The following is a 113,320-nucleotide window of genomic DNA, read 5'->3' as shown; positions in this document are numbered from 1 at the left end:
TCGACGACGCGCCGGCGCGGTTGTCCTATCCCCAGCAGACGAGCTGTTCGTACACGTACACCGTCGAACCCGCATTCCTCTACGGCGTGCATGTCGACGCCGCGCAGACCCCGGAGGAGGCGTGCGCCGCGGTCTGGGACGCGATGACCGACACCGCCCGGACCTATCTGCCGGCCGACAGCCCCGAGCGCACCGCTCCGAGGCCCGCCGTGCCGCCGTTGGTGGCCTGTACGCGCAAGGGCGAGCAGAACGGCCTGTGGACGATGCCGAAACCGGCCGGCGTCGGCGTGCGGGATGCCTGCGCCGCGCTGGGCATGACCCGCCCCGACGACGGCGCCCGCTACGGCGGCGCGACCATCGACCAGGTCCGCCGGCTGAACCGGCTGTTGCAGGGTCCGGCGGCCGGCGGCCGGTGTCCGAATCTCGCGGACGTACGGGCACGGGTGGAACGTGCCCTGGCCGAAGTCGGCATCACCACGTGGCCGATCCGGACGGAGATCGAGCCGGGCGCCGACCCGGACGGGGTCTTCCCCATCGTCGACCCGGAGCGCGCCGCCGTCGTGCTGCGCAACAGCCCACCCGGTACCTGCAAGGAGCCGGCCGGCCGCTGATCACCTCGTCGCGGCCACCGCGAAATCGGCCTGGGAAACCGCCCTCGGCGCCGACGGCCGATACGGCTGTCCCTTCGGGCTCCGAGGGCGGTACCCGAAGCGGGTGTCGGTGGCCGGAGGTCCCGACGGCGGCTTCGCCCACGGCGGTTGGTTGCACCCGTTCTTCGATCCGTTCGCCGACCGGTTGAACGCGATGCCGAAGTGGCCGCCGTGGGCCGGCCCGGAGATCGGCGCCCTCGGGGCTACCGCGTCGTGTAGTAGACGTATCCGCCGAGCCCGCCGATGAGGATCAGGTTGTACATGAAGATCTTGATCCGCGCGGCAGCCGAGATCGGCCCGCGCGGAGGGGTGTAGGCGGGGCCTCCGCCGCCTCCGCCACCGTGTCCCCCGGTGCCGTTGCAGTTCGGGCACGGCTGCATCTGCATGTTGCGACCGCTGCCGCCACACCCCCCACAACCCATCCCATCCTGCACCAGCGTGTTTTGGCCGGATCCGCCACACCCGGAGCACATGGTCTCCATCGGCATCCAGCCGTTGCCACCGCAACTCCCGCAGTACCCCACCCTGCCTCCTCGCGAAGATCCCCCGCGCCGAGCTTGCATGAGCAGTGCTCGGGGGTCAACGCAATCCGGATGAACTTCTGCACCGGGCCCGGGGCCGGCCGGAGGAGAAACGACCCCTACATGTGCGACCTCCGGACTAGGGGAGCGCTCGCCGCGCCGGATGACGCCGGTGCGGGCGCGGCGACCGTAACGTCCGGGTGTGCAAAAAATCTACGCCTGGCTGCGCGTGCGTCCGCTCGTGGTGGATGTGCTGTACATGCTGCCCCTGCCGCTGCTGAGTGCCAGTCAGCAGAACGCCGACGACGCGCCGACCGGCCACGCCTGGACTTGGACGTGGGTCGTCGTGGCGGTGTTCTGCCTGGGCGCGGTGCTGCGCCGGGTCCACCCCCGGGCCGCCTTCCTGGTGGTCGCGCTGGGCGGTGTGGGGCAACTGTTCTTCACCGGGGCGATCTCCGCGGCGAGCTTCGCAGTACCGATGGTGTTGTACACGACGGCGAAGTGGGGCAGTCGGCGGCGGGCGCGGATCGCGCTCGTCGCCGTGTTCGTCGGGCCGGGACTCTACTTCGCACGATGGGGCACCAACCTCGAACTCAGCCTACGGGACGGCCTGTTCGGCTACTGCTTCCTGGTGACCAGCCTCGGTATCGCGTGGGTCCTGGGCGACTCGATGCGCACCCGGCGGGCCTACTACGCCGAACTCGAGGAACGCGCGGCGCGCCTGGAGTTCGAACGGGACCAGCAGGCACAGATCGCGGCGGCGGCCGAACGCTCCCGGATCGCCCGCGAGTTGCACGACGTGGTGGCACACAACGTGTCGGTGATCGTGGTCCAGGCCGACGGTGCCGGACGGGCCATCGGCACCGCCCCGGACAAGGCCCGCGAGGCACTGGACACCATCGCCAAGACCGGCCGCGAGGCACTGGTGGAGATGCGCCGGCTGCTCGGCGTACTGCGCGCGGAGAACGAGACCGAGGGCATGACCCCACAACCGAACCTGGGCCACCTGGACGAACTTGTCGCCCAGGTCGGCCGCGCGGGGATGTCGGTGGGCCTGACCGTCGAGGGGGTGCCGATCGACCCGTCCCGGACCGTCGCCCTGACCGCCTACCGCATCATCCAGGAGGCGCTGACCAACACCCGCAAACACGCCGGTCCACAGGCCACCGCGAAGGTGCTGGTCAGATACCTGGAGCAGGCACTGGAGTTGCGCATCGGCGACGACGGGCGCGGCGCGCAGGCACCGGGCGACGGAATGGGCCACGGGCTGATCGGCATGCGCGAACGGGTCGCGATGCTCGACGGACGGTTGGACATCGGTCCGGATCCGGACGGTGGGTGGATGGTGTACGCCCTGCTGCCCTATGGCACGGGCGGGGACGGGGAGCAGGCCGTGGCGGCGCCGTCGACGCCCGCGCGGCGGGCCGGGGCTCGGACGGGGTCGCACTGAGGGGGCAGGCCGTGGGGGGTGTCGGGCTCGTTCGGTTCGGCGCGGTGCCCGGGATTGGCTGGGGTATCGTCGCGACAGGGTGTCGGGGCGACGGGTTGGGGTGGACTGCGGGTGCCGGTCCGGGTGTTGGTGGCCGAGGATCAGGCCCTGTTGCGCGGCAGCTTTCGGATGCTGGTGGACTCCGCGCCGGGACTGCTCGCCGTCGGTGAGGCGGCCACCGGGGTCGAGGCCGTCGAACTGGCCCGCCGGGAAAGCCCGGACGTGGTGTTGATGGACGTCCGGATGCCCGAGATGGACGGCGTCGAGGCGACTCGGTCGATCTGCGGGCCGACGGGCGTGCCGGGCACTCGGGTGCTCATTCTGACCATGTTCGACCTGGACGCGTATGTGTATCCGGCGTTGCGAGCGGGCGCCAGTGGGTTTCTGCTCAAGGACACCCGGCCGGCGGAACTGCTCGCCGCCATCGAGGTGATCGCGGCGGGGGAGGCGTTGTTGGCCCCGACCGTGACGCGGCGTCTGATCGCCGGGTACGGTCCGGCCCCGGGGACCGGGGCACCTTCGCCGTCGTCGTCGCCGTCCTCGGGCGAGGTGGCGGGGTTGACGGACCGGGAGCGGGAAGTGCTGCTCCTGGTGGCCGGAGGGTTGTCCAACGCCGAGATCGGCGAGCGGTTGCGGGTGGGGCTGCCCACGGTGAAGTCGCACGTGAGCCGACTCCTGGACAAGCTCGGTGCGCGCGATCGGGTGCAACTGGTGATCACGTGCTACGAGATCGGGTTGGTCATGCCCGCGCGCTCGGGGACGGGGGCGGGGCCGAACATGGGTCCGGTGCCGGGTGCGGGCCTCGATCGAGGGGCAACTCGACGGTGAGGCGGAAGCCGCCTTCCGGACGCGGGCCGGCCGTGACCGTGCCGCCGTGGATCGCGGCCCGTTCGCGAATGCCGACCAGGCCGTAGCCACCGGGCTCGCGTCGGTGATTCGAGGTCGCCGGACCGTCGTCGACCACCTCGATCCGAACGCGTCGGTCGTCCGCCTCGATCGACACGGCACACCGGGCCCCCGGAGCGTGCCCGGCCACGTTCGTCAGCCCCTCCTGGACGACGCGGTACACCGAACGGCCCACGCTCTCCGGCAACTCGTCCGCCCCGAAGACGTGCAGGCTCGCCCGGATGCCCGACTCCCGCGCGCGTTCGACCAGGGCCGGTACCTGCGCGACGCCCCGGCCCGGGTGCAGTTCCGCCTCCTCCTGCGCCCGCAACACCCCGAGCATGCGCCGCAGATCGGTGAGCGCGTCGCGGCTGGTGGCCTCGATCACCCGCAACGCCTCGATCGCCTCGTTCGGGCGATCCCGCGCCACGTGGCCCGAGATCGCCGCCTTGACCGCGATCACGCCCATCGTGTGGCCGACCACGTCATGCAACTCACGGGCGATCCGCAGTCGTTCGTCGGCCGCCGCCGCGTCGGCGAGTCGGCGCGCCTGATCCGCCGCGAACGCCCGACGTGCCCGTACCGTCCGGCCGATCGTCCAGGCGCCGCCCAGCGCACCGCCGGCGGCCAGTACCGGCGCCGGATCGACGTGCGACGCGTAGGCGGGGCCGGCCACGGGCAGGCCGAACACGCAGATCGTGCTCAGTACGGCGATCGCCGCGGTGGGCAAGCGGCGGCGACGCCAGGCGAGGGCGACCGGATACAGCGTGAAGCCGGCCGCGAGGAACAACGTGGGCCCGGCGTCGGCGACTTCGGCGGCGATCGAGGCGGCGAGCACGACGGCGAAGGCGAGGACCGGCCGACGCCGCCGCACGGCCGGCGGCACCGCGATACCGAGCACGATCGACATCGAGGCCCACCAGGGCAGTTGGCCGCGGTGGACGACGACCGCCTCGACCGCCGCGACCAGCCCGAACACCACACCGGCGGCAGCGTCGAGCCCAAGGAGCCATCCGGGGGTCAACCGCCGGGTGATCGCGAGGCGCAACCTGGACTCGCGCGGCGGGGCCTCCCGTGCCCCGTCCTCGGCCGCCGCAGCCGCGGGCGTCGCGGATTCCCGCATTCCACGACCGTCCCGTCCCGACTCGTTCACCCCCCGACTCTAGGCAGCGCCGCGTCGGCCCGCCTCATCCGGTGGTATGTCGGCCGGGCGCCCGATGTGCCCCCGAACCGGGCCGGCGAGGGTGGTGCGCATGATCGAAGTGCGAGACCTGACCAAACGTTACGGCCGCGTCGTCGCCGTCGACGGACTGTCGTTTCGGGTGCGCCCCGGTGTGGTGACCGGATTCCTCGGCCCGAACGGGGCCGGCAAATCCGCGACGTTGCGGATGGTGCTGGGCCTGGATCGTCCCACCGCCGGAACGGCCCGCGTCGACGGCCGGGCCTACGTCGAACTGCCCAGGCCGCTGCGGGAGGTGGGCGCGCTGCTCGACGCGAACACCGCGCACCCCGGGCGTACCGCGATCGCCCATCTACGCTGGCTGGCCCGGAGCAACGCGATACCCCGCCGGCGGGTCGACGCCGTCCTCGACCAGGTCGGCCTGGCCGGCGTCGGGCGGGCCCGGGTGCGGACCTTCTCGCTGGGCATGCGACAGCGGCTCGGGCTCGCCGCGGCGCTGCTCGGCGACCCCGGCGTACTGATCCTGGACGAACCGGTCAACGGCCTCGACCCGGAGGGCATTCGGTGGTTCCGCCTGTGGGTTCGGGCGCTGGCGGGCGAGGGCCGCACGGTGTTCGTGGCCGGCCATGTGATGAGCGAGATGGAACCGACCGCCGACCGGGTGATCGTGATCGGCGGTGGTCGACTGATCGCGGACACCTCGGTAAGGGAGTTGACCGAACGCTTCGCACGCGGCGTCCTGGTCCGCACCCCGCGACCGGCCGAACTGACCGCCGCACTGGCCGCGCTGGGCGCCACGGCCGCCGCCGAGACGGACGGCCGCCTCGTCGTACACGGGATCGAAGCGCCCGGCGTCGGCGACCTGGCCGCCGCACGTGGTATCCCGATCTGGGAAATCCGCCCGCGTACGGCATCGTTGGAGGAGGCGTACACGGAACTCACCACCGCCGACGTCGAATACCGACCGTCGGGGGATGCGCGAGCGACGGGGACGGCGCGATGATCGACGTTCTGGCCGCGGAATGGCTCAAGTTGCGCACCGCACGCTCCACCCTCATCACGCTCGCCGTGATCGTCCTCGCCATGGCCGGCATCTGTGCCCTGGCCTGGTACGGCGCGCATACCTGGGACGGGCTCACGGAGAGCGATCGGGCGCACTTCTCGATGGCGCCGCTGGAGTCGCTGCTCCTGCTGGTCGTCGAGATCAGCGTGGCGGTGTCGGCCGCATCGACGATCACCGGCGAGTACGCCGGCGGAATGATCCGGGACACGCTGATCGCGGTGCCGCGGCGCGGTCGGGTGCTGGCCGCAAAGGCCCTGGTGGTGGGCGGAGTTGCCCTGGTCGTGGGACCGACCTGCGTGTTCGCCGGCTCCTACGCGAGTCGGGCGGTCGTGGCGGATCGCCCCATCCGCGCTTTCGCCGACGCCGGTACGCACACCACCGCCCTGCTGCTCGCGCAGAGCCTGGCGGTGGTCGTGGCCGCGCTGGTCGGGTTCGCCCTGGGCGCGGCACTGCGCTCGACGACGGGCACGGTCACCTGCCTGGCCGGCCTGCTGTACGTGATTCCGATGGTCCTGCAGAGCCTGCCCGCGCCGTGGGACCGACGGGTCAACTCGCTGACCCTGGACAGCCTTCCGGGCCAACTGGCGGGTACCGGAAACCCGAACTCGGTCTACGGCTCGGCGCTGCCGCCGGCCGGCGCGGCCGTGGTGAGTTGCCTGTACGTGGCCGTCCCGCTGACCGTGGCGGCGATCCGCATGCGACGCGGGGACGCGTGACCCGGGCCCGGTCGTGCCGGACGCCTCGCGGTGTGCGAGCGGTCCTTCGGCCGGTCGTTCGGCCTTACGCGGTCCATATGTGCAGGAGACGAGCAAAGGGCTCTCGATGCAAACCGTACGCGTTCGCCGAACCGGTGGGCCGTGTGCACGCGTTGTCCCGGCGCGGTGCGCCCGCGCGGCCGCCGGTGCTGCGTGCCGCCGATGTCACGCCCGATCCCTCCTGGTCGAGACCGCGCCGTCGGTCGTCTCGTCGGCGGGACAGAGGCGGACGCGCGTAGCGTAGCCGTGGACCCGGCCCGCATCGCGCCCACGACGGTGAGACGATCCGGCGCTGCGCGTGGCGGCGGCACCTCCGGGGTGGCCAACGTGTGGTGTGCGCAAGGGCGTCGGGCGAATCGGGTGTGCCGGGAGGATGAATTGTCATCCGAAGTCCGCCGAAGTCTGGACGGCAACCGCGTTCCTCCGGTGGGATGGCGTCCGTTCCCGCGTCCACGGATCGCGTCTCGCGTCGCGACCGGTCGAGGGGAGTTCGGAGTTCGGCCGTACCACCTGCGTCCCCTGCCCACGGCGCTCCACACCCGGAGCGTCGGCATCCTGGAGGTATTCGATGCGTCGACTGTCCATGGCACTTGCCGCCACCGCGATGACGATCGGCGTCGGAGTCGGCGTGGCCACGCCGGTCCAGGCCGCTCCGGCGGACAAGCCGCAGGTGCTGTCCAGTTGGACCCAGACCAGCGCCGCCAGCTACAACGCCTGGTGGTCCGCCCGGCAGAACCAGGGCAACTGGGCCGCCTACAACTTCGACTGGTCCACCGACTACTGCAGCAGCTCGCCCGACAACCCGCTCGGCTTCCCGTTCCAGAACTCCTGTGCCCGGCACGACTTCGGCTACCGCAACTACAAGGCGGCGGGCACCTTCGCCGCGAACAAGCCCCGCCTGGACAGCGCGCTGTACGAGGACCTCAAGCGGGTCTGCGCCCCGTACGGCGCGGTGGCTCGGGCGACCTGCAACAGCACGGCCTGGACCTACTACCAGGCGGTCAAGCTCCTCGGCTGAGGCCGAGGTCGAGCCGAGCCCCCGGGCCGGTGACGGCAACGTCGTCGGCCCGGGGCGCGGTCAGCGCTCGCCGATGCCCCCCAACACCGGCTTGACGTCCACGATCGGGGTGCCGTCGAGTGCTTCGAGGTCGCGGACGCCCATCCGCAGGCCGTCGATCGTGGTGATGTGTACGCGGTGCAGACCGATCGGGTTGGGCCGATCCGGCGAGCGGGTGTCGAACACGCCCCGCACACGCGTGCGGGCGTCGCCGCGCGGGTGCACGGACAGCACGTCCCGGTCCGCCCGGTCGAGCCAGGTCAGCACCAGGACGTCCGTGCCGACCGCCAGGTCCCGGAGCCCGTCGGCCACGTCCGGCTCGAACACGAGCCAGGCATCCGGTGAACCCTCGTCCCCCTGCTTGGGCGCGGACGCCCGATCCAGCAGCGGGGACTCGACCCGGCCGATCGGCCGCAGCACATACTCGTCCCGACCGATCCCCGGCCCCTGACGCGCGTCGTCGCTCATCGTTGCGCACCCTTCGTCGTCGATCCCACCCGGCGTTGCCCCCCTGACCGTTGCGGGACGGCGGATGTGACGAAGACCGACGCCGGGACGCCGGGACGCCGGGACGCCGGGACGCCGGGACGCCGGGACGCCGGGACGCCGGGACGCCGGGACGCCGGGGCGCGGGGACGCCGGGGCGCGGGGACGGGTCAGTCGGTGACGTCGAACAGCACCGAGCGCACCTTCAGGTCGTCACGGGCGGGATTGCCGTGCGGCTTCAGGCGCCACTCGGCGCCCGCGCAGTGGGCCCCCTGGTAGACGGTGACCCAGGAGTCGGTGTCGTTGTGGGGGCCGTAGCCGGGCGGGACGTCGTCCGAACCGACGCCGTACAGGTCGATGCACACGCCGCTGCGCGGGTCGTGCAGGGTGACCTGATGTTCCTGGCCGGACTCGTCTACGTACTTGTAGTGGAACCCGCCCTCGGCGGCAACGGAGGTTCCGGGCAGTGACAGGACCAGTGCCAGGGCGGCCACGGCGGCGCCGGCGGCATTGCGGAGCTTCAAGGCAAATCCCTTCCAAAAGGTTGCTTGGTCGACCTTAGAGGGAGTTCGCAGAAAATAAGCGGACATTTCGAAGGAATGTGTCGTGGTGTCCGGCGGTCCGTGCCGTGCGCGCCTTCGCGGCGCGTGGGGGTGTGCTAACCGGCGTCCGGGCGGGTGTGTGGGCGGTATCGGGCCAGGAACATGTCCACGCCGCCGGTGATCAGACGGGCCGTCAGGTCCGCGTCCGGCGCGGCGCCCGTGGAGCCGTACGCGATGTGCGGCATCAGCACCAGGCCGGACAGCTGGATCGCGGCCAAGGGCACGTCGTCGATGGCCAGTTCGCCGCGTTCGACCAGCCGGGTCAGCGCCGTGCGAACCACCACGTGGAAGCGGTCCGGGCCCAACTCCTGCCAGGTCCGGCCCAGTTCGGGCAGGCGGGGCATCGAGCCCAGCACCACGTTGTGCAGCGCGAGCACCTCCGGGGTGGCGTGGCCGGTCACCCACGCCTCACAGATGGCGATCAGGTCGGCCCGTACGTCGGTGGAGGAGCCCAGGCGCTCCTCGATCAGACGCATGGAGTCGACCAGCGCCCGATCGAGCATGTCGCCGACGATCGCGATGAACAGGGCCTCCTTGCTGCCGAAGTGGTTGTAGACGGTCACCTTCGCGACGCCGGCCTCGGCGGCGATGGTGTCCATGCCCACGCCGTAGCCGTCGCGCAGGAAGGCGTCGGTCGCCGCCTTCAGGATCGCCGCGCGCTTGCGTGCCGCGCGGTCACCCGAGGGGATGCGCTTGGGGGTCTGCTCGGCTGCCCACACGGTCGGCTCCTCTGCTTGTCGTCGCGTTCATGTGTTGCCGCGTGCACTCGGCACGGTGCGTGAACGCCCGGATCGTTACTCAGTCTAATCAATTCTGAACCGTACAGGTCGGTTCAACTGAACTGCACTGTTGAGTTCATGTGAACTGCACTGTATGGTTTGGTTCATCGAACGGCGGACACCTGAAAGGGGTCGGCAGATGAACCACGACACGGCCACGACGCCGAAGGCGGCATCGGCGACAAACGTCGCGCCCGCCGAAACCCCCGGCACACCGGCGACCACCGCGGCCACCCGAACCGGCGCCGCCTTCGCGCTGCTGGCCGCCGTACAGGCCGTCCTCAACACCTCGGTCACCATCACCTCGGCCGCCGGCCCCGACATCGCCGCCGACCTCGGCCTCGGCGCCTCCGGCCTGGTCTGGACCGGCGCCGCCTACACCCTCGTCTTCAGCGGCCTGCTCCTGCTCGGCGGCCGGATGGCCGACCGATACGGCCGCCGCAACGCCTTCCGGGCCGGCATCGCCCTGTTCGCCGCCGCCTCGCTGGCCGGCGCGCTCGTCCCCGGCGGGGGCTGGCTGATCACCATCCGGCTGCTCCAAGGCACCGGCGCCGCGGTGGCCGCGCCCGCCGCGATGGCCCTGGTCGGCGACGTGTTCCCGGTCGAGGCCACCCGACGGCGCGCGATGGCCGCGTGGGGCGGACTATCCGGCGTCGGCGCCGCGTTGGGCATGCAACTCGCCGGTGCCACCGCCACCTGGGCCTCGTGGCGCTGGTCCTTCGTCGCCCTGGCCCTGGTCGGCCTGGTGGTCGCGGCCCTGGCCGGGCGATACCTGCCGGCAGGCCCGACGCCGACGCACGGCCGGGTGGACGTACTCGGCGCGGCCCTCGTCACCGGCGGCGTCGCGCTGCTCAGCCTGGGCCTGGTGGCCGTCGGGACCCACGGTTGGCTCACCGCCGCCGTACTCCTGCCGATCGGCGCCGGCCTCGTGCTCCTGCTCGGCTTCGGCGTGGCCGAGAACCGGGTCGCCGCGCCGCTGATGCCGCTGCGCTTCCTCGCCTCGGGGCGTCGGGTCGGCGCGCTGGCCACCGGCATGCTCGCGCCGATCGCCGGATCGTCGGCGGCGTTCCTGATGTCGCTGTACTTCCAGCGGGTGCTCGGCTGGTCCGCGTTGCGCTCGGCGCTGGGCTTCGTCCCGTACACCCTCGCGCTGATCGTGGTCAGCGCCGCCGGCGTATTGATCGTGGCCCGACTCGGCGCTCGGCGGACCGCGTCCCTCGGCCTGATCACGATGGCGATCGCGTTCGTGCTGTTCGGCCGGATCGACGCGGAATCCGCCTACGTCGGCGCGCCGTTGCTCGGGATGCTCGTCCTTCCCGTCGGGATCGCACTGACCGCGGCCTCGGCGGTGGTCGGCGCGACGCGGGGCGTGTCGGCCGGGGACGCCGCACTGGCCGGCGGCGCCTTCAACACCTCGATGCTGATGGGCCCGACCATCGGCATGGCCCTGTTCGCCTCGCTCGCCGACGCACACACCGGCACCGGCCCGTCCCCGGAGCAGGCCGCCACCGACGGCTACGTCTTCGCCTTCCACGCCGCGGCGGCGCTGTTCGCGGTCGCCGCGGTGGCCGTGACGGTCCTGCGGGGGAGCCGGCCGGCGCGGGCCTGATCGGGCCCGCCCACCGCACGACCACCCATCAACTCACCGACCGACCAACCACCCTCATCCATCGAGGAGTTCACCGATCATGATCAGCATCGACACGACCGCCACCACCCCCACCACCGTTGCCGCCCCCGCCACCACCTGGGTGGCAGGCTTCCGCTCCGCCGTGCTCGGCGCGTACGAGGACATTCAGATTCAGCCGTCACGCGCCTTCCGCGACCAGACACTCCGGCAGATCCTGCACATGGACGGCGGCGGCACCACGTTGCGGGTGTTGCTGAGCAACGAATACGGCCGGGAGCCCCTGGTGATCGGGGCGGCGCGGGTCGGCGCGGCCGGCGCGGGCGGCGTCGTGGATCCGGCCCGGGAGGCCGTACTGCGGTTCGCCGGGGCGGCCGAGGTGACCATCCCGGTCGGCGCCCGGATCCAAAGCGACCCGGTCGAGTTCGCCACCGAGGCCGGCACCGACCTGGCGCTGACCCTGTACTTCCCGGAGGACACCGGCCTGGCGACCTACGCACACACCCCTTCCCAGAACGCCTACCTGGTCGCCGGCAACGCCGTGGGCCGGGCCGCGTTCGACGACGCGGAGGAGGTCGACGGGCGGTACTACGTGGCCGGGGTGGACGTCCTGGCCCCCGAGGGCACCGCGATCGCCGTGGCGTTCGGGGACTCCTGGTTCGGCGGCGGTGGCACCACCGTCGGGGCCAACCTGCGCTTCCCGAACCAGCTGAACCGGCGACTGGCCCGGGGCTGGGTGGTCAACCAGGGGCTCGGCGGCAACCGGCTGCTCACCGACGAGGTCGGGCTGCACGGGCTCGCGCGGTTCGAGCGGGACGTGCTGTCCGTGCCGGGCGCCACCCACGTGCTCTTCCACTTCGGCCTCAACGACCTGGGCCTGCCGGGCATGTCCGGGAAGCCGCCGGCCGGTGCGGCGGACCTGATCGACGGCTTCATCGCGCTGGCGGCGCAGGCCCGCGCGGCCGGACTGACCTCGATCGCCGCCACGATGGGCCCGTACGGCGGCACCATCTACCCCGGCGTGGACAGCGTCCAGGGCCGGGCGGAACGCCGTCGGGTGAACGACTGGATCCGTGCCTCGGACGTCTTCGACGCGGTCGTCGACGTGGCCGCCGCGGTCCAGGACCCCGACGCCCCGGACTTCATCCGGGCCGACCTCGACAGCGGCGACCACCTGCACCTCAACGACGCGGGCGTGCGCGCGATGGCCGACGCCTACGACCTGGCATACGTACGGCTGTGACGGTCGCGCGCCCGAGCGCGTCCGCCCGCCGTCGAACCCCGTCACCCGTCACCCGCCGCCCGGTCCCAGGACCGCGGCCGGCGGGTGACGTCGTTCCGGGCGGTGTCGCAGTGATCGGATAGCGTGCCGCGATGACGGATTTCGTGCTGGTCGCAGGTGCGTGGTTGGGGTCCCCCGCGTGGGACGAGGTGGTGTCGGAGTTGCGGGCCGCGGGGCACGGGGCGTATCCGCTGTCGCTCTCCGGCCTCGCCGAGAAGCGGGGCGTGCCGGCGGGGCAGCGTACGCACGTCCGGGACATCGTGGACGAGGTCGAGGATCGGGACCTGCGCGATGTGGTCCTGGTCGGACACAGCTACTCGGGCATCCCGGTGGGTCAGGCCGCCGAGCGGATCGGCGACCGGCTGCGGAGGATGGTCCTGGTCGACTCGAACGTGGCCGTGCACGGCGAGTCGTTCGCGTCCGGATTCTGGTCCGGCGAGGCGGCGATCACCGCCGCGATCGTGGCCAACGGCGGCTTCTGGGCCCCGCCGCCGGCGGCGGAGTTCGCGGGGCAGGGCCTCACCGACGAGCAGATCGCCCGGCTCCTGGCCGACGCGACACTGCATCCCGGCGACTCCCTGACCGAACGCGCCGAGTTGGCCGGGTCGTTGGGTGACCTCCCGACGACCTACCTGAAGTGTCTCCTCGACGGCCCGGAACCGAGCGACGCGGTGGCGAAGTTGCTGACGAGCGAACGGTGGCGGCTGGTCGAGATGAACACGGGCCACTGGCCGATGTACTCCCAGCCGCACGAACTGGCCCGGATCCTCCTGGAGGAGGCCGGCCGGTAGCCGGAAGGAGTCCACGTGTCCGATCGACACACGCGTCATTCGAACACGCGTCATCCGATACCGGCGATCACCCAGTACGCGAGCCCGGACCTGATCGGCGCGATCGTCTACGCCGGCCATCCGCCGGGCGACGACGATGCCTGGGCGGTGAGCGGGGCGCCGGATCGGGCCGCCTACGGCTACTGGGCCGGGCGGTGGTGCGGGATGGCCTGTCTGCGGATGGCGCTGTTCGCGCGCGACGGCCATGCGCCTCCGCTGTACGAGCTGATGGTCGGCTGCGCGACGCACGGCGGGTATGTGCGTCGGGAGGACGGCGGGGTCGACGGCCTCTACTACCGGCCGTTCGTCGAGTACGTACGGGAGGCGCACGGGCTGCGGGCGGAGGTGGTCACCGAGTTGGGGCCGGACCGGCTCGCCGACGAACTCGACCGGGGCCGCCTGGTGATGGCCTCCGTGCACCGGGAGATTCGCCGCCCCGAGCGTCCGGCGCCGGGGCGTGGCGGACACCTCGTCCTGGTCACCGGTCGGCGCGACGACGCGGTCACCTTCCACAACCCGTCCGGACACACCCCCGAGGCGGTATCCGCGGTGCTCGCGCCGCACCGCTTCGACGAGTTCGCGGCACGGCGCGGCATCGTGCTGCACGTGTGAGGCACGCGGCCCAGGTTGCGGCGCGGCACTACGCTGGGCGCAAATGTTCGTTCGGTGAGGAGCATCGGCCGTGATCCTGAGTTCGTTGACCTTCACGCTCGTGCCGAAGCCGTGGGACAGGATGTCGTGGGTGGAGGTTCCCGACGGCCTCGAGTTCATGCGCTACGAGATCACCACGATCCCCGCGCCGAAGCGCCCGGAGGTGGAGGGCACTCCGGAGGAGGCGGCCCGGTGGGAGCGGGCCGCGCAGGACTTCGTACAGGAACTGATGGACGCCCAGTCCGAGGTGCGGTGGGAGCACGGCATCCGGACGAAGCCCCGCTTCATGGCGGACACCGCCACGGTGCGCCTGTGGCGATACTCCTGGTTCCCCAACCGCCGTGCCCGCTCCCGCCGCGCCTGGGACCGCTGCGTGGCCCGCATGCGGGCGGCCGAGGAACGCTACCGCCCCACCCGCGAGGAAATCGAGGCCCGGGTGGCGGCGACGAAGGCACGCGAGAACTGAGCCCACCGGCGGACCCCGGACCGGAACCCGGAGTCGGCATGATCGTTGAGCCCGGCATGACACACACCAAACGAATCGTGCTCGGACTGGCCGGCGTGGTCGCGCTCCTCGGCGTCGCGCCGGTCTCCCCGGCCCGGGCGGCCGACGGATACGACCGGTGTCCCGACGGCTACTACTGCATGTTCTCCGGTCTCGACGGAACCGGGGACATGATCACGCTGAGGGGAAGCACGCCGGATCTCGCCGCGCTCGGCATGAACGACCGGGCGGAGTCGGACTGGAACCGGACCGCCTCGACCATCCACCTCTGGTCCGACGCGCAGTACAGCGGCTGTACGGCCGTCACCTCGTCCGGCCCGACCGGCAAGGGCAACTTCTTCCCGACCTTCCGCGACTTCTTCAGCTCGGTGCAATTCGACGGCCCGGGCGGCCCGAGCTGCGGCACGGCTCCCGGCGAGGTCCCGGGCGACGAGGCGTGACCGGGCCGCTCCCGCCTCCGGCGAGGTGAGTGCGCGTCCTCGGTTCTCGCGTTGGTGGGCCGCGCGGTGTTGTGGGGCCGCGTGAGGGGGATCCCCATGACTCGGGCGGTTGTGCTGCGGCAGCCTGACGGCCTGTCACGTCGTTTGGCGGACGAACCCTCCCGGAAGGAACCGTTCTTCATGCCGTTTCGCGCCCGCTTCGCCGCCGCCTTCGTGCCGCCCCTCCTCGTGATGACCGCCGCGTGCGGCGGGTCGGACGACAAGAAGGATGGCGCGAAGGCGCCGGACGCGGGCAGCACCGCAGGCGTGACCACCGGTGCCCCGGGCGGCGGTTCCGTGAGTGGCGGTGCGGTCGCCGCCGGCACCAAGGGTTACAAGCTCGTCGTCCCGGAGTCGATCGACGCCTACACGAAGTCGAGCAGCGGCACCACGCCCGGCGCGAAAGAGGCCGAGGAGCTCGGGATCAAGAACGCCCAAACGGTGTCCGGCGTCTACAACGCGCCCGATCCCGACCCCGACAACCGGGCGAGGCTGGGCGGCACTCGGCTGACCTTCCACGGTTTCCATGGCGAGATCACCGACCCCGCCAAGGCACTCGACACCTACTTGGCCAACGTCGGCAACAAAGGCATGAAGGGCGGCGGGAAGGCGCCGGGAACCGACATACAGCCCATCGCAGGAGCCAAGACCGTCAAGCCCGCCGGCTTCGAGGGCGCGCTGATGAAGTGCCAGGTCATGCAGTTCACCTACAGCAAGAGCGACGCGGCCACGAAGGCCCTTGCCGATTTCCGGTTCCCGGTCTGTGCCTGGGCCGACTACGCAACCCTCGGCGGCGTCGACGTCGCCGTCTTGACGGAAATGAAGACGGGCGGCGAAGGCATCTCCCCGGACGAGGCAGCCGCGTTGACCGCCAAGCTCTACAACCTGGCCCGCCAAAAGACCTGACTCGGGCGAGGCCTCGGCCGCCCCACATGTCCTACGCCGTGTCCGCGCCGTCCATGTCCAGTGTGCGGTCGGCCGGCGGTGCGGCGGGAGTGCAGCTCTTGCCGGCTCGGGCGAGGACGAGGTTCACCGGGTCGGACCCGTCGACCTGGAGCTTCACCGGATACGGCTTGCCCTCGGCGAGCACGTGCACGGTTCGGGTGGTCTCGTCCTCCTGCCGGGCGGTCAACGCGATGACCCGCTTTCCGCCGATCTCCGAGATCTCGCCCATGACGTAGGCGAGTTTCGCGTCGCCGAAGACGAAACCGATGTCCTTGAGCGGATCGTCGGGTTCGACCGTCATCATCACGTACTTGTCGGCGACCCGGGTGGCCCCCTCGTCGATCTCGGCCTGGGTGCTGTCGGACCGGCCCCCGAGCCCGCGCCAGAACGCGGCGTCGCCCTTCCGATACGCCTTGCCCCCGGCCACGATCAGCTCGGCGGGGTGGCCCAGGGTGGTCTCGGTGCCCTGAAGGTCGCGACCGGCGTGCACGCAGACGTCGTAGTCGGATCGAATCGAGTCGGCCACGGCATCGCCGGTGACCTTGAAGTCCCCGGCCTGCCACAGTGCTTGCGCCTCGGTGACGAGAGCCCTGGGATCCTTGCCTACATTCGAGGACTTGCCGCCGTCTTTGTCGCCGCTGCACGCGGTGACCGAGACAAGCCCCAAGGCGGTGGCGGACAGAGCCGCCACGACACGACCGATACGCACGGGATTTCCTTTTCGGGCCGTCCGGTGCGGCCATCGGGACGCGGAACCGGCGCTGCGCACCGCCGCCGACTGGCTCGACCACCGGCTGACCCGGCCGGAACGGGTGGTGCCGGGACTGTACTTCGGACGTTCGGGCACGGCCTGGGCGTTGTACGAGGCGGCCCGAACCCTGGCGGACGAACCGCCGGCGGCCCGCGCGGCGGCGTACGCCCTGGCCATCCCGCTGACCGGCCGGAACCCGGACGTGTGCCACGGCCTGTCCGGCGCCGGTACCGCCCGGCTGCACCTGTGGCACGCCACCGGGGACGACCGGTTCGCCGAGCGCGCCGGGGAGTGCGCGGACGGCGTGTTGCGGCTGCCGGCGGCGGCCGACGGCGGGGTGGACTGGCCGGTGGGCGGCGACATCCGCGCCGAGCCGGCCGGTTCGTCCCTGTACGGCTTCGGCCACGGCGTGGCGGGGAACGCGACCTTCCTGCTGTCGGCGGCGCGCGACCTGGACCGGCCCGACCTCCTCGACATCGCGCTCGGCGGCGGACACGCGCCGGCCGCGGTCGCCGATCGACGCGGCGGCGTCGCGCTGTGGCCGAAGGGCCCGGGGCGTACCGAGCGGCCGGGGCTGAACTTCTGGTGCAACGGCACCTCCGGCGTCGGCACGTTCCTGGTCCGGCTGTGGCGGGCCACCGGCGAGGACCGCCGGCTCGACCTGGCCGAGGGCGCCGCGCGCGCCGTGTACGAGGAGCGGTGGCGGATGGGCCCCGGCTCGTGTCACGGCGTGGCCGGCAACGCCGAACTGCTGCTCGACCTGCACGAGGCCACCGGCGACGACCGCCACCACGCCCGGGCGCGCGACCTCGGCGACTGCATCGCACTGCGCGCCACCCGCAGGCACGGCCGGCTGCTCATCCCGGACGACACGCTGCGCGACATGTACGCGTCGTACGGCGTCGGGATGGCCGGTGTGCTGGATTTCCTGCTCCGCCTGGTGCACGGCGGACCACGTTCGTGGCTGGTCGACCGGCCGGCCACCGTACCGATTCCCGGAAAGGGGAGATGAACGATGGAGAACTTCGTCCTGGAGCTTCAGGAACTGCCCGCCACCGACGACCACCAGGACCTCGAGCCCATGCGGTGTTGCGACACCTGCGGCCGCAGCTCCTGGGTCGTCGACGTCGAGGACGTCGAGGACGTCGACTGATCCGCTGAACCGCTGAACCACCAGTAAGCCGGGTCCCGTGCGGGTGGCAGGTCCGCCCGCACGGGACCCGGCCCATGTGACCGGGTATGCACGGTGTGTTCAGCCCGGCCCGGCGGCTGCGCGGGTCGAGGCGTCGGTGGAGTCGGCGTCGCCGACGGCCGGCGTCGTGGCCGGCCGGTCCCGCACCGAGACCGACACGAGCACGATCGACAACGCCGAACCCACGGTCAGTATCGGCCACACCCCGTGTCCGAACCGGATGAACAACCACCCGCCCACGACCGGTCCGACCGCCGCGCCCAGACTCCAGGCGAAGTGGAAGCCCGCGATGTAGTGGCTCTTGAGCCGCGCGGGCCCGGCCACCACCGGATAGGCCGTGGTCGCCGGCCCGCCCAGGATCTCGCCGACGGACCAGACCAGCGTGCCGAGCAGGATCACGGCCGGCCCCAGCGGCAGGCCGTACATGCCCACACCGACGCCCACCAGGACCAACGCCCAGGCCATGGTGAGCCGTTGCGACCACGCCTGCGCGTACTTGGTCATCAACAGTTCGAACGCGATGACGATGAAACCGTTCAGCGACACGGCCAGCGTGTACCAGAAGATCGCCACGCCGCTGTCCTTCACGTCGAGCGGCAGCGTGGACAGGTACTGCACGTAGACGACCCCGAAGAAGAAGATCGCGGTCAGGTACAACATGTAGCGGCGATCGCGGATCATCGCCCGATACCCGCCGCGCCCGACCCGCTCTCCCTCCCCGCCCTCCTCGCCGGCCTCGGGCTTCGCGTCACGGCCCGCCGCGCCCGGCTCGGCGGAGCGGGGCGGCAGCGTCACCCACGCGAGGGTCGCGTAGCACAGCGCGACCGCCGCCTCCACCCAGAAGACCAGGGCGTAGCTGTGGCCGGCCAGGTTGTACAGCGCGAACCCGAACAGCGGCGCGACGGTGACGCCGAGGTTCAGCCCGAATCGGTACATCGCGAAGATCATCACCTGGCGGTTCGCCGGGGTGAGGTCGGAGAGCAGGGTGGCCGACGCCGGGCGGTACAGCTGCCCGGCCATGCTGACCAGCGCCACCGCGACCAGGATCAGCCCGAACGAGGGCAGGTAGAGGATGGCCGCCAGCGGCACGCTCGCGCCGACCATGCTCACCACGCTCGCGTTGCGCGCGCCGAGCCGGATCGACAGCGCCCCGCCGAGCAGTACGCCCACGATCGCGCCGCCGCCGTACACGCCCAGCGCGAACGCCGCCTGCCCGTCCGAGTAGTCCCGCGAGGTCAGGAACAACACCAGGAAGATGTTCAGGAAGGCCCCGAGGCGGTTGATGAACGCCCCGGTGAGCAGCGTCTTCGCCGGGAGCGACGCCTGCCGGAAGGTGGCCACCACGGTCACCTCGTCGTTGTCGTGGCCCTCCTCGCGGGCGACGTGGACCATGCCGGTCAGCCGACGACGACGCGGATGGCGGCGCGCACGCGCTGTTCCAGGGCGTCGAGCCCGTCGGGGGTCGGGGCGTCGATGAAGAACGTGACGGACCGGTCGTCGGAGTCGGCGAGCGGGGTCAGCGACGCGCCGCGCTCGCGCAGCACCAGTACGGCGCGCAACGTGGGTTCCTCACCCGGCCCGCCGGGCTTGATGTCGGGCCATACACCGCCGGCACCGATCCACTCCGGCCGCACGTCCGGCCAGTCGAGCACCACATCCTCCAGCGTGCCGGGCCGGTGCTCCAGGTAGACCTGTCGCGTGTAGCGGTGCGGCTGCGGGTAGTTCGCCGGTTCGCCGAGCGCGACGCGCAGGATCTCCGGCTCCAGCGGTCGTCCGGTGGCCAGTTGATACAGCGTCAGCAGCCCGTCGCCGGGGGTGCGCGCCGCCACCTCCATCAGGCGCGGGCGACCGTCGTCGCCGACCCGCCACTCGGAGTGGGCGATGCCGTGCTCGAACGCGAGCGCCGCCACCAGTTCCCGATTGGCCGTCAAAAGCGCCTCACGCAGGTCCTCGCGCACGCTCGGCACGCTGTGCGCCATCTCCACGAAGGTGTGCGCGTGGCTGTCGGTGGTGACCTTGTCGGTCACCGACGCGAAGACCACCCCGCCGTCCTGGATCAGGCTCTCCACGGAGAACTCCGGGCCCGACACCTTCTCCTCGACCAGGACCACCTCGTGATCGGGGTACGTCGCCAGTTTCGCGCGCAACCCGGCCAGGTCCGCCACCGTCTCGACGCCCGAACTGGACGCTCGGGAAGCGGGTTTGACCACGGCGGGGAAGCGCACCGCGCCGAGGTCGACCCGCTCGCGCTCGCCGGCGGGAATGGTCAGCGACGTCGGACCCAGGTCCGGGGCGTACCAGCGCTGGAGGTACTTGCTGCGACAGGCGCGGCTGGCCCGGAGCCCGGGCGAGCGCACGCCGAGCCCGTCGGCGAGCAGGCCGGTCGGCTCGGCGAGGTAGTCGCCCACCGCGTAGGCGCCGACGATCGTGTATGCCTCGCGCCAGGCCGAGGTGCGCGCGATCGCGCCCGCGACGAACGCGCCCTGCACGGTGAAGTCACCCGTCACATAGGCGATTTCGCTGATCTGCGCGACGGGGTTGGAGGTGTCGGCCATGGCCTCCGTCGCCTGTGCGCGGTAGGACTCCGCAGTGATCACCAGGATCTTGAGCCCGCGCCCGGAAAGTTCGGTCAGGTAGAGCGGATTGCGGCGGATCACGGGAAACGAGCCGGTCAGGATGAACGCCTGGGGCCGGTCGGCCGATTCCCGCGACTCGAACGGTGCCTGGGTCATGGTTCCGTGTCCTCCTGGATCGGGCGGTTCCGGTGGTCCGGGTGATTCGGGCGGAGTCGGACGGTTGCGGTGCTCGGGTGGCTCGGGTGGTTCGGATCGGGTTGCCGGGTGGATCGTGGCGACGAGCGGTGTTCAGCCCGTCCGGTGCCGCTCGTCGAAGCGCCAGTCGACGCCGTTCGTGCCCAGGAACTCCAGCCACCGGCGGGCGTCCTCGGCACCCTGGGCGGCCTGGCGCAGGCCCGCCGGCACCCGTCCGGCGAGGATTTCGGTGATCCCGTACGCCAGCGGCAGGGACACACACCGCGCCATCGCGCTCTCCTCGGCGTCGCCGACCGTGTCCAGCACATATTCGCCGCGCCAGCCGCCGCCGTTCGCGCCCTCGAGGTCGAGCGCGACGGCGAGCACCACCCGGTCGCGGTCGGCGTCGGTGGTCGGATACCGGGCGGCGAGTTCGTCGGCGAGGGCGGCGATGCGGTCGCCATCGCCGGTGCGCACGGTGGCGAACACGTCCTGCCAGGCCCGCAGCCAACCGTCCAGACGAAGTGTGCCCCGGACGAACACACGCGCCCGCCAGTCGGCCGGGAACGCGTACTGGGTGAGGTAGGGGAGGCTGTCGCGGTTGGGGTACGCCTCGAACGTCTCGCCGTCGAGCACGAGCGAACGAGTCGCCGTCCACGGGAGGTCGACCACCTGCTCGGCGTCGCCGTCGAGGTAGCGGGCCGGCGCGCGCAGCGCGTTCAACACCCCGCGCGGCGCCCAGCTGAACCGGTAGCGGAACTCGTTGGATTCGGCGGGGACTCCGCCGCAGTACGAGGTGAACTCGACCGTCGCCGGGCCGTCGCCGACGACCTCGCGGCCCCTGGCCACCAGCAGGTCGGCGAACAGGTGGTCGATGCCCGGGTCCAGGCCCGCCTCGGTCAGCACGACCAGACCGGCCTTCGCCGCCGCCGACGCCTCGGCCGCGATCTCCTCCGAGACGTAACTGCTGGACGCGAAATGGGCGTTGCGCTCGATACACAGTCGCACCAGCGCGGGGTGTTCGCTCGCGGGCAACATCGACACGACGATGTCGCCGGTGCGCAACTCCGCGCCCAGCCGGTCGAGATCGTAGGCGCGGGCGGCGGCGCGACCGGTCAGGCCGAGCCGGGCCAGGCACCGCTCGGCCTTGGCGTCGGTACGGCCCCAGACCAGCAGCCGTTCGGCCCGGTCGGCCACCACACGCAGTCCGCTGCCGGTGGACAGGCCGGTGCCGATCCAGTGCACGGTTCCGCCGGCGGGTATCGCGTCAGACATGGACGTTCTCCGTTTCCAGGCCGTTCGCCTCGCATGCCTCGCGGAAGACCCGCAGGCAGCGCTGCCAGGGTTGCCCCGGTTCTCCCAGGGCCGATAGATGGGGCGTCAGTTCGGCGGAGAAGGCGGTACTGGCCTCGCCGGGAAGCAGCGACGGCAGGTTGTCGATGGCGATCACGCCCAGCGGGTCGCCGACATCGCCCACCATGCGCACCGGCTCGCGCCAATCGGTGATGTCGTCGTAGACCGGCAACACATTGTTCCGGGAGGTGACATCGCAGGTGACGTCCGCGATCAGGGACAGTCGCCGGGGTCGCGACCGCAGCGACGCGAGGGTCACGAACGGCGGGGTCGGCGTGGTCACGAGCACGGCGTTGACGAGGATGTCGTGATCGAGCAGCGCCGCGTGATCCAGTGACCGGGTCTCGGCGACGTCCCAGCAGGTCGGCTGGATCCCGGCGACGGCCAGCGCGTCGCGCGCGCCGCGCCCGCACCGGCCCAGCGCGCCGATGACCAGTACGCTCGGCGGCGCGCCGGTCGACGTCTCGCGCAGCATCCGGTCCAAGTCCTGCTTCGGGCGCGGTCGCAGTGGCGGATCGAGCCGACCCCGATGCCGGAGCACCGCGAGCGCCGCGCCCACGTATCCGGCCCAGTAGCCGAACGCGGCCAGCCGCCGTCCGTCCGCGTCGGTGAGGTATTCCAGGTCGAACAGCGCGCCGCCGCCCGCCGCGAAGCGCCGCAGCAGCGCCTCGGCGTCGCGCTGGCCCTTGTACGCGTGGCCGAAGAACACATGCCGGTGCCGCAACGTCGGCGGATCGTGAGGGAGTTCCTTGAGCCCCACGACGAACTCCGCGGCCGGGGCGGTCCGCCAGCTCCCGGCCTCGGCGGCCACGCAGCCGGCGTCGAGGTAGTCCCCCATCGGGAACACGCGCTGCGGCGAGTGCTCGACGGTGACCGTGATGCCCTGCGCGACGAGCCGCGCGGCGTCGGCCGGCACGATCGGCGCACGCCGCTCGCTCTCGCGCGTCTCGTGCCGCATCGTGATCGCGACGTCGGTCGTACGCGGGCGGGGATCGGCCATGTGCTGTCCTCCGGGTACGGGTGCCTGTTCGTGGTCGTGCGGGCGCGGGGCCGACGGCCGACTCAGATGACCAGGTCGGCCAAGTCGTCGGTCGCGCCCGGGGAGGAAGGGTCGCCGGACTCGGTGTCGGGTTCGGCGGGGGCATCACCGGCGGATATGCGCTTGAGCAGGGGCTGTTCGAGGAAGTACGCGAAGGAGGCGTAGCCGCGCCAGACCCTGCGCCACTGCTCGGCCACCGCCGCCTCGCCCGCGGTGCGCCGCACCCGGTCGAGGAAACCGACGATGATGTCGGCGGCTTGTTTGGCGTGCCCGGCGGAAAAGTTGTCGATGGTCAAGTGGGCCTGTTCGTAGCAGTCGTCGATGCCGTGCCGGCGCAACTTCTGGATCTCGTGCAGCCGCATCTCGCCGGAGCCGAACATCTCGATCGCCAGGTTGTAGCCCAGGATCTCGTTGTGGAAACGATCGGGGAACAGGCACATGCACAACTGCTGGATCGCGAACCCATAGAGGTCGTCGGGAAGTTCGTCCTGTTCGATGAACGCCTCGTCGCGGATGTGCGGTAGTTCGATACCCGCGCTGGCCAACACCCGATGGGTCAGCGTGATGTGGTTCTTGCGCAGGTCGCCGTTGCCCATCTCGTCGGCGTAGATCGCGAACAACATCGCGTCGGTCTCGCGCTCGTCGTGCCCGAGGTTGCCCAGGCGGTGCAGCCATGCGCCGTCGATGAGGTAGGTGAGGTAGTAGGTGGACTGCCGGAACAACACCTCGTCGCGGTCCGGGATCTCCCGCAGCGGTTGGTAGGGGTCGACCAGCTTCTCCCAGTAGACCCGCTCGGCCCGCTCGTACAGTGCCCGCGGGCTGTAGTCGAACCAGGTCGCGTCGGTGTACCGGCCGCCGGCCCCGTGTACGAACAGGATCTCCGCGTCCCGGAAGCACTGTTCGGCCCGCTCGGCGGCGAGCGGCAGCGTGTTGGCGAAGTTCTCGATGTTGACCAGGTGGTGGAACAACTCGCGGTGGTCGCGGGGTTCGGCCTCGGCGATCACGACATCGGCCGGGTCGCTGCGCATGATCGCGGCCCGTCGGCGCTCGGCCGCCACGTCGCCGGCGGTCTCGGCGGAGATCTCCACGGCAGGCCGGTCACCCGCCTGTACGCTCACCGCCCAGGCCCGGAACGTGGCCGCCTCGTGCTCGTCGAAGATTCCGAACATCGGCCCGCCGAAACGCATCGCGTCCAGGAGTCGGCAGTCGCCGTTGCCGGGCCCGCGCAGGTATCCGGATTCACGCAGGTCGGTCAGGAATCCCGCGAGGTCGATCCGGGCGGCGCCGAAGACGTCCGTCAACGCCTTGCCGCCGACCCGGGTGCCGCCGTGTTGCCGGCCGGCCAGCGGGGCGTGGCGCGCGATGATCGCGGCGACCCGCGACTCCAGGGTGCGGCCGGCACGCCAGGCCGCGTGCTCGGCGAGCATCGCGACGTGCTCCCGCTCAAGCTCCAGGGTCAGCCGCACGGCGGTGTACAACCGGCGGCGCGCGGCCGGTCCGGCCACGGCCAAGTGTTCGGCCAGCACCTCGCGCAGGGCCGGTTCCGGCAGCAGCGGCGCGGTGTCGGCGAGCAGGTCGTCCACGCCGAGCGCGAGGAAGGCGTAGTGCACGCCGGAGACCTCGGGCAGGAAGTTGGCCGGCAGCCGGGACAGGGCCAGGTAGAAGGCGGCGTGCAGCGCGGTGAGCGGGCGGATGCGGGCCCGGTCCGCGAAGTCGGCGGCGGCGAGCTCCGGCAGGAATACACCCGCGTCCTCCAGCGCGCGCCGGCGCGACCGGGCCTGGCCGCGCTCGGGGTTGCCGCCGCCGCGCAGCGTCAGGTGGTGCGCGAAGAGCCGGTTGACCACGACGGACGGCTGGGTCGCGGGCTGGGAGAGCGTGTCCAGCCAACAGCCGGCCGCCAGCGCCAACGGCGCGCGCCCGCACAGGGCTTCCGCGCGCGCCGCCGGACCCGAACGGGTCAGCGCGTCCAGGCTCGCGGCGGACTCGGCCCGGGCGGCCCGCACTTCGGCGGCGATCGCCTCGGCGAGGACATCGGCCTCGGCTCCAAGTGCGGCGTCGGCCGACGCTTCGTCCGCGCCGTTCTCGCCACTCGACCCCCGGCCGCCCGCATCGGCCAGGAACGCGTCCAGCACATACCGGGCGACCAGAAGCGTCGACTCCGACTCCTGGTCGCGCAGCAGCGTGCGAAACACCTCGACCGGCTCCGCGCGTACTGCCGCCCGCGCCCGGTCCAGGGCGGCGCGGCCGAAGACGAACGGCCGGTGCGGCAGCGCGTCGACGGTGTCGGGCAGGACGAAGGGCACGAAGGCACGGCCGGGACCCGGCGTACGCGGTGCGGTGGTCATCCTGAGCCTCCAACTCGGGCGTTCGGTGGTGTCTCGTCCGCGCTCATGCGCCGGCCCGGCGCAACAACACCCCGATCCGTTGCCCGGGGACGCCGGCGGCCAACAGGTAGTGCCGGCCCGGTTGTACGTGTCCCGCCTCGGCCCGGTCGACCAGGTTGATCAGCGGATCGGCGGCGAAGCAGTGGCCCACGCGGGTGATGTTGTCCAGATGGAGCTGGGCCGGGGTGAAGCCGGCCTGTCGTTCCTTCATCACGATCACGGGTTTGAAGATGTTCGCGTGCATCAGGCCCGCGATGTCGCCCGGCTTCATGCCCAGGGGGGTGAGCAGGCGCTCGTTCACGGTGCGGGCCAGGTCCGCGCTGATCTCGTTGGAGTGCGCCAGTCTGTCCCGGTCCTGGGCGCTCGCGCAGGCAAGGATCTCGTAGCCGCCCGCGATCTCGCCGGCGGCCGTCACCAGGCAGCTCGCCGCGCCGTCGCTGAACAGCGCGTAGCTCGCCATCCGGTCGTCCTCGTGCGCGGCGCTGTCGGTGGTGACCACCAGTACCCGCCGGTGGCGGCCGGCGCGGACGAACGCGGTCGCGGTGTCGATCGCGGCCAGCAGGTTGACGCAGCGGTTCATGTTCTGCCCGTAGAAGGGCACGTCGCCCAGGCCCGCCTCGGCCAGAAACGTCTCCATGAACGCGCCGTGCCCCTCCGAGAGTCCGGGCACGCGGGTGGAGCACAACACGACGGCGTCGGCATCGCTCGCGCCGGCGCGCAGCGTGGCCGCGGCGCTTTCCGCGGCCAGCTCGGCCAGGCCGCGCTCGGTCCGGCGCACGCTCCCCCAGCCCCACAGGTCGGGCGTCGGCGCCATCCTGAACTCCGTGGCACGCGCGGCCAGATTGGCGATGCTCGTGTGCGCGACCTCGAACTCGCCCAGCACGTAGCGCGGTTGGTGCAGGTAGGCGGCCACTGCGCTCACGCGTCCTCCTTTGCCGCGCCGGCCGGCGCGGACATCAGCGTGTTCGCCTCGGCGTAGGGCACGGCCTCGCCGACGAAGGTGAACGTCCCGTGTTCGTACACCTCGCGCGCGGCACGCAGGAAACCGCCCAGCGCGGCCCGGGCGAACGCCGAGCCCAGGCTGATCCGCCGGGCGCCCAGCTTCTCCAACTCCGGGACGGACAACGCCGGTCCGACTCCCGCGAGCACGTTGACGGGCCGGTCGAGCACCGAGCACACGGTGCGGATCGCCTCGACGTCGGGCAGGCACGGCGCGTACAACACGTCGGCGCCCGCCGCCTCGTACGCCCGGAGCCGGGCGAGGGTGTCCGCGAAGTCGCGCCGGCCGTGCAGGAAGTTCTCCGCCCGTGCGGTCAGCGTGAACGGGAACGGCAGCGCCCGGGCCGCCGCCACTGCGGCCGTCACCCGCTCCACGGCAACCTCGATCGGCAGGATCGGGTCGCCCGGGTCGCCGGTGGCGTCCTCGATGGACGCGCCCACCAGGCCCGCGTCGGCGGCCAGACGGATCGTCTCGGCGATTTCCTCGCCCGAGGCGCCGTAGCAGCTCTCCAGGTCGGCGCTGACCGGGTGGGGTGTCGCGGCCACGATCGCGCGCGCGTTGTCCAGCGCCTGGCCACGATCCAGCAGGTTCACGCCATCGGAGTGGCCCAGCGCGAAGGCCAGTCCCGCGCTCGTGGTCGCCAGCGCGGTGAAGCCGAGCCCCGTCAGCAGGCGGGCGCTGCCCGCGTCCCACGCGTTCGCCACCACGAACGCTCCCGCGCTCTCGTGCGCCTCCTTGAAGGCGAGGCCCCTGCGGTACTGGTCAGCCGGGTCGAGCAGCATTGCCGTTCCTTCCGATGTGTCGACGCGCCGGTGTGTCGACGCGCTCATGTGGTCACGCGCTGAGAGAGGGTCGGATCACTGAGGGTCAGATCACTTCGACGTGCTGGTCGGCCCGAACGGCGCTCAGCAGCAGGTCGATCACCGCCGAGGGGCCCTTGTCGCGGAAGTGGAAGTGGCCGCCGTCGACCCAGTGGCACTCGGGCGGGCGCACACATTCCCCCTCCCACAACGCGACCTTGTCGGCGGACAGATAGGGGTCGTCGCGCCCGGCGATCACCGTGACGCCCACCGCCAGCGGTGCGGCGGCCGTGTACTCGTAGCCGGCGGCCATCCGGAAGTCGGCGATCACGCCGGGCAGCAGCAGGTCCAGGACCTCGTCCTGGGCCAGCACCTCCGGAGGCAGGCCCTCGAAGAACTCCAGCGCCTCGGCGAACTCGCGGCCCTCCAGGGCGGCGAGCCGGCACACCCGCTCCGAGGGCGCGAGCGAGGGGGCCGATACCCCGGAGACGAACAACCGGCGCAGCGCGGGTACATCGCGCAACCGCCGCGCGGTCTCGAACGCGACGAGGCTGCCCAGGCTGTGCCCGAACAGGTACATCGGCCGCGTGGCATCGGCGCCCGGCGCGCCGGCCCGGGCCCGGATCGCCGAGGCCGCGCCGTCCGCGAACTCCGCCAGTGTCGGGCGGGTCTCGCGGGCCCGGTGCGCGCGGCCGGGCGGGCACACCGCGACCAGTTCGGCCTCGTCGCCCAACTCCTCCTGCCAGGCCAGGAACGACCGCGAGTCGCCGCCGGCGTGCGCGAAGCAGTACACGAGCGGGGTGTGCGCGGCGGCGTCGTCGCGCGAGACGAACCAGCCGTCGCCGGTCACGGACACACTCACGAGATCACCTCCGACGACGCGGACCCGCCGAGTGTCGCGGACGCGCGCAGTGAGAACGAGTGGGTGCGGTTCAGCGCCGGATCGCCCGGCCGCACGTGCAGTTCGCCGAGGTCGGGCCGCAACACCACGGCCGCCACGGTGCGTTCGCGACGGATGTCGCCGTTGCCCTCGACCCGGATCGGCGCTCGCGACAGCAACGCGAAGTGTGCCTCGACGCCCGCCTCGGGCGGCAACTCGCCCACCCGGACCCGGCAGGCCTCCAGGCGCTGTCGGGAGAAGTTGCGGGCGAAGACGTTGAGTTCGTCGTGGGCGAGGAAGTCCGGGTGCAGGAAGTGGTTGGTGTGCATGCTCGTCGAGGACACGCTCACCCGCTGCTCGTCGTCCAGGATCTCCACCCACGCCGTCTTGCGGGCATCGCACAACACCAGGTTCCGCGAACTCGCGAGCTTGAGGGTGCGCAGGATCCGCACCGCCTCGTCCACGTCGGCGGCGCTGTCCAACAGGTGACGGATGGCCAGGTAGGGCGGCAGGCCCGGCCGCCATCTGCCGCCCAGCACCAGGTTGAGCCCGACGGCCAGGCCGTCGCTGTTGATCCCGAGATAGCCCAGGAGCCCACCGAAGCCGAGCACCAGGACCCGGCGGGGCGAGCCGGTCCGCGCGATGTCCAGGACACAGATCTGGTCGTCGAGGTCGCCGTTGAGGTCGACCGTCTGCGCCAGCACCGGACCGGCCGCGCCGGCGACGGCGTACGTCGTGCAGTCGCCCATGGTCGGGATGCGCTGGTATCCCATCACCTCGCGCCGGATCTGCAGCAGCAGCGCCTCGTCGGCATCGAGCCCCGCGCCCTCGGCCAGCCCGCGCAACTCCTTGGCCAGCAGGGGCGTCTGGCCCTCGATCTCGACCCGGTAGGCGTCCAGCACGGGCCGCAGCGTCGCCCACGACACCGGGGTCGTCCCGACCCGGTTCAACCGGGCCAGTCCGTCGTCGAGGAAGGCCCGCAGGCTCTCCGCGCGCTCGACGCCGTGCCGCCGCCCGCACGCGAAGGCGTCGCCCCGGGCCCGCACCACCGGCACCGCGAGGGTGTCGGTGGTCATGCCTGCCCCGTCGGCCGGGTCACCTTGGGCCCGGCGAGCAACTGCCCGCGCACCGAAGGCCATTCACCGCGCAGCACGCTGTAGTAGATCGCGTCGCGGCGCCGCCCGCCGGGCATCGGGTTGAAGCTGCGCAGCACTCCCTCCTCGGTGGCGCCGATGTTGCGCAGACCCGCGCGTGCCTGGAGGTTGAGCACGTCGGTCTTGAACTCCACCCGCTCGGCGCCCAGTTGTTCGAACGCGTGCTCCAGCATGAGGAACTTCGCCCAGCGGTTGATGCCCCTGCCCCGGAACTCGGCGCCCAGCCACGACCAGCCGATCTCCAGCCGCCCGTCCGGCTCGGCGATGCTGCAGAAGCTCATGCTGCCCGCCGTGCGGTCCACCGACTTGTCGATCACGTTGTAGACGACCCGGCGACCGGCGGCCTGATCGGCCAGCGCCGCGTCGAAGAACGCGTCGAACTCGGCGTCGGTGGCGATCACCAGCACGAAGTAGCGCCAGATCTCGGGGTCCATCGCCTGTTTGCGGATCGCCTCGCGGTCCTCGGGGACGATCGGGCGCAGCAGGACGTGCTCGTTCTCCAGTGTCGTCGAAGCCGTCTGCACCCAGGTCATCTCAAGCCGCCTTTCCGGCGTGGCGCGACAGCGCCTCGGTCACATCGCGCAGCGTGCTCATGGCCGCGACGTCGGGTTCGGTGAAACAGGCCAGGTCCACCCCGGCATCGTCGCAGGCGGCCATCAGGAACAAGACCTTGTTCAGTGAAGTCAATCCGTACGTGCCGACCATGTCCTGGTCCGGGTCGAGGTCCTGGGGGGCGACGTCGGACTCCAACACCCGGGCCAGGTTCGTCCTGGCCACGGTCTCAATCTCGGACTGCATGGATGCCTCCCTCGGTGTCGTGGATCCGGGCACGGTAGGCGTCGAGAATGCGCCCGCGCCTGGGCTTGAGCTGAGAGGTGAGCAGTCCGTTCCCGACGCTGAATCGGGGACTGGCCACCACCACCGCGCGGATTTGCTCGTCGGGCCCGAACGCGGCGTTGGTACGGGCGAGTTGCGCGGCGACGGCGCGCTTCAGTTCGGGTCCGCCCACCCCCGCCGCCGGGGAGACCACGGCGACCAGCCGGGTCTGCGTCGGGCAGAACACCACACACTCCTCGATCGCGGGACTGGCCTTCATCCGTTCCTCCAGCGGCCGTACGACGACCTTGCGGCCGTTGTCGAGCACGATCACGTCGTCGGCGCGGCCGTGCACGTACAGGAATCCGTCCTCGTCCAGTCGGCCGATGTCGTTGGTCCGCACCGTGCCGTCGGGGGCGAACACCCGCTCGGACACCCCGGGCGGCGCCTGCTCGTAGCCCGCGCACACGGGGTGGTCGGCGCGTACGTGAATCACTCCTTCGGCGTCCAGGATCACCCGTTTGCCCGGCAGGACACGCCCGACGCTGCCCCGCCGATGCGCGCCGGGATGGTTCTTGGTGACGATGCACGTCTCGTTGAGGCCGTAGCCCTCGAAGATCGGCAGTCCCGCGTCCTCGAAGAAGGTCAGCGTGCCGGTCGAGGCCGGCGCCGAACCGGTCCACAGGTAGCGGATGCGGTCGCCGAACAACCGTCGCGCGCCGTCGCGGCGCGCGGTCGCCTCGTCCGTGTCGGTGCCCGCGCCGCGCATCCGCGCCTCGATGTGCTTCCTGGCCGTCTCGAAGAACCCCGGCACGCCCATCACCACCGTCGGCCGGATCGCACGCAGCGCCGGGAACGCGGCCTCGTAGGTGCAGATCGTGACGTCGTGGCCCCAACGCAGCGCGGAATACGTCCAGTAGCGCTGCTGGAGCACCGACAGCGGCAGGAACACGAGCAGGTTGTCGCCGTCGCCGTGCGCGAACATCTCCTGGACCGCGCGCAGATCGTCGTCGATGCTGCCGACCGACGCGGTGAGCGTCTTGGGCTCGCCCGTGCTGCCCGAGGTGAGCTTCAGCGACAACACGTCGTCGGGCGTGTAGACGATCGGTTCCAGGACGCGACCGTCGTCCGGCAGGGCCGACGCGACCTCGATCTCGGTGAGCGCCCTGCTGCCGGGGGCCTGCGGTTGCCCGTCGGTGAACAGCACGGCCAGTCGGTAGCGTTCGCGCAGTCCGGTGTCGGTGTCGAACTTGGCGGGGTCGAAGCCCACCGTCACCGCGCCCAGGCGGATCGCCGCGAGATCGAGCAGCACCCATCCGAGGCCGTTCGCGGCCAGGATGCCGATCCGGTCGCCCCGCTCGAAGCCCAGGTCGCGCAACCACAGGGCGAGGCGCCCGGCACGCGTGTGCAGTTCGGTCAGCTCCATGGTCTGAGTCCCGCCGAGCCGGAAGAAAGAGATGTGCCCGCCGGGGGAGGGGGCCCGGGAGACGATGTGGTTGATCACCGAATCGCTCACGGCGTGCTCGCCCCCGCCCCGGCGCGCTCGGCCAGGCCGCGTTCGACGTGCGCGGCCATCGTGCGGATCGTGTCCACCTCCGGCAGGCGGTCCAGCGTGATGGTCAGACCGAAGCGTTTGCGCACCCCGGCCAGGATGCGCGCGGCCACCAGCGAGTCGCCGCCCAGGTCGTACAACGGGCGGGTGACGTCCAGGTCGGTGTCCGCGACGCGCAGCGGCTTGGCCCACAATCCGGCGACCACCAGCTCCAGTTCCGAATCGGCGGCGGTGGGCGCGGCCGACGCCGGCGCGACCGCCTCGGCGGCGGCCGCGAGTCGGGCCCGGTCGACCTTGCCGTTGCGGGTCAACGGCAGCGCGGCGTGCCAGTACACGGCGGCCGGAATCATGTACTGCGGCAAATGCGCGCGCAGCGCGGCGCGTACCGCGTCCACATCCGGGCGCTCGTCGCCGGCCGGGACCAGATGGGCGACCAGCCGGTCGCCCCGCGCGCCGGACTGCCGGGAGACCACCGAGCGTTCCACGGCGGGCAGCGCAACCAGTCGGGTCTCCACCTCGCCGGCCTCGATGCGATAGCCGTTCACCTTGATCTGGAAGTCGCCACGGCCGAGGATGTCGATCTCGCCGTCCGGCAGATAGCGGCCCAAATCCCCGGTCCGGTAGAGGCGTTCGCCGCGCTCCGGGTCGAGCACGAAGCGCTCGGCGGTCAGCTCCGGGTCGTCCCAGTAGCCCCGCGCCAGACCCACCCCGGCCGCCCAGATCTCGCCGGTGACCCCGTCGGGCACGTCGCACCCGAACTCGTCGAGCAGATACGCCCGGTTGTTCGCGTTGGGTCGGCCGTACGGGATGCTGCGCGAGCCGTCCTCGTCCGGGCCGATCGGGTGCGACACGTTCCAGATCGTGGTCTCCGTCGGCCCGCCCAGCGAGACGATCCGCGCGTCCGGCACGAGTTTGCGCAACTCCTGCGGCAACGTCGGCGGAATACGGTCGCCGCTCATCATCACCAGGCGCAGCGTGTCCAGCGCATCCGTGCCCTCTGCCGCCTGGTCGCGCAGCAACGACACGATCGCCGGCACCGAGTTCCACACGCTCACCCGCGCCCGGCCGCACAACGACAACCAGTGCGCGGGATCGGCCGCGCGGTCCGCGTCCGGCAACACCACGGCCGCCCCGGCGCACAGGGCGCCGAAGACGTCGTAGACGGACAGGTCGAAGTTGAAGGCGCTGATCCCGAAGAAGCGGTCCGCCGGTCCTATGCCGAAGCGCGCGTTGCAGTCGGCGACCACGTTGGCCACACTCCCGCGAGCGACCATGACCCCCTTGGGCTCGCCGGTGGTCCCCGACGTGTACAGCACATACGCCAGATGATCGTCGTTCGCCACGCCGGGCACCGGACGCGGATCGGGCACCGGCCCCGGCGGCAGCGGCCGGCCGGCGTCGAGCACCAGGACCTCGCGTCCCGCCTCGGCGCCCGCCTCCCCGTCGTTGGTCAACACCACCCGCGCCCGGCCGTTGTCCAGCATGTACGCGCGCCGCGCCGGCGGGAGCGCGGCATCGACCGGCAGGTACGCGGCCCCGGCGAGCAGCGTCGCGACAATGCCGACGACCTGCTCGGGCCCACGATGCATCACCAGCCCGACCAACTCGTCCGGGCCCACGTCGTGGGCGCGCAACCAGGCGGCGGCGTGCGCGGCGTGCCCGTACACCTGTGCGTAGCTCAGCCAGGCGCCCGCGGTCAGCACCGCGGGCGCGTCCGGCGCGCGCTCCACGTGCGCCAGGAACGCGTCGATCAACATGCCCGGCGCGGGCGGCTGCGTCGCCGTCGCGTTGGCTGCCCGGCGGCGCTCGCGCTGCGCCTCGGGCAGCAGGTCGAACGTCCGTGCCGACCACGACTCCTCGGCGAGCAGAGCCTCCAGGAGGTGCTGGTAGCCCGATACCAGGTCCGGCACCAGGCCGTCCGGGAACAGTGCGTCGACGCTGTCGAACTGCACCACCACGCCGCCGTGTTGCTCGAACGTGGAGACGTCGAGCCACACCTGCGGGGTCTGACTGGAGGTGTACACCTCCGGCCCGAACAGCTCCAGGGCCGAGCCGTCGACGTCGGCGTGCGCGTAACCGAGAGCGCTGTTGAACGTGTACGGCATCGGCCCGCGCGCCGCGCCGTCGCCGCGCCGGGCGGCCTCGCGCAACACCTCGATGCCGGTGAAGTGCCGGTTGTCCAACCCTCGGCGCAGCCCGGCCTGCAACGCGCGGGCCCGCTCGACGAAGGGCAGGCGCCGGTCCACCTCGATCTCGACGAGCATCGTCTCGCAGAAGTTGCCGACGGCCTCGAAGATGCGCGGGTGGATCGGCGGACGGTTCGCCACCGTGGTGTTGATCGTGAACCGTGAACCGGCGCCCCAGGCCGCGAGGGTGTCCGCGTAGACCGCGAACAGCACTGCGGAGGGGGTGAGTCCGGCCGCCGCCGCGCGAGCCTTGAGCGCGGTCCACCGCGGCTCGCTCAGCCGGGCGAAGCGCGCCGAAAAGCGTGGTGCCACGATCGAGGAGGGGCTGGTACGCAGGGGCAGGTCCGGGGCGGGCGCGAGGTCGTCGAGGCGGTCCATCCAGTACGCGCGGGCCCGCTTCGCCGGGGCCCGGGTGCGCGCGGCCTCCACGGCAGCTACGTACGCCTCGAAGGACGCCTCCTCCGTCGGGACCTCGGCCGTACCCTCCGTCGTGTCGTAGGCCCGGCGCCAGTCGCGGAAGAACAGGAACATGCCGATCGCGTCCATGACCAGGCCGTCGTGGTCGACGTGCAGCACCATCCGGTCGTCCGCGAGGACGGTGACGTCGACCGCCACGAGCGGCGCGCGGTCGGCCGGCAGGATGCGGTGCGAGCGCGAAGCGCGTTCGGCGCGCAGGTGTTCGTGCCGGGTTGCCTCGGACGCGCCGCGCAGGTCCATGCGCCCGATACGCACCTCGACCTCGGCCTCCCGCACCTGGCGGCCGTCGGGGGTGAAGCGGGTGCGCAACGCGTCGTGGCGCGCCACCACCGCGCGCAGCGCGGCCTCCAGGCGGTCGAGGTCCCAGGCGCCCTCGATCTCGTGGTAGACGTGGCTGGCCACGTTGCCCATCTCGACGTGCTCGCCCCGCCCGACCAGGTAGCTGCGTTGCAGGTCGGTCAGCGCGAAGCCGTCCGGCGGGTCCAGATGGGCGACCAGGGCCGCCTTGTGCTCCTTGATCAGGCGCAGCAGTTCGGGATCCATACGCTCCCGAGGGCCCTGCAGGCGCAGATCGGCTCCGGCGGCCGAGATGGTCAGCCCCCTGGCCTCGATCTCGCGGAGAATCCCGAGGTGGTTCACGCCGGCACCCCCGCGCGTGCTGCGACGTCGTCCGGGTCCAGTCCCTCGGCGATCAGCGCGCTCAGTTCGGCGACGGTGCGGGCGCCGAGCAGTTCCTCGATCGGGACGTCGGCGTCGACCTGCTCGGTGAGTTGGTACTGCAGGGCGATCGCCTGGAGCGATGCCATCCCCAGCTGGATCAGCGAGCGGTCGTGCACGGGCTCGTCGGCGGGCAGTCGCAGGAGATCGCGCACCAGCGCGCTGAACCACGGGAGCAGCGGCGGGTCCGATCGGTCGGCGGCCGGTGCCGAGGGTTGCGCGTCGGCCGTCCCGGGGACGGCGAAGAACTCCCGGCCGGCAAGGTCGACGACGGTCCCGGCCGGTACCAGGTCGACCCGGGCGGGCCAGCGGGTGGGCGCGGGGATGCCGAGCGCGGCGGACAGGCGCTCCGCGAACCGGGGCATCACCGGGGCGCCGCACGTGGCCAGCAGTCGGGCGGCGGCCAGTTCGAGGGCGATCCCCGTACGCGCTTCGTCCTTGAAGTCGGCCACGTCGGCGGCGGGGGCCTGGAGACGCACGAAGGCGGTGACATCGGTGACGATGCCATCCAGCAGTTCGGCCGCACGGTTGAGCGAGAAGCCGTCCTGCCCCAGCGCGCCGGTCAGCGCCGACCGGCGCGCCTCCAACCGGGCCAGGAAGGCCGCGTGTTCGGGCCGCCAGACGCCGGCGTCGGGCGCCACGCCGGCGTATCGCTCGGCGACGCGCTCGCCCAGGTCGTGCAGCCACCTCTGCCAGGTGCCGACGAGGGTGTCCCGGACGTAGGTCTCGTACGCGTCGGGGGAGAAGCCGGTGCGCCGGCCCTCGGGGCGGGTCAGCGCGAGGTAGAAGCGGATCGCGTCGACCGTGCGGGGGTTCAGCACGTCCTTGCCCCAGATCGCGTGGCCGCGGCTGGTGGAGAACTTGCTGTCCTCCAGGAGGTAGAACTCGTTGATGTGGTAGTCGATGTCCGGCTGCCAGCGCGGATGCGCGACCCGGTACAGCGCCGGGATGAACATGGGGTGGAAGAAGCTGCCGTCCGAGCCCAGGAAGTGCACGATCTTCCAGTCGGGCGAGGGGGCGTCCGCGGCCCAGTCGCGGCCCAGGTCGCGGCCGAGTTCGCCGATGCCGTACAGGATGCTGAAGGCGTAGTCCAGCCACGACCAGATCACCTGGCCCGGTACATCGCTCTCGGCGGGGGTGATGCCCCACTCGGCCACGTGCGTGACCGGGATGTGCAACTGCTCGCGCCGACCCAGGCGTTCGGCCAGCTCCTTGACCGCCGCCGGGACCCGGCCGAGCCGGTGGTGGTCGGTGACCACCTTCCCGAACTCGTGCAGCGGGAAGGTGTAGCGCACCAGCGCCCGCTCGTGCGGCGGCGCGTCGCACGCCGCCGAGCGCGGCTCGATCAGGTCGGTGCACACGTTGGGTTCCAGGCACGTCTCGCAGATGTTGCCCCCGCTGTCGCCGTCGCACGTGGGGCAGCGGCCGGACACCCCCGACTCGTACAGGTATTCGCCGGTGTCGGCGGCGAACAGCGCAGCGCTCTCGCGCGGCGCCACGGTTCCCGACGCGGTCAGTCGGGAGAAGAACGCCCGCAGCGCGGCCGGATAGGCGTCGTCGCGGCTGGTCGCGGTGTACTGGTGGACGTCGATGTCCATCAGCTTCAGCGTGGCCAGGATCTCGGCGCTGTAGTGCGCGGCGGTCTGCGCCGGGGTGCGGCCCTCCCGACGGGCGGCGGCCACCACGTAGTTCTGGTAGTCGTCGCTGCCGGTGATGTGCCACGCGTCGGCGCCGAGCATGCGCTGATGGCGGACGAACACGTCGGCGCCGAAGAACGGCCCCGACAGGTGCCCCAGATGCAGATCGCCGTTGGGTGTGGGCGCGGAGGAGAAGACGAACACCGGACGGGTGCCGAATCCGCGGTGCCCGGTGTCGTGGGCGGCGTTCATCGCCCGTTCGCCGTCGCGCCAGTACAGGCTGACGAACAGCAGGTCGGTGTCTCCCGTGTTCTCCACGGAGTGGGTCTCGAACGGTTCGAACTGGACCACGGTGGAGGCGGATACCGGATGGCGCTCGGCGTCCACGGTCAACTCCCCGGTGCCGGAGACGAACACCCATGTCTCCGTCTCGTCGTGCTGGTGCGCCTCCGAGCGTGCGCCGGGGGCGACGCCGACCCAGGTCGCGCCGACACCCAGCCGCGTCGCGGAGCCCGCCTCCACGGCGGCCACGGCGACGCCGTCGGCGGCGTGGGGGGCGTCGGGGCGGTAGGTGCTGATCTTCACGACGGCTCCTTCACTTCGATCACGCGTGCGCAGGAATCGAGGACAGGTCCAGCAGATCCGCGGCCTCCGCCGCGATCGCCGGGGCGAGCCGATATCCGGACCCGTTGGCGGCGCCGGCGAAGACGACGCGTCCGCCGCCCAGCGCCCGCACCTGCGGTTCGCCGGTGGGGCTGTACGCGTCGCAGAACACCCGTCCCGAAATGCGGTGTTCGGCCAACGCGGGGGCGTGGCGGCGCAGGCTCGCGCGCGCCTGGTCGACGTCGTCGGCGGACAGGCCGCCGGCCAGGTCGTCGGGATCGACGTCCCAGGTCGTACAGGTGTAGCTGAACAGCCAGTGCCCCGAGGCGTGCAGCGGCAGCAGGAAGGCATCCTCGTCGTGGAAGACGACGGCCCGGTCGGTGCGGGTCGGGACTCGCTCGACGTGCAGGGCGACGATCTTCTTGACGCGGGCGCCCAGCGGGGCCAACAACTCGCGCCAGGCCGGTTCGGCGAGCCAGGGCCCCGGGGCCAACACGACCCGATCGGCGGTCACCGTCTCGCCGGTGCCGAGGGCGAGTTCGACACTGCCCGGGCCCGGCTCCGCGTGGCCGACGGCGCGCAGCGTGTCCACGTGCACACCCTCGCGCAGGGTCACCCGTGCCCGCAGTTCCCGGGTGAGGTCGTGCACCAGCGTGTATACGTCGGCGTACTGGGCACCCCGACAGTCCCAGACCCGCGCATGGTCGGGAAGTCGCAGGTCGGGCGGGCCGGTTCGGTCTTCGAGAGGGTCGACGGGGGTCAACTCGGCGCTGTCGAGGTAGATCTCGCGCACGCGTGCGGCGTTCGCGGGGGAGGCGACCACCGACATCGGCACCGCGTGAATCGGCAACTCGGGCTCGTAGTTTTTGAGTTCCGCGTAGTACCGCTGGCTGAACGCCGTCATCCGCCGCACCCGCTCCGTCGCGCCGCGCGGACAGTGCAGTCCGGCCGACCGCCGGCTCGCACCGGCACCGACGGTGTCCCGGTCCAAGAGCAGGACGGACGCCTCCGGCGCGCGGGCGAGGATCTCCCGGGCGACCAGGCAGCCGACGATTCCGGCGCCGACGACCGCCACATCGGTGTGTTCCCGGCTCACAGGGCGTCCAGGTCGTCGACGGGCGGTTTGGCGGACCACTCCACGAACGACGGCAATTGTTCGTCGGAGCCCACCCCCAGAAGCCGGTCGAGGATGCGCCGGCTGCGCCAAGCGGTCAGGCTCAGATTGGGATCGGCGAGGCCGCGCTGACCGCGTGCCGCGTTCTGCATGAAGATGAGGCGATCGCGAGGGCCGTCCCATTGCACGGCGAAATCCCGGTCGATGCGATACTCGTCGCCCTCGCGTTCCAGGCGGCTTTCGATCGGCGCGAGGAATTCGGTCGACGCCGGACGGAATCCGGTGGCCCACACGATGGTGTCCACATCCACGTACTCGACCACACCCGGCCGGTCGTTGTGGCCCATCTCGATGGTCCACCCGCCGGACTCGTTCCCGCTCACGTCGGTGACCCCACGATTGGGCAGCAGCGCCAGCAGATCCTGCGTGCCCTCGATGAAGCGGTGCTCGTAGCAGCGCTGGTAGATCTCCCGCAACGTCGACTCGGAGATGCCGTCGCTGCTCAGCACATGACGACGGTTGAGCGACTCGCGGACCGCCCGGTCCACCCCGGCGAAATACTCCGAATAGCTCGGCGTGTAGTACTCGTTCGTGAACGGCGAGTCGTCGATGGGAAAGTAGTTCCCGCGCCGCGAGATCCAGGTCACGCGCCGGGGTAATTCCTGCGGCGCGCGGGATATCAGATCCAAGAACGCCTCGGCCCCGGACTGGCCGCCACCGACCACGGCGACCCGTTTTCCGGCGAGTCCGGGGCGTGTTCCGTCGATGAAGTCGCTGACGTGGAACTGGGTGTCGCCGAGTTTGTCCCTGGCATGCTCGGGAACCCAGGATGTGGTACCGACTCCGACGCAGATGTTCTCCGCCGTCACGGTACGCCGACCGGTGTGCACGACGAACGTGTCACGCGCGTCGTCGAACTCCACGGCAACCACTTTTTCGCCGAAGACGATGTTCTCGTTGCGTCGGCTCGCCCACTCCAGATAGTTCCGGAATTCCCGGCGGGGAACCGCGTCGTACCGGGCGTTGATGAAGTGGTAGATCTTGCCCTGCTCGTGCAGATACGAGAGGAAGGAGAACCCGTTGGTCGGGTAGGAGAGGATGACGAGATCCTTGAGCAGCGACACCTGTAACGACGCGCCGGGGATCTGTTGATTGTCGTGCCAACCGAACCGCTCCTTCTGGTCGAGAAAGAGGTTCGGCGTCTCCGCGCGCCCGTGCAGCAGTGACGCCAGGCTCAGGTTGGCGGGACCGACTCCGATGCCGACACAGCGGTACTGCGCCGACTGGGGCTCGATGTTTCCCGAAACACGGTTTTCGACTGGTTTCCCCACGGCTCGACGACACTCCCAGCACTCGCGCAGGACTGGTCATCCGGCGAAATCCCCGTTGGACGCGCGTAACACGCGTGACGGCCGGGGACAGCCCCGGGCGTCGGGAACGGCACGCACGGAGCTTCACGACGGATGCTTCTCGGAGGGGTGGCCGCCGGGCACCGCGGTGGTCGAACGATGGTCCGCGGCGCGCGTCGGGCGGTGACAAGTGGTCGGATGGTGCGCACGAGATTCCCTGCCGGCCTGTTCTCGAATTTCGAGAATCGGCGGTCGGGATGCGGAGGCCGGGCCCCGGCTCGTCCGGTCGAGTCGATGCCGATGTCGACCGGAGGAGAGGGCGTCGGCTTCGCGGGGAAGCTTCGGAATGGCTAGGGTTCAGCTATTCATTTCGATTTCACCAAAGGTTCGGGTCATCAAATTTTCCCGTGCGACTTCGCGCGGACTGATGACCGGGATTGACTGTATAGCAGGCCGGTCGGCTTGGCTAGTGTGTCGCGGCGAATCCGGCGGAAGATCGATTACCTGCCGATCGGGGAAAACGCGAAGATCGTATTCCGGTTCCCCAATCTGTGACAACTGCCGAGATGGTATTGATCGGCTTGTTTGCCATGGATATCGGCGGGTGTATGCGCAGGTCGGGCCATGGGTGGGCGAATTTGATCATCGCCGGCCGACAGGATCGATGAAGATCGATGCGCGCATTTTTGGCGACGGCATATCGTCGCGGTTCCCGAGGAAGGGGAGTCCTCGATTTCGGGATCGTCCGGGTGCCGGCTCGGCCGGGACGGACGCATGAATGTGGTCCGGGCGCTCGTCGAGCCGACGATGCCGCCGTGCTCGGTGCGCGTGGATCAGGTGCGTACGGCCGTCGCCGTCGTGGCGGTGTGCCGCGCGGCGTGCTCCGGGCGCGGCCGGCTCATCACGCGGGCGAGGTACCGGCCCAGGGACAACAGCGCCCAGAGCGGTACCCCGAGGAGGGTGAGGGCGAGGAACAGGCCGCCGATGAGGAACATGAATCGGAAGTATGCCGGACGAGATGGGGCACGTCACCCTCTTCGGGTCGATCGACTCGGCTCCGCCCCGGGACCGACGCCCTCCCCGACCCCGACGGATCGTCCGGAGGAGCAATTTCCGGCCTGCCGGCAGATCCCGCCCGTCGGCGCCGGGCCCGCCGTCGCCGACCGGGAAACGGGGCCGGGCGCGGTCGGACAACGGGGCCGGGCGCGGTCGGACAAGTGTCCGGAATTCGGCTGCCGTCCCCAGGAATTCCCGCCAATGATGAGATCTGTCGGCGGGTATGTGGGCCTCTCCGCCCGTGATCGATTCGCCGACCCGCCCCTCACTGAAAGCACACGGAAGGGAGATTGCGATGGAATTGCGCGGCGGTACGGAACTCCACATCGAATCGGCCGACGAGGACGAATCGTTCGACATTCTCGTGGGTGACCTGGAGTTCGAACTCGTGGACGACCGGCTCCGTCCTCCGACGAGCTGTACCCACTACGGGTACTGCCCGGCCTGAGGCTGAGCCCGCACGTCGGATGCCGTGCCCGAGGGTGCGGCATCCGACGTGTTCCGGCGCATCCGACGCCCGGATTCGCACATCCCGGGCCCGGCCCGAGCCCGGCCCGAGTTCCGCCCGAGCCCAGCCCCGTCACGGAAGGACGATTCGTCTTGGCCACCACGCTGCCGGTTCCCGTGCTCGACCGGCTGATCCGGCATGTACGGGAGGGCGGCGCCCAGGAGGTGTTCCCGCCCGTCGTCACCGACGGACCGGCCGAAACCCTGGTACCCGACGGCGCGTTGGGCGGTGTGCGGGACGCCGACCAGGTGACCGCGCTGCTCGCCGAGGACCGGTTCGCCCCCTTCCGGCGCGCGATGGAGCGACTCGACGCCTGGAGCGTCCGCGCCGCCGCCGGCATCGACGCCGACCTCCTGGCGCCCGGCGTACTCGACCCGGTCGACTCCGCGCTGTTCGGCCCCACGCTGAGCGCGATCTTCACCGCCTGCCACCACTCCCCGGCGTCGGTGGCCGAACGCCTGGCGGAGCTGCGCGTCACCCAACTCCAGTCCGCGCTCGACCTGTTCCTCGTCCGCATGGGCACCGACCTGGGTGCACCGAACCGGCCGCGAGATCCGCGCCTGGCCGGTCCCGTGGTCGAACTGCGCGCGCACGGAGCGGAAACCCACAACGGCGGACTGCGGGTGCTACGACTGGCGTTCGCGGGCGGCGGCGCGCTCGCGTACAAACCGCGACCGGCGAACGGGGAAGCCCTGTTCCTGGCCGACGGCACGATCGGAGACGACCGGCAACCCGCGCAACCGGGCGGCCTGTTCGAGCGGATCAACGCACTGCCGGAAGCCGCCGGACCGGTGCGACTGCCGACCCTGGCCACCTGGACCGGTAGCGGTCCCGGCGCGCGCGGCTACAGCTGGCACGAGTGGATCGAAGCACCGGCCGAGCAGGGTCCCGTCCGCGTCGACGGCTCCACCACGATGACCGGCACGGTCCTCACCCCCGAACAGGCGCGCCGCTTTTGGCATCGGGCCGGCAACCTCGCCGCGACCTGTGTCGCCTTCGGCATCTCCGACCTGATCGGCGGCAACGTCCTGGCCGGAGCGCGCCCGCACCGGGCGCACGACCAACCCATGCTGTACCCGGTGGACCTGGAGTGCTACTTCACCGGATCGAGCGGACTGCGCGCCACCGGCCTCCTGGGCCCGGCCCCGGCGCCCGCCGAGGCCACCGCCGACGACTTCGAATACCCGCCCGGCCTGGAGGACACCGCCGACTGGCGGGCCCTCGAGGGCGGCGCGCTGGTCTGGCGACGCGCGGCCGACGGGACGCTGCGACTGCTGCCCATGGACCGCCCGCCGACCCGAACGGTGGTCCCCTCCGCCGTCGCGGATACCGAGGGCGGGTTCGGCCGCGCGCCCCACCTCCTGTCGATGCTGCGCGGCATGTTCGACGCCTGGACGCTGCTGTGCCGGCACCGCGAGGCGGTGCGGCGCGAACTGGAACCCCGGGCGCGCCGGGCGTACATCCGCATCGTGCCACGCCCGACCGCCGACTACGCCCGGGCCATCGACGCCCGACTGCGCGGCACCACCGCGGAACGCTACCCGGACGGCGAACCGTTCGGCGTCGACGAGAAGGCGCAGCTGAGCCGCTGGGACGTGCCCTACTACTTCTGCGCGGCGGCCCCGGCCGACGGCGACCCGGCCGCCCTCGGCGCACCGCTGCTCACCATGGCCCCGGCGCCGGAACCCTTCCTGGCCACGCCCGTTCCGCTCCGGGAGAGCCCCGAGGCGGAGGTCCCCGATTTCCCCACGGCCGGACTGCACCGCTACGCCGACCCCACCCTGGCCGCGCTCGGCCCGGCCCTGCGCGACGCGGTGGTCGGTGTGGTCGAGCAACTGCCGGACACCCGAGCCCTGGTGGACCCCACACTGGGGGTGACGCTGCGCTGGTCCGAGGGCGGCGCCGAAGGCCGGGTCGACTTCGACTGGCCGCGGGCGGGCCGGCGGTTCGGCTACGAGTGGGCCGGCGGCACACTGCGCATCCACCTGGCCAAGCTCGACACCCCCACGGAGGCGTCGTGAGCGGCACGGCGACCGGAAGGGCCGGAACGACCGGGCTGCCGGCCCCTACCGGCGGGTCGACCGACGAGCGGACCGGGGCCGACTGGCGCGACGTCTGCGCCCGCGCCTGGGATCGCGAACCGGCGCGCGTATCGCACGTCGTGCCCCCGATCGACGCGGTCACCGCCTTCCGTACCGCGACCGCGATGAGCGGCCCGTTCCGCGCCGGAGCGCGCCCCCGATCGGTCTCGGCCGTGCGCTTCTTCACCGTCGACGGCCGACTCGCCGCCCCCGGCGCCCTGTTGCCCACCGAGGACGACTACGACCTCGATCGTTACGCGGACCGGCTTGACGACGAACTCGACGGCAAGGGCTGGCTGCTGACGATCCGGCACCCCTTCGTCCTGGACTTTCCCCGCTGGGCGCGGGCCCGGGACGCGCTGGCCGGACTGTGGTCCGGGATCGGGTGGCCGGCACTGCCGCTCACCTCGGAGCTCTGCTTCGGCCACGACTTCCGCACCCCACCACCCGCGCCCGGGACGGACGTGCTGACCTGGGTACTCGCCGGCACCCATCGGCGCGACGCCGGCGCGGGCGACGTGCTGTACCACCCGGCGGCGGCCGTGGAGTCGGACGGGGGCGAGGAGTTCACCGATCGGGCCGCCGTGTTGCGGATCACCGTGCCCACCGATCCGACCACCGCGCTCCCGGCCGTACGCGGCGTGCTCCAGGACCTGATCCGCCGGGACCCGGTGGCCGCCCAACCGATGCCGTACCTGCCCTATCCGCCGCCGGAGAACGCGGACGGCTTGACGCCGCCGATCGCCGAGTTCGCCGAGGTCGCGCGGGTGCTCGGCCGGGTGGCGGGCGACCCGGACGGGGAGTTGACCCGCACGGTGCGCCGCCGCTGGGCCGCCCGGCGCACGGCGGCCGGCCTCGAACCGGTACCCGAACCCCGCTCCGCCACCGCGCCCGGACCCGGCATCGAACCGGCCATCGACGCCCACTCCCGATTCCGGCTCGTCGCCGAGGTCCTGCGGGTGCCCGAGGGCCCCGCAGCCGAAGTATGGGCGGTCAACGGCCTGTTGCTCCCGGTACGCGGCGCACTGGCCCCGCGCGTCCTGGCCGCCCTGGAGCGGCGGCGCACCAGCGACCTCGCCGAGGTGTGCGCCGACGTGGGCGTGACCGGGCACACCACCCGTGAGGAAGGCGTCCTGACCCTGCTGCGCGTGCTGTACCGGGTGCGCGCCATCGAATCGGCGGCCGAGGCGGACACGACCGAAACGACGGACACGACCGAAACGACGGCGGGGGAACCGACATGACCGACCGCACCGGTGGCGTCGACGTCATCGACGACCTCGACTGGGACCTGATCGCCGACCGCTACTGGGACCGCCGTCCGGTCCTGATCCGCCTCCCGGGCGGCCCGTCGGCCCACCCCTTCCGCCCGGACGACGTGTTCGGCTCCGCCGTGGCCGCCACCGCCGCCAACGCCGCCGGGGAGATCCCCAAACACGTGCGCTTCGCCGTCGACCGCGACCTCAAGTCCCGCCCCGACGGCTGGTTGCCGCTCGCCGAGGACGACTCGCTCGACGGCTACGCCACGCGCCTCGCCGAACGCCTCGACGGCCGCCGGTACTCGCTGACCGTGCAGGCGTTCCACGCCTTCAACCACCCGCTGTGGCGCCGCGAACGGGCTTTCTACGACGGCGCCTTCCGCCGCTTCGGGCTGCCGCTGAGCAGCGCCATCACCACGATGTTCCACGGCAACTACGAGCACACCCAGATCGGCGCGCACAAGGACCGGTTCGCGTCGTTCATGTTCGCCCTCCAGGGCCGCAAGGTGATGCGCTTCTGGCCGGAGCGGCCGTGGACGGAGGCGGTCACCTCGGTGCTGGACTACGAGCGTTACCTGCCGGGTTCGTTCGCGGTCGAGGTGCACGCAGGCGAGATGCTCTACTGGCCGTCGAGCCATTACCACGTCGGGGAAAGCGCGCTCGACGACACCCCCGCGACGAGTGTGAATGTCGGCCTGCCCCGCGAATTCACCCGCGCCGCCTTCGAGGTGGCGGAGTATCTGACCGACCCCACCCCCGAGTCCATGCTCAGCGAGGAGATGGAGACGGCCGGGCTGCCGCCGCTCGCGGGACCGTCCTGGGCGCCACCCGACCAGGACGAAAGGCCGCTGTCGGCAGATGTGTTACCCGCCGCGCTCGACCAGGCGGTGGACTTCTTCCGCTCCGGCGCGAACGAGGAGGCGGCCCGCGAGTGGGTGGCGACGTTGTCGCTGCGCCGCTGGACGGCCGGCGGCTTCTTCCCCGCGCCGCCGCCCGCGCCGCACCGGTCGCTGACCGACGAGGTCGCCGTCGGGCTGCCCGCCGACGAGCCGGTGCGTTGGCAGGACATCGGCGCGGTACGGATCGTCGCCGCGTGCGGGCACACCACGCGCACGCCCCTGCCCGCCGAGGCCGTTGCCCGCCTGCTCGCCGCGCTGCGCGCGCCCGCACGGGACCAGCGGGTCGGCTCGCTGCTCGACGAACTGCTCTCACCCGCCCGGGAGGACGGCCGACGCCTCCTGGAGGACCTGACCGGCTTCCACGCCCTCACAGTCACGGGGGATTGAGCCCGCGGATCGGCCCGCCGGCCCCACCGACCCGGCCGGCCTCTGTCGTCTTCGCCTCCGCCAAGGCGGGCAACCGTACCTCGACCACCGTCCCCCCACCGGGCGCCGGCCCGATCGTGATCGTGCCGTGGTGCATCTCCACGATCGCCGCGACGATGGACAACCCCAGACCGCTGCCGCCCTGGGTGCGACTGCGGCTCTTGTCGGCCCGATGGAACCGGTCGAAGACGTGCGGCAGATCGGCGGCCGGGATGCCCGGGCCGCGGTCGCGGACGGTCAGCACCGCCTCGCCGCCGGCGGCGCGCAGTTCGACCTCGGCCGGGGTATGCACGGGCGTATGCATCCGGACGTTGCCGAGCAGGTTGGCCACCAACTGCCGCAGCCGGTCCTCGTCCCCGAGCACGCTCACCCGATCCCCGATCGGGAGGCCGGCGCAGGTCAGCGGTCGGTCGGGCTCGATTGCGGCGGCGTCGCGGCAGGAGTCGGCGACCACCCGGGTCAGGTCGACCGGTTCCAGGTCGGTGTCCTGTTCCTCGTCCAGGCGCGCGAGCAGGAGCAGCGCCTCGACCAGGCCGTTCATCCGGCGTATCTCGGCGCGCATCCGGCTCACCGCGTCGTCCACCGCGGCCCGGTCGGGCAGCGCGCCGCGCTGGTACAACTCGGCGTATCCGCCGATGGATTGCAGTGGATTGCGCAGTTCGTGCGAGGCGTCGGCGACGAATCGGCGCAACCGTTCCCGGGAGGCGTCCCGCGCGGCCAGCGCGGCCTGGATCCCGTCGAGCATCCGGTCGAGCGCGATGGCCAGTCGGCCGACCTCGGTGCGCGGGCCGATCAGCGGATCGTGCACGCGCTGTGCATAGTCGCCGGCGGCGATCGTGTCGGCGACCCGGGCGGCGCGCTCCAGCGGCCGCAACTCCCGCCGCACGCACAGCGCGGCGAGCAGGGCCAGGGTCGGCAGCGCGATGCCGACGGTGGCCAGCACGACGTAGAGCGCGTGGTCGGCTGCCGCCTCGGTCTCGCGCACGCTCAGTGCGATCAGGGCGGTGCGCCCGTCGGTCAACGCCTGTACCCGCACCCGGAAGCTCTCCCGCGACCCCGGTTGCGCCGAGCCGGTGGTGAACGTGGCGCCGCTCGCGGGCAGCGGACCGGTCAACCTCGGTCCCGGGCCCTGGGGTTGCCGGTGCACGACGGCGAGCGCGACGTACAGGCCGCCCGGGTACTCCAGCCACACGCCCGGATCCAGGCTCATCGGCGCGTTGCTGCGCTCGCGGGTGTCCAGCGCGCGCAACGCGGCGGCGGTGGTGTCCAGTTGCTCGTCCAGGCGGTCGAACAGCGACTCCCGGAGCACCCCCACGGTCACCGCGGCGCAGGTGTTCAGCACGACCGTGCACACCACGATGATCACCACCACCAGGCGGCGGTGCAGCGGTTGGGTGCGGATCCCGGCGCGCAACCTCAGCACGGCGGGGTGCGCAGGCAGTAGCCGACGCCGCGCCGGGTGTGGATCAGCGGCGGACTCTGCCCGTCGTCGATCTTGCGGCGCAGGTAGCTGATGTAGGTGGCCACCACGGTGTCGTCGCCGTTGAAGTCGTAGGACCAGACGTGCTCCAGGAGCCGGGCCCGGGTCAGCACCCGATCCGGGTGCAGCATCAGGTAGCGCAGCAGGCGGAATTCGGTGGGGGACAGGTCGATGTGCCGGCCCGCGCGGCGCACCTGGTGGGCGGAGGAGTCGAGTTCGAGGTCGGCCACGCGCAGGATGTCGCCGCCGGGGTCGGCGCGGCGGGTGCGGCGCAGCACCGCCTCGATACGCGCGGTGACCTCGTCCAGTCCGAAGGGTTTGGTGATGTAGTCGTCGCCGCCGGCGGTCAGCCCGCGCACCACGTCCTTGCGGGTGTCGCGTGCGGTGAGGAAGACCACGGCGACGGGCAGGCCGTCGGCGCGCAGCCGGCGCAGCACCTCGAAGCCGTCGCCGTCGGGCAGCATGATGTCGAGCAGGACCAGTTCCGGCAGGAAGTCCCGGGCCACGGTGAGCGCTTGCCGTCCGGTAGCGGCGGTGCGCACGTCGTAGCCGACGAAGCGCAGGAACCGGGTGACGGTGTCCACGATCGCGGGTTCGTCGTCGACGACCAGGAGGCGACCGCGCTCGGTCGGCGGCGCGGACGAACCGCCCGATGGCTCCGCAGTGTTCATCTGGTTCCTTCTCGATGCGCGTTTCGCCGGACGGACGGGCCCCGGTCCGGTACCAGCGTGGCGCACGAACCGGCGGGCATTCCATGGGAGTCGTGTGTGAATGGGGCCTTTCGCGGCCCGGTTCAAGGGGGTTGCCAGGCCGTCGGCTCCTGGCGTGGACGGGATCGGGCCGACCCGATCCCATCCCCGTGCCGTATCCGTCCGGGAGTTCGTGATGTCCTCGCTGTTGTATCGCCTCGACCGTTTCGCCTATCACCGCCGCCGGTTCGTCATCGCCGCCTGGGTCCTGATCCTGGTGGCCTCGGCGGCGGCCACGCTCACCCTGATGAAACCATTCGCGTCGCGCAACGACATCCCGGGCACCGAGTCGCAGCGCTCCCTCGGCCGGCACCGGGCCGATCGTGAGCTTCCTGCCGATCCTGCCGATCGGCATCCTGTTCGGCCTGGCCATGGACTACGAGGTGTTCCTGGTCTCGCGGATGCGCGAGGAGTACACCCACGGGCGGCCCGCGCTCGACGCGCTGCGGGTGGGCTACGGGCACAGCGCCAAGGTCGCCGCCGCCGCGCTGATCATGGTGTCGGTGTTCGGGTCGTTCGTGTTGTCCGACAACGTGGTGGTCAAGGGCATGGGCTTCGCGCCGGCCGCGGGCGTGTTGTTCGACGCGTTCGTGGTCCGGATGACGCTGCTGCCGGCCGTACTGGCGGTGCTCGGCGCTCGGGCCTGGTGGTTGCCCCGGGCCCTCGACCGGTTCCTGCCGGACGTGGACCTGGAAGGCGCCGGACTGGCGCGCCGACTCGACGGCGCCGGCGCCGTGCCGACGGAGCGGTGCCCACGTGCTGAACGAGACCCGCTTTCCGCGATCCGGGCCGGTACTCCGGTTGTGCGCTGGTGCTCCAGGCCCTCGACAGCATGTCGTGGGCCGTGGCCGCGCGAGCGGAATCGAGCGACGGATCGGATGTGGTGGACGTGCTGCGGGGCGCTACGGGGGCACCTGAGGCGGGTGGTACGCCTGATGGCCGGCCCCGACGCCCGGTGGGAACAGACGTTCGAATTCGGGTTCGATCGGGGCTACCATGATCGGCATGACCGAGCCACCGGACGTCGACGCACTGGAGGCGTCGTTCTCCGGTGGCCGCGCGACCCTGGGGCAACGCGTCGACGCCACCCGCGCGCAGGCGGCCCGCGCCGGCGCGGACGCGGAGACGCCGCGCCACGGCCGGCCCGGACCGCCGCCACCGGCGGAGGGCACGTGGGTGTGGGTCCGGCAGCCGGAGGACCGCGGCGTACTGCTGTGTCGTGTGGTGCGCTGGGAGCGCACCGCGTCCGGCGCCTGGGCGCTGCGCGTCGACCTGCCGATCTGGGCCGGATACCGGGTTCCGGGCGGGTACGAGATCGACGGGTCGCACCACCTGCAGATCGCGCCGACGCACGCGCTGATCGAGATCCCGGGCCAGGACTACAGCCGCATCCCGCGCCCGTAGGGCGTACCCGCGTCACGGCGACGCGTCGCGCGTCGGCGGTCGGCGCGGAGGCCGAAGGCCCTTCGCACCGACCGCCGTGGGGCGATCCGGTCAGCCCGTGAGCATGCTCAGGTCGATCCCGGCCAGCCGCTCCGGGTCGGTGAGGATGTCCAGCGAGGTGATCCGCCCGTCCTCGATCGTGAACGCCATCACCGACAGCGGCGTGCCGTCGGAGGCCAGCGAGACCACGCCCGGCGTGCCGTTGATCAGCGCCGGCAGCGCGATCTCGGCGAAGCGGGCGAAGGTGATCGCCTGCGACGCGACCTCGGCCGCACCGCGCCGGACCAGGCTCGGCCGCAGCGTGCCGCCGTCGGAGCGGGCCACCACCTCGGGGTGGAGCACGGCGACCAGGGCCTCGAAGTCGCCGCCGCGCGAGGCGGCGAGGAACGCGTCGACCACCGCGCGCCGCCGACCCGGGTCGGGCTCCGGCGCGGGCGAGACGCCCTGGACCCGCCGCCGGGCCCGACTGGCGAGTTGCCGGGTGGAGGCGAGCGTACGGTCCAGAACCGGGGCGATCTCGTCGAACGGCACGCCGAACATGTCGTGCAGGACGAAGGCCAGCCGCTCGTCCGGGGCCAGCGTCTCCAGCACCACGAGCAGCGCGATGCCGACCGAGTCGGCCAGCAGGATCTCCTGCTCGGGATCCATGCCGTCGGGACCGCTGACGATCGGATCGGGCAGGCGCACGAACCCGTCGTCGTCCTGCAGCGGATCCTCCCGGCGCGCCGTCCGCGACCGCAACATGTCCAGGCACACCCGGCCGACCACCGTGGTCAGCCAGCCGCCCAGGTTTTTCACCTCGGAGATGTCGGACCGACTCAGCCGCAACCAGGCGTCCTGAACCGCGTCGTCGGCCTCGCCGAGCGAGCCCAGCATCCGGTAGGCCACCGCCCGCAGATGCGGCCGGGTCTCCTCGAACCGCTGCGCCAGGAAATCTTCTTCGCTCACCTGTCACATCTCCATCGGCCGTTTCGTCAGTGCAGTGAAGGACGATAACCGGCCGGTACTCGAACGAACCGACCGCCCACGATCGAGAGAGAAGAAGACGTCATGAGCGCTCGGATGAAGAACCCCGCCATGGTCCTGCCCGACACGATGAAGGGCATCCAGTCCATCTACAAGGCGATGTACTCCGGCGGCGTGCCGCAGGAGATCCTGGAATTGGTCCACCTGCGCGCCAGCCAGATCAACGGCTGCAGCGCCTGTGTGTTCGCCGGCGTCGCCGGCGCCAAGAAGGCGGGCACCACCGACGAGCGGCTGCACGCCGTCGCGGCCTGGCGCGAGGCCCCCTTCTTCTCCGACGCCGAACGCGCCGCACTGGCCCTGACCGAGGCGTCCACCCGGCTCGCCGACCACAGCGGCCAGGCCGTACCGGACGCGCTGTGGGACGAGGTCGCCGACCACTTCGACGAGCGGCAGCTGTCCGCGATCATCCTGATGATCTCGATCACCAACTTCTTCAACCGGATCAACACCACGATCGAGGAGCCGGCCGGCGCGTCCTGGGGCTGAGCCGCCGCGGCACGGGGCGATACCCGGGATCCCGCGACGGTCCCGGGGCCGACACCACGCGCGGAGGGCGTGCGTGGTGTCGGCGGAACGGGGGTCGAAGGCGTGCGGCGGACACACCTTCGACGGTCGCTCAGGACACGCGGGGCAGGGCTCAGGAGCCGACCGGCAGGAACGCGTCGAGGATCGGGAGCAGCAACTCGGCGCGTCCGGGCACGGCCATGTGCGTGGTGTCCGGCAGGACCGCGAGCCGGGACGAGGGGATCAACCCGTGCATGAACGCGGCGTGTTCCACCCGGATGAAGTCGGTGTCGCCGATCACCAGGAGGGTGGGCGCGGCGATCGCGCGCAGCTCGTCGTCGGTCCATTCGGTGAAGCCGTGCGCGACGGGCTGGAGCTTGGCCAAGGTGGCTCCGAAGGCGGTCGGGTCGGGGGCGACCCGGGCGTACGCCTCGACCATCGCCTTGAAGTCGGCCTCGGTCGGCAGGCGCGGCGAGGTCTGCTCGGGGGCGGAGATCTCCGGGAAGTAGCCGTCGTGCCGACAGTGCGTGGCCAACAGGGCCAGCCGGTTCACCCGTTCCGGCGCGCGCACCACGGCACGCAGCGCGGTCAGGCCGCCGAGGCTGTAGCCGAGCAGGTCGGCCCGATCGATGTCGAGGTGGTCGAGCAGCGCGATCACGTCGTCGGCCAACACCTCCAGCGACATCTCGCGGTCGGAGTCGGCGGTGTGCCCGTGCCCCTGCAACTCGACGCCGATCACCCGCCGGTTCGCGGCGAGCGCGGGCAACAGCGCGCCGAAGGACAGGTCGATGGTCTGCGCCCCACCGTGGAGCAGAACCAACGGGGGCGCGGCTCCCTCGACACCGTGCTCCTCGTAGTACATCTCGATCCCGTTGACCGGCGCGTAGCCGGCGGTGCGTGCACTGGTCGTCATCCCACTGCTCTCCTGACCCTCGTCCGAGTGAATACGCGACGTCACACTCATTGGACCGACGGAGCCGGCAAAACTCATCGCGGGCATCCGAACGTGCGGGCGCGCTCCGGGTTGCGGTGTCGGGTTTTGGGGTGGGCTTGGGGGTGCTCTCAGGTGGTCTTCATCTGCGGGATCGAGAGTCTCGGGTATGACGGAAGACAATGCGGGGCGCGCGGAGTCCACCGGGAGCAAGACGCGGGCCCCGGATCGGCGGCGGGTGAAGCGGGCCTTGCCGGTGCCGGTGGTGGCGGCCGTGGTGGCCGGCCTGGTCGGCGGGTTGTCCGGGGTGGTCGTGGTGCGCCACTTCGAGGACGCCGACCACGCGCCGCCGGCGGCGATCGGCGGGGCGCCCGTGCGCAACGCCTCCGCGGGCGGCGGCGCGGGGTCGGTGTCGGCGGTGGCGGCGGCCGTCCGGTCGAGTGTGGTCGAGTTGCGCGTGACCTCGCGGCGCGGCTCGGTGACGGGTTCGGGGGTGGTCCTGGACACCGCCGGCCGGATCCTGACCAACGATCACGTGGTGACCGGGGCGGGTCCCGGCGGCCTCACGGTGGTCTTCGCCGACGGTCGCATCGCCGCCGGCACCGTGTCGGCGAGCGACGCCGCCCACGATCTCGCGGTGGTCCGGGTGAGCGGTGTCGGCGGCCTCACCCCGGCCGTGCTCGGCGACTCGGCGTCGTTGCAAGTGGGCGACGGGGTGGTCGCGTTCGGTTCGCCCCTCGGCCTGGGCGGCACGGTCACCTCCGGTGTGGTCGGCGCGCTGAACCGGCCCATCACGACGTCCGGAGAGAGTGCGGTCGTGCCCGACGACGCGAGTGGCGTGCGTACCTCGCCCATCGCGGCGACCGACGCGAACACGGTGACCTACCAGGCGATCCAGACCGACGTCGCGTTCGGCTCGGGCAGTTCGGGCGGCCCGCTCGTCGATCTGTCCGGCCGGGTCGTGGGCATCGACTCGGCCATCTACGACACCACCTCCGAGGGCGGCAACGACCTGCCCTGGGGCGGCAGCAGCGGTGGCAGCGGAGGCGGCGCCGAGGCGGACGCCGGCAGTGTCGGCATCACCTTCGCGATCCCGATCGATGTGGTCAAGACCTTCCTGAACACCCTCGGCCCCGACGCCTGACACCGACCCGAGTCGATCGTGCCTACCCGCGTGGGCCGGGCACCGGGTGGCGGACTCAGACGTTCGGCTCGACGTACACCGCGTGCCGTCGATGTCGGTCACGACACGGCAGCCTGCCACAACGACCGAGGCGCGGGGCGGCGGGTACGCGCGGGGGAACCCGTTCGGCGCGGGCCGCGTCCATTCGCCGGATGTGGCGACGGAAGGGGAGTCCGGGCGATGGGTGGACGGCGGGTCACCGTGGGGACGGCGTGGCTGCGCGGGGCGGTCGTACCGGTCGTGATGGCCGTGACGGCGACGGTGACGGTGACCGCGTGCAGCGATTCGGGTGGGGGCGGGTATCGGCGGTCCGCTCCGGACCAGGCGCCCTCCGCGCTGCCGTGGACCGGGGAGGGGGCGCGGCCGGCCCTGGCGACGGTGCGCACCCGGGCCGCGGTGTTCCGGCTGCGGGTGCCCACCGACCGCTGGGTGCAGGGCGATTCGGCGGCGGTGTCCGGCTCGTACTGCCCAGGCGTGCGGGTCGTGGTCAATCGGGGCGTGTCCGGCCCGGACCTGGTGATCCAATCCTTCGGCACAGCCTGCGACCCGCGCACCATGCCAGGATGGGAGGGCCTGAGCCCGAAGGACCTCTACCGCACCGAGTCCGACATCCCGACGGACCGCCCGGTCGAAACCGTACCCACTCCGCTCGGGCGAGCCGTGATGTTCGCGGGCACGGACGGCGGACCGACGGCCGTCGTCTTCCTCGCCTCCCCGCTCCTGCCCGACCACCCGACCCTGGTCATCCGTACCGGCGGCCAACCCCAACTCTTCGCGACGACCCAACTGGCCGACCTCCTCCACAACGGCCTACTCCCGGCGGAGTAGCCCCGGGCAGCGCGGGTCGGCGGACGAGCCGTTCGACTTCGCGGCCGGGATGGAAGCCGGACACGAGCGGTGTGCACCGCTTGCGCAGGGCCCGGGTCCAGTGGGCGGCGGCATCGCGGCCGTGCAACGCGGTTGCCACGCAGGCGACTTCGTGCGCGGACAACCCGAGCGGGGCGTCCGCGACCGGCGGCGCCGGTCAGGCACGGCCACCTCCAAGACGCGGTTCGCGAGCAGTACGCCGGCCCCGCTCCTCGTACACCGCGCCCGCGCCGGCGGGAAAGCACGGATGGTCGGCGCCGGGCGAGCCCGATCGGGTCCAGCGGGTGCCCGCCATCGCCGGCGGCGGCGAGCAGGGTGCGCGGCACCCGGTGCACGGTCGTACGAGGCCGCGTGCGGATTGGGCAGCGGGCCCTGCTCGACGAGGGTGGCCCGATGGCCGGCCCGGGCGCGCTCCAGGGCGGTGAGCAGGCCGACCACGCCGCCGCCGACGATCACGGTACGCATCACCGTCCCCACGTCGGCGCCGCCGCGGTGTCGCCGACGAGCGGTTCAGCCCTTTTCGGAGTGCCGCCTCCCCGGGCCGCCCCCGTCGCTCCGGCCGCGACGGCCCGCCCGCCGTCCCGGTCGATCACCCGGACGGGCCAACCCCGCCCCGCCCGTCTCGACGGCCGACCACGTGCCGGTGACCTCGTACTCCGTGTCCCCGCACGCGGATCGGGACCACCCGGCCCGGCTCGGCGCGGCTCCGGCCCGGATGCGCGCGGGACCGCCCCCGGATTGCATGGTGAAGCCGGTGAATCCCAGCACACGGGAGCGGAAATGCATGTGATGCGAGCGGTCGAAGGTCCGGACAATGTCGTGTGGCACGCGATGGAGGGCGAGGACACCGCGTTGTGCGGCGAGACCCTGCCGAACTTTCGTGAAGTGCACGGCAGTCGCCGGCGGGAGACGTTCTGTGTGGCGTGCATGATCGAGATCGAACAGATCGCGGCGCCGGGCGCGACGCCGGACGCGGCCCCGACGTCCCGACACTGAATCCCTCACCAGTTCGTCCCACCAGTCTTTCCCACCCCGCGGCCCCGACCTCACCCGCCCGCTCCTCCGGGCGAACGAGGTCGGGGCCGTCGCGCGGCGGCTCCCGGTTTCGGGCGACCGATCAGTCCGACACCCGCAGGCGCAGCCGCACGGTGGTGCCGGTTTCGGTGGAGCGGATCTGGACCAGGTCGCAGATCTGGTTGGCGATCCACAGGCCGCGGCCGCCGTCCTGATCGGTGGTCGGGCGGTGACGGCCGGCGAGCGGGTCGGTGATCCGGCCGGCGTCGTGGACGTCGCAGAACAGGTGGGCCCCCTCGGACCACAGCACGATCGTGCCGGCCGCACCGCCGTGCACGACGCTGTTGCCGGTGATCTCACCGATCGCGAGCAGCGCGTGATTGACCCGGGTCCGCGTCGCGTCGGGCAGTATCCGGCGGACCAGCGTCCGGACACCGGCCAGTTCGCCCGCCCGGAAGGCCAGGCGTTCGGCGTGCCCCGGGGCGCCCGGCAGCGGCGGGCCGCGCAGGGTCGCCGCGTACACCTCGGCGTCCGGGCGCGAGCGCCGCTCGCCGGTGGCGCCGGTCGGCGGCGGGGGGTGGGCGCGCCGCGCCTCGGCGATCACCTCGGGGTGCAGGCCGCAGACGTCGTACGGACACAGCAGCCACCACGCCTCGTCGGCGAAGGCCAGGTCGAGCAGCACCTCGTGGTGACCGCACTCGACCAGTTCGGCGGCGTCGCGGCCGACCCAGATCGGCTCGCCGATGCCGCGCCGGCCCCGCGGGCCCTGCGCCGCCGTCCACTCCCGCCAGGCCGGAATGATCCGCGCCGGATTGCGGCCGACCCGCTCCATGTCGATCCAGGTCACCAGGTCGGCATCGGCGGCCAGTTCCTTGCGCAGCGCGCCGGCGCGCGACTCGATCACCGCGACGGCGACCGCCTCGCCCGCGCGCAATCCCGCGCGCACGAAGGCCGCCGTGCGCTCGACGAAGTCGTCGAGGCCCGCGTACAGCAGCGCCTCGTGGCGAAACCTCGGGGCCGCGTCCATCCGGGCGTCACCTTCCCCAGTGCCGGGTGGGCAGTCGTTCCCGACCGGCCGGTTCCAGTGAACCTACCCGATGACCGCAAATGCACCGAAGCGCCCCGGACGGCCGCGCAGGCGGGCGACACCGCACGCGACCGACCGGTTACCCCGAACGGGCGGTCGGAGGAGTCGCGGCGCGGCCGGCCGGACAGAGGCGAACAATGAGCTTCCGCACCGCTCCCGGCGCGCACGGCACGGCCCTCGTCTACGGCCCCCAGGACCTCGCCCGCTGTCTGGACCTCTACGCCGACCCGCGCTGCCCGTTCTGCCGACGCATGGAGGTGGGGCTCGGGCCGGTGTTCCGGCGACTGGCGGACGAGGGCCGGTTCGTACTGCGGTACCACTTCGCCACCTTCCTGGACGTACGGCTGGGCGGCGAGGGTTCGCATCGCGCGGTGAACGCCCTGCGCGGCGCGGCGGACGTCGGCCAGGGGCCGTTCCTGGACTACCTGCACGTGCTGTACCAACGGCAGCCGGACGAGTCGACGGACACCTTCGCCGACCCCGACTTCCTGCTGGACGCCGCCGGCGAGGTGCCCGGGCTGCGCGGCGCCGACTTCGACCACGTCGTGCGCGGGTTCACCCATCGGGCCTGGGTGGACCGGGCACAGGCGGACTTCGCCGAATCCGGGGTGACCGGCACCCCGACCGTACTGCGCGACGGCACCCCGCTGACCGTCCTGGACGCCTCGGGCAAGGCCCTGCGCCCGAAGGTGTTCCTGGCCCAACTGCACTGACCGCGCCCGGTGTTCGACCGGCCGCGACCTCGTGGGCACGCCCTCCGGAGAGGGCGCGCCCACGAGGTGTCGGTGGTGCGGGAGGTCAGACGCCGACCGGGACCTTCGGCGCCGGGGCCTCCGTCGCCGACTGCGCACGAGCGCGCGGGATCAGCGCGGCGGTGACCGAGCCGACGCCGGCGAGGGCGACGCCGACCCACAGCGCCGGGACGAGGCCGTCGACGAAGCTCTCGGGCGAGGCGAAGCCGCCGTTGGAGCTGAAGACCGAGGCGAGCACCGCCACGCCGAGGACGCCGCCGAGTTCGCGCAGCGCGTTGTTGGCGCCGGAGGCGACGCCCTGCTGGTCGGTACGGACCACGGACATCAGCAGGCTCGCGGTGGGGATGAAGTACAGCGACATGCCCAGCCCACACAGGATCAGGGCCGGGATCTGCTGCGCGTAGGTGACGTCGGTCGACGCGGTGACCGCGAACCAGGCCAGACCCGCCGCGCTCAGCGCGAGACCCGCGACGACCAGCGGCCGGCCGCCGATCCGGGCGGACAGCGGGCCGGCGAGCGGGGCGATGACCACGGGCATCATCGTCCACGGCAGGATCCGCAGACCCGCGTCGAGCGGCGAGTAGCCCTGGACACCCTGGAGGTACTGGGTGAGCAGGAAGATCGAGCCGAAGACGCCGGCGAACATGAGCAGCCCGGAGAAGGTCAGGGCGGTGAAGGCACGGTTGCGGAACATCGTCATGGGCAGCATGGGCTGTGCGGCGCGGCGTTCGTAGCCGACGAAGACGGCGATCAGGGCGGCACCGACGGCCATCGGGGCGATGACGCCGACGCTGGACCAGCCGTGGCCCTCACCGCGGACAAGGCCGAAGACGAGGCCGAGCAGGCCGAGGCTGACGAGGACGGTGCCGACCAGGTCGAGGCGGCTGTTGGGGCCGTGGCTCTCGTCCACCTTGCGCAGCGTGAGCGGGACCAGGACCAGGCCGAGCGGGACGTTCAGCCAGAAGATCCACTGCCAGGAGCCGTGTTCGACGACGGCGCCGCCGACCAGCGGGCCCAGGGCCACCGCGAGCCCGTTGATGCCGCCCCACAGCCCCAGGGCCATCGGGCGTTTCTCGGGGGCGACCGCGCGGGTCAGGATGGTGAGGCTGAGCGGGAGGATCGCGGCGGCCCCGGCACCCTGCAGGGCGCGGGCGAGGATCAGCGTCTCGGAGTTCGGGGCGATCGCGGCGATCGCGGAGGCGACGGTGAAGATCCCGATGCCGGTCGCGAAGATCCGGCGGCGGCCGAACCGGTCGCCCAGCGCGGCGCCCAGCATGAGCAGCACCGCGAAGCTGAGGGTGTAGGCGTTCACGGTCCATTCGAGCTCGGATATCCCGGCGTCGAGGTCCTCGCGGATGGACGGCAGCGCGGTGGTGACGACGAGGTTGTCGAGCGAGGCCATGAAGAGGGCGAAGCTGGAGGCGAGGAAGGTCCACAGGACGGTGCGCGATCCGGTCGCGGGTCGCGCCTGCTGCTGGCTCATGGGATCCCTTGGGTCGAGGTCCGGACGTAGTGATCGATGACTAACTTTGACGCTCAGGATTAGTTATTGATTACTAACTATTGCGGGCAGGGCTCTGCCCATCGGCGTCGGGGCGGACGGAGAAGGGTCCGCGAGTGGTGCGGTCGGGTCGGGTGGGGCGTGGGTCAGTCGGACGGTGCGGACGCGGGCAACTCGGGGGCGGGCGGCTCGGGCGCCGGTGGCTCGCCGAACCGCTCGGAGTCCTCGCACAGATCGCAGTGGAGCAACTTGCCGTCCGCGGAGAGAACGTCGTCGAAGTACCGGTTGCGGGGCAGGTCGAGCGAGGCGATGACGTTGCAGAGCATGCCGCGCGCGAAGAAGTTGGTCAGCTCCTCGCCGTCGACCCCGGTGACCTCCCGGGCGAACGCGTCCAGCCGGTTCCAGAACCCGCGGATCTCGGACCGCAGTTCGGCGTCCTCGGCCGCGGCGTAGGCCTGCAACTGGATGCGCAGCAGATCGGTGTCGGTGTCGGTGTCGAGGAAGTCGTGGTAGGCGTGCGCCATCGCATGCATCGCCGGGTAACCGGTGAGGCCTTCGGTGGCACGGCGGAAGCGCTCCTCGACCCGATCGAAGGCGTACTCCACGGTGGCGAGGAAGAGCGCCTTCTTGTCGTTGAACAGACGGAACAGATACGGCTGCGAAACCCCGACACGCTTCGCGATCGCCGACGTGGAGGTGCCGTTCAGACCACCCTTGGCAAACTCGGTCACGGCAGCACGAATCACCGCAACACGACGCTCGTCCGCACTCATCCGAACAGTGCCGGCCACACGACTGGTAGGAGCTGCCATGCCAAGTAAGTTATTACTCAATAACTCATCTCGTCAATCCCCATCCGCGGCGCCGGGCTTGGTGCGTCTCTGTCTCCGCCCTCGGAGGGAAGGTGTCACCGGTTCGTGTCCGACTCCGCCGAACGGGGTCTCTTTTTCTCGGACGGCGGTTCTCCGGCATGTAAATATCGGACATTTCGCCGATTCTTTACTCGTACTTGGCGTACGGGCAACGCAACCCCGAACGCCGACACCCTCGGAGAACACGTTGAGATACCTGGCTCTACTGCGGACCGCGGCCCCGTCGGTGCTGGCCGCCACACTGCTGACGGGAGTCGTGGCGCACCCCGCCGCGGCCGACCACGAGGACGGTCACGGTGGAGGCGGGGACTGCCCGCACAGCTGGAGGGCCGGGAAACCCGGCCCTCCAGGGCCCGCAGGGCCCGCGGGTCTCGCCGGTCCTGCGGGTCCTGCCGGTCCGACCCGGCCGACCCAGATCGTCCAGACGACCTACACGCTGACACCCGGGCTCAACACGGGAACCGCGACCTGTATGGCGGGAACGGCCATCACGGGCGGTGGATTCAAGACGCCCCTCGGAGGCAACAACCTCACCGTCCAGGTGTACGAGTCCTACCCGTCCGCCGCGGACACGTGGACGGTGTCCTTCAACAACTCGGCGAGCACCGCGGGCTCCTACGTGGTCTACGCCGTGTGCCAGCCGGTGACCTGAACCCCGGCGGTCCGCGCCGGGCGGTGACACCCCATCGCCTGGCGCCGGCCGCCACGACCGAGGCCCGGTCGGGCTGGATGTGCGCCCTCGTGGCGGACCGGCGTCGCGACGACGTTCGCGGCCCATCCGAGGTGGGACCGCTGATGTGTGGCCGGCCGGACCCTTGGTCGGTGGCGTGCGTCAGCGATGGCTGAAAAGCGCCTGCCCACGTCCAACACGCACCCGGAACCCCCCGCGCTCAAGCGAGCCGGGCCAACCGCGAGCCCGGCGACCCCGGCCGAAGCGGTGGGCAGTAGTCGCTGTCCCACCGGCGGCCTGCCGGACGAGAATCAATCACGGGCGACAGCAGTCGACTGACCTTCCGGCCGCAAGACGGGAGATGCCCGGGGTGTCGCGATCCTCCGAAACGATCAGATGATTAGCGTGCCGGGTATGGGTGATTCGAGGCTGGTTGCAGCATCGGGGGCATTGATTCGAGACGAGGTAGATCGCGTTCTGCTCGTGCGTCCGACCTACAAACCCGGCTGGGAGATTCCCGGGGGCGTGGCCGAGGACGGCGAGTCACCTCTTGAGGCGTGTCTCCGGGAACTCCGCGAAGAATTGTCCTTGGTACCGCCGGATCCCCTACGTCTGCTCGTAGCTGACTGGGTGCCGGCCGCCGACCGTCCCGGCGGCATGCGGTGGATCTTCGACGCCGGAGTGCTGACGCCGGCGCTGATCAGCACGCTACGGCTCCCACCCGATGAGCTGAGCGCGTACGAGTTCGTGCCTGCGGACAGCGTGCCGGACTACATGCCGCCGCGCCGGGCCCGCCGGATGGAGTCGGCTTTGATCGCGCTCAAGCGAGGGCCGATGTACCTGGAGGCGGGCGAGGAACCCGGCGCTTTCCAGGCCGTAGCGCGAGTCAGGGGGGCGACGCGTTCACGCAGGTCGGCGCACTCGGTGATGTGCCGGTAGGGCGCGGTGGCGTCGAATAGATCGCTCAGGCGTTGCCGGACACGAAACAAGTGCAGGCCGGTCGCGGCGGTGACGGCCGCGTGGCCGGTGGCGCACGCCTGCTCGACGTCGCCCTGCCGCAATCGGACCTTCGCGAGTTCGGCCAGGTCGAACGCCGTCGAGCGGACCTCTTCGCTGCCACGAAGGAGGAGCGATCGCTCGAATCGTTCGGCGGCCCGGTCGAGCTGCGTTCGGTCGTGGGTGGCGAGGTCGCGGTAGTTGGACGCGGTGGTACCTGCGAGTTCGGCTTCGGTGAAGTATCCCAACCACGTGGGGGCGTCTCCGTCGGTGGTGCGGGCGAAGGCTTCCTCCGCGTTTCCGATGGCGCGGTGAGTGTCCTGGACACGGCCGAGCTGCCCGCAGATCCACCCCTCGCGGGTGGCCGGCATGCTGTCCAGACGCGGTAGGTGGACGTCGCGCACCGTGTGCTGGGCCATCCGGATCAGGTCGAGTCCGGTGCGCAAGTGACCCAGCTCGACGCATTGGACCGCCATGGTCGCCAGGATGTTGTTCCCCGCCTGCCACGGCATCGCGCACGCCCACCCTCCGCACGCGCTCGCGTTCGCCTCCCTCGGCGAGACGATCCCGTCCGTCACCAACCAGCTCGACACCCTCGGAGAGATCCCCTGCGTCGCCGCCGACGACCACGCGATCAAGCGCCGGGTCGCCAATGGCCACACCGCCATGCCGATGATCCCGGGCGTCGCCCAATCACCCGGCCCCTACGTCGTCAACATGGAACTCATCCCCCAGGTCCTCGCCCACCTCACACCCCGCGCGGGCGAACTCGATCGACCCGGCCTCGGATTCACCATCCACCGGCACGGCGCCATGACCATCGGTCGCACCCTCCACGAGGCCGCGAACAACCTCCACCGGATCGAGTCCGGAGCCCAGGCCGCCATCCTCCAGGCCACCCTGCTCGGCGGCCTGTCACACGTGCGTACCAACCCCCTCTTCGCCTCCGATCACACCCCCGAAGACGCCCGCGCGTCTGCTTGGATCGGTTCGTGCCGACACTGGGCGTATTCACCCGATCACAACGGAGGAATCCCGCCCGTGGAGGCGAACAACACGAGCACTGCGGCCCAGACCATGGCCGCCGACCGGCACCTGTACGGCATCACCGGCGGCCAACCGCTGAAGGGCGCGGTACAGGTAGCCGGCGCCAAAAACAGCGCCACCAAACTTCTCGTTGCCACCCTGCTCACCACCGAACCCTGCGTGCTGAGCAGGGTGCCGCGCATCGTCGAGGTCCAGATCGTCCTGGACATGCTCGCCGAACTGGGCACCCACGTGGAATGGCTGGACGAGCACATCTGCGCGTCGCCACCCCCACCGTCGTCAACCCTTCCCTGTCCGAGGCGTACAGCGGCGTCAACCGCATCCCCATCCTCATGATGGGACCCCTCCTGCACCGCGTCGGCGAGACCGTCGTCCCGCTTCCCGGCGGCTGCAAAATCGGAAAGCGCCCCGTCGACTTCCACCTGAGCGGCCTGCGCGCCATGGGCGCCGAGATCACCGAACAGCTCCGCTCCGTACGGGTGAAGTCCCTTGGACTCAAGGCCGCACACGTCGAACTGCCATTCCCGAGCGTCGGCGCCACCGAGAACCTGCTCCTGGCTGCCGTCCTCGCCCAGGGCACCACGGTGATCTCGAACGCGGCGGTCGAGCCCGAGATCATCGACCTGATCATGTTCCTGCAACAGATGGGCGCCCTCGTCGACGTCCGCGTCGACCGCACCATCGTCGTCCAGGGTGTGGCACGGCTGCGCGGTGCCCGCCACGCCCCGATCCCCGACCGCATCGAGGCCGCGAGCTTCGCCGCAGCCGCGGTTGCCACCAACGGGCGCGTGGAGGTCGTGGGGGCCGTTCAGGAACACATGACCACGTTCCTGAACCACCTTCGGAAGTTGGGCGGGGAGTTCGAGGTCACCGACCGTGGACTCGCCTTCCACCGCGCCCGTGACCTGAGCGCCGTGCACGTCCAGACCGACGTCCACCCCGGCTGCATGACCGACTGGCAACAGCCCCTGACCGTCCTGCTCACCCAGGCCAACGGTGCGTCCGTGATCCACGAGACCATCTACGAGGACCGGTTCGGCTACACCCGGCAACTCGCCGAAATGGGTGCCAACGTCATCCTGAGCACCGACTGCCTCGGCGGCAAGCCCTGCCACTTCGCCAGCCGCGACTTCGAACACTCCGCCGTCGTGCTGGGGAGCACCCCCCTCACCGGTGGCGATCTCGAAATCCCCGACCTCCGCGCCGGCTTCGCCTACCTCCTCGCCGCCCTCATCGCCGAGGGGGACAGCACCATTCGCGGCACCCGCTACGTCGAACGCGGCTACGAAGACCCCGTCCGGAAGCTCGCCTCCATCGGCGCACAGATCCAGACCACCCCAGCTGCGCCGTAGCCACAGGCGACGCGCGCACCACCGAACCCGGTCCGGTGGTGCGCGTGTCGATCAAGGACGAAGTGGTTGCGCGCCCTCGGCGGACTGCGGCGGCACAGCACGGTCCATCGGCTCGATCGCCAGATCCAGCACCGGCAGCGGTTCCGTCACGCCGACAGAGAGCCCCGGCCAGGTAGGTGATCGGGTGGGTCGGAGCGAACCCGTCCGGTGTGTAGGCACGTATCAGCTCACGCATCTCCGACCCCCGTCCGACCAAGCAAGCCGGCGCACACCGTCCACCTCCGCCACCCCACGGTCAAGGCCCCCGGCCTCGGCCGGGCATCGCGGGCAGCGTGGAACGGCGGCGGGGCGCCATGGACTCAGGTCAGGCGCCATTTGACGACGGGCTTGCCGAAGCCGGGCAGGAATTCGACGGTGACGGGCTTTGCGTTCTGCGGGAGTTGGTAGACGAGGAAGGCTTCGAGGGACTGGCCCGGTGGAATCCGGACGGCATCGGGGAACGTGCCGCCGGCCGCGATCGTCGCGGGGGCGGCCAACTCCCACTCGCCCCGGTCGTCGACGATGTGCGAGCTGAAGACATCGGACGCGTTGAGGGTCGTCGACCCGGTGTTGTCGATCTTCCAGAGGAGGGCGACGTAGCGCTTCCCGGACGAGGCCCCGGCGTAGGGGTTCGCGGCGGGCGCGGGATCCACCACCCGGCGGAGCGTCGCACTGAACACGCCGCCGGTCGAGCTGTCTACGGTGCCGGGCTCGCCGACGCCCACCACCGTCGCCGCGCTCGCCGTGGCCGTCGGGGACGCGCCTCCACAACGCTTGCGCCACTCCCCAACGGGCATGGCGGGGTCACCACAGCTCATGCTCTCGATGGCATTGGCGGCGGTGTTCTCCCTGGTCCCCGAGCTCGGCCGGCCCGAGCCGCCGGAACAGGCCACCAAGGCCGCACTCAGAACAGCACCTATGACATACGTGAACGCGCGGGTGCGCATGATTCCCCCCCGATCGGCCGGCGTGCACATGATGCCAACCCGCCAACACCCCCGTACACCACGTGCGGCGGGTGATGTCCGCGCCGCCGTGGCGCCCGCACGGCAGGGTGGCCCCGGCCGCGTGGGGGGCAGCGTTGCGCCATGCGGCCTACCTGGACCGGCTTGACCTGCACACCCAGAGCGAGGGCGTCTTCGGCGCGCGGACTTGCGTTTCGCAGGGGGCATGTCGGCGAAGCGAAGTGGGAAGCCGGGACCGTCCGACACGATCTGCAAGGCGTGCTGGACGTGGTGATGACGGCGCCAGAGCGCCACCAGCCGCGGAGCGATCATCAGGTCGGATCGCTCCCAGTACGCGCATTTCTCGCAGGTCGGTGCCTGCGCGCCACGAGCCCGGTGAACCGAGATGTGATGTTCGACGAGCATCCACAACGCCACCGAACGGCCGGCGCGGCCCTCGGCGGTGAGACGTGCGCACTTCTCGCATGAGGCCGCCGACGCCCCGCCGCTAGGCAACACGATGCTCACCGTTGTCGTCGGTCTGATCCATCTCGGGTGCGCCGCTCGCGCACCCGCGGATGCTTCCGGCGGGGGCGAGGATGTGCCACCCGACCGCTGCAAGCGTGCTCAGGTATGTGGCGTATCGCGCCTGGACCTCGGCGTCGGAGCCGACCCACATCACCGTCGTCAAGTGCGCGGCCCGCGGCCCGACCGGCAGCACCCACAGCCGGACGAATCCGGGCCGCGTCTCGGCCCACTCCCGGATGATCGACACCCGTGACCCGCCGGGGCGCTCTTCCTGACCGAACGGGCCGCCGCCCTCGGGGTGGACGAACGCCCCCCGGATGTACACCCCGGCGGGCGCGTCCTCACCTCCACCGTCCACGTCCCTGATCGCGTCGTCCAGGCGCCGGAAGGTCTCCTTCCGTGTCTCCTCCCCGGTCACGGTTCCCCCCACGGACCCAGGTCGGCGTACGGGCCACGACCGCCGTGGACGAGCCGGGGTGAACGCCCGTGTCGAGTACAGATGCCGAGTCTGCTCCACCGAGATCACCCACCACAGCCGGGTTCGGTCGGCAGGCTCCACTGTCGTAAACGGCACGTCCCACCGCCGGCCCACGGAGTAGGGCACGAGACCTGTGTACGTGTCGTCGTCGGCCCGCATACGGGGCTGATAGAACATCAGTCCGTCGACGAAATCCGTCAGATGCTCGGCGAACTCGTTCATCGTGGACCAGTTGCCGATCGCGGCGTGAACCGCCCCGGCCGGGAACGACACGGCGGAGAACATCGTCCCGGGCGTGAACCAGCCGGCTCCCGAGTGTGCCCACTCGGCGCGTGCCTGCGGTGCCGATGGCGCTGCATTCAGCAGCCATTCCCAAGGCTCGCCTCCCTCCGGCGCCACGTCCGACGGGGCAGGGGGATCAATGGACATCGCGTATTTCCTTCACGACAACGGGGCCGACAGCGTCATTCGATGACTCGCTGTTCCTGGTGGGCCCGGACGAGAGTTTCGAGGCGGCGAATACACGGCTCGCAGGCGTAGAAAGGCCCGGCACCCTCGTGATCGGTGTGCACAGGTCCGAGCGTTCCATCGCCCGCCCCTCACGCGAGACTGTCCACGACGGTGGCCTCGGCCCACACCCGCTTGGAGAGATCGCCGAACACTGCGGCTGGTTGTACTACGACGCCGACCAGCAGGAGAACGCGAAACGCTACTGGGGCGAGGCCCTGACGGCAGCCACGATGCTCCGTGACACCAACCTGGAAATCCTGGTCTTCTCCTCCATGAGCCTTCAGGCGCCACGAAGGCAGCCCCCGAGACGGCTTCGACCTGGCGCGTGCCGCCCAAGACCGCGCAACCCGTCTCGGCTCGCCCATCCTCCAGTCCCTCATCGCCGCCCGCGAAGCACGGGCCCTGTCGCTGATGGCCGACGGCACGGCCGCCCGGCGCCGGATGGTCGACGCGATGCGACTCGTCGATCGCAACGGACGAGGGCGGCGCCCTTCACCCGCGTGGGCCGCCTTCCACGGGCAGGCCGAGCTGGACTACGCGCAAGGACTTCTCTACACCGAACTCGGGCACCACCACGCGGCGACCGGGTTCCTCCGCGCCGCACTCGCCCACCAGGAGGCGAACTACGGCCGCAACCGAGCCCTCTACCGCCTCACGTTGGCCCGGAGCCTGATTGGCGCCGGTGAAGTAGACGAAGGAGCAGCTCAGGCCACGGGCAGCCTGGACGATCTACAAGAGGTCGAATCGGGCCGGGTCACGCGGCGCCTCACCGAAGTGGTCGGCTCGCTGCGCGCCGTCGATGCCGTCTCTGCCAGGGACGCCACCGAGGAATTGGCCGAGTACGTAAAGAAGGGGGCTGCGTGATGCCCGAGGTGACGTACGAGCGATACGAGGGCCAGGACGCCGCAGCACAACTCGACACCTTCCTGCCGGCTTATGAGGAGGTCTACGCCGAACCCCCGTACAGCGAAGGCCCCTCCGACGTAGCTGCGTTCATCGAACACTTCCTGCTCCACACGCAACGACCGGGGATGCGCCTGATCATCGCCCGCGACGGCGAGGACGTCATCGGCTTCACCTACGGGTACCTCCTGCCTCGCGACACCGGATGGTGGACGAACGTCGACCGGGTCCTCCCGGACGACTTCACCCGCGAGGACGGCAACCGGACTTGGGTGATCCTCGAACTCGCCGTCCGCGAAAAGTGGCGCCGCCGCGGTATCGCCGCCGCCCTGCACGCCGCGCTCCTCGAGGGCCTGCACGTAGAGCGGGTAACACTAACCGTCCGCCCGGAACCGGAGGCGGCCCCGGCGCAGTCCGCTTACACATCGTGGGGCTACCGCACCGTCGGGGTTTCGCACCCATGGGAAGACGCGCCGTTCTACAACGCGATGATTCTCGAACTCAACGGCCGGCCCACCCCGGCCCCACCGGATACGAGGGACCGTCCCCGACGGTGAACGAGGTCGAACAGCACCAGCGTCGCCGGCGTCTCGCGTGCCATCCACGCGGCCTTGGCGGGCGAATCGGCCAGGTCCATGCGGGACTGCAACAGTCCGAAGTCGCTGCGACGCTGCGCGAAGGCCACGATCTCGCCATCCAGGACCGCCGTCGTGGCGCCGAGCACGCCGCCCAGCTCGTGCAGCTCGGGATGACAAGTGAAACCAGATCAAGCCGTTCTCGCGCGGCGTGGCAGCGGTTGTGCGTCAGATCGGAGGTCGGCTGTCGGCCATCTCCCGCAGCGACTTCTTGAGGACCTTGTCGAGGGTGCCAAGGGGGAAGGCGTCGACGAAGTAGATCGCGCGGGGGACCTTGTAGTCCGACAGCCGCTCGCGGCAGGCCGCCAGGATGCTCTTCTCCAGGGTGTCCTCGTCGGGTGCGTCCGGTTTGCGGATCACGAAGGCCACCACGACCTCGCTGAGGAAGTCGTGGTGTTTGCCGACCACCGCGACCGATCCGACGCCGGCGACGGCGCCGACGACGTCCTCGACCTCGCGGGCCGAGACGTTCTCGCCGCCGACCTTGAGCAGGTCCTTGTCGCGTTCGCGGTAGAACACGTTGCCGCCGGCGCCGAGTAGGACCATGTCGCCGGTGCGGAACCAGTCGCCGACGAACGCGGCCTCGGTGGCCTGCGGATCGCCGTGGTACTCCAGGAACAGCTGTACGCCGCGTTGGCCGCGCAGCCACAACTCGCCCACCTCGCCCTCGGCGCACTCCCGGCCGGTCTCCGGGTCGACCACGGCGCAGGCGTACCCGGGTGCGGGGCGGCCCATCGAGCGGGCGGGCAGGTACTCGGTGGGTTTGCCGGTGATCGCGTGGGTGACCGTCTCGGTCATGCCGAACGCGGCGTACACGCGCAGTCCGAGCATCGTGTCCAGGGCCGGGGCGACCTGGCCGAACACGCCCACCCGCAGGGCGGTTTCCGGGCGGTTCGGGGCGGCGAGCACACCGAAGCAGAACGGCATCAGCGACATGTGGGTGATCCCGTGCCGGGCGACCACGTCCCAGAACCGGCTGGTCGACCACTTGGGCGTCAGGACGGCGGTCGCGCCCACGCCGAGTACCGAGAAGAACGACCAACTCTGCGCGTTGACGTGGAAGAAGGGCAGGTGGATCAGGTAGCGGTCGTCGGGGCCCAGGTCGATGCTGCGCGGACCCGAGCGGCTTGCCCAGATCGCGTTGGCGTGCGTGTGTACGACGGCCTTGGGGCGGCTGGTGGTGCCGGAGGTGAACATGATCCCGAACGGGAGCAGCGGTTCGATCGGGCGTCCGGTCCAGGTCGCGGCGTCGCCGTACAGGTCGGCGAAGGAGACCGTGTCCGGGGCGGCGCCGTCGATGACCGCGACCCAGTCCAACGCGGCGCCGGACTGCGCCAGCGGGGCGACCAGGTGGGGTTGGGTGACGGCGGCCATGCAACCGGCACGCTCGACGAAGTAGGCGATCTCGGCGGGGGTGGCGCGGGTGTTCGTGGTCACCGCCACCGCGCCCACGGTCGCGCAGGCCAGCCAGGCCAGCACCATCTCGGGGCAGTTCTCGCTGTGGACCAGGACCTTGGCGCCGCGGCCGATGCCGCGTCCGGTCAGGCCGGCGGCCAATCGTTGGGTGTCGCGCAGCAGTTCGGCGTAGGTCCAGGTGCGGCCGGTGCCCTCGGCGGGTTCCCACACCAGCGCCGGATGTTCGGGGCGGTGCTCGGCCCAGTGCCGGAGCAGCCAAGGGATGTCCTGCCCGTGCACCTGGAATCCGTCGATCGTGCCGCCCGCCATGGTGATCCCCTCGTGCTCGTCGTCCGCGCGACCCGCGTCGGCACGGGAACGATAGGCAAGGGTTTTTGACGACGTCAAGGATATGGCGAAAACAGGTTCTCGTGGAGGGCGTGTCCGTCCTCTTCTTTCGGGAGGATTTACCGGCCGCCCTTGCCCGTGCGCAGATCCGCGAAGTCCTCCCCTGGGTCGCGCCGCGCCGGCATGCTGGCTGGTGCCGAGGGTGGGGAGCGGGTCCCGGTGGAGGCTGACGCGCGTGCCGTGGTGGTGGGGATCGGCCGGTGGGATGCGGTCGGTTCGGAGGGGTGCGGAGGGCACGGAGGGCACGCGCCGGCTTGGGCGGAGGTTGCCGCGGCGCTGACTCGGCTCGGGTATCGCACGACGGAGGTCCATACCGGCGTTCCGGGTGGGGAGTCGGGCAGCGGTGTGGCGGATACGATCGCCGCCGCCCGGGTGGTCTACGTCGCCGGGTACGGGCGGATCGGGCCCGACGTCGCGGTCGGGCGGTGGATCGCCGATGCGGAACGGGGTGACGCGCCGACGCTTTTTCTCCTCGATATGTATGGGGCCGACGCGGCTGCGGTGCGGGCATTGGTGAATCGCTCGGATACGTCCGCACAGGTGTGGGTGATTGCTGCCGGCGTGGGGGAGCCGGGTGTGTGCGACGGGGGGTTCGGGCGGGCCCTGGTCCGGGTTTTCGACGAGGTCGCGCGTACCGGACTGGATGCCGACCCGGCGCGCTCGCGCGTCGCCTTCTCCGTGGTGTCCCGGCGGATCCGGCAGGCGATGGGGGAATCGCCCGGTCGCGGCCTTCCCGTGTACAGCACGCCGACGCCTCCGGCTCGGGACGAACCGGTCCTGCCGTTTCTTCCCAACCCACGCTTCGATCCGACCGCGCCCAGTGTCGCCGGCATCGATCCGGCGTTACGGGCGTTCCTCGAATCCGGGGTCGTCGGGTACGGCGTGGCCGAGGGTCGCGCCGGTGTCGGGTTTGTGGGGCGGCGTTCGGGGCTGCGGAGGTTGGTCGGCTGGGCGGACGATGTCGAGGTGGGCGGGCTGCGGGTGATCGCCGGTGGTCCCGGCGCCGGCAAGTCGGCTCTGCTGTCGGTGCTTGCGTGTGCGGCGCACCCCGTATTGGTCGCCGCCGCTCCGCAGGTGCGGCGGCGGTTGCTCGCCGACGATCCTCGATGTTGTCCCGCCGTGGCCGTGCACTTGGCGGCCGTGCATGCGCGGGGGCGTACGCGGCACGAGATCCTGGCCGCGATCGTCCGGCAGCTCGTGCCCGACGATCCGCGCCCGGACGACCTGTTCGATGCGGGGGCGTTGGCGCGGCTGCTCGGGGACGGGCCGCACATTCCGGCGATCCTGGTCGACGCTCTCGACGAAGCCCTCGAACCGGCCGCGACCTGTGCGGACCTGGCCGACCTGGCATGGATTCGGCGCGCCGACCACCGTCCGGCGGTGCGCTTGATCGTGGCGGCACGGCGCCTGCCGATGTTCGATCGATTGTTCGAATTGGCCCGCGCCCAGGGTGGGTTGCTCGACCTGGATGCCGCCGACCCGAACGAGGTACGGGCGGACCTGGCCGCGTATCTCCGGGGTCGGTTGGCCGAGGTGCCCGCGTATCGGCCGGCTGCGATGGGGGCGATCCGGGAGAGCCTGGCCCGGGCCGTCGCCGATCGGCTCGCGTCGCGTGGCGGGGAGGGGGCCGGGTGGGGGGCGTTCCTGATCGCCGACGTCTTCGCCCACTACCTGGCCGCCGTCCCGCCGCCCGCCGACCCGGACGAGGCGGCGCGATGGGGCGGCCTGGCGCCGACCGACCTGCCGGCCGTGCTCGATCTGGATCTGGGCGTACGGGCCGACGGTGAGCACATCCGGGCGATCCTGGCCGCGCTGGCACATGCGCGCGGTGAGGGCATGCCGGCGGACGTCGCGCTGCCCCTGGCCGGACTGTTCGCGCCCGACCTCGACCCCGAGCGGGCCCGCGCGCTGCTGCCGGATGCGCTGTTCCACGTGCGGGCGACCCCCGACCACGACGGCACGCTCCTGTACCGGCTCTTCCACCAGGGACTCGTCGAGCACCTCATGTGTCACCCGCGATCGTCTGCCGAGGCGGGTGTGCCGACGGCCGGGGCCGTGCTGGATCGACTGCTGGGGTGTGTCGGGCGTGAGGGGGCGCGGCGTCGGTGGGATATGGCTTCGCCGTATGTGCTGCGGCATGTCCTGGTGTATGCCGAGGCGGCCGGGCGGCTGGGCGAGGTGTTGGCCGATGACGCGTACCTGGCGTGGGGCGACCCCGCCGATCTGCTGGCCGCGTTCGCTCGGGCGGGGATGTCGGAGCGGCGGATGGCCGCCGTCGTGCATCCGACGCCGCCGCCGCACGGGGCCGTACCGCCCGCCCGGCGGCGGCTGCTCGCGTTGGAGGCCCATCGGCGCGGCGCACCCGCGTTGGCCGCATGGCTCAATCGCACGACCGCGCCCGGTGCGTGGAAGCCGATCGCCGCCGGTGGCACCGGGCTCGTCGACGAACCGCGCGGGCCCCGGCACGGCCACGGGCGCGCCGTGTGGGCGGTGGCCTGTGCCACGGTCGCCGGCCGGCCGGTCGTGGTCACCGGCGGGCAGGACGACCGGATCCGGATCCGCCGCCTCGACATCCCCGACCCGATCGGCGCCGGCCTGGCCGAACCCGTCTGGTGGGTGCACGCGATCGCCTGCACCACCGTGCGCGGCCGGCCGATCGCGGCCACCGGATCCCGCGACAACGCGGTCCGGCTCTGGGACCTGACCGGTCGGGTCCGACTCGGCGAGCCGCTGACCGGACACACCGGGTGGGTGACCGCGTTGGCGTGCACCACGCTGCACGGCCGGCCGATCGTGGTCAGCGGATCCGCCGACGCCACGATCCGGATATGGGACCCGCTCACGGGCCGGCCGATCGGGACGCCCCTGACCGGCCACACCGGACCCGTACACGCGCTGGCCTGCACCGTCCTCGACGGCCGCCCCATCGTGGTCAGCGGCTCCGCCGACCGCACCGTACGGGTGTGGGACCCCGCCGACGGTCGGCCCGTCGGCGCACCGTTGACCGGCCACACGGGCGTGGTGCACGCGCTCGCCTGTACGACCGTGCGCGGCCGTCCCGTCGTGGTCAGCGCCGCCGGCGACGCCACCGCGCGGATGTGGGATCCGCGCGCGGGCACCCCGCTCGGCCGACCGCTGACCGGTCACGCGGACAGCGTGCACGCCATCGCGTGCGGCACGGTCGGCGGCCGATCCGTCGCGGCCACCGGTGCCGACGACCACACCGCGCGAATCTGGGACCTCGACGCCGGCCGTCTCCTGGACCGCATCCTCCTCCCGGCCCCGTCCCGCGCACTCACCTTCACCCCGCGAGGTCTGCTGATCGCCTTCGACATGGACATCGGCCTGTGGGCCCGACAGCCCGCCGACACCTCGGGTCGGTGCGGCACCGGGGGCGTCCCGTAGCGTCGGGGGTGCGGGGCCACAGTTGGTGCGGCCGGTGCCGTGGATGTCGGCGGCGATACTCTACATAGGTGTAGAAAGCACAGAGGCGCAGAAAGCATCCGGGCGCAGAAGGCTCGGAGCACGGATGTGGAACGGTGGAGCGGCGGCGCGGCGCCACCTCGCCACCTCGACGCCACATCACCACCACCTCCGCACGACACCGACACCACCTCGGCACGACCCGCGGCACGACTCCCGGAGGCGATATGACGGTCCGTCCAAATCCCGGCAAACCGTCGGCGCGTGCGGTGCGGCGCGGCCCGGGGGAGCTGGAGTCGGAGGTGCTGGCGCTGCTGTGGGTAGCGCGCGGACCGCGGACCGCGGCCTGGGTCCAGGCCGAACTGGCCGGTGATCTCGCCTACACCACGGTGGTGACCATCCTGTCCCGCCTGCACGACAAGGGACTGCTCGCCCGGGCCCGCTCTGGACGGGCGTACGCCTACACCCCGGTCACCGACGAGGCCGGCATCGTGGCCCGCCGGATGCGCGCGCTCCTCGACCACGAGGCCGACCGCCAGGCGGTGCTCGCCAGCTTCGTCTCCGAACTCTCGGCCGCCGACGAGTCGATCCTGCGCGCCCTGCTCGGCGCCGCCGGACCGGCCGAGAGCCGGGGTTGAGCATGCCGCTCGCGCTCTACCTGCCGCTGCTGCTGCCGCTCACCGCGTTCCCGGTGGCCCGACTTGCCGGCGACCACCTGCACCCGCGCACCGCCACCCGCCTGCTCACCGTCGTCTCGGTGGTCCTGTCCGTGTGCAGCACCCTGTGCCTGGCGCTGCTGGTCGTGGTCGGCACGGCCCAACTGCCCGGCAATCCGCTGCCCGACGGCTGGTCGGACACGGAGGTACGCGACGCGATCCCGCACGTCAGCCTGTTCGGGATCCTGGCCATCCCCACCTTCCTGGCCATCCTGACCGCCGTCGCCGTCACCCACCGGCGCGACCGGGTCGAGCACCGCTTGGCGTTGAACGCCGTCGCGGGCGCGCCCGCCGGCGGCGAACTGACCGTGCTGCCCGACCCGACGCCCTACGCCTACGCCCTGCGCGGACCGCCCGACCGCATCGTGGTCTCCACCGGGATGCTTCTCCCGCTCGACGACGAGGAGCGCCGCGCGCTGATCGCCCACGAGCGGGCCCACCTGAGGGGCCGTCACCACCTCGCGCTCGCCGCCACCCGACTCGCGGCCTGCGCCCATCCGCTGCTGCGTCCGATCCACACCACCGTCGCCTACACGGTCGAACGCTGGGCCGACGAGGACGCCGCCGAAGCCCTCGGCGACCGGCGCACGATAGCCCGCGCAGTGGGCAAGGCGGCGCTTGCCGCCAAGGGCCGCCCGCCGTTCGCCGCACCCGCGTTCGCCGCGCCCGGACCGGTGCCGCGTCGGGTCGCCGCCCTGCTCGGTCCACCGCCGCCCACCGCGTGGCCCACCCCCCGCTCCCGCGCGGGCGTCGCGGCCCTGGTCGCCGCGACGGGCACCACGGTGTCCGTACTGGCCTCGCTCAACGCCGCGGTCGCCCTGGTCCTGCTCCTGATCGCCGCGACGCCGTTGTAGCGCGTGTCTCCACGACACGCGCTCGGCCCAAAACCGCGCCGCCGACCGCGCGCTACTCGCGGGCCACGCGCTCGCGGGTGGCCGCGGAGGCGCGGTACATCCGGCGTCGTTGCCCGTCGACCGTCCGGTGCTCGGACACGAGCGTGCCGTCGCCCTCCATACGGCGCAACATCGCGTACAACCGCTCGGCGGCGACCTCGAACCCCTGCCGCCGCAACTCGCCGAGCAGCCACGGCCCACAAAACTCCCGCTCGACCGCGACGCGAACGATCTGCCGCCACATGGCACCCCGCTGAGCCCTACCCACCGCGCCCGAGCCCCCTTCCGCGACTTCCGCTACTTGCGTGACTTGCGCGACTTCCGCGATCAAAACTTCTACAACGATGTAGAAACCATACAGCTCGCCTGCCGACCCCCATCGCCCCGGTCGCGGAACGCGCAGCCGTTTCGGGCCGAGACACGCGGGGTGGGAAAGTGACCCAGGGGCAGGGTGGGTAACGGAGAATGACGGGGTGCTTCCAGATGACGATTACCTGTTGAAGATCGGCCGACTGACCTATTCCGTGACGCTCGTCGAGGGGCTTGTGCTCTCCGAACTGTCCCGCCTGACCGGCCTGCCGCCCGGCTTGCGGGCGCGCAAGTTGACCGGGCGTTCGGCCGGGGCGATCGGCAAGGCGCTCCAGGATCCGGGGAACATCGGCCACGTCACCGACCCCGCCGTGCGCGAGTGGTTGCGGGTCGCGGGCGAGGAACTCGCGGCGGTGGCCCGACTGATCCACGCGCTGCTGCACGCGCGCCCCGCCGAGGCCGGCGAGGAACCGCGCCTGCATCGGTGGCCGGCCGAGGTGGGGGAGAGCTTCGACATCACCCACACGTGGCTGGACACCGCCCAGTCGACCGTCGACGACGCGATCCGCCAGGTCGACCGCTCCCGCGTACCCAGCCGGGTCTGACCCGACCACCGCTCTTCCGACTTCCCGGCCGGCGGATCCGGCCCCGCGCCACCTGCCGGCCCATCCGGTCCCTCCGGCCTGTTGCCCGAGCCCACCACGCCCGGCCGCCTGCCGCACAGGGCCCGCGACCCGCCTCCGATCGCCGCTCCGACGCACGTGGTGCGCGGCGGGCGCGGGTCGGGTCGGGGGCCTCCGGTCCCGGGCGCGGGGGCGCGGTGCGGGAGGCGGCCGGCGCGGCGCTACGGTGGCCGACCGCCGCCGGGCCGGCCGTTTCGGGCCTGGCATTGGCGAGCCTGATCCCGGACAGCCTGCGCCGATCGCCCTACACCGCCACCTGGTTGGCCCTGGTCGGCATGGCCTGCCTGTTCCCGGCCGGCGTGATGGTCGTCGGCGCCGGGGTGGTGGCGTTCCGGGTCGCATTCGGCGCGGGCGCGGCGACGGTGGGCACGTTCCTGTTGCCGCGCCTCGTCGACCTCGCGGGTGGCGGTTCGCTCGGTTGGCTCGACCGGCGGGGCCTGACCGTGCTCGGCGCGGGTCTGCTCACCGGGGCCTGTGCGGCGTACTACCTGCGGCGCCCGATCGCCCGCCCCCGACCATGGCCCGCCGTTCCGGTCGGACAGGCACCTCTGGTGCCCGGCCGTCGCGGCGCCGACACCGGGGGCCTCTTCGGTTGACCCCACCCCACCCCAGCCCACACGACCAGGCCGACGCCGGTCGCCGGACCCCCGGCGACCGGCGTCGGCCGGCGCGCACACGGCTCACGCGGCCCACAATTGCCTCAGGCCGCCACCGGTGCCGCCACCCCGGCCAGCCGCCCGGTCAGATGAGCGATGCGCGCCGACGCGAGCCCGTCCCCGTACGGACTGGCCGTCGCGGCCAACCGAGCCAGCCGCTCCTCGGAGTCGGCCAGCCACGACCGCGCCGTGTCGCCCAACTCCGGACCCGGCCGGACCAGCACGGCGAAGCCCGCGTCGATCGCCTCCGGACGCTCGGTGGAGCGACGCACCACCAGCAGCGGCCGGCCCAGCACCGTGCACTCCTCCTGGATGCCGCCCGAGTCGGAGACCAGCAGCGCGGCGTGCCGGGCCAAGGCCAGGAACTCGCCGTAGCCCACCGGCTCGACGGTCGTGATCCGCCCGAGCAGCGCGGCCGGGCCGAACCGGTCGACGGCGGCGCGGGTCCGCGGGTGCATCGGGAACAGCACCGGCGTGCCGGCCCGGGCGATGGCGTCCAGCTCGGTCAGCACGGCCCGTAGCGCCTCGGCGGTGTCGGTGTTCTCGGGGCGGTGCACGGTGGCCAGGACGTAGCCGTCGGGCCGCAGACCGTACCCGGCGAGCAGCGTGGCCCGCGCGGCCCGGTCGGGGAGTCGGCGCCGGACCACCTCGACCACGGTGTTGCCGGTGACCTCGATGCGGCTCTCGTCGACCGACTCGGCGCGCAGGTTGGCCGCGTTGGTGGCGGTGGCGGCGCACAGGACGTCGGCGACGTGGTCGACCATGACCCGGTTGTGCTCCTCGGGCATCGCCCGGTCGAAGCTGCGCAGCCCGGCCTCGACGTGGACGAGCGGGATGTCGCGGGCGTTGGCCGCCAGTGCGCCGGCGAGGGTGGCGTTGGTGTCGCCCTGGACGATCACCACGACCGGCCGCCGCTCGGCGAAGGCGTCGTCGAGCTGGTCCAGCGAATGGGCGATCTGCCCGGCGCGCGGACGCCCGCCGACGCCGGTCAGCAGTTCGGGGCGGGGCAGGTCCAGATCGCGCAGGAAACGCCCGGACATCGCCTCGTCCCAGTGCTGGCCGGTGTGCACCAGCCGGGCGGCGGGGCCGAGTTCGTGGATCAGCGGGGCGAGCTTGACCAGTTCGGGGCGGGTGCCGAGGACGACGGCGACACTGGCGGCGGGCAGGTGGGGCACGTTCACGTACGGATCTCCGAGCCGGGGGGCGGGAAGTGGCAAAGAATCGGGGTCAGGCTTCGAGCGCGGTGGGTACGCCCGCGAGCTCGACCTCGGCATTGCGCCGGGTCTTCGCCCAACCGTTGCGGCCACGCGCGAGCCGGACGGCGGCGCGGCAGGCGACCACGAACAGGTGGTAGGTGTACAGCCACATCAGGACGCCCCACCCCAGTCCGGTGAGCCATCCGCGGTCGGCGTGCACCCGTTTGCGATAGGCCAGACCCCACGCCACCATCGGCACCGCGGCGAGTACGAACGCGGCGGCCATCACCGGCCCGAAGCGGAACTGGAAGTCGGCCGTCTCGTCGGGGAACACGATCAGTCCGACCCCGGTGATCGCCAGGGACAGTGGCGTGAGCAGCACCAGCAGGACGCACACCAGCGGCTGGAGGAAGGTGTAGAGCACCTCGGCCTTGCCCGACCAGCGGTAGTGCGGGGACGCCAGCACCCGCCGCGTGTAGCGCAGGCACTGGAGGTTGCCCTGGGCCCAGCGGGTGCGCTGGGCCAGGAAGCGGCGGGAGGAGGGCAGGCCCTCCTGGGAGACCTGCGCCTCGGCGACGTGGGTGAGCCGCCAGCCCGCCAGGCGCAGTTCGAGGCCGGATTCGTAGTCCTCCAGCAGCGCGCGCTCGGGCCATGGCCGACCGTCGTCGCCCGCGAGCGAGTCGAGGGCGCCGAGCCGGACGAACTGACCGTTGCCGCCCAGTCCGACACTGCCGGTACGCCGGCGCAGCAGCTGCATGCCGGTGTTGTTGGCGCGGAACTCGATGTCCTGCATGCGGACCAGGAGCCGGGCCCGGGCGTTGGCGAACCGGCCGCGCTCGGGCAGCGGGCGCGGGTCGTCGACGTTGCGCATGCGTACGCCGATCTGTACGGCGCCGGTGTCGGGGCGCCCCATCGCCTTGTCGGTGCAGACCATCGCGAGGGCACCGGGGTCGAGCCGGCCGTCGGCGTCGATCACGCCGACGATCATCCGCGCGGGGTCGGCGTCGACGGGCAGCCAGGCGCGGATCTCGCGGTAGGCGGCGTTGAGCGCGGCGCCCTTGCCTATCCGCGCGTTCGGGCGCCGGCGGCTGACCAGGTGCACCCGCTCGTCGTGTTCGGCGGCGGCCAGGACCAGTTCCGCGGTGCGGTCGTCGCTGTGGTCGTCGACGATCCACAGGTGCGCGTGCGGGGCGGAGCGACGCAGGTCGGCGAGCGTCTGCGCGACCACGGCCTCCTCGTCGCGGCAGGGGACGACCAGGTGCCATTCGAAGGCGGTCGGGTCGCCGGGATCGGCCGGCCGGTTGTGCCGGAAGGCGTGCCGGGTGCCGGCCCAATAGATCAGGAAGCGGCCGAACACCAACAGCATGTAGACGAGCAGGCCGAGGGACAGCGCGGTGGCCGCCCAGAGAATGCCGCTCTGGTGGGCCAGGACGTACTCACGCACAGCGCCGGGGATGAAACTACCTCCAGTTCGAATCCAAGGCACATGTGCTCACATGGTTGCTATTTTGGTGCACAAAACGCCTCACGCACCATTGAATCTAAGGTAAATCCGGACAATTTCCAACTCGAAAGCCGAGTGGCGCGCCTCACCCCGACCGACACGCAGGCGCCGACACCCGCGCCGGCACCCGCCCGACGGGTTAGTTTCGTCGCATGAGACGACCCGTCGGGTCCGGTTCACATCCCATGGTTCGGCCGGATACGGCGGCGCCCCCGCGCCCCGGTCCGGCCGCGGCGTGGGCGCGGTGGGGACGGCTCGGGGAGCGACGGCGGATCGTCGGATGGACCCTCGCCTGCGCGTGCTCGATCGCCGTATATCTGTATGTGCGCCACCTCAGCCACCCGTCCATGGTCGACCTCGTGGTCTACCGCGCCGAGGGGCTGGCGGTGCGCGAGGGGATCGACCTGTACGGCCCGCTGAACACGCCGCACGGCCTGCGCGCCACCTACCCGCCGTTCGCCGCGCTGTTGTTCGTGCCGTTCACCTACCTGCCCCTGCGGGTGCTGCTCGGGGTCGGCGTCGCGGTGAACCTGCTGCTCGTCGCGGTCGTGGTGCGCCTGTCGATGCGGTTGGTGGACCCCGAGGGGCGTCGGCTCGGGCCGGCGGTGGTGCCGGCGGCCACGACGTTCGCCATCTGGTTCGAGCCGGTGTTCACGACCATGCGGTACGGACAGGTCAATCTCGCCGTGGCGGCCATGGTCCTGTGGGACTTCACCCGGCCGCGCGGGGCCGCGCTGCGCGGGGTGGTGCTCGGGATCGCGACCGGGATCAAGGTCACCCCGGCGGTGTTCGTCGTGTACCTCCTCCTCACCGGGCGGCGCCGCGAGGCGGGCACGGCGCTGGCGACGGCGGCGGCGACCGTGGCGTTCTCCGCGATGGTGCTGCCGGGGGTCACCCGACGGTTCTGGACCGACCTGGTCTTCGATCCGGAGCGGGTCGGGCGGCTGGAGAACGCCGCGAACCAGTCGATCCGCGGCCTGCTCACCCGGCTCGCCGGCACCCGGGACCTCGGCCTCGGCTGGACCGCGGTGATCGTCGTAGTGAGCCTGCTCGGCCTGTGCTGCACGCTGATCGCGTACCGGCGGCGCGGGGACGCGTGGGGCCTGCCCGCGTGCGCGGTGACCGGATTGCTGGCCAGTCCGATCTCGTGGAGCCACCACTGGGTGTGGTGCGTGCCCATCGCCCTGCTGCTGTGGACCACGCTGCACGGCCCGCACACCCGGGCGCACACCGCGCTGTTCGCCGGTCTCCTGGTCTTCCCCAGCTTCCTGGTCTGGTCGGTGCCGCACCTGCCCGACCAGGAGTGGCACATGACGGATTTCGAACTGTTCCGCTCGTCCTGCTACGTGGCCTACGGCCTGGCCTTCGTGCTGGTGGCGGCCCACCCGGGCCGGTTACGCCCGACGCGTGTGCCGCGCTCTTCGGTCGAGTTGACTGCCGGAATCCGGCAATGACCCGCGCGGGAGCGGATCCCTAGGCTCGGCGGATGATCGTCGGGCCGGTTCCGGAGGGAATCGGTCGAGGTACGGAGGACGCATGGGCAGGATCCGCATACGCTCGGTGGCCGTCGCCGCGTTGGCGCTCGGGGTGGCCGCGGTCGGGTGTTCCACGTCGGAGGACGAGTCCGGCGGCACCCCCACCCGGGTGAACACGGCGATGGGCGCGACCACGTTCCACGCCAAGGGGTCGACCACGGCGGTGGCCGGCGGCACCCAGGAGATCTGGTCCGACCCCCGTCAGGGGATGCACATCGTGATCACGATCGGCGGAACCGAACCGGCCGGCGAGATGTTCTGCCACGGCACGGACCTGTACATGAGCACCGACCTCGCGGTGGAATCGCTGCGCAAGGCGGGTGGCGCGGCCTACGACGTACCCGCGGACCTGAAGCAGTCCTTCGTGCGGGGACCCGCCAGGGACGGGTGCGGCATGTTCTACGAGGTCGCCTCCTCGGCCAAGGAGGACAGGAAGCTCGCCGCCACCGTCGCCGGCGTGCCGACCACCGCGATCGTCGCCCACCAGGGCACCACCACCGACACCTACTTCATCGCCGCCAAGGACAAGCCCTACGTGCTGCGTCTGGACTCCAACCGCGCCGGCCACGTCTCCACCACGAACTACGACTCCTTCGGCGCCCCGGTGACCATCCGACTGCCCACCGAGGACCGGATCGTCTCCATGAAGGACTTCCAAACCAAGGCCACCCTCCCCCGCTGACCCCGCGCCCCCCTGCCTCACCCGAACCCTTCGGCGGCCGGGAACGCCATTAGGGTGGCGGCATGGTGAAGCGTGGCCCGTATGGGAAGGGTGAGGCGAAGCGGCGGGAGATTCTTCGGGTCGCGCTGGAGGTTTTCGCCGAGGAGGGATACCGGGGGACCTCGCTGCGCAAGGTGGCGGCGCGGTGTGATCTGAGCCTGCCCGGGCTGATGCACTACTTCGCGTCCAAGGAAGATCTGCTGACGCAGGTGCTTCGGGCCCGGGACGAGGAGAACGGGCGGCTCTGGGACGAGTACGAGGGGCCCGATCCGCACCTGGAGATTGTGCGCGCGGGGGCGCGGGCGGCCGGGTTGATCGAGTTGTTCGTGTCGATGGCGGCGGCCGGCAGCGATCCGGAGCATCCGGCGCACGCGTTCTTCGCCGAGCGGTATCCGCGGGTGCGCGGGCAGATCCGGGAGCTGTTGGCCCGGCAGGCGCGCAACGGCGTGATCGAGAGCGCGATTCCGCCGGAGCGGCTGGCGGCGCTGGTGCTGGCGGTGGCCGACGGCATCCAGTTGCAGTGGCTCAACGATCGTTCGGTGGACATGGAGCAGGCGCTCGAAGACCTGTTGGAACTGATCGCGCCGCCGCGCCCCGAATAGCGCCCGCGTCCCGGGCAGGGGTGGGCGGGGAGCCCACGGGGAAGGGGTCCCCGCCCACCCGACTCGCCGCGCTCAGCCGACGGGGGCGGCCACGCGGGCGGCGAGTTCCGCGAGTTGGTCGTGGGGGATGATGCCGCCGGCGAAGTCGGCGATCACCTCCAGCGGGACGCCCTGCGCGGCGCGCAGCAACATCGGGTCGTCCGCCAGGCGCGAGGCGATCGCATGCTCCGTCGCGGCCAGGCACTCCAGGAGCAGCGGGCCGCCGACGGGGTGGGCCAGCCATTCGCCGAGGGTGCTGCGCAGGTCCAGGCCGGTGCGCGAGGAGTCCTCGACGTCGACCTCGACGGTCAGGCGCACGTCCCGCGAGGACGCCGCCGCCTCGATCCGGTAGGTGCCGCCCTCCACCCGCCAACCGTCCTCGCGCACGCTGTAGTAGGCGAGGTCGGTCCGGGCGAAGGACACCACCACCTCGCGGCTCTCGCCCGCCTCCAGCCGCACGGAGGCGAAGCCGCGCAACTCGCGGACCGGACGCTCCACGCGGGACCCCGCCGGCGCCGCCGAGTAGATCTGTACGACCTCGCGCCCGGCCCGGTCGCCGATGTTGGTCACGGTGACCCGGACCGTGAACCCGGCACCCTCGTCGGTGCTCTCCACACGCAGGTCGCCGTAGTCGAACGTGGTGTAGGACAGGCCGTGCCCGAACGGGAAGGCGACCTCGCGGCGGGCCGCGTCGTAGCCCCGGTAGCCGACGAAGACGCCCTCGGCGTAGCGCACATGGCCCTCGGAACCGGGGAAGGACAGGAAGCTCGGCGCGTCCTCCAGGCGCAGCGGCACGGTCTCGGCGAGCTTGCCGGAGGGGTTGACCACGCCGAACAGCACCCGGGCGAGCGCGCCGCCGCCGGCCTGGCCGAGCAGGAACCCCTCGACCAGCGCGGGCACCCGGTCGTGCCAGGGGGCGGTGCGCACCACGCCGCCGTTGGACAGCACCACCACCACCCGCGGATTGACCGTCAAAACCCGGTCCAGCAGCGCGAGTTGGTCCGCGGGCAGGTCGATGTGCCCGCGGTCGAAGCCCTCCGACTCGTCCTGGCGGGCCAGGCCGAGGAAGAGGACGACGGTGTCGCTCGCGGCGGCCACGCGCACCGCCTCGTCGGCCAACACGGCCGGATCGGCGTCGGGTTCGGGGCCGTCCGACAGCGGGTATCCGGCCGCGAACTCGACCCGGGCGCCGTCGGCCAGCGCGCGCAGCCGGTCCAGCGGTACGTCCACCCGGGTCGGCGTCACCTGGGAGCTGCCGCCGCCCTGGAAGCGCGGGGTGCGGGCCAGTTCGCCGAGCACCGCGATGCGCCCGGCGGTCGGGTCCAGGGGCAGCAGGCCGCCGTCGTTGCGCAGCAACACCACGCAGTTGTCGGCGGCTTCGCCGGCGAGGCGGTGGTGGTCGTCGTAGGGCGCGGCCGAGCCGTCGCCGGCCGGCCGGGCGCCCCGGTGGGCGAAGCGGATCAGCCGGGCGACCGAGCGGTCCAGTACGGCCTCGTCCAACTCGCCGGAGTCGACGGCGGCGACCACCTCGCGGTCGGTACGGCCGCCGGTCGGGGGCATCTCCAGGTCGAGGCCGGCGCGCAGCGCGGCGACCCGGTCGCGGACCGCTCCCCAGTCGGACATCACCAGGCCCTCGTAGCCCCATTCGGCGCGCAGGATGTCGGTGAGCAGCCGGGTGTTCTCGGACAGGGTCACGCCGTTGACGCCGTTGTACGCGCACATCACCGCCCACGGATCGTCGTCGCGGACGATACGTTCGAAGGCGCGCAGGTAGATCTCGCGCAGCGGGCGCTCGTCGATGTCCGCGCTGACCCGCATCCGTTCGGTTTCCTGGTTGTTGGCCGCGTAGTGCTTCAGGGTGGCCCCGACGCCGGCGTCCTGGAGGCCGCGCACCATCGCGCCGCCGAGCGCGGCGGAGTGCACGGGGTCCTCGGAGAAGTACTCGAAGTTGCGTCCGCACAGCGGCGATCGTTTGATGTTGATGCCGGGTCCCAGGAGTACGCCGATGCCGTGCGCGGCGGCCTCGACGGCGATCGCGCCGGCGACGCGGTGGGCGAGTTCGACGTCCCAGCTGCTGCCCAGGGCGACGGCGGGCGGATAGCACGTCGCGGGGGCGGCGGGGCGCAGGTCGAGCTGGCCGTTCTGCGGGTCCTCGCTCTGGAGCCGCAGTCCGTGCGGGCCGTCGGACATGGTGACCGCCGCGATGCCGGCCGCGTCGAGCCCCTTGGTGGTCATCTGTCCCGCACCGCTGGTCAGCGCGGCCTTGTCGGCGAGGGTGAGGTCGTGCTCCACCGGGCGACTCCGATCGATGGCTTCGTGGGCGGGCCGGGGAGGGCACCGCCCGGTGCGAAAACCATAAGGTGATCGGTTTTCATGGTCAAGGGTGCCCGAAGGGCGTCGGATCCCGGGGACCTCGGGCTCGGCGTCGTACATCGTGTACACCAGCACCCATGGCGCCTGCTCGGCCGCCGCGTCCGGGTCTCCTGTGGTCGATTCGTCAAACAAACGGCGGTGACGGGGCCGGGACCGGTCCCGTCGTCGGGCCGGTCCCGGGAAGCGCCGTTCCTCGTAGTCCCCGGTGGTGCCGTTCCGCAGGTGCTATTCCTCGATGACGCGGAGCGCGCCGGAGGGGCACAGGTCGGCCGCCTGGCGGGCGGCGCGGTGGGCGCGGGGTTCGGGGTGCGGCGTCAGTACGGTGACGAGGCCGTCGTCGTCCTGGTCGAAGAGTTCGGGTGCGCTCAGCGCGCACAGGCCCGCGCCGACGCAGACGCTCCGGTCGCCGGTCACCCGCAGCGCGACCCGTTCGGGGGCGGTCACCACGTCACCGGGAGTTCGTTGACCCCCTGGATCGAGGCGCCCGGCCGCAGTTTCACGTCCTCGACCGGGACGGCGAGTCGCAGCGTCGGCACCCGATCGAACAACGCAGCGATGATCACTTCGAGTTCGAGGCGGGCCAGGTTCTGGCCGAGGCACTGATGGATGCCGTAGCCGAAGGCGAGGTGGTGACGCGCCGAGCGCCGGATGTCGAAGGTGTCCGGATCCTCGAAGACCGAACCGTCCCGGTTGACGATGGAGTTCGCCACGATCACGCCGTCGCCCGCGCGGATCAGTTGTCCGTCGATCTCGATGTCGGCGACGGCCACGCGCCCGCCCGCGATGTCGGCGATGGCGAGGTAGCGCAACAACTCCTCGACCGCGCCCGGGATCAGGGTGGGATCGGCACGCAAGGCGGCGTGTTGTTCGGGGTGTTCGAGGAGGGTGATCACGCCGAGTGAGGTCATCGACGCGGTGGTCTCGTGGCCGGCCACGAGCAACAGGACGGCGGTGTCGACCAGTTCGGCGCGGTCGAGCGCGCCCTTGGCCACGTACTCCGTCACCATGTGGGACAGCAGGCCCGGACCGGGGTCTTGTTCGAGCCGGGCGATCAGTCCGCCGAGGTAGTCCTCCAGCAGGTCGCGCGCGGCCACCGCCTCCGGCCCGTCCACGGCCTGGAGCAGGCGCCTGCTCGCGTCCTGGAACAGGTCGTGGTCGGCGTACGGGACGCCGAGCAACTCGCAGATCACCATGGAGGGCACCGGTAAGGCGAGCCGGGTGACGAGGTCGGCGGGCGGACCGTCGGCGATCAGGTCGTCGATCGCGGCGTGCACGATGCGTTCCACGTCCGGGCGCATGCCCTTGATCCGCCGCACGGTGAACTCGCTGATGGTCATCCGCCGCCGCGGCCCGTGCTCGGGCGGGTCTAGGGCCAGGAAACCGGGCTTGCGGTTGCGCAGCGCGTACAGACGGGGTGAGGTCAGCGGGAAGTCGGGGTTCGCGCGATTCGAGGACAGTCGGGGGTCGGCCAGTAGTTTCCGGGCCGCCTCGTACCGGGTCACCACCCACGCCGGGCGGCCGTCGTACAGGGTCACCCGACGCAGCGAACTCGGCGCGTCCCGTAGCGTGTTGTAGGTGTCGGGCAGTCGGTAGGGACAGGTGCGGTCGCTCGGGAAGGCGGGAGCCTCGTCGGGGCCGGCCCCGGTCGGGAAGGTCGGGGTCTCGTCGGTGGGGAAGGTCGCAGCGGTCTCGGTCATCGATCCCCTCGCAGCCTTGATCTGATAGAGAACGAGTGGTTCTCTGCTTGGGAGGCTAGGCTCATCCCACAGAGAACGCAACGATCTCTCGATAACTTTGAGGAGTTGACCTGTCACCGAATGTCGGCCCGGCGGTCGGGGTGAGCGTCGACCATCGCAAGGGGCCACGCCGCCGCGGCGAGGAGTTGGAGAATGCCATCCTGACGGCGACGCTGGCCGAACTGATGGATGTCGGCTACGCCGGACTGACCATGGAGCGGGTGGCCGCCCGCGCTCGCACGGGCAAGGCCACGCTCTATCGGCGCTGGCCCAGTCGCGCGGAACTGGCCATGGACGCATGCAAGTTGATCGGCGTGGGCGAGGGCGAACCACCCGACACCGGGGAACTGCGCTCGGACATGATCGCGCTGTTGCGGGAGATGGCGGCCAAGTTGGCCGGTCCGCTCGGCGGCATCCTGCGTGGACTGCTCGCCGAGACCACGCACGACCCCGAACTCGCCCGCCTGGTTCGGGAGCGGATGCATACGGTCGGCCCGGAACGGACCCGTCGGGTGCTCGAACGCGCCGTCGAGCGAGGTGAGATCGACGCCGGGGTGCCGACCTCGCGCCGAGCGGGTGTGGCCACCGACCTGCTGCGCAACGAATTCCTGTTGTTCGGGGCGCCGATCGCGGACGAGGTGGTGATCGACATCGTGGACGAGGTCTACCTGCCGCTGGTGCGGATGCGTTCGGCTCCGGCCGTCGGGCCCGAGTCGGGGGCGTGAGGGCGGGCGTCGACGCGGGACCGGCCGGCGGATCGCGGCCTTGTCGGACGCCGCCCGGATCCGCCGGACACCGGGCCCGGCCGGGTCGGTTCGGGGACCGGCCGACGATCGAGCGGACCTCGGCGATCAGGCGGGCGACCGGCGGCTCGGGCGCACGTTCGGTCCACATCACTGTCAGGACGGACGGTGCCGCGTCCACGACCGGGATCCAGCGCACGCCGGCGCGATCGCCTTCGGCGGGGCCACCGTCGCCAACGTGCTCGGTGTCCCCGCCGGCACCCTGGTCGGCGGACTCACCGACTGGCGCATCGTGTTGGTCGCCCTGGGCGGTCCGGGGCCGGTGGTCGTGGTCGCGCCGGTCCTCCTGCTGCTGCCGATGCCCGCGTCGCAACCGGTGCGGCTGCGCACCCTCGGCGAGCAGTTCCGCAACCCGATCGTGTGCGCCGGCGTGCCGGCCACCCTCCTCCTGGTGAGCGGCCACTTCGCGGCGTTCACCTTCGTCAGCCCGATCCTGCAGGACCGATCCGGGATCGACGAGACCTGATCGGTCCGGTCCTGCCGGCCTTCGGCCCGGCCGGGGGATCGTCGGCAACTTCCTCGCCGGCGCCGCCGCCGGCCGCGACGTACGCGGCACCATCGGCCTCGCGCTCGGCGCCCTGTTCGGCGGCGTCCCGGTCGACACCGTCTCCACAGCCGGCGTACTGCTCTTCGGCGCCGCCCTGAGCGCGCTGACCTCGCTCGCCGTGTGGGGAACCCGCAAGATCCGACCGGGACTTACTTCGGTCGGAGCGCGCCCGACCCGGAACGGTCATTACCCGCAGGGAATTGTCGGTCCCGGACGCCGAACGGAAGATTGTCGTCACGGGCCGCCGCACCGGCGGGCCGCCAACCCCCCACACCCCCGGAGGTTCGCCATGTCCGCAGTCAAGTCGACGGCCGAGGTCATCGCGCAGTTCAACGACGCGTTCACCAAGCACGACCCGACGCTGATCGAGGGCCTGGTCGGCGAAGGTTGTGTGATGGTCACGGTCCAGCCCGCCCCGGACGGGACCCGCTACGAGGGGCTGGAGGCATGCGAGACCTTCTGGAAGGACCTGGCGGCCGACCCGAAGGTCAGCTTCCAACCCGAGGACGTCTACGTCTTCGACGACCGCGCGGTGATCAAGTGGCGGGTGACATTCACGCCGGGCGAGGTGAACGAGGTGTTCGGCGGGGCGCACGCCGAGTCCACCACCGTGGCGGGCGTCAACCTCATGCAGGTGCGCGACGGTCGCATCGTCGAGGGGCTGGGGTACAGCAAGACGCCGTGATCCGCGGCGGGCCCGATACGGGGCGGGTCCGCCCCGGGAAGGCCGTCGACCCCGCGTGAACGGGGTCGACGGCCTGCGACACCCACCCGGCAGAATTCCGGTATGACCCCCACCGCGCCGCGCTATCTGACCCCGGCCGAGACCGCCGAGCGCTCCGGCTTCAGCCTGGACACCCTGCGCTACTACGAACGCATCGGCCTGCTCTCCGACGTGGACCGCGCGCCCAGCGGGCATCGCCGGTTCACCGAGCAGGACCTGCAATGGCTCGGCATCCTGCGCTGCCTGCGGGACACCGGCATGCCGATCGCGGACATGCGCCGCTACGCGGAACTCGCCCGCACCGGCGACCGGGAGTCGCTGACCGAGCGGATCGCCCTCCTGGAACGGCACGACGCCTCGGTGGAGGAGCAGATCGCGCTGCTGCGGGCGCAGCAGGGGCACCTGCGGGCCAAGATCGACTACTACCGATCGGTACTGCCGGACTGAACCCGAAACCGGTCGGCCCGGACGGGGTGTGTGTGCTGCCGGCGGACGACGGATGACCATGCGGCGTTCGATGGTCGAACAATCCGTGTCGACAGCGCCGAAACCGGGCGCGATGGTGTGCTCTCCCGATATGGATGTACGGGCATGGGTCCGGGTGCCGGAGCACTCCGGTCCGTTCGGACGCCGGGACAGGAGAGGGTCGCCATGGCCGATACCCACACCGATACCACCACCGACGACTTCGACGGGGACCGGTTGCCACCGACCGTCGCCGCCGACCACCAGACGACGCTCCTGGAATACCGCCGCGCCCGCGGCCGGCAGCACGTCCGCGATTGGTACGCCGGTCTGCGGATCAAGAAGTTTCCCGAGGATCTGCGTGTGTTCGAGCACGTGCTGTGGTCCTCGCGGACACAGGTGGTGGTGGAACTGGGTACCCATCTGGGCGGCTCGACCCTGTGGTTCCGCGACCGACTGCGCACGCTGGCCGGCTACGGCCGCGTCCCCGAGGCGATCCGGGTGATCTCGGTCGACCTGGACCAGTCGCGCGCGGTGGCGCTGCTCGGTTCCGCCGATCCGCACTTCGCGCGCGACATCACCCTCGTCGCCGGCGACGTCCGCGACCCGGGGCTCGCCGAACGGGTCGAGCGACTGATCCCGCCCGGCGCGCGCTGTCTGGTCGTCGAGGACACCCTGCACGAGTACGACACGACCGCCGCCGCGCTGCGCAACTTCGCCCATCTGGTGCCCGACGGCGGCTTCTTCGTCGTCGAGGACGGCATCGTGGACGACCCCGATCTGTGTCCGCCCGACATGCCGGGCGGCGTGGTCCCGGCGATCGGCGACTGGCTGGCCGGCGACCAGGGCAGCGCCTTCACCACCCGCCGCGACCTGGAACTCTACGGCGTCACCAGCCACCCACACGGCTGGCTGCAACGAGTCCGGCGCCGCCCGGCACCGTAACGGTCGGGTGCGCGAGCCGGCTGCGCGAGCCGGCTGCGCGGGAAAAGCGTTTGCGACGGACGGGTGTTGTTCGGTAGAAAGTGCGGCCGGACCCCCAGCGGCAGATCGCCACGGGGGACGTGACGACGAGAGGAGGGACACGCGATGTACGCAGTCATCACCGCGCCCGTGTCCTCCCGGGGGACCGACCGAGTCTGACTCCGGAACGGACGGGCGCTCTTCACCGGAGTGTGCCTTGACCGTGGAACAGCAGGATCCGATCACGCGTGCGATCACCGGACGCGACGAACTCGCCCTCTTCTCCGAACTGCCCTACGTCCTCAACACCGAACTGTCTGACGACCTCGCCGCCGGCCGCCGCCGACCGGAATGGATGTGGGTCGCCCTGCGCGGTGACCGACTCCTGGCCCGAGCCGCATGGTGGAGCCGTCCGGGGGACCGGCTGCCGCGCTATCTGGACATCCTCGACGTCGACGACGGCGTCGACGGTGTCCCGGCGGCGGAGCGCCCGGAGTTCGCGGCGCGCCTGGTGCGCACCGCGTTGTCCGACATCCTGCCCGCCGGGACCCGGCCGCCGGAGTACACCCGCTTCGTCCCGCCCGACTGGCGCGAGGACACGTTCGTCGGCCCGGCCGTCCGGGCCCGCATGACGGCACTGGAAAGCCTCGGCGCCCGGCTGTTCGTGGAGCGGCTGCGGTTGGAATGGCGCCCCGGGACGCCGATTCCGGAGCCGCGCGGCCGGCTGATGTTCCGTCCGGTGCACGATGCCGACGAACTGGTGGCGCTGATGACCGGCGTCCTGGCGGGGACGTTGGACGCCCACGGGCGGGACGAGCTGACCCGAATGACCGCGCGCGAATCGGCGGTTGCCCAGTACGACGACGAACTGGCCCGCTACGCGAGCCCGAAGGAGTGGTGGCGCATCGCGACGCTGCCGGACGGGGAGCCGCTGGGATTCGTCGTCCCGGCGCACAACGGCTACAACCCCGTCATCGCCTACATCGCGGTCCTGCCCGCGTATCGCGGCAACGGCTACGTCGACGACATCCTGGCCGAGGGCACCCGTGTGCTGGCCGCACAGGACGTGCCCCGGATCCGCGCGGCGACGGATCTCGGCAACGTCCCGATGGCGAACGCGTTTCGGCGGGCGGGGTATGTCAACTTCGAGCGTGAGATCAACATGACCTGGCGCTGACGGGCCGGCGGGCGAGGACGCCGAACACGCCGTCCTCGCCCGCCCGCTCCGCCGGTCCCGGTCGGCCCGGACGATCCGCCGCCCGGGATCCGGTCAGTGCGCGTTGTCCAGCCGAGTGCGCTGATCCGGCGTCAGTTCCAGTTCCACGGCCGCCAGGTTCTCCGCCAACTGCGCGATGGAGGAGGCGCCGGCGAGCGGAAGGATCGGGAGGGTGCCGCCGATCTGCCAGGCGAGCACGACCTGGTTCACCGTCGCGCCGATCTCCTGCGCGACCTCCCGCAACACCGCGAGCCTGGCGGGCGTGCCCGGGTGGTCGTAATCCGGCGGCAGCGGCTTGTCCGGCCGCGCGTACGCACCGCCGAGGAGCGGCGAATAGGCGACCAGGGTCAGATCCGGCTCGGCGCGCAGGTAGCTCAACAGATCCGGACCGGCGTGACCGAGGCTGCCCTCGGGGAAGAGCGCGCCGGGTATGTCGTAGCGCGGGCGCAGATGGCTGTGCTGATACTGGAGCACCTCGTACCCCGGCACCCCCGCCGCCGCGGCGAGCGAACGGGCCCGCTCCACACGCCACATGGCGTGATTGCTCGCGCCCAACAGGCCGACCGTACCCTCGGTCACCAACTCCCCGAACGCCTCCACGGTTTCCCGCAGCGGCACGGTCCGGTCCTCGATGTGCGCGTAGAGCAGGTCCAGCCGCTCCACCCCCAGCCGCTCCCGGCTCCGCTCCGCCGCCTCGCGAATCGCCTTCGCGGACAGGCCCTCGGGGTTGTCGATGTAGCCGGTGCCCGCCGCCAGCGGCGCCGCGCCCAGTTTGGTGGCGATGACGATCTCGTCCCCGACGCCGCGGCTGCGCCGCCACCGTCCGAGCAACGCCTCGCTCTGCCCGCCGAGTCCCCCGTCGACCCAGAACGCGTAGTTGTCGGAGGTGTCGATGAACGTGCCCCCGGCCTCGACAAAATGATCCAACACCGCGTAGGAGGTCTTCTCGTCGGTCACCGACCCGAACAACATCGCCCCCAGCGCAAGCACACTCACCTCCCGACGTGTGCCCGAATCGACCCCGATGGTGCGGTACTTCATGGTGACCCCCAACGCCGCGGCCCGCGATGTCCCGGGCCCGAGGGCACGAGTCAACAACCTGGACCGCGCTCCAGGTCAACCCGTCGGCGCCGGGGCGGGGGGAATGGCGAATCGCAGTTCCGGGCGTTCCCAGCCGACCCTCGGGGGCGACGGGGCGATGGTGCCCACGCGCGTCGCGCCCAGCCGCCGGTAGAAGGCCTCCGCCGGTGGATGGGCGACCACACGCACGGCGGTGAGACCGGCGCGGCCGGCCTCGTCGATCATGTGCTCGATCAGGAGCCGGCCGACGCCCGATCCCTGCGTGTCGTCCGCCACGAAGGCCAGATCCAACTCCGGCGGATCCAGCACGAGGGCGTAGAAGCCCAGCGGCTCGTCGCCCGCGTCGACGGCCGCGAAGACCCGATGCCGGGCGACGTAGTCGGCCGTGACCCGATATCCGGCGATGATCGAGGCGTAGTGCCCGCGGTAGGCGCCGGAGTGTCGGACCAGCGCCGTGAGCCGGTCCGCGTCCGAGGCGACGGCCCGCCTGATGGTGATCGACTGCATCCGCCGAAGCCTACCGGGCACCGAATCGGCGGCCGCGAGGTCGGTCGGGTCGGGGCCCGCGCCGGTGGGGACCGACCCGGGACCGACCCGACCGCCTCGCGGGTGGTGCGTCAGTCGACCCGGAAGCCGTGTTGGCCGGCCAGGCGGGTCAGCGATCGTTGGCCGGGGATGCCGTTCGCGTCCTGGCCGGAGTAGCCGAGGCGGCGTTGGTAGGCGGCGTAGGCGTGGATCGTGGCGGTCCCGAAGGAACCGTCGACGTAGGCGGACGCGAGCAGGCCCTCGGCCTGGAGCGCCTGCTCGACCAGGAGCACGTCGGTGCGGTGCGCCGCCGACCCTTGGGGTGCGGGTGGGTCGAGGTGCGCGGAGTCGAGGATGTTGGCCAGGCTGACGGTCGGGATCCCGTCGCCCCCGGACGTACCGCGCGGGTCGTGCGGATCGGCGGTGGGTGGGCAGCCGTCCGGGAAGCGCGGGGCCAGGTAGCCGGTCACCCGCGCGTCGGTGCGCCGAAACGTGTGCGAGTAGACGCCGTTGCCCTGGCCGCCGTCGCCGCCGGTCGGGATCGTGTTGCCGCCCTTGGTGTACACGTGGACGTCGTCGAAGCGGACCACGATCTCGGTGTGCGCGCCGTTGCCGAAGTCGACCCAGGCGCCCCAGCTCGGGTATTCCGACCACTGGTCGTGCGCGCGGGCCCAGTTCGCGAACGCGGTGACGTTGTCGACCTTGGGCACGATGTCCGCGAGGCCGACGTCGTTGTACATGCACCAGTCGAAGATGACGCACCACGGCACGCCGTCCTCGCCGAACTCCCGTCCCCACTTGGTGCGGTTGTCGTAACCGTCGCGGGGGTTCCAGCTCTCGTATACGCCTTCCGGTACAGCTTGCAGATGTGCGATCAGGTCGTCCCATGTAGCCATGGGCGGCCCCCATTTCAGGCCGGGCGGAACGTATCTCGATGGCCGGGGTGGGAGGTCTCGTTCCGGTGGACCCGAGCACACCCCGGGCGCGTTTCGCGGCCGCGGCACGAAACGCGCACTGACGTCGATCGGGGCATACCCACTGACCTGCGACGTGTACCCCGAGTACATGTTCGATGACGTGGTGTAGTCATATGGTCGTATCATCGGACTAACAGAACGATCACGAGAGTTGCCACCGCGCGGCGGAGCCTCGATCGCCCATCAGTCGGCCGGCGAGCCGGCGAAGTTCCGACGGAGAGCGGGCGGTTCGTAGCTCGCGTTCCCGAATACCTCCCAGAAATCTGGGATTTCGCCGCACCGTGCACAGTGGCGAGGATGTCGACAGTGCGGTGCACGCGAGCGCGACCGCGCGGTCCGGGCGGCGACCGGACCGGGTGTGTCGCCCGTGGGCAGGCACGGGGGTTGCCGAAGCGGCGGCCTGGGGGGCGGAAGTGGCGCGCGCGCCGACGAGTCGGCGTCGTATCGAACGCGCAGGGGCCGTGCGATCCGACGGATCGACGCCTTCGGGGCGCGCGCCCTTTCGATTCGGGACGCGTGCCCTTTCGATTCGGGACACACACCACAACTTCGTCGATCAGGTCGCCGGTTCGGCGACCTGATCGTTCAGCGCGGCGCGCAACCAGGTGTCCGTGGCCCCCGGGGTGGGTTCGGCCGGGTCGGTCAGCTCGGCGGTCAGTTGCCAGTAGCGCTCGATCCGGGTCTCGCCGACGAGCAGGCCGGCCAGCCGGCGGCGGAAGGCGGGGGTGTCGGCCGTGTCCCACGAGCGGGCGTAGGCCGCGACGAAGCAGTCCAGCGCCTCGCCCGGCCGCGGCGGACGATGGGCGCGCAGCTCGGGTGCGGCGAGGGTGTGGGCTTCGACCAGGCCGCCGAAGAGTACGGCGGGCCGCGGCCCGGTCCGCGGCCGATGCGCCGCCGGCACCCGGCCCCCGGGTCCCGCGCACGGCCGGGTGACGAGCGCGTGCAGGCGGGCGAACGCCAACACCTGGGCCGGCGTCGGATCAGCGGGCGGTTGCGGCACCGAGCGGTCCACGATGGCCGTGACCAGCCGGGCCGGGAGCCGGGCGGGCAGCCAGCCCCGCCAGAACCGGGCCACCGGCGCGGTACTGGGCGGCACGGACACGGCGCCGACCAGCCGCAACCGCTCGGCCCGCTCGTCCGGCGCACAGTCCCGGAGCAGGTGCAGCGCCGCCTCGCGCCAGCGCAGCTCGGCCAGCCGCGAGCCGACCTCCCGGAGCTGCCCGGCGATGATCTCCTCCAGCGTGTCCTCACGATCGAGGAAGCGCCCCACCTCCGGCACCGGCAGGTCGAGACCGCGCAACGAGCGGATGGTCCGGAGCCGGTCCAGTGCCTCCGGACGGTAGCGCCGATGGCCACCGGCACTGCGCGCGGCCTCGGGCAGCAGGCCGCGATCGGAGTAGAAGCGCACGGTCTTGACCGTCACGCCCGCATGCTCGGCGAGCTCTCCGATGCTCCAGGTGTGGTCGGCGGACACGACTTGAACCTCCCTCAGGGGGAGTTCCTACGGTAGCGGCCCGCCCGGACCGGCCCCACGGCCGGTCGGCGCCCCGCCCGCGGGGTGTGTCGAGCGCGGATTCGATACGGAACACGAAGGGACGACCATGACGGCGTTCGTATTGGTGTCGGAGGCCCACACCGGCGGGTGGATCTGGCGGGACGTGGCCGCCCGGTTGTCGGCGGCCGGCGACGAGGCGTATCCGGTCACGCTCACCGGACTGGAGGACCATCGACAGCCGGTGGGCCCGGACATCGACCTGGAGACGCACATCCGGGACGTGATGGACCTGATCGACCGCATCGACGCGGCGCGGCCGGTGGTCGTCGTCGGGCACGGCTACGGCATCCACCCGGTGCTCGGCGCCGCCGATCGGCGCCCGGACCGGGTGGCCCGGATCGTCTACCTGGACGCCGGCCTGCCGCAGGACGGGGACCCGGCGCTCGCCGCGATCGCGGACGTGGCGACGCGCGAACGGTTGGCGACCCTGGACGGGGATCCCGTCCTCCCGGCGCCGACGACGCGCGAGGACTGGGCGCGCTGGGGCGGCGTTGCGGACCTGTCCGACGCGGCGCTTGCCCGGCTGACCCGGTCGGCCGCGCCCCATCCGGTGGGCACGCTCACCCAACCGCTGCGCCTGTCGGGGGCGGCGGCCGAACTGCCGACCACGGGCGTGTTGTGTACCGGGAACGGGGCGAGCATCGCGCTCGTCGAGTCGCTGGTGGGCATGGGGAATCCGGCGCTGCGACGGCTGGTCGACCCCCGGGTGGGCTTCTTCGAACTCGCCACCGGCCACTGGCCGATGGTGTCCGCGCCCGGGGAAGTGGCCGACGTACTGCGCCGCGCGGCGGCCGACGAGGGCCACCGCCTGTCGGCGAAGCGGGAAGAGCCGAGCCACCTCGGGCCGTTCCCGCTGGACGCCCCCGCGTGCGACCGGGAGCGGGTGGGGCGGGTCGACCTGTACCTCCCCGACGACGAACTCCCTTGCCCAGTCGTGCTGTTCGTGCACGGCGGGCCGCTGCCCGAGGGCGCCCTGCCGACGCCGCGCGATTGGCCCACGTTCGTCGGCTACGGCCGGTACGCGGCGAGCGTCGGGGTGGTCGGCGCGACCGTGGAGCACCGGCTGCACCGACCCGGCGACTACGACCGCGCCGCCGAGGACGTGGCCGCGGCGATCGAGACGGTACGGGCACACCCGCGCGTCGATCGGGACCGGATCGCGCTGTGGTTCTTCTCCGGCGGTGGCCTCCTGGCCACGGACTGGCTCGTACACCCGCCGTCGTGGTTGCGCTGCCTGGCCGCGACCTACCCGATCCTGGCCCCCATGCCGAACTGGGGCCTGGCCGACTCCCGCTTCCACCCGGCGAGGGCGGTGCGGTCGGCGGGCGAACTGCCGATCGTGCTCACCACGGTGGGCCTGGAACGCGCCGAAATCGCGGTGACGGTACACGAGTTCCTGGCGGCCGGCGAGGCGGCCGAGGCGAACGTCGAGGTGATCCACCTCGCCGAGGCCCGCCACGGCTTCGAGGCGATCGACCACACCGAGGAGACCCGAGCGGCCATCCGCCGGGCGATGCGAGTCGTGACCGGCCATGTGACGGGCTGACCCTGAGGCGTGTCTTCAATCTCCCGCCGAGCTCCACGACACCCGGCACCGCACCAGCGGCCCCGGCTCTGCGTTTCCGAAGAGCCGGGGCCGCCCCGCACGTTACTTCGCTCAGCCCGCCGAAGCCGCCGAGCCCGAATCCGCCCAGTGCGTCGCGATCGCCTCGATGATCCGCGGCCGCAACTCCCGTGCCTCGATCACCGCGTCGACCGAACCCACCTCCACCGCACGGCGGATGTCGTGGACCCGGTCGAACTCCGCGGCCACCTCGCCCAGTTTCTCGGTCCGCACCGACGAACGCAGTTCGTCCAGCTCGGCGGTCAGCGTGGCCCGCTCCGCGCCGGAGGCCGCCGCCGCGCGCGACTCCAGGTCGCGCACCCGCGGGTCGGCCGCGGTGCGCGCGTTGACGTCACCCGCGAAGACCACCGCCGCCGCGGGCGCCCCGCCGAGGACCGACGCGAACGAGCCCTCGATGGCCAGCACGGTCATGTTCGGGTTCAGCGCCTTGGAGAAGACCACGAACGCGCCGCCGTGGTAGCGCGAGATCACGCAGAACACGATCGGCCCGCGGAAGTTCACGATCGCCCGGCCGATCTCCGCGCCGTACTCCAGTTGCAACTTCCGCATCGACTCCGGCGAGCCGTCGAACCCGGACAGGTTCGCCAGCACCACCAGCGGCCGGTTGCCGGACGCGGCGTTGATCGCCCGCGCGGCCTTCTTCGACGACTGCGGGAACAGCGTGCCCGCCGTGTAGGTGGCCGGCCCGTCCGTGGGCGGGAAGCCGCGCCGCGGCACCGCCCGGGACTCGATGCCGAGCAGGCACACCGGCATGCCGCCCAGGTGCACGTCCTGGACCGCCGCCGTGTCCGCGTCGGCCATGCCCGCCCAGCGCTCCAGGACCGGGTGGTCCTGGTCGGACAACGCGCGCATCACGGTGCGGATGTCGAACGGCTTCTTGCGGTCGGGGTTGGCCTCGGCGGAGAAGATCTCCCCGACCGTGGTGAAGTCGCTGCCCTCCACCACGTGCGGGAAGCTCGACACGTCGCGGTCCGTCGGGTCGGTGGTGCCGGTCCGACGCGGCGCGAGTTCGCCCGGGGCGACATAGGTGTGGTCGTAGTGCGACATCAATACGTCACGCGCCGCGTTCAGGTCCGGCGCCCAGTACTGCGCCTGCCCGTTCGGGCCCATCACCCGGTCGTAGCCGCCGATGCCGAAGTTGTCCTCGGCCGACACACCGCCGGAGAAGTCGAGGGCATGCTTGCCGGTGAGCACCATGGCCGAGTCGGGGGTCATCACGAGGATGCCCTTGGTGTGCATGAGCATGGTGGCCTCGGCATTCCAGTACGGCTGTGCGCCGACGTTGATGCCCGCGACCACGATGTTGATCTCGCCGCCGTCCTGGGTGAACGTGACGATGCGCTTGAGCGCGGCGGCCACCCAGTCCATGTTCTCCGTGCCCGACTCCATCGAGATCCGCGCACCCGACGACAGCGCGTACCACTCCACCGGCACCCGCATGCGCTCCGCCAGGTCCAGCGCCGCGATCACCCGACGGCACTCCGGCTCGGACAGCGCCCCGAGCGACTTCGTCGGGTCGCCGAGCAGAACCACGCGGGTGACACCCTCGGGGTGCCGCGCGGTGGCGGTGCGGACCACACCCGCCACGATCGCAGCGGAGTTGGTGCCCTTGGGCCGCTCGACCGGCACGAGGGCGTGCTCGTCGTTCAGGTCGTACTCGACGAAGTCACCGAGGCGGTCGGTGAGTTCGTACGGGTAGACGGTGTTGCGGCTGCTCGCGCGCAGCACCTTCAACCGGTAGCCGTCCAGCGGCTCGACCGGCTCGTCCGACGGCTCGCCGATGGTCAGTTCGGTACCGCCGGCGGCGTCGAACGGGATCCGTACCGCGATCTTGGTCAGCTCGCCGGTCTGCGGGTCGCGCTGACGGGCGATGAACAGGATCTCCTCCAGGCCCGCGCCCGCGGTGGTCGGCCGCACGCGCCCGGCGATCATCTCCATCTCGGCGTGCGTGAGTCCGCTCGGCGGCCACACGTAGACCACGACCCGGTTGGTGTTGAAGCGCTTCGCCGACGGTCGCCGGGACTGGGCGCGGCGGATCGAGTCGAGGCACGTGGCGAGGATGTCCTCGGCGGTCGGCAGGGCGACCAACCTACCCTCGTGGTCCCGGAGTTCGGTGAGGTCGCGGACCTGGGCGAAGGCGACCAGGCGGTCGTCGGCGGGGTTTTCCCGGGCGACGCACTGGAAGAGGTAGACCTCCTCGTCCGAGGACGGCAGCCGGGTGAGGTCGAACTTGCTCAGCCGCTCCAACTGCATACGCTGCGCGATGTACGGGTGCAGGCCCCGGATCAACCGCTCCTCGACCATCCCGGTGTCCGACGGGCGGAACGTGAAGTGGTGGTGCATCACCGCGCCGCCGCGACCGGCCACCGTGGTGGTCAGTCGGCGGACCCGAGGCGGCAGCGGCTGCGCGGCCACCACCTCGTGCAGCGCGGCGGCCGTCGCGTCCGCGCTCTCCGGCTGGTTCTCCCAGGACAGGTAGATGTCCGCGTCGATCGGGTTGCCGTCGGCGGCCAGTTCGGCGAGGCCGCGCAGCGCGCCGCCCAGGGCCTCGAAGCCCACCGCGGCGGAGACCAGCGAGGAGCCGGCCCGCTCGGCGACCACGAATGTGCAGCCCGCGATCTCCCGGGTCCGGACGTCGGTGAGGCCCTTGTTGCCGTAGTAGCGCCGGGTCAGCACCTCCAGCATGGTCGCGTTGTCGAGGTTGTCGCGAACCAGCCGCTGCCCGAGCAGCCGGACCAGGGGCTCGGTGCTGCGCACCATCTCGGCGACCCGCTCGGCGCGGTCCGGGGTGTCCGGGTGCGCGTCCAGGTGCCGCAGGTGCTTGCGCACACCGGCGTACACGCGGGCGCGGTTGCGGCGCAGCAGCGGCCGGCCGAACCAGTCGTAGACCACGCCGCGCGCGAGGTCGGCGAGCACGGGGAAGCGGACCTGGGTCGCGGCGATCAGCCGCTCCAGGGCCAGACCCGCGGGCTCGTGCAGCGTCGCGTCCGGCGGCGCCTCGCGCAGCCAGGAGCGCAACAGGGTGGCGATGACGGCGGCGTCGGCGGAGGCGCGCTGCTGGGCGAGGAAGATCCGGAACACCGCGGCTTCGAGCTCCGGGCACGGCTCCGGCTCGGTGACGCCGTAGTGGGCCAGGGCCTTGGCCAGCTTGGCCCGGAACGCCGGGGGCAGTCCGGCGCGTTCCACGTCCAGGCTCTGCAGGTAGCTGTGGAAGTACTCGCGGGCGCTGTGCAGGTGGCCGTCGCCGCCGACGTCCTCGCCCGCGGGCCGGTTGCGGCTCAGTTCGGCGAGGTCGGTGAACATCTCGATCAGTTCGAGCTCGCGCACCAGCGGGCGGTGGCCGGCCTCGGCGGCGGCGGTGCGGGCGGCGAGGTAGTCGTCGAGCACACGGCGCTCGTCGTGCGGGTCGACGTCGAAGCCGAGCAGCAGGCTGCGCAGGTCCTCCTGGCCGCGCCGGGTGCGTGCGCGCACGGGGACGGTCTCGGGCGCGGCGGGCAGGTCCAGCTCGACGGACGCGCCGGCGGTGGTGTCCTCGGCCTCGCCGTCGTCGTCGGCGAGCGGTTCCAGGCGCAGCAGCGGGGCGCCGGTCTCCACCTGGCTGCCCACGGAGACCGAGCATTCCTTCAGGCGTGCCCGGAACGGTGCGCGCAGCACCGTTTCCATCTTCATGCTCTCCAGCACCAGGACCGGTGCGCCGGCCTCGACCTCGTCGCCGACCGCCAGGGGGGTGGCGACGACCAGGGCGGGGGCGGGGGAGCGTACGACGCCGCCCTCGTCGCGGCCGACCCGGTGGGTGACGCCGTCGACCTCGACCAGGTGCGTCGGCCCGTGCGTGGCGGTGAGCAGCCGGTAACGGGTGCCGTTGACCACGATCTGGCCGGTGTGCCGGTCGAACCGGTCGAGCTCGACATCGGCGGTACGCACCACCTCGCCGACCTCGATGCCGACCCGGAAGCGGTGCGCGCCGACGCGGGCGACGCGGACGCGGTAGCCGACGCCGCGCAGCTTCAGGTCGAGCGGTCGGCCGCTCTCGTGCTGGACCTGCGGTCGCCCGCCGAAGGCGGTGGAGAACAACCGCTGGCGTTCGGCACGCTCCTCCTCCTCGTACGCCTCGATGGCGGCGGCGGCGAGTGCGACGGCGGAGTGGCGGTGCGAGACGAGTCGGCCCTCGCCGCGCACGCGGTCGATCCAACCGGTGTCGGCGCTGCCGTCGATCAGCTCGGGCTGGTCCAGCAGGTCGAGCACGAAGCTCTTGTTGGTGGCGCCGCCCTCGATGATCACCGTGGTCTGCGCCATCGCCCGCCGCAACCGGCCCAACGCCTCGTCGCGGTCGTGCCCGTACGCGATGATCTTGGCGATCATCGAGTCGAAGTCGGCGGGGATGGTGTCGCCCTCGCTGACGCCGGTGTCCACGCGGATGCCGGGCCCGGCCGGCAGGTCCAGGCGGGCGATCCGACCCGGGGAGGGGGCGAAGTCGCGGTCGGGGTCCTCGGCGTTCAGGCGTGCCTCGACGGCGTGGCCGCGCTCGATCGGCGGGGCGCCTTCGAGCCGGCCGCCGCCGGCGATCCGCAACTGGGCCTTGACCAGGTCGAATCCGGTGGTGGACTCGGTGATCGGGTGCTCGACCTGGAGGCGGGTGTTGACCTCCAGGAACGCGAACAGTCGGTCGCCGGGGTGGTAGAGGAACTCGACGGTGGCGGCGCCGCGGTAGCCGACGGCCAGCGCCAAACGTTCGGCGGACGCCTTGAGTTCGGCCACCTGGTCCGGCGCCAGGACGGGGGAGGCGGACTCCTCGACGACCTTCTGGTTGCGTCGCTGGATCGAGCAGTCGCGCACACCCAGCGCCCACGCGGTGCCCTGGCCGTCGGCGATCACCTGGACCTCGACGTGTCGGGCACCGGTGACCAGGCGCTCCAGGAACACGATGCCGCTGCCGAACGCGCGCGCGGCCTCCTGGCTGGTGCGTTCGTAGGCGTCGACCAGCTCGGCGTCGCTCGTGATCACGCGGATGCCGCGTCCGCCGCCGCCGGCGGTGGCCTTGAGCATCAGCGGGTAGCCGATCTCGGCCGCGGCGGCCAGGGCCGCATCCAGGGTCTCCACGGCGCCGCGGCTCCACGGGGCGACGGGGACGCCGACCTCTTCGGCGATCAGCTTCGAGCCGATCTTGTCGCCGAGTTTGCGCATGGCCTCGGCGCTCGGGCCGACGAAGGCCACGCCCAGTTCGCGGCACAACTCGGCGAACGCCGGGTCCTCCGCGACGAAACCCCACCCGACCCACGCGGCGTCGGCGCCGGTGGCCACCAGCGCGCGCTCCAGGGCCTTCAGGTCCAGATACGGGCGCGCCGACGCCGGCCCCAGGTCAAACGACAGATCGGCCTCGCGCACGAAGGTGGCCGTACGGTCGACGTCGGTGTACAGAGCGACGGTCTCGATCCGGGTGCCGGTCTCCGCGGCCAGCTCCCGGACGGCGTGGATGAGCCGCATCGCGGCCTCCCCGCGATTGACGATGGCGACACGACTGAACACCCGACCGAACCTCCTGCAAACCAACGATTGTGCTCGCCGCGACGATGCGGCGACCCCCGACAGTGTTCACCATTCCGTGAACCGGTCGGCAACGCCATGTCGCGGGCAGTGCACACTGAGCGGCGCCAGTTGTAGGAAACATCCAAAAGGGCCGAACACCCCCGACCCGACCGGGGCGGATCCGACGGGAGAAAGATGCCGGTTTCCGGGGTTTGGTCCCTGGCTTGAAGTACACGGTCGATGTGGACTTCGATACATGCGCCGGCGAGGGGCGCCCGGACTCGACTTCGTCCCGTCGGACGGGACTAATCGATGGTGTCGGCGGCGTCGACGTGGCCATCGGGGGCCGCGGGCGTCGAGTGGCGGCGCAGGCCCTGTTGTACCGCGCCCAGAACCACCCGGGCGATCACGCCGACGGCGATCAGGTTCACCACCATCTGGACCATCGCCACCACGCGCGCGCTTTCGCTCTTCGGGGCGATGTCGCCGAAGCCGACGGTCGCGAAGACGGTGAGGGTGAAGTAGAGGGCGTCGGTGCGGGTGAGCGCTTCGGTGAAGGAGTCGGGTCGCTCGCGGCCGATGACGAAGTAGGTCGAGGCGAAGAGCAGGAGCAGGAACGGCAGTGAGACGGCCAGTGCCTCGACGGCGCGCACGCGCGGCCGCTCGGCGTGGGCGATGAGGTTCACCTGCCACACCACGAGGGTCGCGAACACGACGAGTCCGACGGCGAGTCCGATACCGGTCGCCGTGTCCAGACCCCGGTCCAGCGGCAGCACGTAGTAGAGGGCGAGCAGCAGGGTCGACGAGCCCAGCGCGCGCAATCCGCCGAACAGCGCGATGCGGCGCGTGGTGGGGGCTGGGGCGAGGTGCTTGGTGGCGCCTTCGGTCGGGCCGTCGAGCGTCACGATCCGCCTCCTCGGGGCTCCTCCTCGCGGCACACTCTAGATGGGCCCAGGGGAGATATCGGGGCAAAATGCTGCGTGTCGCGAGTCAGGACGGGTCGGCCGAGGCCGGAGCGGGTGGGCGGGGTGCCCACCGGGCGCGGGTCAGTTCGCCGACGACGAAGGCGACGACCGACGCGACGACCAGGACCGGTACCTGATCCGTGCCGTGATCACCGAGCAGCAGTACGGCGAGCACGGTCGCCGAGACCGGCAGCCGCAGTGTGGCCGAGCCCGCCGCCGCCAGACCCACCGCGAGCCCCGGCAGGGTGCCGAAGCCGGGAAGGTCCTGGCACAACAGCGCGGTGGCCGCGCCGAGCAGCAGCACCGGGAAGATCGGCCCGCCGCGCAGCGAGCCGAGCGAGACGGACCAGGCGAGCCCCTTGCACAGGACGAGCATGAACAGTGCGGACGTCGCCCACGAATGCGGGTTCGCCGCCAGCGTGGCCAGCGTCGACTGTCCCGAGAGCGCCGCCTCCTCGGGCGAGCGGCCTGTGCTCGCCGCGTATCCGGCCACCAGCGCGCCGACCACGATCGCGCACATCACGATCCGGCGGGTCGGGTGTGGCACGGTCCAGTCGGCGACGTGGCGACCGAGCGTCATCAGCAGCACCACCCCGCAGCCGATCACCGCCGCCAACGGCACACCCCACAGGAAGTCGCCCGCCCGCAACGGAGTGCTCGGCGGCAACGAGGGCAGCGCCAACCCGCCCGTGGCCAGGCCGCTCCACGCGCCGAACCCGGTGAACACCACCGCCCCGATGCCGCTCGCCAGCAGACACGGCAGGATCAGCGCGATCAGCCGGGGACCGCCGAACCCCGCCGCCTCGATGAGCAGTACGGCGGCGACCAGCGGGCTGCCGAACACGGTGGCGATCGCGGCGGCGGACCCGGCCGCCGCGAGCACCGCGACCATCTCGGGCGCGGCGGCGCGCCGGGCGCTGCGTACGGCGGACAACGCGAGGGCGCTGCCGATCGCCATCAGTGGGCCCTCCGGGCCCAGGACCGCGCCGAACGACAGGCTCGCCAGCGCCGCGACGACCACGCCGGGCAGCGCCGACGGCAGAATGGGCGGGCCGCCGAGCCCGTTCACGGGCAGATGCCCCCCGGCCCCGGGCAGCCGGGCGGCGACCCCGGCCACGACCAGACCGGCCACGGTGAGCAGGGGCAGCGGCCACCACCACGGCGCGACGGAGTAGCCCATCTCGTGCGGCAGGTGCTCCCACAGGCCCTTCTGCATCGCGTGTTCGAGCGCGACGAAGCCGAAGGCAGCCAGGGAGACGGGAACACCCACGACGGCGGCGACCAGCAGCAGTAGCAGATAGCCGGGTCGCAGAACCTCGGGCGACCCCCGCGTCGCGGACGCGGACGGTGCCCGGTCGGGTGGATCGGGTGGTGGCTCGGGCGGGGTACTCAAGGTCACTCCGGGGGTGGCGGCAGCGGAACGGCCATGCCCGTCCATGAGTACACACGGTGACCGCAGCCGCACCTCGGAGTGATTCCTTCGGGTCCGTCGGGGGCGGGCTCGGGCGCGCCGACGCGCGCCCGGCGTGGCTCAGCCGAGCACCTTCTGCTTCGCCTGCTGGAACTCCTCCTCGGAGATGGCGCCGTTGTTCCGCAGAGCGGCGAGTTTGTCGAGCTGTTCGACCGGACTGGCGCCCCGGTTCGTTTCGCCCGCGGAGCCGGCCGCGTCGCGGATGTACGCCCGGACCGCCGCGTCGTTCTCCTTCGCCTGGGCCACGTCGCGCCGGCTCATCGACCGGCCGCGCACGATCAGATAGACCAGCACGCCCAGATAGGGCAGCACGATCGTGAACACGAGCCAACCGGCCTTGCCCCAGCCGCCGAGGTCGTGGCTGCGGAAGATGTCGGTGATCACCTTGAACAGCAGGAAGAACCACAGCACCCAGAGGAAGAGCCACATCATCGTCCAGAACACGTTCAGCAGCGGATAGTCGTCCACGGGAACTCCACTCTTCGCAGTGCTGCGACCGGCGTCGTCGACGCACGGACGCGGGGGTTGCGAGCGGGCATCGATACGGGCTCGCAATTCAGACTTACCACCGCTTTCCGCTGCCGGCATCCCGTACCGCGCCCGGGGCATCTCCGGTCGGGCGTATGGGTTTGCGATCGTGGCCGGCCGGGTGCCGGACGAGTTGCGGCCGGTGGGGCGTACGACCGGCTCGGCGGGCGCGGATCTTCGGCGACGCCTACGCGGACTACGTCCGCGAGCACATCCTGGGCCCCGCCGGGATGACCCGCACCGGGTTCGCCCCGCTGGAGGTTGGCAGACCGACCCGACCCGACCCGACCCGACCCACGCGCACGCGTACGGGGAGCCGCAGGCGGACGGCCGGCGTCTCGACCCGACCGCCGCGATGCGCGGCGCCGAGATCGGGGGCGGCAACGGCGGGGTCGTCTCCACCGCCCCCGACCCGCGGGCGCCGACGGGCGCTTCGGGGGCCTTTTCGGCGCTACTTGTCGGCGGTGAGGGTTCCCGCGGCGCCCCAGCTGTCCGTGGGCGTCTCGTGGATCCAGACCTGGACCGCCTCGGCCGGGATCTGGTACGCCTCGACCATGGCGTCGGTGAGCCGGCGGACCAGATCGCGCTTGAGTTCGACGCTGCGCGGACCCTGCTGGACGGTGATGACGGGCACGACGGCCTCCTTCGGTGCGCCGCCGCCCGGTGATTCCGGGCCGCTGTGCGGCGTGGGACCACTCCATCGCAGGTCGCGGCGCGGACCCAGGGGCAATCGACACCGACAGTGATCACAAATCGTGATGAGTACCGAGCGTGGGCGGGTCGTCGTCCTGGGCCCGGCACGCGTCCAGGAGCGCGGCGAGGCGGCGGGCGGGGGCGTCGGGGCGGACCGCCAGGTAGGTCTGCATCGTCGGCACCGGGGCGGCGAACGGGCGGAAGACGGTGCGGGTGGTGGACAGGATCGCGGCCTTGCTCGCGTAGAAGACCGTCCAAGTCGGCGGCCCGGCGCCGATCGCGGCCAGGGTGTCCTGGTCGGTGGTGAACGTACGGCCCACCACCGGCTCGAACCCGGCCGCCCGACACGCGCCGACGAGCAGGTCGACCAGGTGGGGATTGTGCTCGCGGGGGACGATGCGCAGCGGCAGCGCGGCCAGGTCCGCGAGCGCGATCTCCGCGCGATCGGCCAGAGGATGCGCGGCGGGCAGCGCGACCACCAGCGGGTCGCGCCACACCGGCACCAGGTCCAGGTCCGGCGCCCGGTCCACTCCGCGCACCAGCGCCGCGTCCAGCGTGCCCTCGCGCACCTGGCGCAGCCGGTCGGCCGGCGGCAGGCTGACCAGCTCGACGCCGGTCTGCGGGGCGCCCTCGGCCAGTGCCGCCAACAGCCGATCCAGCCGGGTGCCCAGCCCGACGTTGGTGCCCAGACGCAGGACCGCGGCCTCCTCGGCGCGCAGGGCGGCCATCGCCGCCAGGCCCGCGCGTTCGGCGGCGAGCAGCGCGCGGGCGTGCGGCAGGAACGCGTCGCCCGCCGCGGTGAGTGTGACACTGCGCGTGCTGCGCTCGAACAGGGTCACCGCCAACTCGCGCTCCAGGCGCCGGATCTGTTGGCTGACCGTGGGCTGCACGATGTGCAGCCGCTCGGCGGCCCGCCCGAAGTGCAACTCCTCGGCCACCGCCACGAAGTACCGGATCTGGCGCAGCTCCATGCCCCGTGCCTCCGCACCGCGCGTCGTTCGTGATCGTCGACGAGTGTACGAACCCGGGCCCGCCCGGGCGGCGCGGTCACACGGATGCCGCAGGGGCGGGCATGATCGCCGCCCGGTAGGGAACTCTCCGCACCCGTCCGTACGCGCAATCGCAGGGCGTCCGCGGCGTGGAGCGGGCGCCGGCCGTCGTATCCGGAGGCACACCATGGACACTCGTCGCCGGCTGACCGAGGCATTCGACACCGTGTCCGCGTGGGCCGACGCCCATCGGGAGGCCCCGCCCGACGGGGCCGGCGAGCGCGCCGGGGACCGGTTCGAGGCGCACCTGGCCGCGCTGGCCGAGCATCTGCGCGGCGGCCGGCCGCTCCCGCACCCCGCGTACGCCGGGCACCTGGTCAAGCCGCCGCACCGGGCCGCGGTGGCCGGTCGGCTCGCCACCTCGCTGGTCGGGCCCGAGGACCGGGTGTTCGACGGCGATCCGACCACGGTCGCGCTGGAGGAGGAGGTGATCGCCGACCTCGCCGCGATGCTGGGGCTGCCCACCGCCCACGGACACCTCACCTCCGGCGGGGCCATGGCCAACCTGGAGGCGCTGTGGGCGGCCCGCGAGGCGCACCCCGACCTCGGCATCGCGCACGGCGCCGACATGTATCCCGCGCACGAACACATGTGCGCCGTGCTGCGCACCCCCGCGTACCCCGTGCCGACCGACGCGACCGGGCGGATGGACCCCGACGCACTGGCGCGGGAACTGCGTCGGGAGCGAGTCGGCACCGTCGTGGTCAGCGCCGGAACCACCACCCTGGGCGCGGTGGACCCGATCGCCGACATCCTGCCGCTGTGCCGGGAACGCGGGGTGCGGGTGCACGCGGACGCCGCCTACGGCGGGTTCTTCACGCTGCTCGTGGACGCGGACGAGCTGCGCGCGACGCCCGCGGCCCGGCATCTGCGCGCGCTCGCCGAGTGCGACTCCGTGGTCGTCGATCCGCACCGGATCGGCCTGCACCCCTCCGGCTGCGGTGCGGTGTTGTTCCGCGAGCCGGTGACCGGGGTCGGCGCGCGGCGGGATCCCCGGGCGGGCGACTTCTCCTCCGACGTGCCGAGCCCGGGCGAACTCGGCCTGGACCGTGCCCGCCCCGGCGCCCTCGCCGCGGCCCTGTGGTTGACCCTGCGCGCCCTCCCGCTCAGCCCCGAGGGGGTCGGCTCGGGGCTCGCGGCGGGCCTGCGCGGCACTCGGCAATGGTGCGAACTGATCGAGGCCGAACCGGAGTTGATGCTCTTCCAGCGACCCGAGCTGGACATCCTGACCTATCTGGCGCTCACCGGCGAGCGGCACCCCCGGATGTCCCAGGTGGAGGCATCCAGCGGGCACATCCTGCGGGCCGGCACCGCCGGTGCCGAACCCCTCGCGCATCCGAGCCACCTGAGCACACTCTCGGTGCGGGTCCTGGACTTCCTGCGCCGCCACCCCCGGGCGGTCGCCGATCGCAACCGCACGCGGGTGTTGCGCAGCGCCCTCCTGGACCCCGCCGCCGAGTCGCGTGTGCACGACCTGCACGCCCGGATCACCGCGCTGGCCGCCGCCGCGCCGCGCCGGGCGAGTGGCCCCGAGCCGGGCGCGGCGGAGCCGGTGACGGCGCTGCCGTAGCGGGTTGCAGTACCGCCGTCGCGCCACGTACGGGCCCTCCCCGCCGGGCCGGGCCGGGCACCGGGACTCGGACCGGGCGCGGGGCCGACCGGTGCGATCCGGGTGACGTGTCGGCGCGGGTGTGACCCCGGCGGGGAGGGCGACTTCCGGCGTCAGGGACGCGGGGGGCGGGGCAGGAGCAGGGCCAGCGGGACGACGAGCAGGATGAGGAAGCCGTCGACCGCGAATGCGGTGTGGTAACCGTCCAGCACGGCGGCCGGGTCGGTCGCGGAGTCCTGGGCGGCGACGGTCACCAGTACGGCCAGGCCGAGCGCGCCGCCGAGTTGGCGGGCGGTGTTGAGCAGACCGGACGCGGCGCCCGCGTCGCGGGCCTCGATGCCGGCCGTCGCGGCGACGGTGACGGGCAGCAACATCAGGCCCACCCCGGCGCCGGCCACGACCGAGCCGATCACAAAGCGCACCGGGAAGCCGCCGTCGGCCGGGAGCCAGGCCAGGAACAGCACACCCACGGCCGCCGTCACCGCGCCGCCGGCCAGCAGCGCGCGCGGGCCGAGCACGGCGATCAGGCGATGCGCGGCCATCCCGGCGGCGAGCATCGTCACGGTCAGCGGCACCATCGCCCCGCCCGCGCGCAGCGCCCCGTAGCCGAGGATGCCCTGGAGGTAGAGGGACATGAAGTAGAGCGTGGCGGTCATCGCGGAGCCCAGCACGAGCATCATCAGGTTGCCGAAGCACAGCGCGGGCAGCCGCCACATCTTCAGCGGCACCAGGGGGCGGGCCGCGGCACGTTCGATCAGGACGAACGCGATGGTGCACAGCGCGGCGCCGGCGAACGTGCCCAGGACGCCCGGCGAGGTCCACGAGTGGGTGGTGGTACGGGAGACGGCGTAGCCGAACAGGCCGGTGACGCCGGTGACGGCGAGCGCGCCGCCGACGTCGATCCGGCGCCGCTCGCCGGGGTCGGCCGCCGGGGTGGGCGCGAGGCCGAGGCCGGCGGTGAGCAGCAGCGCGACGCCGACGGGTGCGTTGACCAGGAAAACCCAGCGCCAGCCGAACTGCTGGGTCAGCACCCCGCCCAGGACCAGTCCGGCCGCGGCGGCGACACCGCCGGTCAGGCTCCACAGGGTCAGCGCCCGGCCGCGGCGGATCGGGTCGTGGGCGTAGCCGGCGGCGATCAGGCTCAGGCCGTTCGAGGCGAGCGCGGCGGCGCCGAGCCCCTGGGCGACCCGGGCCACCAGGAGGGTCGTGGTGTCCTGCGCCACGCCGCCGAGCACGCCGGCGGCGGTGAAGATCAGCAGGCCGGTCTGGAACATCCTCTTGCGGCCGAACAGGTCGCCCGCGCGGGCGGCGACCACGAGCAGGCCGCCGAGGGTGATCAGGTAGGCGTTGACCACCCACTGCTGCCCGGTGTCGCTCAGGTCGAGCGAGGCCCGCAGGTCCGGCAGGGCCACGGTGACGATGGTCGAGTCGAGCACGACCATGAACTGCGCCACGCAGGCGACCAGGGCGATCACGTCGCGCCGGGCCGGGGGGGTCGGGCGTGGGGCGGGTTTCGCGAGCGGGGGCGCGGCGTCCGGTCGACCGGGACTGTTCGCCATGGGGACTCCTGGGAGTGGTGGATAGCATGGAGGCAGATGGAAACGCCGTTCACCGTGAACGATGTTCACAGTGAACGTTGTTCACGTTAGGATCGGATCACGAGTGCTGTCAACGGCACGGAAGCGGGAGTTCTCGATGTTGCGACGGCCGGATGTGGTCAAGGGCGCGCTCGACCTGCTCGACGCCGAGGGGCTGGACGGCCTCACCATGCGCAAACTCGGTACCGCGCTGAATGTGCAGGCGGGGGCGATGTACCGGCATTTCCCGAGCAAGGAGGCGCTGCTCGACGCGATGGCGGAGCAGCTGCTCGAAGGTGTCGCGGCGCCGCTGCCGGAGGCGCCCTGGGACGAGCAACTGCGGCTGCTCGGCGGCCGGTTGCGCGGCGCGCTGCTCTCCCGGCGGGACGGCGCGCGGGTGGTCGCGGGCACCTACGTGCCGGACGTCAACACCAACTCCACGGGCCGGTTGGCGGTGGAGGTGCTGTGCCGCGCGGGCCTCGCCCCGGAACAGGCCGGGTGGATCACGTTCGCGATGTTCTACTACGTCCTGGGCCACACCATCGAGGAGCAGGCCCAGTCCCGCCTGGCCGAATCCGACGACTGGGCCACGCGCCGGGCCGCCGCGGGGCCCGAGGAGTCCGCCGCGTTCGAGAAGGCGATGTCGGCGCTGGTCGGCGCCGACCCGGCGGAACGCTTCGCCTACGGCCTGGACGTCTTCCTGGACGGCATCGCCCAACGACTGCCCTGACGCCCGAATCGAGCGGTCGAGGGGTCCATGGCGTCCTCTCTGCCTGCCCGAACGGCCCTTCGGTGGATGAGAGTCGTGGATCGGGCGGGCGTCACCCGGGTTCCGGCATTTCCCGCCGTACGAGTTCGGTATTGTAAATTTATTGTTCACTGGTTAACAGTTGGGAGTGGATGTGCTGCTTTCCCTGGCGGAGGTGCGGGCGCGGTGGGCGGCGGAGCATCCCGGGCTGGATACGTCGCCGATGGAGATCGTCGGGCTGATTCGGCGGATCCATCTGTTGCACGAACGGGCGTTGCGTCCGCTGCACGAGGCCGCGCCGGTGACGCCGCCGGAGCTGGATCTGCTCATTCCGCTCCGGCACGCGCCCGGGCCGGTGATCGCCCGGCGGCTCGCGGCGAATCTGGGCGTCTCGCGTGTGGCGGTGAGCAAGAGCCTGGCCCGGCTGGAGGAGCGCGGTCACATCCGACGTACGCCCAGCGCGGTGGATCGCCGGTCCGTGGAGGTGGTCATCACCGACGCGGGTCGGGCCGCCGTCGACGCACTCTTTCCGCGCCTGTTGGCCCGCGAGGTCGAACTGCTGGCCGGGCTCGGCGAGGACCGCGAGGCGGTCGTCGCCGCATTGACCCGGCTGGCCGAGGTGTTGGCGGCCGCCGATCCCGATCGGTGACCGCTCCTCGCATCCGTACCCCTTCCAGAGACGGGACTTTCTCATGACGGACGAGCGATTCGTCAAGCTCCACCCGGGCGAGCGGCGACCCGGGCGAGTGCCGCTGCCGCCGCCCTTCCGGGTGATGGCGCGGACCGAGGACACCGAGGGACGCCTGTCGGTACTGGAGGTGACCCTGGTTCGGGACATCCCGCGCCACACCCACCACCGCGCCGACGAACTGATCTACGTGCTGGAGGGCGAACTCGGAGTGCACTTCGACGGCGAGGACACCTCCGTGCCGGCGGGGTCGTTCGTCCTCCTGCCCAAGGGAGTTCCGCATGCGCTGAGTCGGGTCGGCCAGGCCCCGCCACGGGTGCTCCAGATGTCCTCGCCCGGCGGGTGGGAGTGTTTTCTGGAGGACATGTTCGAGGCCGGCCCCGACGTGCTGCATGCCGACGGCGCGCTCGACCCGGGCCGGATCAACCCGATCGCGGCGCCGCACGGCATCGAATACGAGGTCTGACGAGGACGCCTCGGCGCGCGGGCCTGGTCAGTGGCCGGCGACGCGGCCGGCGCACTCGTGGTTGGCGGCGGTGATGTCCGGGATTGTGCCGAGGCCGATCGTGGTGAGCAGTTCCGGGCCGAAGGTGATGATTTCGGTGATCAGGCCGTTGTCGATGCGCAGTACGTCGAGGGTCGTCGCGGTGAACACGCCCAACCCCGGCCGGCGGACGTAGTGGCCCACCGCGGGTCGGCGGTTCATCGCCAGCGGCAGCGCCTCGCGGTCGGCATGCCCGGGGGCGTCGGTGGGGATGGGCCGGCGCACCTCGACGATGGCGCGGCGGCCGGTGTACACGAGCCGGGCCGGGGGGATCGCCTGGCGGGCGTCTGCGTGCAGCAGCGCGGCCAGTGCCGCCGGGTCGGCCCGGCGGGACGCGGTGACGTAGCGCTCCAGGCAGGTGAGTTCGGCGGCGTCGGGCCCGGTCGGCCGGTCGCGATTCGCCGCGTCGTGGTCGGGCAGTTCCTCGCGCAGGGTTCGTCGGGCCCGTTGCAGGGCGCTCTTGACGCCCGCGACGTTCATACCCAGCGTGTCGGCGGTGTCCGCGGCCGGCCAGTGCACGACGTCGCGCAGGATCAGCGTGGCGCGTTGGCGGGGCGGGAGGTGCTGGAGTACGGCCACGAAGGCCGGGTCGACGGTGTCGCGGTCGGCGGCGGCCCCGCCCTCGAGTTCGTCCGGGAGGGGCTGGAGCCAGGTGACCTCGGCGAGGGCCGAATGCACCGGTTCACCCGCGCCGTTCGTGGCGATCGCGATCTCCCGTCGGCACTGCGCCAAAGAGGCCGGCGCGTCCAGGCACGCGTTGGTGGCGATCCGGTACAGCCACGACCGGAACGGCGCGTGCCCGGTGAACCCCCGGCGCGCCCGCCAGGCCCGCAGCAGGGTCCGGTCGAGGACGTCCTCGGCGTCGGTGCACGAGCCGAGCATGAGATAGCAGTGCACGCGCAGAGCGTTGCGGTGGTACTCCGCCAGTCGTACGAACGCCTCCTCGTCCTCGGCCCGAACCGCTGCCAGGACCCCACGCGCTACATCGTCGGACGTACTCACATCAACCTCACAGCCTCCGCCGACCCCCCTCGGAGCGCCGAACGGTCCAGTCGCGAGCCCGATTTCCCGGCACGCGGCCCCCGCCCCCGACATCCGGGACGCACGGCCTGCGCCCGGGAGCCGGCGGGCCGGCGGGACCGCCGAAGCCGTCGGGACCACCCGGCCGGGCGGTCGACCCGGCGGGCGGCGGTCTGCGCCGCGCCTGCCGGCAGACCGGCACCCGGCGGCGCCGACGGTTCGATGCGGACGGAACTCCCCCGTGTGAGCTCCGGTCGGGCACACCGGGGGACGGCGGCCCCCAGGTACCGACCGCCCACCGGTGTATGCGCACGACGGTAGGCAACCGACGCGTGTCCGAGCGTCAAACGCTCGGTGGGGATTCGGGGAGTACCAGGGATGCAGAGGTGGGCCGCGACGGTCAACCAGCGTGGTAGGCAAGCCCGGGCGTTCCGGGACGTATCCGTCGTGCTCCCGGCGTTTCCGCGTCCCCGTCGCGCCCGTTCAGCCGCGCCAGTCGGGGCCCTTCGGCGGGAGCGGCACGCTCGCAAACACCCGGAATCCGCCGCCCGGGCACGGGCCGACCTCCAGCGTCCCGCCGTGCAGCGCCACCCGCTCCCGCATGCCCGTCAGGCCGTAGCCGCCGACCACGCCGGTCGCGGGGATGTCGCCCGCGCCGTCGTCCACCACCTCGATCAGGACGCGATCGGGCAGATGCCGAACCTGGACGCACGTGCGCGCGTTGCCCGCGTGTTTGCGGGTGTTGGTCAGTGCCTCCTGGACGATCCGATACAGCGTCAGACCCGTGGCCGGGGGCAGCGGTTCACGCTCGCCGTGCTCGCGGTACTCCACCGGGAGGCCGGCCGCGCGGGACTCGGTGATCAGCCCGTCGATGTCGTCCATCCCGGGCTGGGGCTCGGAGGGCGCCTGCTCGGGACCGTCGTCGCTGCGCAGTACGCCGAGCAGTTGGCGCAT

At 71.9% G+C, this 113,320-nt stretch carries 103 protein-coding genes and 2 pseudogenes (2 of these 105 running past the window's edge); 51 read left to right on the top strand and 54 right to left on the bottom strand.

The window, feature by feature from the left end; translation table 11 throughout:
- Positions 1 to 611: the 3' portion of a hypothetical protein gene (locus ACFXKZ_RS41870; protein WP_380009822.1), read on the top strand. 271 nt of this gene lie to the left of the window's left edge; the window shows 611 of its 882 coding nt (coding positions 272-882); its start codon lies off the left edge, out of view; it ends in the stop codon at positions 609 to 611.
- Between the two features lie 242 nt (positions 612 to 853).
- Here ACFXKZ_RS41870 and ACFXKZ_RS41865 read toward each other — a convergent pair whose 3' ends face one another.
- On the bottom strand, positions 854 to 1,036 hold the full coding sequence (locus tag ACFXKZ_RS41865) for a hypothetical protein (protein WP_380009819.1): 183 nt from the start codon (positions 1,034 to 1,036) through the stop codon (positions 854 to 856).
- A 337-nt stretch (positions 1,037 to 1,373) separates the two neighbouring features.
- Between ACFXKZ_RS41865 and ACFXKZ_RS41860 the strand changes: the two genes are divergently transcribed.
- Both ACFXKZ_RS41860 and ACFXKZ_RS41855 read left to right on the top strand, forming a co-directional pair.
- The gene (locus tag ACFXKZ_RS41860) at positions 1,374 to 2,621 is read left to right on the top strand and encodes a sensor histidine kinase (RefSeq protein ID WP_380009816.1); all 1,248 of its coding nucleotides are present in this window, start codon (positions 1,374 to 1,376) and stop codon (positions 2,619 to 2,621) included.
- Positions 2,622 to 2,732: 111 nt separating this feature from the next.
- Positions 2,733 to 3,488, top strand: a complete 756-nt coding sequence (locus ACFXKZ_RS41855) for a response regulator (protein WP_380009813.1) — start codon at positions 2,733 to 2,735, stop codon at positions 3,486 to 3,488.
- On the opposite strand, the gene ACFXKZ_RS41850 is transcribed toward ACFXKZ_RS41855, so the two are convergent.
- Positions 3,400 to 4,668 (bottom strand): histidine kinase, encoded by a 1,269-nt coding sequence (locus tag ACFXKZ_RS41850; protein WP_380009810.1) that lies wholly within the window; start codon positions 4,666 to 4,668, stop codon positions 3,400 to 3,402. The genes ACFXKZ_RS41855 and ACFXKZ_RS41850 overlap by 89 nt on opposite strands.
- A 130-nt stretch (positions 4,669 to 4,798) precedes the next feature.
- Here ACFXKZ_RS41850 and ACFXKZ_RS41845 point away from each other — a divergent pair, with 130 nt between their 5' ends.
- From ACFXKZ_RS41845 to ACFXKZ_RS41835, 3 genes are all read left to right on the top strand, one after another.
- On the top strand, positions 4,799 to 5,728 hold the full coding sequence (locus ACFXKZ_RS41845; RefSeq protein WP_380009807.1) for an ABC transporter ATP-binding protein: 930 nt from the start codon (positions 4,799 to 4,801) through the stop codon (positions 5,726 to 5,728).
- Positions 5,725 to 6,504: an ABC transporter permease gene (locus ACFXKZ_RS41840; protein ID WP_380009804.1), complete on the top strand. Its 780-nt coding sequence runs from the start codon at positions 5,725 to 5,727 to the stop codon at positions 6,502 to 6,504. The genes ACFXKZ_RS41845 and ACFXKZ_RS41840 overlap by 4 nt, the downstream gene beginning before the upstream one ends.
- Before the next feature lie 607 nt (positions 6,505 to 7,111).
- Positions 7,112 to 7,561, top strand: coding sequence for a phospholipase (locus ACFXKZ_RS41835; protein WP_380009801.1), 450 nt, complete (start codon positions 7,112 to 7,114; stop codon positions 7,559 to 7,561).
- 60 nt (positions 7,562 to 7,621) lie between these two features.
- On the opposite strand, the gene tsaA is transcribed toward ACFXKZ_RS41835, so the two are convergent.
- The 3 genes from tsaA to ACFXKZ_RS41820 all read right to left on the bottom strand — a co-directional run bounded on the left by tsaA (position 7,622) and on the right by ACFXKZ_RS41820 (position 9,407).
- Entirely contained in the window at positions 7,622 to 8,068 is a 447-nt protein-coding gene (gene tsaA / locus ACFXKZ_RS41830) for a tRNA (N6-threonylcarbamoyladenosine(37)-N6)-methyltransferase TrmO (protein WP_380009798.1), read from the bottom strand.
- A 188-nt stretch (positions 8,069 to 8,256) separates the two neighbouring features.
- Positions 8,257 to 8,610 (bottom strand): hypothetical protein, encoded by a 354-nt coding sequence (locus tag ACFXKZ_RS41825; RefSeq protein WP_380009795.1) that lies wholly within the window; start codon positions 8,608 to 8,610, stop codon positions 8,257 to 8,259.
- 134 nt (positions 8,611 to 8,744) lie between these two features.
- Positions 8,745 to 9,407, bottom strand: a complete 663-nt coding sequence (locus ACFXKZ_RS41820) for a TetR/AcrR family transcriptional regulator (RefSeq protein WP_380009792.1) — start codon at positions 9,405 to 9,407, stop codon at positions 8,745 to 8,747.
- 199 nt (positions 9,408 to 9,606) lie between these two features.
- Between ACFXKZ_RS41820 and ACFXKZ_RS41815 the strand changes: the two genes are divergently transcribed.
- From ACFXKZ_RS41815 to ACFXKZ_RS41785, 7 genes are all read left to right on the top strand, one after another.
- A complete protein-coding gene (locus tag ACFXKZ_RS41815; protein WP_380009789.1) occupies positions 9,607 to 11,076 on the top strand; it encodes an MFS transporter in 1,470 nt (489 codons plus the stop codon).
- 79 nt (positions 11,077 to 11,155) lie between these two features.
- Entirely contained in the window at positions 11,156 to 12,337 is a 1,182-nt protein-coding gene (locus ACFXKZ_RS41810; RefSeq protein ID WP_380009786.1) for a GDSL-type esterase/lipase family protein, read from the top strand.
- A 131-nt stretch (positions 12,338 to 12,468) separates the two neighbouring features.
- Positions 12,469 to 13,167 carry an alpha/beta fold hydrolase gene (locus ACFXKZ_RS41805; protein WP_380009783.1) on the top strand — a complete coding sequence of 233 codons (699 nt, stop codon included), beginning with the start codon at positions 12,469 to 12,471 and terminating at the stop codon, positions 13,165 to 13,167.
- Positions 13,168 to 13,182: 15 nt separating this feature from the next.
- Positions 13,183 to 13,818 (top strand): C39 family peptidase, encoded by a 636-nt coding sequence (locus ACFXKZ_RS41800; RefSeq protein ID WP_380009780.1) that lies wholly within the window; start codon positions 13,183 to 13,185, stop codon positions 13,816 to 13,818.
- Between the two features lie 70 nt (positions 13,819 to 13,888).
- A complete protein-coding gene (locus ACFXKZ_RS41795) occupies positions 13,889 to 14,323 on the top strand; it encodes a hypothetical protein (protein ID WP_380009777.1) in 435 nt (144 codons plus the stop codon).
- Between the two features lie 38 nt (positions 14,324 to 14,361).
- On the top strand, positions 14,362 to 14,802 hold the full coding sequence (locus ACFXKZ_RS41790; RefSeq protein WP_380009774.1) for a peptidase inhibitor family I36 protein: 441 nt from the start codon (positions 14,362 to 14,364) through the stop codon (positions 14,800 to 14,802).
- A gap of 180 nt (positions 14,803 to 14,982) precedes the next feature.
- A complete protein-coding gene (locus tag ACFXKZ_RS41785) occupies positions 14,983 to 15,747 on the top strand; it encodes a hypothetical protein (protein WP_380009771.1) in 765 nt (254 codons plus the stop codon).
- A gap of 31 nt (positions 15,748 to 15,778) precedes the next feature.
- Here the strand turns inward: ACFXKZ_RS41785 and ACFXKZ_RS41780 are convergent, their stop codons facing one another.
- A complete protein-coding gene (locus tag ACFXKZ_RS41780; protein WP_380009768.1) occupies positions 15,779 to 16,495 on the bottom strand; it encodes a hypothetical protein in 717 nt (238 codons plus the stop codon).
- Here ACFXKZ_RS41780 and ACFXKZ_RS41775 point away from each other — a divergent pair.
- Positions 16,458 to 17,549: a lanthionine synthetase LanC family protein gene (locus tag ACFXKZ_RS41775; RefSeq protein ID WP_380009765.1), complete on the top strand. Its 1,092-nt coding sequence runs from the start codon at positions 16,458 to 16,460 to the stop codon at positions 17,547 to 17,549. The two genes, ACFXKZ_RS41780 and ACFXKZ_RS41775, sit on opposite strands and share 38 nt — an antisense overlap.
- A gap of 3 nt (positions 17,550 to 17,552) precedes the next feature.
- The gene (locus ACFXKZ_RS41770; protein WP_380009762.1) at positions 17,553 to 17,690 is read left to right on the top strand and encodes a hypothetical protein; all 138 of its coding nucleotides are present in this window, start codon (positions 17,553 to 17,555) and stop codon (positions 17,688 to 17,690) included.
- Between the two features lie 99 nt (positions 17,691 to 17,789).
- Here ACFXKZ_RS41770 and ACFXKZ_RS41765 read toward each other — a convergent pair whose 3' ends face one another.
- The 17 genes from ACFXKZ_RS41765 to ACFXKZ_RS41685 all read right to left on the bottom strand — a co-directional run bounded on the left by ACFXKZ_RS41765 (position 17,790) and on the right by ACFXKZ_RS41685 (position 40,535).
- On the bottom strand, positions 17,790 to 19,121 hold the full coding sequence (locus ACFXKZ_RS41765) for an MFS transporter (RefSeq protein WP_380009759.1): 1,332 nt from the start codon (positions 19,119 to 19,121) through the stop codon (positions 17,790 to 17,792).
- Positions 19,122 to 19,126: 5 nt separating this feature from the next.
- Entirely contained in the window at positions 19,127 to 20,461 is a 1,335-nt protein-coding gene (locus tag ACFXKZ_RS41760; protein WP_380009756.1) for an acetyl-CoA carboxylase biotin carboxylase subunit family protein, read from the bottom strand.
- Between the two features lie 132 nt (positions 20,462 to 20,593).
- Positions 20,594 to 21,754, bottom strand: a complete 1,161-nt coding sequence (locus ACFXKZ_RS41755) for a saccharopine dehydrogenase C-terminal domain-containing protein (protein ID WP_380009753.1) — start codon at positions 21,752 to 21,754, stop codon at positions 20,594 to 20,596.
- On the bottom strand, positions 21,747 to 22,832 hold the full coding sequence (locus ACFXKZ_RS41750; protein ID WP_380009750.1) for a saccharopine dehydrogenase: 1,086 nt from the start codon (positions 22,830 to 22,832) through the stop codon (positions 21,747 to 21,749). Before ACFXKZ_RS41750 ends, ACFXKZ_RS41755 begins: the two co-directional genes overlap by 8 nt.
- Positions 22,833 to 22,894: 62 nt before the next feature.
- Complete coding sequence (locus ACFXKZ_RS41745) at positions 22,895 to 25,216, bottom strand: iron-containing redox enzyme family protein (RefSeq protein WP_380009747.1); 2,322 nt, start codon at positions 25,214 to 25,216, stop codon at positions 22,895 to 22,897.
- Positions 25,217 to 25,259: 43 nt separating this feature from the next.
- Positions 25,260 to 26,177: a 3-oxoacyl-ACP synthase gene (locus ACFXKZ_RS41740; protein ID WP_380009744.1), complete on the bottom strand. Its 918-nt coding sequence runs from the start codon at positions 26,175 to 26,177 to the stop codon at positions 25,260 to 25,262.
- Positions 26,174 to 27,037, bottom strand: coding sequence for an isocitrate lyase/phosphoenolpyruvate mutase family protein (locus ACFXKZ_RS41735; RefSeq protein WP_380009741.1), 864 nt, complete (start codon positions 27,035 to 27,037; stop codon positions 26,174 to 26,176). The genes ACFXKZ_RS41740 and ACFXKZ_RS41735 overlap by 4 nt, the downstream gene beginning before the upstream one ends.
- A gap of 85 nt (positions 27,038 to 27,122) precedes the next feature.
- Positions 27,123 to 27,917 carry a thioesterase II family protein gene (locus ACFXKZ_RS41730; RefSeq protein WP_380009738.1) on the bottom strand — a complete coding sequence of 265 codons (795 nt, stop codon included), beginning with the start codon at positions 27,915 to 27,917 and terminating at the stop codon, positions 27,123 to 27,125.
- Positions 27,914 to 29,011: a C45 family autoproteolytic acyltransferase/hydolase gene (locus ACFXKZ_RS41725; RefSeq protein ID WP_380009735.1), complete on the bottom strand. Its 1,098-nt coding sequence runs from the start codon at positions 29,009 to 29,011 to the stop codon at positions 27,914 to 27,916. The genes ACFXKZ_RS41730 and ACFXKZ_RS41725 overlap by 4 nt, the downstream gene beginning before the upstream one ends.
- Complete coding sequence (locus ACFXKZ_RS41720; RefSeq protein ID WP_380009732.1) at positions 29,008 to 29,622, bottom strand: GNAT family N-acetyltransferase; 615 nt, start codon at positions 29,620 to 29,622, stop codon at positions 29,008 to 29,010. The genes ACFXKZ_RS41725 and ACFXKZ_RS41720 overlap by 4 nt, the downstream gene beginning before the upstream one ends.
- 1 nt (position 29,623) lies before the next feature.
- The gene (locus ACFXKZ_RS41715) at positions 29,624 to 29,887 is read right to left on the bottom strand and encodes an acyl carrier protein (protein ID WP_380009729.1); all 264 of its coding nucleotides are present in this window, start codon (positions 29,885 to 29,887) and stop codon (positions 29,624 to 29,626) included.
- Positions 29,871 to 31,421 (bottom strand): AMP-binding protein, encoded by a 1,551-nt coding sequence (locus ACFXKZ_RS41710; RefSeq protein ID WP_380009726.1) that lies wholly within the window; start codon positions 31,419 to 31,421, stop codon positions 29,871 to 29,873. Before ACFXKZ_RS41710 ends, ACFXKZ_RS41715 begins: the two co-directional genes overlap by 17 nt.
- Entirely contained in the window at positions 31,418 to 34,759 is a 3,342-nt protein-coding gene (locus ACFXKZ_RS41705; protein ID WP_380009723.1) for an amino acid adenylation domain-containing protein, read from the bottom strand. The genes ACFXKZ_RS41710 and ACFXKZ_RS41705 overlap by 4 nt, the downstream gene beginning before the upstream one ends.
- Positions 34,756 to 37,059 carry a class I tRNA ligase family protein gene (locus ACFXKZ_RS41700; protein WP_380009720.1) on the bottom strand — a complete coding sequence of 768 codons (2,304 nt, stop codon included), beginning with the start codon at positions 37,057 to 37,059 and terminating at the stop codon, positions 34,756 to 34,758. Before ACFXKZ_RS41700 ends, ACFXKZ_RS41705 begins: the two co-directional genes overlap by 4 nt.
- 19 nt (positions 37,060 to 37,078) lie before the next feature.
- Positions 37,079 to 38,173, bottom strand: coding sequence for an NAD(P)/FAD-dependent oxidoreductase (locus tag ACFXKZ_RS41695; protein ID WP_380009717.1), 1,095 nt, complete (start codon positions 38,171 to 38,173; stop codon positions 37,079 to 37,081).
- Positions 38,170 to 39,522 carry a lysine N(6)-hydroxylase/L-ornithine N(5)-oxygenase family protein gene (locus ACFXKZ_RS41690; protein WP_380009714.1) on the bottom strand — a complete coding sequence of 451 codons (1,353 nt, stop codon included), beginning with the start codon at positions 39,520 to 39,522 and terminating at the stop codon, positions 38,170 to 38,172. Before ACFXKZ_RS41690 ends, ACFXKZ_RS41695 begins: the two co-directional genes overlap by 4 nt.
- Positions 39,523 to 40,373: 851 nt before the next feature.
- Positions 40,374 to 40,535: a hypothetical protein gene (locus ACFXKZ_RS41685; protein ID WP_380009711.1), complete on the bottom strand. Its 162-nt coding sequence runs from the start codon at positions 40,533 to 40,535 to the stop codon at positions 40,374 to 40,376.
- A gap of 356 nt (positions 40,536 to 40,891) precedes the next feature.
- On the opposite strand from ACFXKZ_RS41685, the gene ACFXKZ_RS41680 reads away from it, so the two are divergent.
- From ACFXKZ_RS41680 to ACFXKZ_RS41665, 4 genes are all read left to right on the top strand, one after another.
- Complete coding sequence (locus ACFXKZ_RS41680) at positions 40,892 to 41,044, top strand: hypothetical protein (RefSeq protein ID WP_380009708.1); 153 nt, start codon at positions 40,892 to 40,894, stop codon at positions 41,042 to 41,044.
- Between the two features lie 152 nt (positions 41,045 to 41,196).
- Positions 41,197 to 43,125, top strand: a complete 1,929-nt coding sequence (locus ACFXKZ_RS41675; RefSeq protein WP_380009705.1) for a DUF4135 domain-containing protein — start codon at positions 41,197 to 41,199, stop codon at positions 43,123 to 43,125.
- Positions 43,122 to 44,429, top strand: a complete 1,308-nt coding sequence (locus tag ACFXKZ_RS41670; protein ID WP_380009702.1) for a hypothetical protein — start codon at positions 43,122 to 43,124, stop codon at positions 44,427 to 44,429. Before ACFXKZ_RS41675 ends, ACFXKZ_RS41670 begins: the two co-directional genes overlap by 4 nt.
- Positions 44,426 to 45,730: a cupin gene (locus tag ACFXKZ_RS41665; protein WP_380009699.1), complete on the top strand. Its 1,305-nt coding sequence runs from the start codon at positions 44,426 to 44,428 to the stop codon at positions 45,728 to 45,730. Before ACFXKZ_RS41670 ends, ACFXKZ_RS41665 begins: the two co-directional genes overlap by 4 nt.
- Here the strand turns inward: ACFXKZ_RS41665 and ACFXKZ_RS41660 are convergent.
- Positions 45,717 to 47,192: a sensor histidine kinase gene (locus tag ACFXKZ_RS41660; protein WP_380009696.1), complete on the bottom strand. Its 1,476-nt coding sequence runs from the start codon at positions 47,190 to 47,192 to the stop codon at positions 45,717 to 45,719. The two genes, ACFXKZ_RS41665 and ACFXKZ_RS41660, sit on opposite strands and share 14 nt — an antisense overlap.
- Positions 47,186 to 47,920, bottom strand: a complete 735-nt coding sequence (locus ACFXKZ_RS41655) for a response regulator transcription factor (RefSeq protein ID WP_380009694.1) — start codon at positions 47,918 to 47,920, stop codon at positions 47,186 to 47,188. Before ACFXKZ_RS41655 ends, ACFXKZ_RS41660 begins: the two co-directional genes overlap by 7 nt.
- Before the next feature lie 392 nt (positions 47,921 to 48,312).
- On the opposite strand from ACFXKZ_RS41655, the pseudogene ACFXKZ_RS41650 reads away from it, so the two are divergent.
- Positions 48,313 to 48,717, top strand: a pseudogene (locus tag ACFXKZ_RS41650) (MMPL family transporter); the annotation flags it as partial.
- 286 nt (positions 48,718 to 49,003) lie between these two features.
- Complete coding sequence (locus ACFXKZ_RS41645; RefSeq protein WP_380009691.1) at positions 49,004 to 49,402, top strand: hypothetical protein; 399 nt, start codon at positions 49,004 to 49,006, stop codon at positions 49,400 to 49,402.
- A 90-nt stretch (positions 49,403 to 49,492) separates the two neighbouring features.
- Here ACFXKZ_RS41645 and ACFXKZ_RS41640 read toward each other — a convergent pair whose 3' ends face one another.
- On the bottom strand, positions 49,493 to 50,389 hold the full coding sequence (locus ACFXKZ_RS41640; protein ID WP_380009688.1) for a sigma-70 family RNA polymerase sigma factor: 897 nt from the start codon (positions 50,387 to 50,389) through the stop codon (positions 49,493 to 49,495).
- A gap of 102 nt (positions 50,390 to 50,491) precedes the next feature.
- Between ACFXKZ_RS41640 and ACFXKZ_RS41635 the strand changes: the two genes are divergently transcribed.
- On the top strand, positions 50,492 to 50,953 hold the full coding sequence (locus tag ACFXKZ_RS41635; RefSeq protein WP_380009685.1) for a carboxymuconolactone decarboxylase family protein: 462 nt from the start codon (positions 50,492 to 50,494) through the stop codon (positions 50,951 to 50,953).
- Positions 50,954 to 51,104: 151 nt separating this feature from the next.
- Here the strand turns inward: ACFXKZ_RS41635 and ACFXKZ_RS41630 are convergent, their stop codons facing one another.
- Positions 51,105 to 51,884 (bottom strand): alpha/beta fold hydrolase, encoded by a 780-nt coding sequence (locus tag ACFXKZ_RS41630; RefSeq protein WP_380009682.1) that lies wholly within the window; start codon positions 51,882 to 51,884, stop codon positions 51,105 to 51,107.
- Between the two features lie 187 nt (positions 51,885 to 52,071).
- On the opposite strand from ACFXKZ_RS41630, the gene ACFXKZ_RS41625 reads away from it, so the two are divergent.
- Together ACFXKZ_RS41625 and ACFXKZ_RS41620 are read left to right on the top strand one after the other, a co-directional pair.
- Positions 52,072 to 53,046 (top strand): S1C family serine protease, encoded by a 975-nt coding sequence (locus ACFXKZ_RS41625; protein ID WP_380009679.1) that lies wholly within the window; start codon positions 52,072 to 52,074, stop codon positions 53,044 to 53,046.
- 219 nt (positions 53,047 to 53,265) lie between these two features.
- Positions 53,266 to 53,913, top strand: a complete 648-nt coding sequence (locus ACFXKZ_RS41620) for a hypothetical protein (RefSeq protein WP_380009676.1) — start codon at positions 53,266 to 53,268, stop codon at positions 53,911 to 53,913.
- On the opposite strand, the gene ACFXKZ_RS41615 is transcribed toward ACFXKZ_RS41620, so the two are convergent.
- Positions 53,896 to 54,417, bottom strand: coding sequence for an FAD-dependent oxidoreductase (locus ACFXKZ_RS41615; protein WP_380009673.1), 522 nt, complete (start codon positions 54,415 to 54,417; stop codon positions 53,896 to 53,898). The genes ACFXKZ_RS41620 and ACFXKZ_RS41615 overlap by 18 nt on opposite strands.
- Positions 54,418 to 54,732: 315 nt before the next feature.
- Here ACFXKZ_RS41615 and ACFXKZ_RS41610 point away from each other — a divergent pair, with 315 nt between their 5' ends.
- Positions 54,733 to 54,948 carry a hypothetical protein gene (locus tag ACFXKZ_RS41610; protein ID WP_380009670.1) on the top strand — a complete coding sequence of 72 codons (216 nt, stop codon included), beginning with the start codon at positions 54,733 to 54,735 and terminating at the stop codon, positions 54,946 to 54,948.
- A gap of 121 nt (positions 54,949 to 55,069) precedes the next feature.
- Here ACFXKZ_RS41610 and ACFXKZ_RS41605 read toward each other — a convergent pair whose 3' ends face one another.
- On the bottom strand, positions 55,070 to 55,993 hold the full coding sequence (locus ACFXKZ_RS41605) for an anti-sigma factor RsbA family regulatory protein (RefSeq protein WP_380009667.1): 924 nt from the start codon (positions 55,991 to 55,993) through the stop codon (positions 55,070 to 55,072).
- A 197-nt stretch (positions 55,994 to 56,190) separates the two neighbouring features.
- Here ACFXKZ_RS41605 and ACFXKZ_RS41600 point away from each other — a divergent pair, with 197 nt between their 5' ends.
- A complete protein-coding gene (locus ACFXKZ_RS41600) occupies positions 56,191 to 56,766 on the top strand; it encodes a DsbA family protein (protein WP_380009664.1) in 576 nt (191 codons plus the stop codon).
- 85 nt (positions 56,767 to 56,851) lie between these two features.
- On the opposite strand, the gene ACFXKZ_RS41595 is transcribed toward ACFXKZ_RS41600, so the two are convergent.
- Entirely contained in the window at positions 56,852 to 58,288 is a 1,437-nt protein-coding gene (locus tag ACFXKZ_RS41595) for an MFS transporter (protein WP_380009661.1), read from the bottom strand.
- A 164-nt stretch (positions 58,289 to 58,452) separates the two neighbouring features.
- The gene (locus ACFXKZ_RS41590; RefSeq protein ID WP_380009658.1) at positions 58,453 to 59,037 is read right to left on the bottom strand and encodes a TetR/AcrR family transcriptional regulator; all 585 of its coding nucleotides are present in this window, start codon (positions 59,035 to 59,037) and stop codon (positions 58,453 to 58,455) included.
- A gap of 613 nt (positions 59,038 to 59,650) precedes the next feature.
- On the opposite strand from ACFXKZ_RS41590, the gene ACFXKZ_RS41585 reads away from it, so the two are divergent.
- Both ACFXKZ_RS41585 and ACFXKZ_RS41580 read left to right on the top strand, forming a co-directional pair.
- Positions 59,651 to 59,830: a hypothetical protein gene (locus ACFXKZ_RS41585; protein ID WP_380009655.1), complete on the top strand. Its 180-nt coding sequence runs from the start codon at positions 59,651 to 59,653 to the stop codon at positions 59,828 to 59,830.
- 414 nt (positions 59,831 to 60,244) lie between these two features.
- Positions 60,245 to 60,580: pseudogene (locus tag ACFXKZ_RS41580) on the top strand (NUDIX domain-containing protein); the annotation flags it as partial.
- A 38-nt stretch (positions 60,581 to 60,618) separates the two neighbouring features.
- Here ACFXKZ_RS41580 and ACFXKZ_RS41575 read toward each other — a convergent pair.
- Positions 60,619 to 61,320 (bottom strand): hypothetical protein, encoded by a 702-nt coding sequence (locus ACFXKZ_RS41575; protein WP_380009878.1) that lies wholly within the window; start codon positions 61,318 to 61,320, stop codon positions 60,619 to 60,621.
- A 10-nt stretch (positions 61,321 to 61,330) separates the two neighbouring features.
- Between ACFXKZ_RS41575 and ACFXKZ_RS41570 the strand changes: the two genes are divergently transcribed.
- Complete coding sequence (locus tag ACFXKZ_RS41570) at positions 61,331 to 62,227, top strand: class II aldolase/adducin family protein (protein WP_380009652.1); 897 nt, start codon at positions 61,331 to 61,333, stop codon at positions 62,225 to 62,227.
- Positions 62,128 to 63,243 carry a UDP-N-acetylglucosamine 1-carboxyvinyltransferase gene (gene murA / locus ACFXKZ_RS41565; RefSeq protein ID WP_380009649.1) on the top strand — a complete coding sequence of 372 codons (1,116 nt, stop codon included), beginning with the start codon at positions 62,128 to 62,130 and terminating at the stop codon, positions 63,241 to 63,243. The genes ACFXKZ_RS41570 and murA overlap by 100 nt, the downstream gene beginning before the upstream one ends.
- 359 nt (positions 63,244 to 63,602) lie before the next feature.
- Here murA and ACFXKZ_RS41560 read toward each other — a convergent pair whose 3' ends face one another.
- Complete coding sequence (locus tag ACFXKZ_RS41560; protein WP_380009646.1) at positions 63,603 to 64,229, bottom strand: hypothetical protein; 627 nt, start codon at positions 64,227 to 64,229, stop codon at positions 63,603 to 63,605.
- A 505-nt stretch (positions 64,230 to 64,734) separates the two neighbouring features.
- The gene (locus tag ACFXKZ_RS41555) at positions 64,735 to 65,661 is read right to left on the bottom strand and encodes a hypothetical protein (protein WP_380009643.1); all 927 of its coding nucleotides are present in this window, start codon (positions 65,659 to 65,661) and stop codon (positions 64,735 to 64,737) included.
- Positions 65,662 to 66,153: 492 nt separating this feature from the next.
- Here ACFXKZ_RS41555 and ACFXKZ_RS41550 point away from each other — a divergent pair, with 492 nt between their 5' ends.
- Both ACFXKZ_RS41550 and ACFXKZ_RS41545 read left to right on the top strand, forming a co-directional pair.
- Positions 66,154 to 66,606, top strand: coding sequence for a hypothetical protein (locus ACFXKZ_RS41550; RefSeq protein ID WP_380009640.1), 453 nt, complete (start codon positions 66,154 to 66,156; stop codon positions 66,604 to 66,606).
- On the top strand, positions 66,606 to 67,202 hold the full coding sequence (locus tag ACFXKZ_RS41545; RefSeq protein WP_380009637.1) for a GNAT family N-acetyltransferase: 597 nt from the start codon (positions 66,606 to 66,608) through the stop codon (positions 67,200 to 67,202). The genes ACFXKZ_RS41550 and ACFXKZ_RS41545 overlap by 1 nt, the downstream gene beginning before the upstream one ends.
- Positions 67,203 to 67,448: 246 nt before the next feature.
- Here the strand turns inward: ACFXKZ_RS41545 and ACFXKZ_RS41540 are convergent, their stop codons facing one another.
- Entirely contained in the window at positions 67,449 to 69,005 is a 1,557-nt protein-coding gene (locus tag ACFXKZ_RS41540; protein ID WP_380009634.1) for a class I adenylate-forming enzyme family protein, read from the bottom strand.
- 423 nt (positions 69,006 to 69,428) lie between these two features.
- Between ACFXKZ_RS41540 and ACFXKZ_RS41535 the strand changes: the two genes are divergently transcribed.
- From ACFXKZ_RS41535 to ACFXKZ_RS41525, 3 genes are all read left to right on the top strand, one after another.
- Positions 69,429 to 72,488, top strand: a complete 3,060-nt coding sequence (locus ACFXKZ_RS41535) for a hypothetical protein (RefSeq protein ID WP_380009631.1) — start codon at positions 69,429 to 69,431, stop codon at positions 72,486 to 72,488.
- Between the two features lie 245 nt (positions 72,489 to 72,733).
- A complete protein-coding gene (locus ACFXKZ_RS41530; protein WP_380009628.1) occupies positions 72,734 to 73,144 on the top strand; it encodes a BlaI/MecI/CopY family transcriptional regulator in 411 nt (136 codons plus the stop codon).
- A 2-nt stretch (positions 73,145 to 73,146) separates the two neighbouring features.
- A complete protein-coding gene (locus ACFXKZ_RS41525; RefSeq protein WP_380009875.1) occupies positions 73,147 to 74,076 on the top strand; it encodes a M56 family metallopeptidase in 930 nt (309 codons plus the stop codon).
- Positions 74,077 to 74,128: 52 nt separating this feature from the next.
- Here ACFXKZ_RS41525 and ACFXKZ_RS41520 read toward each other — a convergent pair whose 3' ends face one another.
- The gene (locus ACFXKZ_RS41520) at positions 74,129 to 74,359 is read right to left on the bottom strand and encodes a helix-turn-helix transcriptional regulator (protein WP_380009625.1); all 231 of its coding nucleotides are present in this window, start codon (positions 74,357 to 74,359) and stop codon (positions 74,129 to 74,131) included.
- Between the two features lie 229 nt (positions 74,360 to 74,588).
- Here ACFXKZ_RS41520 and ACFXKZ_RS41515 point away from each other — a divergent pair, with 229 nt between their 5' ends.
- Entirely contained in the window at positions 74,589 to 75,029 is a 441-nt protein-coding gene (locus ACFXKZ_RS41515; RefSeq protein ID WP_380009622.1) for a hypothetical protein, read from the top strand.
- Between the two features lie 215 nt (positions 75,030 to 75,244).
- Positions 75,245 to 75,703, top strand: a complete 459-nt coding sequence (locus tag ACFXKZ_RS41510; protein ID WP_380009619.1) for a hypothetical protein — start codon at positions 75,245 to 75,247, stop codon at positions 75,701 to 75,703.
- Positions 75,704 to 75,807: 104 nt separating this feature from the next.
- Here ACFXKZ_RS41510 and wecB read toward each other — a convergent pair whose 3' ends face one another.
- Both wecB and ACFXKZ_RS41500 read right to left on the bottom strand, forming a co-directional pair.
- Entirely contained in the window at positions 75,808 to 76,944 is a 1,137-nt protein-coding gene (gene wecB, locus ACFXKZ_RS41505; protein WP_380009616.1) for a non-hydrolyzing UDP-N-acetylglucosamine 2-epimerase, read from the bottom strand.
- A gap of 46 nt (positions 76,945 to 76,990) precedes the next feature.
- A complete protein-coding gene (locus ACFXKZ_RS41500; protein WP_380009613.1) occupies positions 76,991 to 78,403 on the bottom strand; it encodes a glycosyltransferase family 2 protein in 1,413 nt (470 codons plus the stop codon).
- A 212-nt stretch (positions 78,404 to 78,615) separates the two neighbouring features.
- Here ACFXKZ_RS41500 and ACFXKZ_RS41495 point away from each other — a divergent pair, with 212 nt between their 5' ends.
- From ACFXKZ_RS41495 to ACFXKZ_RS41485, 3 genes are all read left to right on the top strand, one after another.
- The gene (locus tag ACFXKZ_RS41495) at positions 78,616 to 79,917 is read left to right on the top strand and encodes a glycosyltransferase 87 family protein (protein ID WP_380009610.1); all 1,302 of its coding nucleotides are present in this window, start codon (positions 78,616 to 78,618) and stop codon (positions 79,915 to 79,917) included.
- An 82-nt stretch (positions 79,918 to 79,999) separates the two neighbouring features.
- Positions 80,000 to 80,680 (top strand): hypothetical protein, encoded by a 681-nt coding sequence (locus tag ACFXKZ_RS41490; protein WP_380009607.1) that lies wholly within the window; start codon positions 80,000 to 80,002, stop codon positions 80,678 to 80,680.
- Between the two features lie 62 nt (positions 80,681 to 80,742).
- Positions 80,743 to 81,321, top strand: coding sequence for a TetR/AcrR family transcriptional regulator (locus ACFXKZ_RS41485; protein ID WP_380009604.1), 579 nt, complete (start codon positions 80,743 to 80,745; stop codon positions 81,319 to 81,321).
- 72 nt (positions 81,322 to 81,393) lie between these two features.
- Here ACFXKZ_RS41485 and ACFXKZ_RS41480 read toward each other — a convergent pair whose 3' ends face one another.
- From ACFXKZ_RS41480 to ACFXKZ_RS41470, 3 genes are all read right to left on the bottom strand, one after another.
- On the bottom strand, positions 81,394 to 83,595 hold the full coding sequence (locus tag ACFXKZ_RS41480) for a glycoside hydrolase family 3 C-terminal domain-containing protein (RefSeq protein ID WP_380009872.1): 2,202 nt from the start codon (positions 83,593 to 83,595) through the stop codon (positions 81,394 to 81,396).
- Positions 83,596 to 83,958: 363 nt separating this feature from the next.
- Positions 83,959 to 84,153, bottom strand: a complete 195-nt coding sequence (locus tag ACFXKZ_RS41475; protein WP_380009869.1) for a ferredoxin — start codon at positions 84,151 to 84,153, stop codon at positions 83,959 to 83,961.
- Between the two features lie 20 nt (positions 84,154 to 84,173).
- Complete coding sequence (locus ACFXKZ_RS41470; protein ID WP_380009601.1) at positions 84,174 to 85,430, bottom strand: cytochrome P450; 1,257 nt, start codon at positions 85,428 to 85,430, stop codon at positions 84,174 to 84,176.
- A gap of 140 nt (positions 85,431 to 85,570) precedes the next feature.
- On the opposite strand from ACFXKZ_RS41470, the gene ACFXKZ_RS41465 reads away from it, so the two are divergent.
- The 6 genes from ACFXKZ_RS41465 (at position 85,571) to ACFXKZ_RS41440 (ending at position 90,148) form a co-directional block, all read left to right on the top strand.
- A complete protein-coding gene (locus ACFXKZ_RS41465; protein WP_380009598.1) occupies positions 85,571 to 86,194 on the top strand; it encodes a TetR/AcrR family transcriptional regulator in 624 nt (207 codons plus the stop codon).
- A 256-nt stretch (positions 86,195 to 86,450) separates the two neighbouring features.
- Positions 86,451 to 86,738 (top strand): hypothetical protein, encoded by a 288-nt coding sequence (locus tag ACFXKZ_RS41460; RefSeq protein WP_380009595.1) that lies wholly within the window; start codon positions 86,451 to 86,453, stop codon positions 86,736 to 86,738.
- Between the two features lie 370 nt (positions 86,739 to 87,108).
- Positions 87,109 to 87,504, top strand: a complete 396-nt coding sequence (locus ACFXKZ_RS41455; protein ID WP_380009592.1) for a nuclear transport factor 2 family protein — start codon at positions 87,109 to 87,111, stop codon at positions 87,502 to 87,504.
- A gap of 102 nt (positions 87,505 to 87,606) precedes the next feature.
- Entirely contained in the window at positions 87,607 to 87,990 is a 384-nt protein-coding gene (locus ACFXKZ_RS41450; RefSeq protein ID WP_380009589.1) for a MerR family transcriptional regulator, read from the top strand.
- A gap of 204 nt (positions 87,991 to 88,194) precedes the next feature.
- Complete coding sequence (locus tag ACFXKZ_RS41445) at positions 88,195 to 88,953, top strand: CmcI family methyltransferase (protein WP_380009586.1); 759 nt, start codon at positions 88,195 to 88,197, stop codon at positions 88,951 to 88,953.
- Positions 88,954 to 89,194: 241 nt separating this feature from the next.
- Positions 89,195 to 90,148 carry a GNAT family N-acetyltransferase gene (locus ACFXKZ_RS41440; protein ID WP_380009866.1) on the top strand — a complete coding sequence of 318 codons (954 nt, stop codon included), beginning with the start codon at positions 89,195 to 89,197 and terminating at the stop codon, positions 90,146 to 90,148.
- 93 nt (positions 90,149 to 90,241) lie between these two features.
- On the opposite strand, the gene ACFXKZ_RS41435 is transcribed toward ACFXKZ_RS41440, so the two are convergent.
- From ACFXKZ_RS41435 to ACFXKZ_RS41420, 4 genes are all read right to left on the bottom strand, one after another.
- Entirely contained in the window at positions 90,242 to 91,228 is a 987-nt protein-coding gene (locus ACFXKZ_RS41435) for an aldo/keto reductase (protein ID WP_380009583.1), read from the bottom strand.
- Positions 91,229 to 91,303: 75 nt separating this feature from the next.
- Positions 91,304 to 91,774 (bottom strand): GNAT family N-acetyltransferase, encoded by a 471-nt coding sequence (locus ACFXKZ_RS41430; RefSeq protein ID WP_380009580.1) that lies wholly within the window; start codon positions 91,772 to 91,774, stop codon positions 91,304 to 91,306.
- Positions 91,775 to 91,884: 110 nt separating this feature from the next.
- Complete coding sequence (locus ACFXKZ_RS41425; RefSeq protein ID WP_380009577.1) at positions 91,885 to 92,688, bottom strand: peptidoglycan-binding protein; 804 nt, start codon at positions 92,686 to 92,688, stop codon at positions 91,885 to 91,887.
- Positions 92,689 to 93,325: 637 nt separating this feature from the next.
- Entirely contained in the window at positions 93,326 to 94,243 is a 918-nt protein-coding gene (locus tag ACFXKZ_RS41420; RefSeq protein ID WP_380009574.1) for a MerR family transcriptional regulator, read from the bottom strand.
- A gap of 127 nt (positions 94,244 to 94,370) precedes the next feature.
- Here ACFXKZ_RS41420 and ACFXKZ_RS41415 point away from each other — a divergent pair, with 127 nt between their 5' ends.
- Positions 94,371 to 95,870, top strand: coding sequence for an alpha/beta fold hydrolase (locus ACFXKZ_RS41415; RefSeq protein WP_380009571.1), 1,500 nt, complete (start codon positions 94,371 to 94,373; stop codon positions 95,868 to 95,870).
- Between the two features lie 111 nt (positions 95,871 to 95,981).
- On the opposite strand, the gene ACFXKZ_RS41410 is transcribed toward ACFXKZ_RS41415, so the two are convergent.
- The 6 genes from ACFXKZ_RS41410 to ACFXKZ_RS41385 all read right to left on the bottom strand — a co-directional run bounded on the left by ACFXKZ_RS41410 (position 95,982) and on the right by ACFXKZ_RS41385 (position 106,102).
- Positions 95,982 to 101,474, bottom strand: a complete 5,493-nt coding sequence (locus ACFXKZ_RS41410; RefSeq protein ID WP_380009568.1) for a carboxyl transferase domain-containing protein — start codon at positions 101,472 to 101,474, stop codon at positions 95,982 to 95,984.
- A gap of 305 nt (positions 101,475 to 101,779) precedes the next feature.
- Positions 101,780 to 102,379, bottom strand: a complete 600-nt coding sequence (locus ACFXKZ_RS41405; RefSeq protein ID WP_380009565.1) for a potassium channel family protein — start codon at positions 102,377 to 102,379, stop codon at positions 101,780 to 101,782.
- Positions 102,380 to 102,464: 85 nt separating this feature from the next.
- A complete protein-coding gene (locus tag ACFXKZ_RS41400; RefSeq protein ID WP_380009863.1) occupies positions 102,465 to 103,838 on the bottom strand; it encodes a chloride channel protein in 1,374 nt (457 codons plus the stop codon).
- Positions 103,839 to 103,970: 132 nt separating this feature from the next.
- Positions 103,971 to 104,378 carry an SHOCT domain-containing protein gene (locus ACFXKZ_RS41395; protein WP_380009562.1) on the bottom strand — a complete coding sequence of 136 codons (408 nt, stop codon included), beginning with the start codon at positions 104,376 to 104,378 and terminating at the stop codon, positions 103,971 to 103,973.
- 511 nt (positions 104,379 to 104,889) lie between these two features.
- Positions 104,890 to 105,072 (bottom strand): 4-oxalocrotonate tautomerase DmpI, encoded by a 183-nt coding sequence (dmpI, locus tag ACFXKZ_RS41390; protein WP_380009559.1) that lies wholly within the window; start codon positions 105,070 to 105,072, stop codon positions 104,890 to 104,892.
- Between the two features lie 112 nt (positions 105,073 to 105,184).
- On the bottom strand, positions 105,185 to 106,102 hold the full coding sequence (locus tag ACFXKZ_RS41385) for a LysR substrate-binding domain-containing protein (protein WP_380009556.1): 918 nt from the start codon (positions 106,100 to 106,102) through the stop codon (positions 105,185 to 105,187).
- Between the two features lie 205 nt (positions 106,103 to 106,307).
- Here ACFXKZ_RS41385 and ACFXKZ_RS41380 point away from each other — a divergent pair, with 205 nt between their 5' ends.
- A complete protein-coding gene (locus tag ACFXKZ_RS41380; RefSeq protein ID WP_380009554.1) occupies positions 106,308 to 107,750 on the top strand; it encodes a pyridoxal phosphate-dependent decarboxylase family protein in 1,443 nt (480 codons plus the stop codon).
- Between the two features lie 152 nt (positions 107,751 to 107,902).
- Here the strand turns inward: ACFXKZ_RS41380 and ACFXKZ_RS41375 are convergent, their stop codons facing one another.
- The gene (locus tag ACFXKZ_RS41375; RefSeq protein WP_380009552.1) at positions 107,903 to 109,348 is read right to left on the bottom strand and encodes an MFS transporter; all 1,446 of its coding nucleotides are present in this window, start codon (positions 109,346 to 109,348) and stop codon (positions 107,903 to 107,905) included.
- A 136-nt stretch (positions 109,349 to 109,484) separates the two neighbouring features.
- Between ACFXKZ_RS41375 and ACFXKZ_RS41370 the strand changes: the two genes are divergently transcribed.
- The 3 genes from ACFXKZ_RS41370 (at position 109,485) to ACFXKZ_RS41360 (ending at position 111,268) form a co-directional block, all read left to right on the top strand.
- The gene (locus tag ACFXKZ_RS41370; RefSeq protein WP_380009549.1) at positions 109,485 to 110,096 is read left to right on the top strand and encodes a TetR/AcrR family transcriptional regulator C-terminal domain-containing protein; all 612 of its coding nucleotides are present in this window, start codon (positions 109,485 to 109,487) and stop codon (positions 110,094 to 110,096) included.
- A gap of 172 nt (positions 110,097 to 110,268) precedes the next feature.
- On the top strand, positions 110,269 to 110,763 hold the full coding sequence (locus tag ACFXKZ_RS41365; RefSeq protein ID WP_380009546.1) for a MarR family winged helix-turn-helix transcriptional regulator: 495 nt from the start codon (positions 110,269 to 110,271) through the stop codon (positions 110,761 to 110,763).
- A gap of 43 nt (positions 110,764 to 110,806) precedes the next feature.
- Positions 110,807 to 111,268, top strand: a complete 462-nt coding sequence (locus ACFXKZ_RS41360; RefSeq protein ID WP_380009543.1) for a cupin domain-containing protein — start codon at positions 110,807 to 110,809, stop codon at positions 111,266 to 111,268.
- Positions 111,269 to 111,295: 27 nt separating this feature from the next.
- Here ACFXKZ_RS41360 and ACFXKZ_RS41355 read toward each other — a convergent pair whose 3' ends face one another.
- Positions 111,296 to 112,348, bottom strand: coding sequence for an RNA polymerase subunit sigma-70 (locus tag ACFXKZ_RS41355; protein WP_380009540.1), 1,053 nt, complete (start codon positions 112,346 to 112,348; stop codon positions 111,296 to 111,298).
- 501 nt (positions 112,349 to 112,849) lie between these two features.
- Positions 112,850 to 113,320: the 3' end of a sensor histidine kinase gene (locus tag ACFXKZ_RS41350; RefSeq protein ID WP_380009537.1), read on the bottom strand. The gene runs 834 nt beyond the window's last position; only the last 471 of its 1,305 coding nucleotides appear in the window; its start codon lies beyond the right edge, outside the window — the gene reads right to left on this strand; its stop codon occupies positions 112,850 to 112,852.

It is taken from the genome of Embleya sp. NPDC059237 (assembly GCF_042754105.1).
Lineage (GTDB): Bacteria > Actinomycetota > Actinomycetes > Streptomycetales > Streptomycetaceae > Embleya.
This window is presented reverse-complemented; position numbering and strand designations above follow the sequence as displayed.

Excerpts from the sequence above, each read along its gene's own strand:
- ACFXKZ_RS41805 (WP_380009783.1), top strand. The coding sequence starts at position 12,469 with ATGACGGATTTCGTGCTGGTCGCAGGTGCGTGGTTGGGGTCCCCCGCG.
- ACFXKZ_RS41490 (WP_380009607.1), top strand. The coding sequence starts at position 80,000 with ATGGGCAGGATCCGCATACGCTCGGTGGCCGTCGCCGCGTTGGCGCTC.
- ACFXKZ_RS41785 (WP_380009771.1), top strand. The coding sequence starts at position 14,983 with ATGCCGTTTCGCGCCCGCTTCGCCGCCGCCTTCGTGCCGCCCCTCCTC.
- ACFXKZ_RS41770 (WP_380009762.1), top strand. The coding sequence starts at position 17,553 with ATGGAGAACTTCGTCCTGGAGCTTCAGGAACTGCCCGCCACCGACGAC.
- ACFXKZ_RS41480 (WP_380009872.1), bottom strand. The coding sequence starts at position 83,595 with ATGACCACCAAGGGGCTCGACGCGGCCGGCATCGCGGCGGTCACCATG.
- ACFXKZ_RS41530 (WP_380009628.1), top strand. The coding sequence starts at position 72,734 with ATGACGGTCCGTCCAAATCCCGGCAAACCGTCGGCGCGTGCGGTGCGG.
- ACFXKZ_RS41720 (WP_380009732.1), bottom strand. The coding sequence starts at position 29,622 with ATGACCTGGGTGCAGACGGCTTCGACGACACTGGAGAACGAGCACGTC.
- ACFXKZ_RS41425 (WP_380009577.1), bottom strand. The coding sequence starts at position 92,688 with ATGGCTACATGGGACGACCTGATCGCACATCTGCAAGCTGTACCGGAA.
- ACFXKZ_RS41615 (WP_380009673.1), bottom strand. The coding sequence starts at position 54,417 with ATGCGTACCGTGATCGTCGGCGGCGGCGTGGTCGGCCTGCTCACCGCC.
- ACFXKZ_RS41865 (WP_380009819.1), bottom strand. The coding sequence starts at position 1,036 with ATGCAGATGCAGCCGTGCCCGAACTGCAACGGCACCGGGGGACACGGT.
- ACFXKZ_RS41715 (WP_380009729.1), bottom strand. The coding sequence starts at position 29,887 with ATGCAGTCCGAGATTGAGACCGTGGCCAGGACGAACCTGGCCCGGGTG.
- ACFXKZ_RS41380 (WP_380009554.1), top strand. The coding sequence starts at position 106,308 with ATGGACACTCGTCGCCGGCTGACCGAGGCATTCGACACCGTGTCCGCG.
- ACFXKZ_RS41525 (WP_380009875.1), top strand. The coding sequence starts at position 73,147 with ATGCCGCTCGCGCTCTACCTGCCGCTGCTGCTGCCGCTCACCGCGTTC.
- ACFXKZ_RS41595 (WP_380009661.1), bottom strand. The coding sequence starts at position 58,288 with ATGAGCCAGCAGCAGGCGCGACCCGCGACCGGATCGCGCACCGTCCTG.
- ACFXKZ_RS41360 (WP_380009543.1), top strand. The coding sequence starts at position 110,807 with ATGACGGACGAGCGATTCGTCAAGCTCCACCCGGGCGAGCGGCGACCC.
- ACFXKZ_RS41555 (WP_380009643.1), bottom strand. The coding sequence starts at position 65,661 with ATGTCCATTGATCCCCCTGCCCCGTCGGACGTGGCGCCGGAGGGAGGC.
- ACFXKZ_RS41735 (WP_380009741.1), bottom strand. The coding sequence starts at position 27,037 with ATGCTGCTCGACCCGGCTGACCAGTACCGCAGGGGCCTCGCCTTCAAG.
- ACFXKZ_RS41680 (WP_380009708.1), top strand. The coding sequence starts at position 40,892 with ATGGAATTGCGCGGCGGTACGGAACTCCACATCGAATCGGCCGACGAG.
- ACFXKZ_RS41625 (WP_380009679.1), top strand. The coding sequence starts at position 52,072 with ATGACGGAAGACAATGCGGGGCGCGCGGAGTCCACCGGGAGCAAGACG.
- ACFXKZ_RS41755 (WP_380009753.1), bottom strand. The coding sequence starts at position 21,754 with ATGTCTGACGCGATACCCGCCGGCGGAACCGTGCACTGGATCGGCACC.
- ACFXKZ_RS41765 (WP_380009759.1), bottom strand. The coding sequence starts at position 19,121 with ATGGTCCACGTCGCCCGCGAGGAGGGCCACGACAACGACGAGGTGACC.
- ACFXKZ_RS41540 (WP_380009634.1), bottom strand. The coding sequence starts at position 69,005 with ATGGCGGGCGGCACGATCGACGGATTCCAGGTGCACGGGCAGGACATC.
- ACFXKZ_RS41430 (WP_380009580.1), bottom strand. The coding sequence starts at position 91,774 with ATGCAGTCGATCACCATCAGGCGGGCCGTCGCCTCGGACGCGGACCGG.
- ACFXKZ_RS41750 (WP_380009750.1), bottom strand. The coding sequence starts at position 22,832 with ATGGCCGATCCCCGCCCGCGTACGACCGACGTCGCGATCACGATGCGG.
- ACFXKZ_RS41630 (WP_380009682.1), bottom strand. The coding sequence starts at position 51,884 with ATGACGACCAGTGCACGCACCGCCGGCTACGCGCCGGTCAACGGGATC.
- ACFXKZ_RS41585 (WP_380009655.1), top strand. The coding sequence starts at position 59,651 with ATGGCGGGAACGGCCATCACGGGCGGTGGATTCAAGACGCCCCTCGGA.
- ACFXKZ_RS41850 (WP_380009810.1), bottom strand. The coding sequence starts at position 4,668 with ATGCGGGAATCCGCGACGCCCGCGGCTGCGGCGGCCGAGGACGGGGCA.
- ACFXKZ_RS41445 (WP_380009586.1), top strand. The coding sequence starts at position 88,195 with ATGGCCGATACCCACACCGATACCACCACCGACGACTTCGACGGGGAC.
- ACFXKZ_RS41550 (WP_380009640.1), top strand. The coding sequence starts at position 66,154 with ATGGCCGACGGCACGGCCGCCCGGCGCCGGATGGTCGACGCGATGCGA.
- ACFXKZ_RS41470 (WP_380009601.1), bottom strand. The coding sequence starts at position 85,430 with ATGACCGAGACCGCTGCGACCTTCCCCACCGACGAGACCCCGACCTTC.
- ACFXKZ_RS41835 (WP_380009801.1), top strand. The coding sequence starts at position 7,112 with ATGCGTCGACTGTCCATGGCACTTGCCGCCACCGCGATGACGATCGGC.
- ACFXKZ_RS41575 (WP_380009878.1), bottom strand. The coding sequence starts at position 61,320 with ATGGCGGTCCAATGCGTCGAGCTGGGTCACTTGCGCACCGGACTCGAC.
- ACFXKZ_RS41435 (WP_380009583.1), bottom strand. The coding sequence starts at position 91,228 with ATGAAGTACCGCACCATCGGGGTCGATTCGGGCACACGTCGGGAGGTG.
- ACFXKZ_RS41415 (WP_380009571.1), top strand. The coding sequence starts at position 94,371 with ATGACGGCGTTCGTATTGGTGTCGGAGGCCCACACCGGCGGGTGGATC.
- ACFXKZ_RS41570 (WP_380009652.1), top strand. The coding sequence starts at position 61,331 with ATGTTGTTCCCCGCCTGCCACGGCATCGCGCACGCCCACCCTCCGCAC.
- ACFXKZ_RS41450 (WP_380009589.1), top strand. The coding sequence starts at position 87,607 with ATGACCCCCACCGCGCCGCGCTATCTGACCCCGGCCGAGACCGCCGAG.
- ACFXKZ_RS41645 (WP_380009691.1), top strand. The coding sequence starts at position 49,004 with ATGACCGAGCCACCGGACGTCGACGCACTGGAGGCGTCGTTCTCCGGT.
- ACFXKZ_RS41605 (WP_380009667.1), bottom strand. The coding sequence starts at position 55,993 with ATGGACGCGGCCCCGAGGTTTCGCCACGAGGCGCTGCTGTACGCGGGC.
- murA (WP_380009649.1), top strand. The coding sequence starts at position 62,128 with ATGGCTGGACGAGCACATCTGCGCGTCGCCACCCCCACCGTCGTCAAC.
- ACFXKZ_RS41685 (WP_380009711.1), bottom strand. The coding sequence starts at position 40,535 with ATGTTCCTCATCGGCGGCCTGTTCCTCGCCCTCACCCTCCTCGGGGTA.
- ACFXKZ_RS41665 (WP_380009699.1), top strand. The coding sequence starts at position 44,426 with ATGACCGACCGCACCGGTGGCGTCGACGTCATCGACGACCTCGACTGG.
- ACFXKZ_RS41545 (WP_380009637.1), top strand. The coding sequence starts at position 66,606 with ATGCCCGAGGTGACGTACGAGCGATACGAGGGCCAGGACGCCGCAGCA.
- tsaA (WP_380009798.1), bottom strand. The coding sequence starts at position 8,068 with ATGAGCGACGACGCGCGTCAGGGGCCGGGGATCGGTCGGGACGAGTAT.
- ACFXKZ_RS41375 (WP_380009552.1), bottom strand. The coding sequence starts at position 109,348 with ATGGCGAACAGTCCCGGTCGACCGGACGCCGCGCCCCCGCTCGCGAAA.
- ACFXKZ_RS41370 (WP_380009549.1), top strand. The coding sequence starts at position 109,485 with ATGTTGCGACGGCCGGATGTGGTCAAGGGCGCGCTCGACCTGCTCGAC.
- ACFXKZ_RS41455 (WP_380009592.1), top strand. The coding sequence starts at position 87,109 with ATGTCCGCAGTCAAGTCGACGGCCGAGGTCATCGCGCAGTTCAACGAC.
- ACFXKZ_RS41520 (WP_380009625.1), bottom strand. The coding sequence starts at position 74,359 with ATGTGGCGGCAGATCGTTCGCGTCGCGGTCGAGCGGGAGTTTTGTGGG.
- ACFXKZ_RS41495 (WP_380009610.1), top strand. The coding sequence starts at position 78,616 with ATGAGACGACCCGTCGGGTCCGGTTCACATCCCATGGTTCGGCCGGAT.
- ACFXKZ_RS41810 (WP_380009786.1), top strand. The coding sequence starts at position 11,156 with ATGATCAGCATCGACACGACCGCCACCACCCCCACCACCGTTGCCGCC.
- ACFXKZ_RS41815 (WP_380009789.1), top strand. The coding sequence starts at position 9,607 with ATGAACCACGACACGGCCACGACGCCGAAGGCGGCATCGGCGACAAAC.
- ACFXKZ_RS41385 (WP_380009556.1), bottom strand. The coding sequence starts at position 106,102 with ATGGAGCTGCGCCAGATCCGGTACTTCGTGGCGGTGGCCGAGGAGTTG.
- ACFXKZ_RS41725 (WP_380009735.1), bottom strand. The coding sequence starts at position 29,011 with ATGACCACCGACACCCTCGCGGTGCCGGTGGTGCGGGCCCGGGGCGAC.
- ACFXKZ_RS41485 (WP_380009604.1), top strand. The coding sequence starts at position 80,743 with ATGGTGAAGCGTGGCCCGTATGGGAAGGGTGAGGCGAAGCGGCGGGAG.
- ACFXKZ_RS41610 (WP_380009670.1), top strand. The coding sequence starts at position 54,733 with ATGCATGTGATGCGAGCGGTCGAAGGTCCGGACAATGTCGTGTGGCAC.
- ACFXKZ_RS41655 (WP_380009694.1), bottom strand. The coding sequence starts at position 47,920 with ATGAACACTGCGGAGCCATCGGGCGGTTCGTCCGCGCCGCCGACCGAG.
- ACFXKZ_RS41790 (WP_380009774.1), top strand. The coding sequence starts at position 14,362 with ATGATCGTTGAGCCCGGCATGACACACACCAAACGAATCGTGCTCGGA.
- ACFXKZ_RS41560 (WP_380009646.1), bottom strand. The coding sequence starts at position 64,229 with ATGCGCACCCGCGCGTTCACGTATGTCATAGGTGCTGTTCTGAGTGCG.
- ACFXKZ_RS41745 (WP_380009747.1), bottom strand. The coding sequence starts at position 25,216 with ATGACCACCGCACCGCGTACGCCGGGTCCCGGCCGTGCCTTCGTGCCC.
- ACFXKZ_RS41635 (WP_380009685.1), top strand. The coding sequence starts at position 50,492 with ATGAGCGCTCGGATGAAGAACCCCGCCATGGTCCTGCCCGACACGATG.
- ACFXKZ_RS41760 (WP_380009756.1), bottom strand. The coding sequence starts at position 20,461 with ATGACCCAGGCACCGTTCGAGTCGCGGGAATCGGCCGACCGGCCCCAG.
- ACFXKZ_RS41600 (WP_380009664.1), top strand. The coding sequence starts at position 56,191 with ATGAGCTTCCGCACCGCTCCCGGCGCGCACGGCACGGCCCTCGTCTAC.
- ACFXKZ_RS41620 (WP_380009676.1), top strand. The coding sequence starts at position 53,266 with ATGGGTGGACGGCGGGTCACCGTGGGGACGGCGTGGCTGCGCGGGGCG.
- ACFXKZ_RS41845 (WP_380009807.1), top strand. The coding sequence starts at position 4,799 with ATGATCGAAGTGCGAGACCTGACCAAACGTTACGGCCGCGTCGTCGCC.
- ACFXKZ_RS41840 (WP_380009804.1), top strand. The coding sequence starts at position 5,725 with ATGATCGACGTTCTGGCCGCGGAATGGCTCAAGTTGCGCACCGCACGC.